Here is a 113,618-nt window from a genome sequence, read left to right as displayed (position 1 = left end):
GGACGCCGAGATCGAGAACCTGGAGAACGTGCGGCGGCTGCTCGCCGACACCAACCAGGTGCTGGACATCGGCCGCGAGCTGGCGCGCTCGGTGCCGCTGACGGTGCTGGGCCTCAGGATCTCGGTGTCGCTGGCGGAGTACTTCGCATACGCGGCGCGCCGTATCCACCCCGACGTCCGGCTGGTCACGCGGGGCGGCAGCGTGGCGTACGACGCCCTGCTCCAGTCCCGGGAGGCCGGCGGGACCTGGGCGCTGGCCTTCGCCATGCCGCGGCACGCGAAGGAGACCCTGTCGGCGCTGCGGGCGGCCCGGACGGCCGGGCTGAAGATCGCGCTGATCACGGACACCACGCTGGGGCCGCTGGTCGACGAGGCGGACGTGGCGCTGACCGCCGGCACCGGGGCGCGGCTGGTGTTCGACTCGTACGCGGCGCCGGGCGTGCTGTCCGCGGCGCTGCTCCAGGCGATGGCGGACGCGGATCCGGAGCGGACGCAGGCGCGGCTCGAGGGGTACGAGCAGGTCGCCGAACAGCACGGCTTCTTCCTTTAGCAGGGTTTCGTCCGTTTCATCCGTTCATTTTCATGCCGTGGAGAGGTATGTAATTTTTCATTCTCTTGTTTACTCGACGGTATATATGTTTACTGAGCAGCGCGCCGGATCCGTCAGACGCGCCAAGGAGAGCGACCCCTACGCTCTCCCGGAACGGATACCCGGGCGGGACGACTCCTCCTCACGCCCCGCCCGGGTGCCGGTCCCGGCAGCGGATCCACCAGAGCGCTTGTGGCGGCCCCCGGTCAACCCCTGGGCCGGGGCCGCCGCCCACCTACGTCTCGATCAGTTCGACACCCTTCGGAAGCGACGTATGCGCCAGACGCTCTCCCCCGCTCTCAGCCCGGACTGGCCCTGCCAGGTCAAGGCTCCCGGGACGCACGACTGGGAACGCACGGCCATGCGCTGGCTGCGGGACCTGCTCCCCGCCCGTTACGGGGCCTACTCTCCGCTGACCCGCAGCCCCGTCCTGCTGTCCCGGCACGCGCAGCTCCAGATCCAGCACGAGATGCGCGCCGTCCGCGTCGCACTGGAGACCAGCCGGGCCGAACTGCCCTCGATGGGCGTGCCCGAGGTCGCCATCGAGAGCTCCATCCGCATGTACGCCGTCGAACTCCAGCAGCTGGGGCGGCTGTCCCGGGCCGTCCGCCTGGTCGGCGACGCCCTGCGCGTCACACCCAGTTGACCTGCGCGCGGGTCAGCAGCGGGTCGTCCACCATCTCCCACAAGGGGACCGCCCAGTTGCCGAAGCCGTAGCGGCCGCCGTAATGCAGGCCCAGGACGCGGTGGTCGGCCAGGTCGAAGACCGGGGAGCCGCTGTTCCCGCCCAGAGTGGAGCAGTCGTGGTTCACGGTGAGCCGCTCACGGGCCAGTTTGGTCGTGGTGCCGGGCTGGAGCCGCTTGACGTTGTAGACGTCCATGAAGATCCGGCGCATGGCCTCCGGTTCGTTGCGCCGGCTGTCCTCCGCCGGGTAGCCGACCACGTACACCGGCCGGCCGGGGATGTCGCCGGGCGGATCGGCCGCCACGGCCAGCGGGGTGGCGGGGGCCCGGTCGTCCTTGTCGGTGTCCACGCGCAGCAGGGCCAGGTCGACGTCCGGGTGGATGCCGATGACCTCGGTGACCTCGAACTCCAGCGAGCTGTCCCCGGGTACGGCGGACAGCTCCTCGGCCAGGTCCAGGCGGGCGGTCATCCCCGGGCGGAAGGCCCACGCGGCACCTTCCTCGCGGGCGAACTCGTCGGCCACGTGGCGGTTGGTCATCACCACGTCGGGACCGACGAGGAAGGCGGTGCCCACCCACTCCAGGCGCGGATGCCCGGCGACGTCCACCCGGCCCACCCGGGCGATCGAGTTGCGGATGCCGTCCCGGTGGCCGTCGAGCACCGCCCAGTCGCCGGGCTGCGACGGGAAGTCCTGCCCCTGGACGAGGATGGCGGGCCGGCCTTCGAGGAGGACGATCGCCTCCAGGCCGAAGTACTCGGCCTCGTCCACCTCGTCGGCCCGTCCGGCGGCGAGCTTCTCCAGCCCCCTGGCACCGGCCTCCAGCACCCTTGCCCGCTCCCGCAGGGCGAAGCCGCCGATCTCGGCGGCCGGCGCCCGCTCCGCGGGAACGTCCGCGGCGGACTCCCGGATCTCCGCCTCCGCCTCCCGCTCGGCCGCCAGGCCCTGGCGGATCCGCTCGGCCACCGCACGCAGGTCGCTGAAGAGCTCCTCGGGCCGGGTCGCCACCGGTGACCGTCCGTTCATCTCACACCTCCGGCCCGCTCTGCCCGCCGAGCGCCGCCTGCGCCGCCGCGATCTTGGCGTGAACCGCCGGGCTGTGTTCCGCCAAATGGCGCATGACGCTGCTCATCTGGGTTCCGACGTTGACGAACGCCGTGTTCTTGCCCTGGTAGACGACGTCCTCGACGCGCCGGGCCCCGCGGTGCAGCGCGACGACCCTCCAGTCGTCCGTGAGGACCGGGGAGCCGGAGGAGCCGCCGCGGGTGTCGGTGAAGTAGCGCACGTCCTTGTCGTTCGTCTCGAAGACCAGGTTGTTGCGCAGGGCGATCCGCTTGGGCTGGCCTCCGGGGTGCTGGATGATGTTGACCGCGACGGGCTCCCCCGGTACGACCTTCAGCGGCTCGGTGGCCACCCGCAGGACGGGCCGCTCCGTCTGGCCGGCGAGCCGCAGGACCGCGTAGTCCAGGTCCGCGTCCGCGGCGAGCAGGCCTTCCGCGGCCGCCTCCTCGGTCTCCGTCCCGTCGGCGCCGTAGTCGAAGCGGGAGCGGGAGTTCCTGGCCTGGAGCTCCAGGTCCGCCGGGTCCACGACGGCCGGGCCGGCGGCCGTGCGGGTCCGGGCGGTCACCACGTGGTGGTTGGTGATCAGCAGGCCCGGGGCGATCAGCCAGCCCGTCCCCGAGTGCGGGTAGCCGTTCGGCTGGAGCGGGGCGCCGCCCTGGAACGGGGGCACCTTGATCCGGGCCACCGAGGCGCCCGCGAGGACACCGCCCGGCAGGAACTCGAAGGGCACGGTGTCGTCGAGGAAGACGACCTCCTCCTTGGTCTCCCCGGCAGGCCCGGGCGCCGGCACGTCGGGCTCGCCCGCCGAGTCGCGCACCACCACGTCCAGGGCGCGCTGGAACACGGCCCGGGGGGCCGCCTGGGTGCTCTGGGCGACCGCGCTGCGGAGCCATGCCTCCAGCGGAACCGAGCCGTCGACCAGCCGCTCCACCTGGTTCATCTCGTTCAGGTCCGACTGCACCTGCAGACCGGGGGCGGCCAGGATCGGCAGCACCGCCCTGTAGCGGGGCAGGATGCCGCTGAGGAGCAGGGGCCGGACCCCGGGCTCGGTCAGGCCCGCGTCCAGGGCGGCCTCGTACAGCTTGAAGACCTCGTCCGAGGGGAGGTAGGCGTCGCTCATGCCGGCTCAGGCCGCTCGTGGGCCGTTCCTTTCCGCTGAGGTCGGCGGGCGGTCGGGCGGCCCCGGGGCCGCCGGCACGGGGGCCGCCGACGAGGGGTCTTCGCCTTCTTCGGACTCGTCTCCTCCTTCGGGCTCGCCGCCGGGCGCGGTGCCGGAGCCCATCGCGGCCGCCACGCCGGAGACGAGTTCACCGCTGGGGTCCCGCAGCACGAGCAGGCGCCGGGCGAGCTCGTCGAGGTAGCCGCGCTTGCGGGCCTCACGCAGGTCCCCGGCCGTGCTCGCGTGCTCGGCGGCCACGGGGTCGGTCGCGTCCCGCAGGATCTCCCTCAGGGCCGGGCCCAGCTCGGGCTGCCGGGCGACGGCCTTGTTGATCCCTTCGGCAAGCGCGTCCAGAACGCTGTCGTCGGCCTCCGGCAGGCCCACGACCTGGAGGGTGTGGTCCAGGGCCGCCGGATCCTGCCCGGACACCCGGGCGGCGACGGTCCGGGCCAGGACCGGCTGTTCGGCCAAGGCCTCGTCGGGCAGCCGCCGCAGGTGCAGGGCGAGCCTGTCGTCGATCTCCGCGGTGCGGTCGGGGGAAGGCGCGACCCTGGCCCGGTCGAGCATGGCGCCCATCGCCTCGAAGTCCCGGCCGAGTGCGGTCGCGATGGCCTCCGCCTCCGCGAAGTCGTGTTCGGCCTCCCGCGGGTCGCCGTCCTCCTCGGCGAGACGCCCGGACAGCAGCAGCAGTTCGAGCTGGGCATCGGCGTCGCGGGCCTCCTCCGCGAGGTCCGCGGCGTCCTCGGCCACGGCCCTGGCCTCCTTGAGCCGCCCGCTGCGCTCCAGGGTGGTGACGAGCAGCGGGTACAGGGGGCTGCCCGGGGTCCAGGGGCGGCGCTCCGCGAGCCTGGCCGCGGCCTGCTCGGTCAGGCCCTGCTTGAGCAGGTCGTCGACTTCCTGGGCGGTGATCCGCTCCCAGTCCTCCGGGTCGGCGTCGCGCAGCACCCCGTCGGGGGTGTGGCCGCCGAGGTGCCCGCTCAGGAACGCGGCCGACCGGGGAGCCATGTCCTGGATCGCGTTGCCGAGGTGGCGTTCGACGCCGCGCTCCCAGCGCTCGTCCACGGCGCGCGGGTTCTCGCCCAGGCGCAGCCGGTGGTATATCTCCTCGGCGCGCGCCGCCGGCCCCTCGCGGGCCGCGTAGTATTCCACGGCGCGCTGCGAGACGCTGCGCATGAGGCCGGTGCGTGCGGTGTCCGACAGCCGCAGCATGATGGAGCGCAGGTCGGAGCGGTGCCGCAGGGCGCCGGGGCCGGCCGGTTCCATCAGGTCGAGCCGGGCCAGCCCGCCGAACAGGCGGCGCGCCTCCTCGGCGGAGTCCACCGTCAGCCCGCAGGGCCCGGCGAGGACCTCCCGGACCAGCTCGGGGGTGATCGTCCGCAGGGCCAGGCCCGCCTGCGCGAGGGCGCGTACGTCCGGCTTGGCGATGCGCTTCAGGATGCGGCCGTACAGGGCACCCTGGACGATCATCCGGTCGACGTTGCGGTAGAAGCCCCGGCGCCGGGCGGGCAGGTTGTCCAGGTCCCCCAGGCTGTCCATCAGCTCGCCCAGCGAGCCGGTCTGCTGCTCCGCCACGGCCGCGTGCGCCGCCAGTTTCAGGCTGAGCGGGTGTCCGCCGACCCGCTCGGCCAGCCTGCGGGCCACCTCCGGGTTCCCGACGCCGACGGACGTCAGCAGTTCCACCGCCGCGTCCGGTTCGAGCTCGCCGAGGGCGATGACGCGCGGTTCGGCGGCCTGCGCCGGGTGGTTGACCGGGGCCCGGCCCGCGACGATCCAGCGCAGCCGCGGGTACGCCTCTTGAAGGGCCGCCCACATGGCCCACAGCCGGCCGAGGACCGGGTTCGCCCGGTACTGGGCCGCCTCGAAGGAGTCGACGGCGATCACCAGCGGCGGGCCGGCGGTGCCGGGCGGGATGCCCACGGCCTGCCGCACCAGGTCCGCGCCCTTGCGGACCAGGGCGGTCTCGCGTTCCCGCGCCAGCGTGTTGAACCGTTCGGCCGATGCGCGCCCTGCTCCCGAGCGGGTGGTGGACAGCTTGTACAGCTCGTCGACGGTGTTCTGCTCCTCCCGCTGGGTGCGGGCCGTCTCCTCGCACTCGCCGGCCAGCGCGTCGAACGCGGCGCGGTGGTCGGGGTATTGGATGCCGAGCTGCCGGGCCGCCTCCGCGATCAGGGTGACGGGCTCGTGGACCGAGAGGGTGGGCCGTTCGAAGTCGACGTAGGCGAAGGGGAAGCCGCCCGGGACGGCGTCGCGGATGTCCAGGAGGAACGTGGCGAGCAGGGTGCTCTTGCCGATGCCGGCGAGCCCGTGGATCAGCAGCGGAGGCTGTTCGACCGGGCCGCCCGTGTCGTCGAGTGCGTATGCCCGCAGCTCCTCCAACTCGGCGGCCCGGCCGCAGAAGGGGTCCCGCACGAGGTGGCGGAGCGGCTGGAGCAGACGGGCCCGTTCCAGCCGCCGCTGCACCTGCTCCGGGTCCGGGAGGCCGGTCGTCCCCGGGATCTGCGACAGCCACAGGACGGCCTGGAGGGTGTCGGCGAGCACGTCGGCGTCCTCGGCGGCATCGTCCGCGCCCTGGACCGGCGGACTGCCGCAGAGGTGGGCGAGGGCGATCCGTTCCGGGCCGGGCCCCTCGGGGACCAGGTCCAGGTTGGCCTCCAGGGCGCGGCGGGCCGCGTCGGGGCCCGCGAGGCCCCGCAGCGCCGCCTCGCGGACCTCCTCTTTCAGGGCCCAGCGGGGGGCGGGGCGCAGGGCCAGCACCGTGCAGTCCTGGACGAGCTCCAGCCGTGCCCCGCCGGTGGGTTCGGCCTCGCCCGGCAGCCGCAGCTTCGCCGGGTCGAAGCCGGTGAGCAGGCAGGCCGCCTCGCGGTAGGCGCGGCCGGTGGTGTCCGGGACGGGCGCGGGCGGCTGCGGTCCGGTCCCGGCGAGCAGTTGCTCGTGCAGCCGGGCGGCGAAGTCCTCGCCGGGGGGCAGCGAGCGGTGGGTCCGGACGGCCGTCTCGGCCGCCTCGCACAGTCTGCGCATGTAGCTGCCCTCGCCCGGCGCCCGTGCGGCGTCCAGGACCGCCGTGGCGGCCGTCTCGACCAGGGCGGTGAGCTCGTCCCCGTCGTCCGTGGCCGGCGGGTCCGCGAAGAACTGCCGGAAGAACGCCTCGACATCGTCGGGGCCGGCGGTGCGGGCCGTGTCCCGGCACACGTTCTTGCGGACGTCGTGCGGCAGCTGGGGCATGGTCGGCCCGTAGCCGAGCAGCACCAGGCGGGGCACGGTCTCGTCCGGCCCGGGGGCGGAGTCGAAGATGGCCAGGGCCAGTCGGCCGATGCAGTCCCAGACGTCGGAGTTGGCGTCGAGGCGGTCGCAGTCGTCGAGGACGAACCACAGCCGCTCCGGCACCGTCGTGGCGCGGGCGACGACCTCGTGGACGGCGTCGTCCAGCCAGGACTGTGGATCGTTCAACTGTGCCGTGTTCAACGGCGATACCGGATCGCGCCGGTCCAGGACGAACCCGGCCAGCCGCCGGACCACCTGCGCGGCGGTCGAGGTCTGCGACAGGGTGATGCGCACCGGGCGGAAGCCGCAGTGCTGGCCCAGGTACCGGATGAAGTTGTACGTGTACGAGCGGCCGCTGTCCGGTTCCCCGTCGACGGCCAGCACGGTCATGTCGGGGTCGGCGAGGAACTCCCTGAGCCGCTCGCGCAGGTCCGCGCGGTCGACGAACACCTCGGCGCCGCTTCGGAGCACCCCGGCGAGGAAGGGGTCCTGGTCCGAGACGTGGACCCGCCGGTCCTCCTCCAGCCGGGCCAGGAACTCCCCCGCCTTCTCGATGTCCGGCAGGGGCACCAGTTCGGGCAGGGTGACCAGGACACCGAGCAGGAACACCTGCGAGTCGATGGTTCTGCGCGACGCGCGGACGAGGTTCTCCGCGTTCACCTGGGCCCGCTGGGTCAGGTCCAGGGAGCCCACGAACCTCGGGGAGAACCCGCACCCGGTCAGCCGGTTGTGGGGGTCCGGGGTGTCGAGGAGGTGGTCCCGCACCCAGTCGGTGACCAGGATCCATTCCGTATCCCTGAGCGGCATACCGCACCTACCCGGCCGCCCGCACGGGGCAGCACACGGATCGACTGGTGATACCTGTCATGGTTTCATCCTGTTTGTTACGTCGCAAGGCCGCCGAACAGGGCGCGGACGGGCTCCCGGACCGGTCCGGTCGCGAGGTATTCGCGGGCCCCGTGGTGGTTGCTGCTGGTGTTGAGGACCAGGTGGTCCGAGACGAGGTGCACCGGGGCGTACTCGGGGCGCAGGGTGTGGTCCAGCGCCACCACGTCCCGCAGGTCCGAGGCGTTGCACCACAGGGCGACCCCGTCGGGGACCGAGGGCGGCCCGGCCAGCGCGTCCTGGATCTCGGTGACCGCGAGCGGCGAGCCGATGGTCACGAACAGGTCGACGCTGCGCGGTTCCTCGGCCAGGACCTCGTAGGCGGCGATGCTGCCGAGGCTGTGGCCCACGACGACCAGCGGTCCGCCGGCGCCGGCGCCTTCCCGGGCCTCGTCGAGGGCCTGGCGGACCACGTCGCGGATGGCCGGTCCGGCGCCGCCGAAGAAGTAGGCGTGGACGTCCTTGAAGGTGTGTTTGACCAGCAGCCGGAACAGCGCCGTGCGGGCGAACGCGGGCAGCGGGAGGGCTTCCGGCCCGCCGACCGCACCGCCGGCCGCGCCTGCGGGCCGGCCCCCGTCCTGGGCGAGCGCCTCGGCGAGGTAGCCCATGTGCCGCAGCCAGCCGGCCAGGGGCTCGTCCGCCCCGGCCGCGGCTCCCGCCGCGGGGGTGCCTTCGGCGGGCCCGGCGCGCTCCGCCGTGTCGGCGCGGGCCTCGGCGAGGGTCCGCGCCACGAACTCCTCGGTCGCCTCCACGGCCGGTGCGACCGACTCCTCGGTCTCCTCGACCGGTACCGCACCGCCGTCGAGGGGGTCGGCCCGGCCGTCGGGCAGCGGAACCGGATGGAGCAGCGGTGCCCAGTGGGCCATGCGCGAGGCACTGCCCATGCCGACGCCGAAGAGCGCCTTGTCCCACTGGGACTTGAGCACCTCTTCGCGCGGCTTGTTCCCGTTGCCGTGGACGTAGACGATGCGGGGTTCCATTGCGCCTCCCGCGCCGGAGCACGGATGCCGGTCACCGCCAGTATTGGCCGGTCAACGGGAGCCCGCCAGTTGGTCCCGGCCCGATCGGGGGTCGCTGCGCGCCCCCGGGTTCGGCCGCCCTCCCGCCGCGGAACCCATCCCCGCGGTATCCCCATCCCCGCCCCGAGGAGGACCCCATGCCCGCAGGCGTGTCCATCCACATCGGACTCAACCAGGTCGACCCCGCCAAGTACAACGGCTGGGACGGACAGCTCATGGCGTGCGAGAACGACGCCCGCGACATGGCGGCGCTGGCCCGCACCGCCGGATTCCGGGACAAGGTCCTGCTCACCGAACAGGGCACCGTCGGCAACATCACCGCCGAGCTGCGCAAGGCCGCCGAGAAGCTCGAGGACGGCGACATCCTGCTGTTCACCTACTCCGGCCACGGCGGCCAGATGCCCGACACCGGGGGCGACGAACCGGACGAGCTCGACGAGACCCTGGTGTTCTACGACCGCGAGTTCCTCGACGACGAGCTGAAGCGCGAGTTCCGCCGCTTCTCCTCCGGGGTCCGCATCTTCGCCCTGCTCGACTGCTGCCACAGCGGCACCGCCACGGAAGTCCCGGGCTCCGGCGACGGGAACGGCGGGGCGGCACCCCGGGTGATGCCCGTGCTGCGCCAGCAGCAGGTGTTCGAGCAGAACAAGGAGTTCTACCAGAGCCTCCAGCGCGAGCTGAGGCACGAGGGCAACGGCGCGGCACACGGCAGCGTGCTCATCTCCGCCTGCCAGGACGACCAGGTCGCGATGGACGGCAGCGCGAACGGCGCGTTCACCGGGGCCCTGCTGCGCGTGTGGGACCAAGGCGCCTTCAACGGCGCCTACCAGGACTTCCACCGCAGCATCAAGGACCGGCTGCCGCGTTCGCAGGTACCGAACTTCCACACGACGGGCAGCCCGTCGGCCGAGTTCCTCGCCGAGCGGCCCTTCACCGTCTGAACCGGGGAACAGCGAGAGGCGCGCAGCAGGAGCAGGAACCGCCGGGTGACCTTCCGGGCAGCCCGTCGTTGAACACGGCGGTCAAGCGAAGTGCACCCGCGAAGTCCCGGGCCCCCGCGGGGGTCCGGGACTTCGTGCGTCCCGGTCCTCTCCGGCACCTCCTCCGCCGACAGCCGACCACCGCCGCGGCCGCGGCCGCGGACCCCGCCGGCGCCGGCCGGCTCAGCGGCACCGCAGGGCGGTCGCCAACTGGGCCCGGGAGCGGACCTCCAGCTTCTGGTAGATCCGCGTCAGCCGGGACTCGACGGTCTTGACGCTGACGAACAGCTTGGCGGCCGCCTCCTGGTTGCTGGCCCCCTCGGCCACCAGCAGCGCCAGCCGGGCCTCCGCCTCGGTCAGCGCGGCCAGCGCCACCGCCGGGCCCGCCTCCGCGGGCACCGGCTCCCGCCCCTCGCCGGCCAGTTCCGCCCACGGCTTCGCCCCGGCCCGCGCGAACACCTCGGCCGCCGTGCGGAGCGCAGTGCGGGCGGAGGCCCGGCGCCGGCGCCGCCGCTCCACCCGGGCCAGGGCGAGCAGCGTACGGCCCCGCTCCACGGGCAGCCCGAGCGCATCGAAGCGGGCGGCGGTGTCCCGCAGGAGGTCCACCGCCGCGCCGGCGTCGCCGTGCGCGGACAGGACCAGCCCGCGGGCCCGGTCGAGGGCGGCGAGCACCGGGGCGCGGCCGAGGGCGGCGGCGACCGCCCGGACCTCGTCGATCAGCTCCGCGGCCTCATCGGGCGCGTCGGCGGCGACGAGGGCCTCGGCCAGTTCCCCGTGCCAGCGCAGGACGGAGGGGTCCACGACCTGCTGGGCGGCCTCCAGTTCAGCGACCCGGCGCAGGGTGGCGACGGCCTTCGCGGCCTCCCCCGTCGCCAGCTCGACCAGGCCGAGCGCGTACAGGCTGCGCGAGAGGAACACCTGGTCGCGCTCCTCCTCCGAGGCCTGGATGCCGCGGCGGGCGTACGCGGCGGCGCGGGCGAAGCCGCCGCCCAGGGCCTCGGCCATGGCGGCGACGTACCAGGCGGGGCCGGGCGAGAGGCCCGCCTCGATGGTGAGTTCCAGGGCGCGGCGGGCGTGCGCGGAGGCGACCCGGCAGCGGCCGCTGCGCTGTTCGGCCTCGGTGAGGCTGCGCAGCACCTCGAAGACGTCCTCGGCGGAACCGGTGCGCTGGACGGCGGGCAGCAGGACGAGGAGCTGGCGGCGGGCGTCGTCGAGCCGGTCGTCGAAGAGGGCGTGGCGGACGGCCAGGTACTGCGGTGCGTTGCGCATGCCGAGGGGTACCTCGGGAGCGGGCAGGGCGAGGGCTTCGGCGAGGATGTCCTCGGCGTCCGGGTCGCCGAGGATGCGGCCCATGCGGGCCCGGACGGTGAGGGCCATGGCCTCGGCGGTCGTGTCGCCGCCCAGGGCGGCGAGCCGGCCGGCCTCGGCGGCGGCGTCGCGGGAGCGTACGGGGTCGCCGTCGCTGAGGTTGTGCTTCCAGGCGATGCGGAGCTGGACGGCGGCCTGCAGGGCGGGGTCGCCGTCGGCCTCGTCCATGGCGTGGGCGAAGGTCTCGTCGAGGGTGCCCAGTGCCTGGCCGGCGGCGTCGATGACGGCCAGGCGGGAGCGGACCCGGTCGGAGGGGGAGGCGTCCCGGGCGAGTACGGCCCGGGTGGCGCGGCGGGCGAGGTCGGCGCGGCCGGCCCAGCCGGCGTCCTCGGCGGCGGCGACCAGGCGGGCCAGTTCGTCCCCGGGCCGGTCGGTGGGCGTCCGCTCGGCGGCGAGCAGGCCGAGCTCGGCGGCGAGGGCGCGCTGGCCGCGGCGCCGGCAGGCGGCCGCGGCCCGGGTGATCTCGGCGGCGAGCCACTCGTCGGGGGCGTCGACGGCCAGTGCCCGGTGGCGTACGGCCTGGACGGGGTCGTCGACGGCGGCGGCGAGCGCGGCGTGTCCGGCGGCGCGCTCGGGCCAGCCGGCGTCGGCGGCGAGGGCCATGGGCAGGGCGCCCGCGGTGAAGGCGACCGCGCCGTCCTCCCCGACGGTGACGAGCGCGGCCCGTTCGGCCTCGGCGAGCTCGGCCTCGGCGTCGGGCCGGCCGGCGCGGCGCAGCAGGGCGGTGGTGGGGCGGGCGGCGAGGGCGGCGAGCAGCAGGGTGCGGCGGGCCTCGGCGGGTGCCTCGGCGAGGAGCCGGCGGGCGACCTCGCGGGCCTGGCCGGACAGGGGCAGGGTGTCGGCGTGGTGGGCGCTGCCGTCGCGGTTCCCGGCGGCTTCGGCGAGGGAGCGGCCGAGGGCGAGGGCGAGGCGGGGGTTGCCGCCGCTGGCCTGGTGGACGCGGCCGGCGATGCGGGCGGGCAGGCCGCGGCCGACGAGGAGTTCGGCGACCTCGTCGGCGCCGAGCGGGGGGATGCGTATCGCGGGGGTGCCGGGGCCGCACAGGGGCTCGGCGACCGGGGTGCCGCCCTGGACGCACTCGGCGACCAGGACCCGGACCTCGGGCGGGGTCAGGCGCAGGGCGAAGCGGAGCAGGTCGGTGCTCTCCGTGTCGAGCCACTGGGCGTTGTCGAGGACGAGGAGGACGGGGCTGCGCCCGGCGAGGGTGCGGAGCACCTCGACGACGGCGAGGCGCAGGGCGACGTGGTCGCGGCCGGCGCGCGGGGTGTCGGTCTCGCGGCGCAGGAGGGCGATGGCGGTGCGCTGGGGTCCGGAGAGCCGTGCCAGGGCGGCGCAGGGGACGGAGGCGAGGAGGGCTGCGGCGGAGGCCTCGGGGATCCACCGGTCGGCGGCTTCGGGGGCGAGGGTGAGCACGGTCTCGAGGCGGGCCTCGGCGGCGGCCGCGACGGCGCCGGCCAGCTCGGTCTTGCCCGCGCCGGCGGGTCCGGTGATCAGGGCGCGCCCGTGCACGGTCAGGGCGTGTTCGACCGCCTTGACCAGTTCACCGTGTCCGACCGTCGTGTCGGCCCGCCCCGTCGGAGCCACCACGTACCGCCACCCGCCCTTCACTCCCCTGTGGCTTTCCTGTGAGAGGCGAGAATACGAGGTCGGGTGCCGTGTGGACACGGATTGTGACGCAGAATTCAGTCGGGCGGAACAAAAGCACCGCGGAGCTGCCGCACCGTTGGGTTCGGCAGCTCCGCAGGGTTTCACCATCCGGACTTATCGGTCCGGACCGGCCGTCTCTCAGAACACGAGGTTCCAGGAGTCGATGTAGCCGGTGTCGCCGGCGGCGTTGTCGTTGACCCGGAGCTTCCAGGTGCCGTTCGCGACCTCGGAGGAGGCGTTGACGGTGTACTGCTGGTTGATGTTGGCGGTGCTGCCGCCGGCCCGGTTGTGCAGGGTGTAGACGGAGCCGTCCGGCGCGACCAGGTCGACCTTCAGGTCACCGATGTAGCTGTGCTTGATGTCGACGCCCACCTTGAGGGTGGCCGGGGCGTTGCCGGTCACACCGCTGACGGTGATCGGGCTCTCCACGGTCGCGTTGTCGCTGATCGTGTAGTTGATGGTGTTCTCGAGGGCCGGGGTGGTCGGCGTCGAGGTCACGGCGTTGACGGTGGCGGCGGCGTCGGCGAGGCCGCTGCCGCAGCCGCCGGTGCAGGTGCCGGCCAGCGGGCGGGCGTTGGCCTTGATGGCCGTCTCGACCTGCGCCGGGGTCAGCGAGGGCTTGGCGGAGACCATGAGCGCGGCGAGGCCCGCGACGTGCGGGGCGGCCATGCTGGTGCCCTGGTAGGGCTCGTAGTTCTCACTGCCCGGGGTGGTGGCGCCCGTGTTCAGCGTGGAGAGGATGCCGTTCTCGGGGGTGGTGATGGTGCCCGGCGTGTCGGTGGCGCGGCGGGTCTCACCGCCCGGGGCGGCGATGTCGACCTTCGCTCCGTAGTTGGAGTAGAAGGAGCGGTCGCCGGTGCGGTTGCTGGCGGCCACGGTGATGACGTTGTTGCAGCTGGCGGGCGAGAAGCCGGCGGCGTCCGCGTTGCTGTTGCCGGCGGCCACGACGACGGTGGTGCCGCGGGCGACGGCCGCGTTGATCGCGTTCTGGTAGCTGGTGGTGCAGGCGCCGGAGCCGCCGAGGCTCATGTTGATGACCTTGGCCGGGGTGGCGTTGGCCGGGATGCCCGCGACGGTGCCGCCGGAGGCCCAGGTGATGGCGTCGACGATGTCCGAGGTGGCGCCGCCGCACTTGCCGAGGACGCGGATGGGCTGGATCTTCGCGTTGTACGCGACGCCCGCGACACCCTTGGAGTTGTTCGTGGCCGCGGCGATGGTGCCCGCGACGTGGGTGCCGTGCCAGGAGGAGTCGCTGGCCTTGGAGCCGGTGCCGCACTCGCCGGCGGCGCTCCAGTCGCCCTGGTCGGCCGGGTTGCTGTCGCGGCCGTTGCCGTCGCGGGCGGCGGTGGAGCTGCTGATGAAGTCGTAGCCGGCGACGACGTTCGCGGCGAGGTCGGAGTGGGCGACGTAGCCGGTGTCGATCACGGCGACGGTGACGCCGGAGCCGGTGGTCTTGTCCCAGGCCGCAGGAACGTTCATGCCGGCGGTGGGCTCGAAGAGGTCCCACTGCTTGGCGTAGTCGGTGTCGTTCGGGAGGGCCATCGCGTAGGCGCGGCTGTCCGGCTCGACGTAGGCGACGTCCGGGTCGCTGCGGAACTGGGCCATCAGGTCGGCCGCGTCCTTCGGGGCGGTGGCCCCGCCGAGGCTGACGAGGGCGGCGCCGGTACCGAGGCGGCGGTCGAACGTGGCCGTCTTGCCGGCCTTCTTGCCCTTGGCGGCGGCGTCGTCCGCGGCGGCCTTGTTGGAACTGGCCTCGGAGGCGGTCGACTTGTAGCCGACGATCAGGTTCTCCACCGGCGCGCCGGCCGGGGCGGCGGGCGCGCCGGGGGCCGGGAGAGCAGCGGCGGCGGACGGGGCCGGCGCGGGCTCCGCGCCGGGCAGGGCCACGGAGGCGGTGGCGGAGCCGGCAAGCATGGTGACGGACATCGCCACCACGGATATCAGCCTGCGTCGCGTTGAGTGCACGGTGTTCCCTTTCGCGGGCCGTTTCCGGGCAGGCCGGAGCGGCCGGTCGGGCTGTGTGGGAGGTGGTTCGGCGACTACGGGGGCCGGGGCGGGCTGGTCACTTCCGCTCCGGCCACCGCTGCTCGCCGCGTTGCTCCGGCCGCATCGGCGGGGCGGGGGCAACGGCGGTGCGGGCGATCGACCCTGCCGCACGGCTTCGCACCATGTGGGGTTGGGGCGGGGGCCTTTCGGGGGGAAGATCGCCGGTGGGCAGACAGTAGGCAACGCGGGGATGAACGCGATACGGGGAAAACCCTTGTCCACCCCCTGTAGACCCGTGCGTACCCTAGTGCACGGGGTGCAGCCTGCGGAAATGGGTCCAGCTGGTCTCGTTCGGCGCGGACCATTCCTCCGGGGCCCGGGCGTACTCGGGGTGGTGGTCCGCGATGTACGCACGGGTCCGCTCCGGGACTTCGGCGTAGCCGGCGAGCTTGCGCCCCCGGCAGTGGAAGGCCAGCCCGCCCGGCCGCTGCCCCTGTTCCATCCAGGGCAGCCAGGGGGACATGCGCATCCAGGACATGGTGCACGGCACGCTGGGGGCGTCGGTGGTGAGCACCGCCTCGGGGGCGAAGAACTGGAAGAGCTCCAGGGCCCGGTAGGTGTCGCCGGAGGAGTGGCGCGGGTAGTCGGCGACGGGCAGCGGCGAGGGGTAGGCGAGCGGGATCTCCAGGCTGAAGCAGACCTGGTCGCCGAGCCGGGTGAGCGGGATCGGGAACGGGCGCAGCCGGAGGTTCGCCGGGTCGTTCCAGACGTGGACGACCTGCTTCCCCTCCCACTTGTCCAGAATGTCGCGAGTGTCGGGATCGAGGTAGAACGCGGCTTCCCTGGAGAGGAGTTGGTACCCGCCCGCCTCCTCGTCCGCCACGAGCCGGGAGGCATTGAGGCCCTCGAAGCCGAACAGGCGCCGGTAGGGCTCGTCCGGGGCCCAGGAGTGGACGTCCCCGGACCAGTGGAAGACCACCTCGGCGCCGTCGAGGGAGGCGCGGGTGCGGGCGAAGGCGTGCAGAAGCTCATCCGGTGTCATCCGCGTACTGTGCGGGGCGGTCCGCGGCCCGGGCAAGAGGGCACGGCGCCGACGGGCGGCCGGCATGCGGATGCCAGGTTGACGCTGCGGCAGGCAGCGGCAACCGTGGCCCGCATGGGGAAAAGCAAAGAGCGGAGCCTGCTCACCCTGCTGGTCTGCCTGGTGCTGGGCGTCGGGCTGCTCGCGGCCGTACTGGGGGCGTCACATCTCGGCGGCCCGCGGCAGGCGGCCGCGGACGGCGCGGGCGACTTCGTGGACCTGCGGGAGGTGCCGCCCGGGCCCGCCGAGCCGCCTCCGGCCGGGCCGGACGCCTCGACGGGCACGGTCACGGTGGACTGCGGCCGCAACGAGGAGCGCCACTTCAACGAGGACAACCTGGTCGTCTCCCCGGGGCTGCGCTCGGGCGCGCACCACACCCACGCGTACGTGGGGAACCTGTCCACGGACGCGCAGTCGACCGACGCCTCGCTCGCCGCCGCCGCGACCAGCTGCCGCGGCGGCGACCGGTCCACGTACTACTGGCCGGTCCTGCGCCGCCCGGACCGGACGGGCACCCGCCCGCACGAGCGGTCGGCCGGCCACGGCAACACGGGCGGGATCCTGCCGGAGGCCTCGGTGTCCGTGGAGTTCCACGGGAACCCGGCGGGCAAGGTCGTGCCGATGCCGCGCTTCCTGCGCGCGGTGACCGGCGACGCCGTGGCCGGTACCGCGCGCAGCGACGCCGACGTCCGGGCCCGGTGGGGGTGTTCCGGCCTGCCCGACCGGTCCACCACCCGCTACCCGCGCTGCTCCGGCGGCGACCTGGTCACGCGCACCCTCGTCTTTCCCAGCTGCTGGAACGGGCTCGACGGGGACAGTCCGAACCACCGCTCGCACCTGGTCTTCCCCGCCGCGAACGGCGTGTGCCCCAAGGACACCTTCCCCGTTCCGCAGCTGCGCGTCCGCCTGGCGTACGACGTGCCGCCCGGGGCGCCCCTCGCCGTCGACTCCTTCCCCGAGCAGAGGCACAGCCCGCGCACGGACCACGCCATGTTCGTCAACGCGATGACGGACGGGCAGATGGCCGCGGTCGTGGACTGCCTCAACGAGGGCCGCGCCTGCCGCACGTGAGGGTCCGCCGGCTGTGGCGCAGCTCACATGAACCGCTTCCCGTCGCCCCGCGTGTTCTGACCGCACGGCTCGGCGAGGAAGACGGAGAGAAGGTGCGATGGCCGGACCACTGTGGCCCCGTACGCGGCGGGGCTCGACCGACGAGGCCTTGATCAGGTCGGTCTACGAGGAGCACGGCCACGCCCTGCTGGCGTACGCCACCCGGCTGACCGGGGACCGGGCGACCGCCGAGGACGTCGTCCAGGAGACCCTCATCCGGGCCTGGCGGCATTCGGAGGCGCTGGTCAACGGGAAGGGCTCGGTGCGCGGCTGGCTGCTGACGGTCGCCCGCAACATCATCACCGACCGCTACCGGGCCAAGGCCGCCCGCCCGCAGGAGGTCTCCGGCGAGGCCGCCGCTCCCCCGGTCGAGGTGGACCACGCCGACTCGGTCGTGGACACCATGACCGTGCTCGGGGCGCTCGACCAGCTGTCCCCGGAACACCGGGACGTGCTGAAGGAGTTGTACTACCGGCAGCTCAGCGTGGCCGAGGCGGCCGACAGCCTCGGCATCCCGGCCGGTACGGTCAAATCACGCTCGCACTACGCGCTCAAGGCCTTGCGCGAGGTGTTCAGGCAAAACGGCGCCAAGGAGGGCAATCGAATGGGCAGGCCGCCCCAGCAGCCCGCCGGACTGCGGGAGGTGGTGGCATGAACCGGCAGCAACACGAGCACGAGGTGGAACTCCTCGGCCCGTACGTTCTCGGCGTCCTGGACGAGGAGGACGGCCGCCGGGTCGAGGCGCACGTGAGCGGCTGCGTGCGCTGCCGGGAGGAGGTGGCCGCATTGCGTGAGATGGAAGCGGCACTGGGCGAGGTGCCTCCGGAGGCGTTCCTCGACGGACCGCCGCAGGGCGGCGATCTGATGCTCCAGCGCACGCTGCGGCAGGTGCGGGGGGAGGCGGCCGCCGACCGGCGCCGCCGACTGGGCCTGGCCGGCCTGGCCGCGGCGGCCTCGCTGGCCGCGGTGTTCTGGGCCGGGGCCCAGCTGGGCGACGGTGACGGCCGGACCGTCGCCCAGCCGCCCGCGCCGGGCCCGGGGGTCACGGCGGCGCCCTCCCCGCCGCCGGCCGGGACCAGGGTGGCCTCCGCGACCGATGCGGGCACCGGGGCGCGGATGACCGTACGGGTCACCCCTGCCGCGAAGTGGGTCCGGGTGCACGCGGCCGTGACGGGGGTGCCGCCGGGCGAGCGGTGCCGGCTGGTCGTGGTGTCGCGGGACGGCAAGCGGAGCACGGCCGGCAGCTGGGTCGTGGGCAGCCAGGCGGGCGGCGAGGCGAAGGGCGCTGCGCTGGACGGTTCGGCGTGGGTGGATCCCGCGGACGTCCGCGAGGTCCTGGTCGAGAACGAGTCGGGCAGGACGTTCGTCTCGGTGCCGGTGCCTGCGGCCGCCTGACGCGGCGTTGCCCTCTTTCGGGGGAGCCCGGTCCGCCCGACGGCGGCCGGACTCCCCCGCATGCGTTTGCGGGGGGCGCGTGGAGTGCGGCTGCGGGTGCGTCGTGGCTGAGCGCGCAGTTCCCCGCGGACCGGACCGATCATCACATTGCGGTCCATGACATCCTGTGACGTCACAGCTCGCCGGACGTAATCGGCGGATGTCCGGCGACTACAGGGTGGGGAAGGTCCATGAGGCTCTGTTTCCTGGTGGAGGAGCACTACCGCCACGACGGAATGCCCAACGAGGTGATCCGGCAGCTGACCGCATGGGGACACCGGGTGGACGTCGTGCGGCCCGGCGGCTCGCTGCTGCACATGACCGAGCTGGTGGATTCCGGCGCGCACGACGCGTGGGTGCTGAAGACGGTGTCCGGCGGACCGGGGCTCACCCTGCTCGAGGCCGCGGCCGCGGCCGGGGCCACCACCGTCAACGACGCCCGGTCGATCCGGGGCGTACGGGACAAGGCGCTGGCCGCGGCCATCGGGCGCGCCGGGGGCCTGCCGATGCCGCCGACCTACGCGGCGGCCCGCCCGGACCTGCTGCGGGAGATACCGGCGGCGCAGTACCCGCTGGTCGTCAAGCCGGCGGACGGCAGCTCCGGCCGCGGGGTGCACCTGGTGCCCTCGCCGGAGCGGCTGGAGGCGCTGCTGCCCGCGCTCGCGGGCGAGGGCATGCTGATCGCCCAGCCATATGTGCCCAATCCGGGCACCGACGTGAAGGTGTACGCGGTCGGCGGCGAGCTGTTCGCGACGGAGCGCTGCTCCCCGCTGCACCCGGACCCGGCCGTGCGGGAGCGACGCGTCCCGCTGTCCGCGGAGGTGGCCGGGATCGCCGCGCAGGTGGGCGCGGTCTACGGGCTCGACCTGTACGGGGTGGACGTGCTGCTCGGCCCGGACGGGCCGGTGGTGGTCGACGTGAACGACTTCCCGAGCTTCCGCCAGGTCCCCGACGCCGCGGCCCGGGTGGCCCGCGCGGTGCTCGGCCTGGCCTCGCGGACGGGCGGTGCGGCCCCGGCCGCCGCACCGCTGTGCCCCCCGCGGCCCCGGGCGGTGCCCCTGCCGATTCCGGTGCAGGCCGCACGGGCGGGCGAGGCCGCACTGTGAGGATCTGCCTGATCACGCCGGAGCCGGACCATCCGCTGCTGGCCGCCGCGGCCGGCCTGCTGCGCACCGCCGGACACCGGGTGGAATCGGTGGATCCGGGGGCCGCGGCCGAGCCCCCCGCCCCGCCCCCGGCCGACGTGTACCTGCTGAAGTCGCGGACGCCGCAGGCCCTGGCCCTGGCGGGGGAGCTGGAGCGGCGGGGCGCGCCGGTGGTCAACTCGGCGGCGGCGACCGCGCTCTGCCAGGACCGTACGGCGATGGCGGAGCTGGCCGTACGGGCGGGGCTGCCGTTCGCGGCGACCCGCACCCACGACTCGCTCGGGGTCTGGGCGGCCTCGGGCGACCCGGTACCGGGCGGGCCCGTGGTGGTCAAGAGCCGCCACAGCCGCCGGCACGACCTGGTGGCCCGGGTCGACGACACGGCCCGGCTCCGGGAGCTGGCGGCGCGGTGGCCGCAGGAGCCGGTGGTGGTCCAGGGCTTCGCACCGAACAGCGGCTGGGACCACAAGCTGTGGGCCGTCGGCGGCCGGGTCTTCGCCGCCCTGCGCCGCTCGGAGCTCGCGCCGGAGGGCCGCGGCCCGGCCCTGCCGCTGGCCCTCCGCGAACTGCCGGACGGGTGGGAGCAGCTGGTGCTGCGGGTCGGCGAGGTGTTCGCGCTGGACGTGTACGGCGTGGACGTCATCGACACCGGGGGCGGCGCGCCGCTGGTCGTGGACGTGAACGCCTTCCCCGGGATCCGCGGCCAGGCCGGCGCCCCCGAGGCCCTCGCGGAACTGGCCCTCGCCCGCGCCGCCGGCCACCACGGCTGAGCCTCCCGCCACCGGCTGCCGCGGCCGAGCCCGCGCCGCGGGGCCGGCCGGGCGGCCGGGCGGCCGGCCGGAGCCGCCGATGCGGCACCTCGGACTGCAAGCCGGCCCCGCCGGCCGGCCTGCCGCGCGGGCGCCCCGGCCGCTCGGCGGTGGTCGGCCGGGCCCGGCATCCGGGGGGCGGAATCGGCGGCGTCGGGGCGTGTCGGCGGGGCGGGGCGGCCGGAGGGAGCCCAGGATCGGCGGATGGGCGTCGTACTGCCGGTCCTCTTCGCGCTGTTCGCGGCGCTCAGCAACGCGCTGGCCACGGTGCTTCAGCGGCGGGCGGCGCTGACCGTGCCGCAGAGCCAGGGGTTCCGGCCGGGGCTGGTCCTCGACCTGATGCGGCGGCCCGTGTGGGTCGCCGGGATCCTGGCCGTGATCGTGGCCGGGGCCGGGCAGGCCGCGGCGCTCGCCACCGGCGCGCTGGCGCTCGTACAGCCGCTGTTCGTGCTGGAGCTGCCGTTCGCGCTGCTGATCGCCTCGCTGCTGGTGCGGCAGCGCCTGCCGGGCGCGCTGTGGGCGGCCGTGGCGGCGGTGGTGTTCGGGCTCGGGCTGGCGCTGGCCGCGGCTGCGCCGACCGGGAACCTCACGCACGTCCCGCTCGACCGGTGGCTGACCGCCCTCGCCGCGTGCGCGGGCGCCGCGCTGGCCCTGGCGCTCGCCGGCCTGCGCCGGCCGGCGGGGCGGGCCCGCGCGGGCTGCCTGGGCGCGGCCACCGCCGTCTGCTACGCGCTCACGGCCGCCCTGATGAAGGATGCGGTTCCACTGCTCGCGGAGGGCGGGATCGGCGCCTTCCTGGCCGCCTGGCAGACGTACGCCTTCGCGGTGAGCGGCATCTGCGCGCTGCTGCTGCTCGAACACGCCATGCAGGGCGGCCCGCTGGTCGCCTCGCAGCCCGCGCTGACGCTGGGCGACGCCAGCGTCAGCATCGCGCTGGGGGTGGTCCTGTACGACGAGCAGCTGCGGTCTGGGGGTTGGCTCCTCCTCCAGCTGCTGGGCGTCGTCCTGATCTGTGCGGGTGTCCTCGCGCTGGCCCGGGCCGGCGTGGGCGGGCCCTGACCGGGTGCGCGCGCCCGGGCCCCCGGCACCGTACGGCGGCGCGGCACCGGCCGCGGACCGGGACCGGTGGGCGGGGGCGCGCCGGTCGCTGGTCGCGCTGGGGTCCCCTCGGTGAGCCGCGGCGTCGGTGGCGGGGCTGCGCTGGCGGGGACGGCACGTGCAGGTGGGCTGCTGCCGGCCGCGGCCGGGGAGACGATCCTGCCGATGGAGCGGGTGATCGGCCGGGAGTCGGAGGCCCTCGGCGGCCGCGGGATGGCCGCGCACGCGTACCCGCCGATGATGGAGCTGGTCCGGGCCGGGACGTTGCGCCCGGACCTGCCGGTCACGTCCACGATCCCGCTCGACGCGGCTCCCGCGGTCCTCGCGGCGACGGGTTCGGCACCGGGGCGCGGGGTGACGGTCATCCGGCCTCGGCGTCCGCCGGGCCCTGGGCTACGATCTGGCCCGCGATCCGATCGAGTGGATCGAACGACCGTTTTCCCGGGGGTGGGTGGTGGATGTGACGTCCCGCAGTGCTGCCGCGGCGCGCGCCGTGACAGGCGTACTGGTGGCCGGGCTGCTGGCCGGGGGCTGCTCCGGCGGCTCGGGCAAGGATCCGGCCGCGGACCGGCCCACCGGCACGGCGACGGCCCCGGCTTCACCGTCCGCCCCGGCCTCGCCGACGGCGACCGCGCCGGACCCGGCGCAGTCGCCCGCCCCTTCGGCGGCGGCGTCGCAGCCGGCCGACGTACCGGATCCGACGGAAACCCCCGCCCCGCGGCCCAAGACGAGCACCCGGCCGGGAACCCCGCAGATCCCGCAGAATCCCAACCGGGGTCCCACCCCGCCCCCGGCGCCGAAGCACACGCCGGTCCTGGACTGGACCCCGCCCCCGTTCGACCCGGGCGCCACGTACACGGTCCCGCCCCTCCCGAGGTGATCCGGCGCGCACACGGGGCTCTTGCCGCACCGCCGTGCCGGCACACGCCTCCGGCCGGCGGCGGCCCGGCCCGCCGCCGTGGGCGGCCGCCCACCGGGTCAGGCCGCCGTGACATGCGCTGCGGGTCGGCGGCCGGGCTCTGACCGCCCCGGCGGCAGGCCGGGGCGAGGGCACCTCGCAGCGGGCCCTGTGTCAGGCAGTGGCCGGGGGCCCGGCAGGTGCGTCGGCGGGGCGGCGGCGGAGCCAGAGGAAGGTGCCGGCCGCCAGCAGCACGAGCACGCCGCCCGTCGCCCACATCCAGGCCGGGAATCCGCCGACCACGAGCAGCTTGTCGTGGTAGACGGTCCGCCGGTACGGGGTGTCGGAGGCGGCGGCGCGCAGTTCGTGGTCGCCCGAGATGCGCCCGGGCTCCGGGAACTCCTGGTCGATCGCGGTGAGGAAGGTCTCCCGGCCGCCGGTGAGGGGGGCGAGGGAGTCCGTCCCGGGGACCCTGCCCGCGAAGGTGACCTCCGGTGCGGAGCCGCCGATCGGGGAGGCGGGCTCCATCCGGTGGTCGGCGAGTACGTACAGGCCCAGCGACTGGGGCGTCTTCGCCATCCGGGACAGCCGCATCGGGTAGACGAGCCGCTCGCTGTCGAAGCGGATCCGCAGCGGGTCGAGCGTGCCGTACAGGATCCCGCCCTGCTTCCGGGGGGCGAGGCGTACCGCGACGTACTCCCACTTCTGGTCCACGTACGGCTTGACCTCGGTGGCCAGGGTGTCGGGCATCGTGAACCCGTTGGACTCCAGCCACTGCCGCAGCGCGTCCGGGTCGGTGGCGGTCAGGCGCGCGACGTCGAAGTCGCCGAGCTGTTCGCGGCCGACGACGCCGACGGACGCCTCACCGCCGGCCGCCGGCGCCTCGGCTGCGGCCCCGTCGCGGGCGCCGGTGGAGAACGGCCAGTCCCCCGGGCGGGGGAAGAAGTAGTGCCGGGCCTTGTGCTCGGGCCGGGTCAGCCAGGCGAGGTCGCGGAACAGGTTCCCGTCGCCCAGCTCCACCGAGGCCCGGGTCGGCACCGGCATGATCCAGGCGGCCCGCCGGGCGTTCCCGCCGACCGTGAACCGCATCACGATGTCCTCGGTCCGGCCGTCCCAGCGCACGACGGAGGTTTCACGCGAGACGCCGATCCTGGTCGAGCCGTCAGGGACCATCGCCCCGCAGCCGCACGCGTACGCGGGGCTGATCAGCGATCCCAGCTGGGTCGCGAGCAGGAGCAGGAGCAGTGCTCCGATTCGGTTTCTCATCCACACGGGGTCTCAGACGACCGGCCGTCCGATCCGGTTCCGGCCGTGTGTTCGCCTTCCGTACGCCTCCTGCACCCCTCCGCGGGGCGTACGGGGCGGTACTGCGCGGGGGCCCCTGTCCCGCGCGCCGGGGGCATCCCCATACTGCTGCCATGAGAGGGAAGGAAGAGAAGCCGCGCAGCAGCCCGCTGGTGCCGGACCTGGTCGCGGCGGAGATCGCCCGGCACGACTGGGAATCGATCGTGTGCGGCTGCGGGCGCAGCGCCGGACACCTGGCGGACCAGCTGTGGGACGCGGCGGAGGGGCATCCGTCGGCCTACCGCGCGCTGGAGGGCCACGCCTTCCAGGCCGGGCAGCTGCGGCCGCCCGCCCCGGCGGTGTGCGGGGTGCTGATGGCCGTGTGGTCCGCGGGCCCGCCGCGGCTGGCGACCCGGGAGGCCCTGTTGTGGACCCTGCTGGCGCTGGCGAGCACGGAGGACGACGGGTCCCCGTACGAGGCCGGGCTGTACGGGCAGTGCGCGGCGTACATCCGCACGAACGTCGGCTCTTTGCGCCTGGAGGCGGTCACCCGGCCGGACACGGTGTCGGCCGCCTACGTGGACGGCATCCTCGAGCTCCTCGGCCTGGCCGCCTGACGGACGAGCACCCCGCCCCGGCCGCCCGGACCGGGCGGCTCAGGACGGGCGGCTCAGGACCGGGGTGCGTCCGGGTGCGCGGGGTGCTCGGGGCCGGGGTGCGCGGGGTGCTCGGGCGGTCAGGCCAGACGGCACTCCCGGAGGACGTCCAGGGTGACGTCCTCCAGGGAGCGCGCGAACGACCGCGCAGGCGATGCGGCGACGTCCAGCAGGGAGGGGACGACCAGGAGACCCCGCACCCCGCCGCCTCGGCCGAGGCGGCCCCGTCCGGGGAGTCCTCCACGGCCACGCAGGCCCGCGGTGCGGCGCCCAGCCGTGCGGCGGCCGCCCGGTAGGGCTCCGGGTGGGGCTTCGTCCGCGGGGTGTCGTCGGCGGACAGCGTGAAGGCGAACGGGACACCGGCCAGCGCGCCCCCGACCACCGAGTCGACCACGGCCCGCGGGGAGGCGCTGACCAGGGCGAAGGGCACCCCCTCCGCGGCGAGCGCCGGCACAGCTTCGGCGAGCTGAACAGCTTCGCCCAGTGGGCACAGGGGCTCGGCCAGGAGGTCACCAGCCGCTTCCTCGACCGCACCCGCCGCCCGGCCACCGCCGAGGAGGCGGAGCGGCTCGCACTGCGCCCGGGCAGCGGGATCCTGGCCGTGCTGCGGCTCCGGCTGCTGGACGGCCGGCCCGCCATGGTCGAGCGGACCGCGTACGCCGACTGGGTCGCGGCCGCGGTCGAGGCGCTGCCGGACGACTGCCGGTCCGTCATGGACAGCCTGGCCGCCGGCTCCGGGGTCGTGGCCCACTACGGCGGGCACCTCGTCGACGCGCTCCCGGCCGGCAGTGGGGACGCCCGGCTGCTGGGGATCCGCCGCGGAAGCCCGCTGCTGCGCCAGCGGCACGTCTCGGCCACGCAGACCGGGCGCCCGATCGAATGGTCCGACGACCGCTACCGGGCGGGCAGCGTCACCTTCAGCGTGAGCAACTCGGCGGCGGCGACGCCCCTGGAGCGCCGGACGGGCGACCTGTGAGCCGCCGGAGCCCCGGCCTGCTGCGGGCCGGGGTCCGCGGGGGCCGCCCGTCACTTCCGCAGCCCGGGTGTCGTTAGGGGCCGGGGGGTTGACTCTGGGGGCGAAGGGATGACGGGATGCGGCAGTTTCCTCTGGAGATGCACGGCATGGCACCCGGCCGGGTCGTCGAATGGCGGTTGCGGTCCACGGCAGCGGGGTCGGTGCCGGCCGCGGAGGGGGCGGGCAGAAGGGCCTCGTTCAACCAGGACAAGCACTTCACCGTCGCCGAGCAGAGCCGGGGGGCCGACGACCCCGTCGCGTCCTGGGTCGCGGTCACGTTCGAGGTCGCGGGGGCCCTGGACGAGCCGGCCATGACCCGGGCGCTGCTGGCGTTCGTACGGCGCCACGAGGTGCTGCGGTGCGAGTTCCGGCGGCTCTCCGGGGAGCTGGCCTGCGAGCCCATCGCCCCGGACGAACTCGCCCTGTCCACCGCCCCCGTGGCGGCCTTCGACACCACCGGGGCGCTGGTCGGCTTCCTGTCGGAGCGGTTCAAGCGGAGCATCGACACGCTGTCCTGGCCCCTGTTCACGATGGGCGCCGTCCTGCGCGAGGACTCCGCGACCGTCTACCTGGCCTTCGACCACATCGTCTGCGACGGCCTGTCGATGCCGATCGTGGTGCAGCAGGTGCAGGGCGCGTACGAGGCCCTGCGCCGCGGCGAGGACTTCGACGACGGCCCCGACCCGAGCTACCTCGACTTCGCGGAGGACCAGCGCCGCCGCTATGCCGCCTTCACCGCGGACGACGAACGCCTGGGCTACTGGAAGGAGTTCGTGGCGCACGGCGGCGGGGAGTTCTTCCCCCGGTTCCCGCTCGACCTCGGCGTGGAGCCGGGCCGCATGTACCCGATCGTCAACGAGGCCTCGCCGCTGCTGGACCACGGCGAGACCGAGGTATTCGACAAGGCGTGCCGGGCGGTGGACGGCAAGGCGTTCATGGGGGTGCTCGCCGCGGTCGCGGTCTGCCTGCGCGAGGCGGGCGGGCCCGGCGTGTACCGGGGGTTCATGCCGGTGAGCGAGCGCGGCCGGGACGGGTGGGCGCAGTCGGTGGGCTGGTTCGTCAACACCATGCCGATCGAGTTCGACGCCTCGCCCGGCCGGGACTTCGCCCAGGTGATGGCCGGGGTGCGGGCCGCGTTCGGCGAGATGACGAGCCACATCGACGTGCCGTTCGTCCGGGCGTGGCAGCTACTGGCGCCGGTGGAGTTCGCCGCCCGTTCGTGGCCGTACCCGGTCAACTTCTTCTCGTACATCGACACCCGCAAGTGCCCGGGCGCCGAGCGGCACGACGACTGGCGGCCCGCCTCGCACGTGTGGTCGGCGCGGGCCAACGGCGCCTGCTCCTGGTTCCAGCGGGACGCGTACGGACTGCACATGAACTCGATCTACGTGGACACCCCCGCGGCCCGCCGGACCATGGCCGGCTTCCAGGAGGCGCTGCGGCGCACGGTCCGCGAGATCGCCCGGCACGGCTCCTTCGGCCGGCCGCTCGCGCTGGCCGCGCCCCGCGGGCCGATCGGCGCGGCGCTCGGGGTGGACGGGCACGGGCCCGCCGCCCACCCCTGACGGATCCGGCGCCCGCCGCCCGCGGTCCGGCTCGGGTCCGGATGCGGGGCCGTGTCCCGTGTCGGGCGGTCATGGATCCCTCCGATACTGCCGAGTGCGGTCCGAACGGGTGAATCGCGCCCCGGCCCGTGCCTACGATCGCAGGGCCTGAATCCCCGCTCCCCCGGCGAGAGGACGCACCACCATGCCCCGCACCCCTTCCTCCCCCGCCCTGCTCGCCGGCCTGCTGGCCGCGGTGGGTGTGGCGCACGCGGTCGCGCCGAAGCCGTTCGACGCGATCGTCCCGCGTGCGCTGCCCGGCAGACCGCGGATGTGGACGTACGCGAGCGGCGCGGCGGAGCTGGCCGTCGCGGCCGGGGTCGCGCACCCGCGGACCCGGCGGGCGGCGGCGCTGGCCGCGGCCGCGCTGTTCGTCGGCGTGTTCCCGGCGAACGTGCAGATGGCCCTCGACGCACGGCACCGCTCGCCCGCCTGGCGGGCCGTCGTCATCGGGCGGCTGCCGCTCCAGATCCCGCTGGTGCTGTGGGCGCGGAGCGTGAGCCGGGGCGCCGCCGCCCGCTGACCCGCGGCCGAGGGTCAGCGGCTGTCGCCCGACCAGTCCCAGCGGTCGGGGTCGGCCGCGCGGCGGCGGTAGTGGGACCGGCCGCCGGCCCCGTAGCGGCCTATCTCGGTGGGGAGGGCTGCCTCCTCGGCGAGTTGGCGAGCACTCCAGCCCGTGACGTCGAGGAGGAGCCCGTCGAGGGGGCCGCCCACGAGCTCGCCGTAGCTGCGGCCGGGGCGCGGGCCCGGGTCGGGATCGTCGTGGTCGGCGCCGTACACCCGGCGGCGGAGCATCCTGTCGTCCATACCGCCAGCTTCACAGGCACCACTGACAATGCGGGGCGGGTGGGCGCATGGCCCATCTGGCCGAAACGGGTATGGGTGAGATAGGTGCCCCGGGCATGTAATGGGGTTCAGGCGAGACGGAATTCACGGAGCGCGCTTGCGAGGTGCTGCATGTCAGAGACCGTTGCCTTCCCCCAGGACCGAACCTGCCCCTACCACCCGCCGACCGCCTACGATCCCCTGCGCGCGAGCCGGCCGCTGTCCCGCGTGACCCTTTTCGACGGCCGGTCCGTGTGGGTGGTCACCGGGCACGCCGAGGCGCGGGCCCTGCTCTCCGACGGCCGGCTCTCCGCCGACCGCCAGAACGCCGCGTTCCCCGCCCCCACTCCGCGGTTCAAAGGCCTGCGTGACCGCCGCAGCGCGCTGCTCGGCGTGGACGACCCGGTGCACAACGTCCAGCGCAGGATGCTCATCCCGAGCTTCACCCTGAAACGGACGGCAGCCCTGCGGCCCCTTATCCAGGAGACCGTGGACCAGCTGATCGACGACATGGCCGCCCGCGGCCCGGGGGCCGAGCTGGTCGGCGCCTTCGCCCTGCCCGTGCCGTCGATGGTGATCTGCTCGCTGCTCGGAGTCCCGTACGAGGACCACGAGTTCTTCGAGGGGCAGTCGCGGCGGCTGCTGCGCGGGCCGGACATCGCCGACGTGGAGGACGCCCGCAGCCGCATCAACGCGTACCTGGCCGAGCTGATCGAGCGCAAGCGGACGGACCGCGGGGACGGCCTCTTGGACGAGCTGGTCGAACGGCGTCTGGAGACCGGCGAGACCGACGTCGACGAGCTGGTCTCGCTGGCCGCGATCCTGCTGATCGCGGGGCACGAGACCACGGCGAACATGATCTCGCTGGGCGCCTTCACCCTGCTGCGGCACCCGGAGCAGCTGGCCGAGCTGCGCGCCGACCCCTCGCTGATCGCGTCCGCCGTGGAGGAGCTGATGCGGTTCCTGTCGATCGTGGACGGCATGCTGCGGGTGACCACGGAGGACATCGAGATCGGCGGGGTGACGGTGCGGGCCGACGACGGGGTGGTCTTCTCCACCTCCGTCATCAACCGGGACGAGGGCGTCTTCGCGGAGCCCGACGTGCTGGACTGGCACCGCCCGGCGCGGCACCACGTCGCCTTCGGCTTCGGCATCCACCAGTGCCTGGGGCAGAACCTGGCCCGCGCCGAGATGGAGATCGCGCTCGGCACCCTCTTCGCGCGGCTGCCCGGGCTGCGCCTGGCGGCCGAGCCGGACCTGATCCCGTTCAAACCCGGCGACACCGTCCAGGGCATGGTCGAGCTCCCGGTGACGTGGTGAGCGGCGTGCCGTCGCGGCGCATCGCCGTCGGCATCGACACGGCCGTCTGCATCGGCGCCGGCCAGTGCGCCCTGACCGCCCCGGACGTCTTCACCCAGGACGACGACGGCTTCGGCCGGGTCCTGCCCGGGCGGGAGGACGGCCACGGCAGCCCCCTGCTGCGGGAGGCCGTGCGCGCCTGCCCGGTCTCGGCGGTCGCCCTGCGGGAGGTCTGACCGCACCGCCCGCCGCGCCGCGGAAGGCCGCGGTACGCCGCGGAAAGCCGTGGGCCCCGCCGGGTGGGCCGGCGGGGCTCAGGCCCGTCACGTCGGGCCGACACGTGAAGCAGGGCGGTCAGTCGAGGGGCATCACTTTCTCGGCCTGCGGACCCTTGGGGCCCTTGACGACCTCGTACTCGACCTTCTGGTTCTCCTCCAGCGCCCGGAAGCCGGACGTCTGGATGGCGGAGTAGTGGACGAACACGTCCGGGCCGCCGTCGTCCTGCTGGATGAAGCCGAACCCCTTCTCCGAGTTGAACCACTTCACGGTGCCTGTAGCCATCGGTACTGATCCTTCTCAACGTTCCACGCGGGCAGCACGTAAGGTGCCGCCATCCCGATCCTGCCCACCCGCCCCTGGGATCACACCCTCGTGCAGCCAACCGGGGACCCGTCGAACACCCGTCCGAGGAACGGAGGCGCAGCCCTCACCCGGACGTTTCCGCGCCGCCCTCCGCGGCGGCGGACAGTGCGGTGACGCCTCGGGGCCGGGGCGCCGGGGCCGCCGCCACGGCACGCCGGCCTCCGCTCATCCGGCAGCCCAGGCAGTCGGCGTGCCCGGTGCGGGCGACGCCGTCCCGCACCCGCCAGTCCCGTGCGGTGGCGGGCCGGGGCCCGCTCGACTTGCCCCAGCCGGCGAGGTGCAGCAGCCAGGTGACGACCGCGGCCGCGGCGACGAGGGCGAGGCCGAGCCAGATGCCCGGCGTCCAGCCCGCGCAGAGGGCCGCGCCGGCGCCGGCGGAGCCCAGTATCGCCAGGGTGGTGCCGGTCCAGCCGGCGACGGTGTGCCCGAGGTCGACGTCTCCGTGCGCGCTCATGGTTCTCCCGAAGTAGGCTCGCAGGCAGGAAGGCTTATCTCACGAGATAAACGTCTGATCAAGGAAGTATCTCGCGAGCTAAGTAACTTAGATGCTAAGGAGTCTCTCGGTGCAGGGCAAGCCCCGTCCCCCGGCCACGGCCGGGGAGGCGATCTCCCGTATGGACCACTACGTCGCCCTGGGCCTGATCGGCCAGCAGGAGGTGGCGCAGCTGCTCGGGCTGAACGTCACCGATCTGACCTGCCTGGGGCACGTCCTGGGAGCCGGGGACGAGCCGCTCTCGGCCGGCGACCTGGCCGCGCTGGCCAACCTCACCACCGGCGCGGTCACCGGCGTCCTCAACCGCCTGGAGCGCGCGGGATACGCGAAGCGGCAGCCCGACCCGGCCGACCGCCGCCGGGTCCGGGTGGTGGCCGACCCGGTGGCGGCCCAGCGGGTGGTGGCGGTGTACGAGCCCTTCTACGACCGGCTCGCCGCGCTGTTCGCCGAGTACTCCCCCGACGAGGTCGCCGTCATCGCCGACTGGTTCGCCCGCGCGACCACCGAGGCACGCGCACACCTGGACCGCCTCCGGTCCGGCGAGCTCGCCGCTGCGGCCCCCGAGGCCCTCGAAGCCCCCGAGGCCCCCGGCGGGCTGAGGCCGCCGATGATAAAATTCCCCTTTTCGTGTCCCACGGAAGGCTCTGCATGAGGAACCCGTCCCCCTACGGGCGTTTCGGCGTCAGGCCCGCCGCCAAGGCGGCCAAGGCAGCCCCCAAGGGCGGAGCCGGGAAGGGCAAGGGCGCCGGCGCGTCCGGCAAGGCGCCCCGGACCCCCGCCCTGCAGGGCGAGCTCGCCATGCCCGAGCCGCTCGGCACGGCGCTGCCGCCGGTGGAGGCGTTCGCCGAGCTCGACCTGCCCGTCGAGCTGCTGCGGACGATGGCCGAGTCCGGGGTGGAGAAGCCGTTCCCCATCCAGGCCGCCACCCTCCCCAATTCGCTGGCCGGCCGGGACATCCTGGGCCGCGGGCGGACCGGCTCGGGCAAGACGCTCGCGTTCGGCCTGGCCCTGCTCGCGCGCACCGCGGGCCGGAAGGCGGATCCGAAGCGGCCGCTTGCGCTGGTCCTCGTACCGACGCGCGAGCTGGCCCAGCAGGTGACCGAGGCGCTCACGCCGTACGCGCAGGCCCTCGGGCTGCGGATGGCCGCGGTGGTCGGCGGGCTGTCGATCGGCCGGCAGGTGAGCGCGCTGCGCACCGGCTCCGAGGTCGTGGTGGCGACTCCGGGCCGGCTGAGCGACCTGGTGGGACGGCGCGACGTCCACCTGGACCGGGTGCGGATCACGGTGCTCGACGAGGCCGACCAGATGTGCGACATGGGCTTCATGCCGCAGGTCACCGAGATCCTGGACCAGGTGCGCCCCGACGGGCAGCGGATGCTGTTCTCGGCCACCCTGGACCGCAACGTCGACCAGCTGGTGCGGACCTACCTGAAGGATCCGGTCTCCCACTCCGTGGACCCGTCCGCGGCCACGGTGACCACGATGGACCACCACGTCCTGCACATCCACGCCGCCGACAAGTACTCCGCGGCCACCGAGATCGCGGCCCGCGAGGGCCGGGTCCTGATGTTCCTGGACACCAAGCACGGCGTGGACCAGTTCGTGAAGCACCTGCGGGCCATGGGCGTACGGGCGGAGGGGCTGCACAGCGGCAAGTCCCAGCCGCAGCGCACCCGGACGCTCGCCCACTTCAAGGACGGAACGATCACGGTCCTCGTCGCGACGAACGTCGCCGCCCGCGGCATCCACATCGACGACCTCGACCTGGTCGTGAACGTGGACCCGCCGGCCGACCACAAGGACTACCTGCACCGCGGCGGGCGTACCGCCAGGGCGGGCGAGTCCGGCAAGGTCGTCACCCTCGTCACCCCGAACCAGCGGCGGGACGTCGTCCGGCTGATGGCGGACGCCCGGATCCGGCCCACCACCACCCAGGTCCGCTCCGGCGAGGCCGCGCTGCACCGGATCACCGGCGCCAAGGCCCCCTCCGGGGTGCCGCTGTCGGGCGCCGCGCCGACCGACGCGAAGGGCCGCCCGTCCGGCACCGAGCTCGGCTTCCGCGGCATCGGCAGCCGCCCGGGCCGCCCGGGCAAGGGCAAGGAGTCCCGCAAGACGGCGGAGGCCAGGGCCCTGGCCGAGGCACGCCGCGCGGCCCGCGTCCGCCGCGGCCGCTGACGCGGGGCGTACGCGGCCGCTGACGCGGGGCGCAACGGACATGCGTGAGGTGCGGACCCCGCCCCCGGGGCCCGCACCTCAGGCCGTCATGATGGCGATCAACGCCGCCGACGTCGCCGCTGGGCCACGATCGCGCGGGTGATCACCGGCGGGAGCAGGTCCTTCGCGAGCTCGCGCCAGGCGGCACCCGGACGGGGTGCGGGCTTCGGCGCAGGAGCGGGCGTGGGCGCGGGCGGAGCCGGCGGCTCGGGAGCCGGCCGCAGCGGCTTCGGGACCGCCGGCGGGACGGCCCCGTGGTCGCCGATGCGGACCAGCGGCTGGTCCGCCACCATCTCCACGCCGGTCCACAGGTCCGACCGGCCCTCGAGCCACTCGAGCAGCGCCGAGCGGTAGGGTTCCGGGTCGTCCCAGGTCGCGTACAGCTTCGCGCCGGACACGGCGATCAGCCGGAGGCCGTCGACCGCGACCGCGCCCCACGCGGCTGCGGCGACGCCGGGGCAGTGCTCGGAGCGGTAGTCGTCGAAGACGACGACCGCTCCCGGGGCGGCCACGACGCGGGAGGACGCGATGTCCTGGACGACGTGCTCGTACAGGTGCGAGGCGTCGATGTGGATGAAGCGGCAGCTCGCCGGGCGCACACGGTCCGCGACCACGAAGGTCGGGGCCTGGATGATCGTCGGCAGTTCCTCGTGGAACGCCCGGTAGTTCGTCTCGAACCCGATGCGGGTCAGCGTCGGGTACGAGCCCTGCATCTCCGCGAGGTTGGACTCGTCCGGCGCCGGCGAGTCGAACAGGTCGCAGACGGTGAACTCCTCGCCGTCCCGCAGGTACTGCCCGAGGAAGATCGCGCTCTTCCCCATGAACGCGCCGAGCTCCAGAAGGTCGCCCGGCTTCACCCCGTCCCTGTTCTGGTGGGTCAGGAACCAGTCGAAGAGCGCCTGGTCACAGTCCGAGAACCACCCCTTGACCTCGCCGTACGTGGTGGGAGCGGGCGCGGCCGGCTCGCCGTCGGGGGTGGTGACGGGAGCTTGCGAAACGTGCGACACGGAGTACAGCCTCCAGTGGTACGGCATCTGATCAACGCTGATACCCGGCCAGGTAGGCAGACCATAAACCGCGGGATGCCCGAATGACGAGACTCCTGTACAGGGCGATCAAATCCGCAGCCACCAATGCCCCGAATTGCCCCTTCCGCCCCGCTTCACGCCCGCGTTCGCACCCGGAGCCGGCGCCCCCACGGGACCGAGCCGCCCGGCAACAACTGCCGCTCCCGATCGGGGAGTACACCCCCCACCGGCCCCCCTCCCACCGCCTGCCGGCGGATTCCGCCGCCGCGGCCGGCACTGCCGAACGGGCGCCGGTCAGGCCGGGAGGGTGCTGCGGCGGAGGCGCTGGGCGGCGGCGTTGCGGACGCGCCGGGTGCGGGCCGAGCCCGCGAGCAGGGTGAGCGCCTCGTACGAGGTCAGCAGAACGGCCGCGGTGCGCTGGCACCAGTCCGAGGCGGCGGTGAGCTCCGCCTCCGACCACGGCTCGCCGCGGCCGATCGCCCTGAGCAGGGTCCACTCGCGCAGCCTGCGGGCGGGGAAGGCGCGGCCGCCGAGGACGGCGGCCATGGCGTCGGCCCAGCCGGGGAAGGCCGCATCGCCGAGGAGCTGGCTGGCGCGGCGGTCCAGGTGGGTGACCACCGCGCTGTCGGCCATCACCGGGTCGGGGTCGCGCAGCACGGCGGCCACGGCGTGTGCCTCGCCCGCGGCGCCCGCCGGCTCGGCGCGCCCCGCTGCGGGCGCGGCGGCGGCCAAGGCTTCGAGGTGGCGGGCGTAGCGCCAGCGCTCCGCCGGCTGCGCCGCTTCGGCCGGGCGTATCAGGTCCTCTTGTGTCCCCATGCAGCCCATTCCACACGACCGCCGGCGGGAGCCGGTGTGCAGGGTACCGCCGGGTCACACGGTCGGCTCCGGGCCGGGCCCGGCGCCGCCCTCCTCCGGCAGCGGGGCCCCCGTCTCCAGCAGGGTCTTGAGGCTGGAGGCGAGCATCGGCCAGGCCTCTGCGCACATGCCGATCAGCGTGCCGCCGGGTTCGAAGCCCTCGTGTCGGATCGTCAGCCGGGTGAGGGCGTCCCCGACGGGCTCGATCTCGTACGTCACCTTCGTGCGCGGCTGCGCGGCCAGTTCGGCCCGCAGCTCCTCGTCGACCCCGACCGTGGCCGCCCACTCCTCCGTGAAGGTGTGCCAGGTGTACGAGAGCCTGCGGTCCGGCACGCAGTCGAGGACCACCTGTTCGGGATCGCTGGTCCGGGTCCCGCGCTCCACCCACGCCATCTGCGAGCCGACCGCCCAGTCGGTCTCGAAGCTCAGGCCCCAGTACCGGCGGGTGAAGGCGGGGTCGGTCAGGGCTTCCCAGACGCGTGCGGGATCGGACAGGACGTAGACGGTGTAGGTGATCACGCTGTCGTTCATGCCCCCATGCTGCGGGACCGGGGGCCGCGCACCCGGGATTTCCCCGGCGGCGGCCCGGGCGGCGGTCCGGCTGCGTACGCGGGGCCTCCGGTGCCGCTCCCATGCCGGCCATACCGACTTATTACCTTGTTACGCCGTCCCTGGTATGTTCGCGGCGCGGACTGTCGGGATGAAACCCGCCGGTCCGACCACGTGAAAACACCGGCCCCGGCCGGGACAGATGGAGAGGCAAGCACAGGCATGCGAGTGGCCGGCGCTTCCCGTCCGCGCAACGGTGCCGGACCGGGACGCCTGACCGGGGTCGACGCCGTCCGCGGACTCGCCGTCCTCGGCATGTTCGCCGTTCACGTCGGCCCGGGCCCGCAGCCCGAGGGAGCCGGCTACCTGGTGGTCGCGGCGGACGGACGGGCACCCGCCCTGTTCACTCTCCTCGCCGGGTTCTCCCTGGCCCTCGCCCAGCGCAGCGGCGGCGGCACACCGGCGGAGAGCTCCGGCAGCCGGGCGCAGCGCCACCGCCCGCTGCTGACCCGCTGCGCGGTGCTGGCCGTGCTCGGGCTGGTCCTGGCCGCACTGTGGCCGGGCATCCTGGTCATCCTCACCTTCTTCGCCGTGTACTTCCTGGCCGCCGAGCCCTTCACCCGCCTCACCACCCCGGTGCTCACCGCCGCCGCCGGCGCGTCCGTGGTGGCGGGCCCGCTGCTGTCGTACCTGCTCGGCCCGGTGTTCGGGTACGCCGCCGCCGGGCGCGGCGCGGTGCCCGAACTCTCCGCCCTGACCAGCTGGGACGGGCTGGGCCGGACGCTGCTGGAGCTGCTGCTGACCGGCGCCTACCCGCTGGCCACCTACTTTCCGTACGTCCTGGTCGGGCTGGCCCTGGGCCGGCTGTGCGACCTGCGGGAGCGCCGTTCCGCCGCGTGGATGGCGGTCTGGGGCACGGCCGCCGCGGTCGCCGGATACGGCGCCGCCTGGCTGTGGGCCCACCCGCTGGGCGGCCGGGAGCGGCTGCTGTCGGTGATAGCGGAGCGGCACCCGGAGGCGGCGGCCGCCGCCGATCCCGTGGGCGAGGTGCTGGGCGGGCAGTACGGGGCGATACCCAGCACCTCCTGGGAGTGGCTGCTGGTCGCGGACCCGTACAGCCAGACGCCGTTGGAGACGATCGGCAACGCGGGCGTGGGCTGTGCGCTGATCGGGCTCTTCGTGCTCACCGCGCAGCGCCGGGCGGGCGTGCTGGTGCTGGGGCCGCTGGCCGCGCTCGGGGCGATGGCGCTCAGCGCGTACGTCGCCCACGCGCTGGTGCTCGCGGGCCCGGCGCACGGCGCCGCGTCCTGGACCGCGCTCGCCGCGTTCGCCGGGGTGTCGGTCGCGGCGGCGTGGGGCTGGCAGCGGGTCTGGGCGGACAGCCCGCTGCGCCGCGGCCCGCTGGAGCACGCTCTGCGGCTCGCCTCGCGGGGGCGTACGCCGGCGTGAGCCGCGGGCGCGGATCACCCGTACGCATGACGGCTCGTGGCTCGCCGAACGGCCCGTACGGCAAGCTGGACGGATGCAGTCGCGTCGAGCAACTCCGCCCCTGCCGTTGATCCTTGCCGCTGTGATGCTGACCGCCGGGTGCGTGACCGTGCGGCCGTCCGCGCCCCCGGACCCGCCCGGTCCGGAGCCCGCCGCGGCCGGGGCCGCGATCCGGCAACCGACCGTGGCGGCCCGCCCGTTGGCGCCGCTGCCGACACCGGCGCCGGCCTCCCCGACTCCCCCGTCCGCGGCAGCCGCCGCGGAACCCGGTCCTCCAGCGCCGCCTGCCGGCCCGCCTCCGCACCGGGCCGCGGAGCGGCCCGCCCCGCAGTCCAAGCCCGGCTCCGCCTCCAAGCCCCGGTCGGCGCCGACGTCCGCGTCCACGTCGAACTCCGCGTCCAAGCCGCGCAAGCGGCCGCTCGCGCAGCCGTATCCCGGGCCCGTCCCGGGCCGCAGCTACGACATGGGACCCCTGTGCGAGGCGGCCAAGGGCACGGTCGCCCCCGAGATCGCCGCCCTGTGCCGTTGAGGAGCCGACTTCTGATGGACGTCCAGGGAACGGACGTGGCGGACGGGATGGAGCCGCGGCGGCACGTGTGGCGGATCGAGGCGGACGAGTACGCGCGGCACGAGCGCCGCCGGGGCCGACGCCACGCGTACGCCGAGCTGTCCGGGGAGCGGACCGCGCTGGTGGTGGTCGACATGGTGCGGTTCTTCGTGGCGGGCAACGGGTTCGGGCTGGGCATCGTGCCGCAGGTGCAGGCCCTCGCGCACGGGATGCGGTCGGCCGGCGGCACCGTGGCCTGGGTGCTGCCTGCCGTCGGGGCGCAGCCCACCCGCTGGGCGGTGGACTTCCACGGGCCCGAGGTCGCCGAGCGCTACCGGCTCGCCGGGGGCACGGGCACGGTCACGGACCGGCTGTGGCCCGATCTGGTGCCGGGCCCCGAGGATCCGGTCGTGGAGAAGAGCGCCGCCTCCGCGTTCTTCCCGGGGCGCTGCCCCCTGCCCGAGGTGCTCGACGCGCGCGGTGTGGACACGGTGGTCGTGTGCGGTCTGGTGACCAACGTGTGCGTGGAGGCCACCGTGCGGGACGCTGCGACGCTCGGCTACCGCGTCGTCCTGGCGGCGGACGGGTGCGCGACGCACAGCGACGCCGCCCACAACGCCACCCTGGCGACGGTCCACCGCAGCTTCGGCGACGTCCGCCCGACGGCGGACATCCTCACCCTCCTCGCCGGTCGGCAGGGCTGACGCGGCGGCCCGGCCCCGGAACGCCGGGGCCGTCCGGAGCGGCTTGACCCGGCACTGGGCGGGCAGGGCGGATATTGGGTGGAGGGGGCCGGGCCGGAAACCTACAGTGACCTGGCACCACGTTTGCCGAGCAGGAGCCGTTCATGCGCACGCACTACCCCCGCACCCCGCATCTGCCGTGGTCGCCGGGGACGACCGCGGACGACGTGCGGGCCGCCGGGCTCGCCGGGCTCGCCGGGCGCGAGGTCGTCGTGACCGAGAAGCTCGACGGGGAGAACACCACCCTGTACGCGGACGGCCTGCACGCCCGCTCCCTCGACTCCGGCCACCACCCCTCCCGCGCCTGGGTCAAGGGCCTCCAGAGCCGGATCGGCGCGGGCATACCCGCCGGCTGGCGCGTGTGCGGGGAGAACCTGTACGCCCGGCACTCGATCCCCTACGAGGACCTCGACAGCTGGTTCTACGGGTTCTCGGTGTGGGACGGCGAGCAGTGCCTCGACTGGGACCGCACCGTGCGCTTCCTGCGCGGTCTCGGGGTGCCCGTCCCGCGCGTGCTGTGGCGGGGCGTCTTCGACGAGCGCGCGCTGCGCGGGCTGCGCGTCGACACCGCCCGCCAGGAGGGCTACGTCGTACGGACGGCGGCCGGCTTCGCCCGCGCCGACTTCGGCCGGTGCGTGGCCAAGTGGGTCCGGGGCGGCCACGTGCGGACCGGCACGCACTGGATGTACGCCCCCGTGGTACCGAACGGGCTTGGCCCGCAGGCCGCCCTGTGGGCGGTCCGGTCGGGCGCCGAACCCGATGTGGCCGGGCTGTCGGCCGCCCTCGGCCTCCGGCCCGGGTCCGGGGCGGGACCGGCTCCCGGCGGCGCCGTCGATCCGGTCGTCGCCGAGGTGGCGGGGCGGCTCGACGCGCTGGGCCGCACCGGGGACGCCCGGCTGACCGGCGTCCTCGCGGCCGTACTGCACCGCACCCCGCGGGCCCGGGTCGCGGCGCGGCTGGCGGCGGGGCCGCTCGGCATGCCGCTGGCGCGCCGGGTCGCCGACCTGGTCGGGCTGTACCCGCGGCTGCGGCGGCCGTTCCCGGACGAGCTGCGCCGGGCCGGGCTGGTCCGGATGGCCTCCGCGGCCGACCTCGGGGTGCTGCACGCGCTCGCCGCCGTCGGGACGGGGGCGGGGGCGGGGACGGCGACGGGGGCCGGGACCGCCGGGGATCCGGCGGACGCCGAGGCCCGGGAGTGCGTGGAGTGGTCGGCGCTTCACGCGCAGGAGGAGGGGCTGTTCGGCCCCGACCCGCTCGGCCCGCTCCGGGCCGGGCTGCGGACGGCCCTGGCGGACCTGGCGGCAGTGGACGCGGACGCGGCGGACCGCTGCTGGGCCGAGGCCCGCGAGGCCTTCGCCCGCGGCGGGATCTCCACCGCCGAGGAGGCGGTGGCCGCGACCTGGCGCTGGCGGGACGGCGGCTACCCGCGGCTGGTGCAGCTGTGCGGGCCGTCGGGCAGTGGGAAGAGCACGTACGCCCGGAGCCTGCCGGGCGTGGCCGCGTACGTCAGCCTGGACGATCTGCGGGCCGCCCGGGGTTCCCGGGCCGACCAGCGTGCCAACGCGGACGTGCTGCGCGAGGGCCTCGACCGGCTGGACGCGGCGCTGGCCGCGGGCGGAACCGTCGTCTGGGACGCCACCTCCCTCACCGCGCAGCAGCGCGGGCTGGCCGGCGCGGTCGCCGCCCGCCGCGACGCGCTGGTCACCCATGCGGTGGTGCTGGTGGAGGAGGCGGAGCTGCTCCGGCGCAACGCCGTACGCCGCCACCCCGTGCCGCCCCAGGTGCTGACCTCCCAGCTGCACCGGTTCAGCCCGCCGTATCCGGGAGACGGGCAGGCGCACCGCATCCGGTACATCGGCGCGGGCGGCGCCGTCGAGGACACCGCGGGAACCCTCGACGCGACGGACGGGGACTGCTGATGCGCACCAGTGAGCAGCTGTACCACCAGGTCCGCTGGGACCCCCGGTTCGACCCGGCGCGGTTCGTGCTCGGACTGCACCAGCGCGGGGCGCCGCCGAAGCGGATCCCGCTGCCCGCGTTCGTGCCCGGGGGCGACATCCCCTGGCACCGGGTGCTGTTCGTCGAGGCGGACGGCGAGCTCGTCTGGGACCGGGCCAGCGGCCTGGACCTCATCGACTCCACGCAGGCCGGGCGGGTCCGCGCCCCGCGCCTGCTGCGGGCCCCGTTCTTCACCGCCTGCACCCCGCACGCCTGGGATCCGGCCGACGGCGCCTGGCGGCCCGCCGGGGCTCCCCCATCGGGGGCCGCGGAGCCGGGGCCGGGGCCGGGGCGGGTGCGGGTGCTGACCTGGAACACGCTGTGGGACCGCTACGACGCCGCGCACATCGCCACCGCCCGGCGCAGGCCGCTGCTGCTCGCCGAGCTGGAAGCCGCCGATGCCGACGTCATCGCGCTCCAGGAGGTCGAACCCGAGCTGCTCGGCATGCTGCTGGCGCAGCCGTGGGTGCGGGCCGGGTACACGGTCGGAACCGACCCGGCCGGCAAGGACGTCGCCACGAGCGGGCTGCTCGTGCTCAGCCGGCTGCCGGTGGCCGAGGCCGGGCTGCATCTGCTGGGGCCGTACAAGGCCGTCGCGGCGGTGACGGTCCACACGGTGGGCGGGGCGCTCGTCGTGGCCTGCGTCCACCTGACGAGCGATCACAGCGAGAACGGGGCCGAGCGGCGCAGCACCGAACTGGACGCCATTTATGAGGGGTTGAACGGCATCGACGCCCACGTGGCGCTGCTCGGCGACTTCAACGACGGCCGCGGCGGACCGGACGGACCCGCGGCGGTGCTGGGCATGCGGGACGCGTGGACCGAGGTGCACGGGGCGCAGGACACCACGCCGACCTTCGACCCGGTGGCCAATCCGCTGGCCGCGGTGGGCTCGCTGTCCGGGCGTCCCGGCCGGCTGGACCGCGTCCTGCTGCGGTCGGCGGCCGCTGAGGTGCGCCGGGCTGCGCTGCGGGGGGATTCCCCTGCTGCGGACGGGCTGTTCGTCTCCGACCACTACGGGGTGGAGGCCGTACTGGACTTCACCGGGGAGGACGCCGGCGGGGGCGCCCGGGCCGGTGCGGAGGCCGGGGCCGGGATTGGTGCCCGGACCGCGGGGCGTGCGGTGCTCGGCGTACCGGCGACCGCGCATACGGCCGTGGCCTGGCTGCCCCCGCACCATGCCGCGGTCGAGGAGCTGCGCCGGGACCACGACCCGGCGGCCGACCGCTGGCCCGCGCACGTGAACCTGCTGTTCGGCTTCGTTCCCGAGTCCTCCTTCGAGGAGGCGCTGCCGCTGCTGGCCGAGGCGGCCGCGGCGACGGACCCCTTCGCGGTGCGGCTGGCGGGCGTGCACGACTTCGGGCGCCGGGAGGATGCCGTGCTCTGGCTGGACCCGGCCGCCGCCGGCGAGGCACCGTGGCAGGAGCTGCGGCGGGAGCTCGCCGCGCGGTTCCCCGGCTGCCGGGGGCGCGGCGAGGGGTACACCCCGCACCTGACGCTGGGCCGCAGTACGGATCCGCAGCGGGCGCTGGCGGAGTTCACGGCGCGGCTGGGCGGCGCCGGGGCAGCGTTCCCGGCCCGGGTCGGGGAGCTGGCGGTGCTCTCGCGGCGCGGGGACGAGCCGATGCGGGTACGGGCGACGGTGGAGCTCGGCACGGGCGCGGTGCGGTGGATGGCGGAGCAGCCCGGGCCGGGGCCGGAGCCCGGGCCGGCTGACGCCGGCCACGGCCGCGACCGGGCGGTGCGGGCCGTCACCGAGCGCATCGCGCAGGCCTTGGCCGACGGGGTGGTCCACGTCGCCGGATCCCGCCGCATGGGCTGCGCCCTGCCGGGGGCGGACCTGGACCTGGTGGCGGCACTGCCCGGCGCGGTCGACCTCGCGGACGTACGGGCCCGGGTCGCGGCAGCCCTGCCGCAGGCCGCCGACCGGATCCGGGAGGTGACGGGCGCCCGGGTGCCGGGGCTGCGGCTGCGCGTCGACGGGCTGGACGTGGACCTGGTGGTCGTCGCCACGGGGGCGGTGGATCCGGCGCAGGCGGTGCAGCGCCGGGCGGAGCTCGGCGAGGCGGCGGCGATCGCGCTGAGCGCGGTCAGCGATGCCGAGGCGGTACGCGGCTTCGTGGGCTCCGACGGTTCCGGGGGCTCCCGGCAGGCGGCGTTCGCGGAACTGGCGCGGCAGGTGAAGGCCTGGGCCCGAGTCCGCGGCCTGGACTCGGCGCCGTTCGGCGGGCTGCCGGGGCTTGCCTGGGCGGTGCTGGTGGCGCGGACGGTCCGCGAAGCCACGGACCTCTCCCCCGCGGCCCTGCTCCGCGCGTTCTTCGGGACCTGGGCCGCCTGGGACTGGCGGACCCCGGTCGCTCTGGCCCCTGCACCCGGGGCCGCACCCACGGACCCGGTCACGGACACGGGCACGGGCGCGGACCCGGTCACGGTTCTCACCCCGTCCTCCCCGGTCCGCAGCTGCACGGCCCAGGTGGGGCCCGGCCTGCGCGACCTGCTCGGGCAGGAGCTGTACCAGGCCTGGGAGCTCCTGGAATCCCGCGCCGAAACCGGGGAGGCGGAAGCCGGACTCCTCGCCCCGCCGCCGCTGCACCGCCGGCATGCCGCCTGGGCCGTGGTGAGCGTACGGGGCGACGATCCGCGGGAGTTCGAGGAGTCTCTGGGCCGGGCCCGCGGCCGGATGCGGGCACTGCTCGGGGTACTGGCCGAGGCGGGGGTGCGGGACGCCCACGCCTGGCCGCGCCCCTTCGCGTCCTCGTCCTGTTCGGCGCACTATGCGATCGGCCTCGGCAGCCGGCCGCCGGACGCGGCCCGTCTGTCGGCATTGGCGGCCCCCTGGTGCGCCGACCTGCCGGGGGTCGAGGTCTCTCCGGCCCGCTGCGGCTCGCTCCCCACCCTTCCCTGACGGGAGGCGCTCCCGGGCCGCGGATGCGGGATCCGGGCCGGGGGTGCCTCCGGCCGGGAGTCAGAGGTTGATGATGATTTTGCCGGCCGTGTGGCCCTGTTGGTTGAGTTCGAAGGCCGCCGCCAGGTCCGGGAGCGGGAAGGTCTCGGCCACCGTCACCTTCAGGCGGCCGCTGTCGGCGAGCCGGCCCAGCTCGGCGAGGTCGCTGCCGATCGGCCGGACCCACATCCACTGGCCGCCCGCGCCCAGCACCGTGTGGTCGGCGATGGAGGCGTGGCGGCCGTTCGGCGCGAGGACCGACGTGGTGACGTCCAGGACCCCGCCGACGAAGTCCGCGCCCACCGTGACGCCGTCGGGGGCGAGTCCCCGGATCCGGTCCACCAGGCCCTCGCCGTACTCGACGGGCTCGCAGCCGAGCTCGCGCAGCCGGTCGTGGTTGCGGGGGGAGGCGGTGCCGATGACCCGGGCGCCCAGCGCCCGGGCGATCTGCACCCCGAAGGAGCCGACGCCGCCTGCGGCGCCGTGGATGAGGACGGTGTCGTCCTTGCTCGTGCCGAGCCGCGTGAGCAGCTGGTACGCGGTCAGTCCGGCCAGGGGCAGCCCGGCGGCCTCCTGCCAGCCGAGCGAGGCCGGCTTGGGCGCGAGGGCCCGTACGGGCACGCTGACGTACTCGGCGAAGGTCCCGCCGTGGACGTGGTCCTTGCGGGCGTACGCCATCACCTCGTCGCCGACGGCGAACTCGGGGACGTCGATCCCGACCCGCTCGACCGTCCCGGAGACGTCCCAGCCGGGCACCACCGGGAACAGGACGTCCATCAGGCCGTCGAGCCCGCCCGCCATGATCTTCCAGTCGACGGGGTTGACCCCCGCGCACCTGACCTTGACGAGGACCTCGCCGGGAGCGACCTTCGGCAGCGGCAGCCGGCTCTCGGAGAGCACCTCCGTCCCGCCGTACCTGTCGTACGCCATTGCCCGCATGGTGTCCTCGGACATCTACCCGAGCCTCTCCGTGAGCGTGTGGGGGTTTCCCCCATCCCACCACGGAAGGGGGTTCCCGTCGCTCAGGCCGCGCGTCACTCGTACTCCGTGCCGCCCTTGCGCGTCAGGTACGCCGGGCTGACCGCCTTGGCGATGGCCCGGCCGCCCACGACCGGGCTGTACCGCTCGACGGCCGGGCGGATGACCACGCCCTCGCGCAGGTGGACCTCCCGCCCCGACACCGTCTCCCGGCCGGTCGCCCGCTCCAGCACCGTGTCCAGGTCGTACGGGCCCTCGTACAGCCGGGGTACGAGGGGCAGCTCGCCGTCCGCGAAGAGCTCCGCCGGGTCCAGCCAGCGCACGTGCCCGTCGATCTCGGCCGACACGTCGAAGACGGCGTACCCGGGGGGCAGGCCGGCGGCGCGCGCGTCGTTCCCGTACGCCAGGTCCTGGACGCCCGCCCCGTACACCTCGCCGAAGACGCCGACCCGCGTTGCGCCCAGCCGGGCGGCCAGCTTGGCGGCCACTTCGGGGACTGCGTGTCCCCGTACGGCCCGCCAGTAGAGGTTGCGCTCGTCCTCCTTGAGCGCGAGGTTCTTGGAGCCGAAGCCCTTGGAGGAGACGAGGACGCGCCCGTCGTCGGCGAGGTACGTCATCAGGCAGGCCGTGCCGTGCAGCTTCTCCGTGAGGACGACCGGCTCGCCGGGCTCGAAGATGTGCGGGTAGCGCTGCAGGTTCTCGATGTCGACCCACGGCAGCAGGTCGGGGGCGGCCTCCACGTCCCCGTTCATGGTGGTGGGGATCGGCGGGACCCATTTGGTGATGCCGAGCAGCTCCGCGAAGTCCGTGCCGTCCTCGGCGGCCCGCGCCAGGTCCACGCCGGCCAGCGCCCGCGGCCGGCACACCAGGCCCTGCGAGAGCTCGCCGCGCAGGCGGACCGCCTTGACCCGGTCGGCGCCGGAGCCGCCGAGCCGGCCGGTCAGGCCGAGCTCCTCGATCAAGGCGGCGGGCAGGACGGCCTGCTCGGGTATGTAGAGCGCGAACTCGCCGGTGCGGTAGGCCCCCTTGGCGATGACGGCGCGGTAGAGGCCCACCTGGGCCAGCTCCAGCGCATCGGCGTTGGGGTGCTCGTGGACGGTCAGCTCTTCGACGGTGACCCGCAAAGTGGACATGGGCGGCTCCTCGGACGGAGGCGAAACAGGACGCCGCCCACTCTCCGCGGGGTATTTCCGCTGGTCCAGTGGATTTCACGGTGCTAGCCTGCACAGCTGCCGCGACCGGACGGCGCGTCAGATACCGAACGCGGCCCGGGTGGCCGGTCCGTAGACGCCTGCCGGGTCGCCCTTGATGTTCCGGTCTTGCTGGAGCTGGGCGACAGCGCGCTTGGTCTGGCCGTCGTAGACGCCGGAGATGTGCACGTAGGTGAACCCCTGCCCGTACAGGCGCTGCTGGAGGGTGGTCACCTCCGGCCCGCGGTCGCCCATGCTCAGCGTCTCGCCCTGCACGGACGGTGAGGGGGCCGTTGTGCTGGGTGTGGGCGATGGCTTCCCCGAGGGGCTCGCGGACGGGCTGGGCTGGGCGGACGGGGTGGCGGTGTCCCGTGCGGAGGGGGTCGGCGAGGCGCCACCGCCGCTGTGGTTGCTGCCCGGGAGGACCGGGACGGACAGGTCGGGCCGCCGTACGGAGCGCTCGGTCTCCGGTTCACCCGGCCAGAACGCCACCGCGCCGGCCGTGCCGAGCAGGAGCAGGGCGCCCACCGCCCACGGGAGCCGGCTGCCGCGGTCCTGCCGGCGGTCGTCCGGGCGTCCGTGCCGGGCGTGCGGGCGGCCGGCCTGGGCGGCCGTCGGCGCCGTGGCGGCTGCGGCGTCGGCCGTGGGGCCGGGGGTGCGGCCGGGCTCCTCGGGGCCGTGCCCGGACCAGGGGGCGTCGAAGGGGTCCGCGGCCGGACCGGACTCCGGCCACGGGCCGGGCTCGGGCCACGGACCGGGCTCGGGCCACGGACCGGGCTCGGGCCAAGCGGGCACGGCCTCTTGCGACGGGCCGGCTGCGGGGCCGGGGTGGGCGGGGGTGAACGCAGGGTCCGGGTGGGCGGGTCCGCTGGCTTCTGGGTGGTGGGACACGGTGGTCTCCCGGCGGGGCGGGGTCTGTGCGGCGGCGTGGTGCCGACCGCCGGAGCCCGGCGCCCTGCGCCGGTCAGGCGCTGCGTCGCCGCGCGGCCGGGGTCTGCGGGAAGCGAACCGGTAGGGGCATCTGGGCTGTCTCCGATGTGCGACTCGTGCGGTGGTCCTCCGTATACCTGACCGGCGCACTCTTGCCGCCCGGGCGGCTGCGGTCAAGCCTGCTGTCCGAACTGCCCGATCCGTCCGCCCGCGTCGGGCGGTCGATCCGGCGGTCGGCCGGGAATCAGCGGTCCGTCACCCGGACGCGTGAGCCGGGCGGCATCGTCGGCCGGGCCGTGCGGCATCGTGGTCGGATGCAGCTACGCCGGGCCCTGCCCCTGTCTCTCGTCGCGTTGCTCGCGAGCACCGGTTGTGCCTCCGTGGGCCCGCACCCGGCTCCGGCTCCGCCCGCGCCGGGCGGTCCGCTTCCGGCGCGTACGTCCGTACCGTCGGCCGGGACGCAGGCGGCGTCGCCGCGCGGGCCGTCCCCCGCGCCGGAGCCGCCCCGGTCGACGCCGGCCGAGCAAGCGCCGGCGGGCGCGCCGCCGCTGTCCCGGCCGCAGCCGCCGGAGCAGGAACCGGTCCCGGTGCCGGACCGGCCGCCGTTCCCGGCGGAGGAGACCGCACCGGCCACGGCGGCGGGCCGGGCGGCCGCCGCACGGCCCGTGAAGCCGGCCGCGTCCCGGCGGGCGCACCCGCCGGGCCCCTTGCCGCGCCGCACCCTGCGCCGGCAGCACTCCCCCGCCGCCGAGCCGACGCCGGAGCCGGTTCCGCTGCCGCGGCCGGTGCCGTCCCCCGGCGGGGAGGAGCTGTGCGCGGCCGCGGAGGGGGCGGTACCGCCGTCGATCGTGGACCTGTGCATGCGGCAGCACGGGCGCTGACCGGCGGCCGGTTCGGCCGGATTCAGGAGGCGGAGGTACGGCGGGCGCGGACGGCCGCGCAGCGCCGGACGGTGCTCCGGCGGACGGTGCGCAGGCGGTGCATCGTGGTGTGGCCGCGCCGCCGCCACTCGCCGCGGGGCAGCCCGGCCCGCTGGCCCCCGCTGGTGATGAGGGCGTTGACCGGGGTGTGCGGGTCGGCGGCCATGCCCTTGGCCACGAGGACGCCGACCACGAGGGGGAGCAGCGCCACGGCCAGGGCCGAGCCGGCCACGGTCACGTGCTCCATGCGCGGGCGGGGGGAGCGGGGCGGGCAGTGCGCGCCGCGCGGGGCGTCGGAAGTCATGACCCCATTCGATCAGCGGCGGGCCGCCCGGGAATCGGCGCGGATACTCAGGTGGTTGGCTGTGGCGTACTCATACGGCGTACTCATACGGCGTACTCAGGGAGGGCGGTGGGCGGTGGTCTCACCCGGGCAGGGGTTCGAGCCGGCGACCGGCGACGGTCCGGCCGTGCCGGCCACCGCCGAGCGGGCGGGCGAGGTGCGCACGGCGTACGAGGGGCTGCTGCAGATCCGCCGCGTGCTGGGCGGCGGGGCGGGCGCGGCGGTTCCCGCCCCGTGGGAACTGCGGCAGATGCCGCGCGCGGTGGCTCTCGTCCTGGAGGCGGCCGGTCTCCCGCCGTCCGCGGTGGACGCGGAGGGCCGGCGGGCACGGACCGGGTACCGGGTGGCTCCCGGCCCGCCGCCGGGTGGCCGGGTCGAGGTGTCGTGGGTCGGCCCGCCGGGCGGCGGCGCGGCCCTGGAGGAGCAGGAGCGGCTGGGGGCCTGCGCGGCGGCGCTGGAGGCGCTGGGCTGGGTCTGCCTCCTCTACCGCGGCCCGCGCAGGCGCCGCTTCCTGGAGGTCGAGCCGCCGCGCTGACCGCCGCTCACCGGTACCGCCCGGCGAGGGCCGCGCCGGTCTCGGCGCGGGCGAGGACGTACTCCCCCTGCGGCCGGCGCCGCTACGGCGCGCCGAAGGTCAGTGTGAGCTGCGGCGTCCCCTCGTTGGCCTGGGCCTCGGAGGACCACAGCCACAGCGCGTCCGTGCCGGGGCTGGTCAGGGCGAGGCTGTAGCCGGTGCCGAGTGCGGCCCCGACGGCTGCCGTGGACAGGGCCGTGGTGTGCACGGCGGAGCCGTCGGGGATGCCGGCGAAGCTGCCGAGGGCGGGGCCGCCGAGCGCGGGCCGGTTGTTGTACGTGGTCCCGCTCTCGGTCCAGGCGCCGGTGACCGGGACCACCGACACTGTGTCGGCCGTGCCGGCTCCGCTCATCGTGCTGGTCTTCACGGAGAGCACGGCCGATTTCAGGACCGTGCCCGCGGGCGCGGCGGGCAGGTTGAAGCGCAGGTGGCTCTGGTAGAGCGGGGTGCCGCGCACGGCGAGCGACCCGGAGGTGCCGTAGTTGCCGTCCGGGGCGCCGGCGTTCGCGTACGTGTCCTCGGCGGCGGTCACCCGGACGACGGAGTCGGCGGGGGCGGAGGCCAGGGCGTGGTGGTTCCGGACCTGCGCCGGGGTCAGCACGCTGCCGTAGACGGCGGTCTCGTCGAGCTGGCCGGCCCAGAACTCGCTGGTCGGGCGGTTCGGCCAGCCGCCGAGGCTGTCGCCGCCGGCGTGCCAGTAGCCGGAGTAGTTCTCGTGCGTGGTGACGGCGAGCGTGCCCTGCTGGGCGCCGTCGACGTAGAGGGTCATGCCGCCGGGGCCCTGGGTGGCGACGACGTGGTGCCACTTGTTGTCGTTGTAGGCGCCGGCGGTGGTGATGGTGCGGGTGGCGCCGGTGTAGACGCCGTAGACGAGGCGCCCGTCGTTGGTCATGTAGACGTGTTTGTCGTATTGGTAGCTGCCGCGGGCCTGGTTGTTTCCGAAGCCGACGAGCTTGCCGCCGCGGGTGGTGCCGGTCTTGAACCAGGTCTCCACGGAGTAGCTGCTGCCGACGGTCTGGCGCAGGTCCCCGTGGATGCGGGTGTCGGTGCCGTTGAAGCCGATCGCCGTGCCGGCGCCCGAGACCGCCGCCGGGGTCTGCCGCAGGGCGGGGGCGCCGAGGTGCACCCCGTTCTGGTTGCCGCCCGCCGAGGAGTCGGCGGCGTACGGCAGGACGGTGTCGTCGTAACGCCAGTACAGCTGGGCGCCGTCGGAGCGGACGCGGTCCGCGTAGGCGTCGGCCGAGTGCGGCACGGTCACGGTCGCGGTCGCCGACAGGGCGCTGGTGTTGCCGGCGGCGTCGGTGGCGCTGACCCGGTACGTGTACGTCTGGCCGGGCGTGACGGTGGTGTCGGTCCAGGACGCCTGGGGGCGCTTGAAGAATAGCGAGTCGGCGGTGACGGTGGCGATCGGGGTGGCCGCTCCGCCCCGGTGGATCCGGTAGGTGAGGGTGCTGTCGTCGAGGTCGAGGCTGGTGCGCCAGCGCACCTGTACCTCGCCGGGCCGGAAGCTCGCCGCGCTCGCGAGGGGGGTGGTCGGCGCTCCGGTGTCCCCGGTGGAGGCGAAGCGGGTCAGGCTCTGCTGTGCGGCCCCGTTGACCGTGGTGAACTCGCCGCCGACCCACAGGTACTGGACGCCGCCCCGGGAGCCGACCGCCATCACGCGCGGGCCGATGCCCTCGCCGATGCCGTCGTTCGTGTCGGGGGCCCAGCCCAGCTTGCCGGTGCCGCTGGTCGGCTGGGCGAGCAGGTGGTGGCGCTGCCCGTCGGGGAACTCGCCGACGCCGGAGCAGTCGTGCGCGTGCGAGGCGCTGTAGAGCACGCTCTGGTGCGGGAGCACGGCCTGCGTGGCGCCGAGGCAGGTGTCGCGCCAGCGCTGGCCGAGGTCGGAGAGGTTGAGCGCGATGCGCCCGTCGAAGACGCCGCCGCCGGTGCCCTCGTTGGCGGTGTAGAAGCCGGTCGCGTCGGCCGCGATGTCCTTGACGACGGAGTTGGTCTCGATGAAGTTCGGGTACGCCTTGGTGAGCGCGCCGCCGGCGGCGTCGACGACGGCCAGGGCGTGGCTGTTCGTGCCGTTGACGGTGAAGAAGTCGCCGCCGAGGATGACGTTCCGGCCGTCCGGGGTGACCTCGACGGCCCGGCCCGGCTCGTCCGCGTCGGCCCTGAAGGGCTTCAGCGCGCCGTCGGAGGCGGCGACGGCGGCGAACCGCTCGCGCGGCTGCCCGGCGACGGTCAGGAAGTCGCCGCCCGCGTACACGGTGTCGCCGGTGACGGCCAGGGCCCGTACGGTCGCCGCGAAGGCGGGGCGGAAGGAAGGCTTCACCGTGCAGGTGGCCACGTCGACGGCAGCGACGCTGGAGACCGGGGTGCCGTTGACGGCCCCGAACCAGCCGCCGGCGTAGAGGGTCTTCTTGTCCGGCGAGAGGGCGAGGGCGCGGACGGTGGCCGTGCCCGAGCCGATGGTGAAGGACAGCTTGCAGGAGGTCGGGGCGCCGGTCGCCGCGTCGAGCGCGACGAAGTTCACGGCGGGCTGCTCGGCGCCGGCCCCGCCCGCGGGCGGCCGTACGGCGGAGAAGGTGCCGCCGGCGAAGACCGTACCGCCGGCCTCGGCGAGGGCCCAGACGACGCCGTCGGGCTGCCAGGTCGGCAGCGCGTCGGCGGTGAAGGCCACGGGCGGGGTGACGGCCGCCGCCTGCGGGAGGAGGCCGAGACCGACTCCCGCGGCGGTCCCGGCCAGGGACAGGGCGAGTGCTCCTGCCAGCCCTCTGGTTCTGCGCATGAGGCCCCCCAGTTCGGTGTGTACCCGATCGGTGTGCGCGGTGCGGTGGCGGCCGGGACCGGGCGCCGCCCTCCCCGGCCGTACGGGCGCACCCTAGGCCGATTCGCCGGTCTGTTCACCACACTTGGCGTATTGGATGCGAAATTGCTCGGCGGCGGCATCCGCCGGCCCGCGGCCCCGTCCCCGGTCCCGCCCCGGGTCCGGCCCGCCCGGTCGGGGGGTCGGCAGGGGGCGGCAGCGCAGGGCGGCCGCCGCGGACAAGTTACCGGCCGGTCAGCACCCGGGGAGCCCGTGCGGCAGCCACTTTCCACGGGCCTGCCCGGCCGAAACCCGCCCGCGGGCGGCCCCGGACCTCTACCGTGCCCTGAAGGGACAGCGCGAGGGCGAGGGCACGGGAGGGCGGCGGGGCTGATGGACGAGGAAGAAGACCTGCGGCTGGCGAGGATCACCCCGGAGATTTCCCGCCGCACCCTGGTGATGCTGCGGGGCCTGGCCGGGCTGGAGCCGCCCGAGCGGGTGCCCGAGGACGCGATGGCCGTGGCCGACGAGATCCTCGCCGAGCACGGCACGGACGGGCTGCGCGTCCTGGTGATGACGCTGGCGTCCTGGGCGACGGCGCAGATCGAGAACGTGGCGGAGCTGAGCCGGCGCAGCCACGAGGCGGTCCTCGACGCGATGGAGCTGGCCTGCCTGGAGGCCGGCGCCGAGGAATGACGGCAAACCATGGCGCCGCCACCTGCCGCAATCGCACGGGTGTCGGCCACACTGGGGTTAGCGGGGGGCCCTGATCGGAGGCCGTCGTGAGCACACCATCCCCCATCCGAATCGCCGCAGTGCTCTCCGCCGAACACCGCGAACGCCTGATGTCCCATGCGCGCGAGGTCAACTTTCCCGAGGGCGCGCGGATCTTCGACGAGGGCACCCCGTCCGAGTCGTTCTGGATCGTGCGCTCCGGCACGGTGACCCTGCAGATCCCGGTATCCGGCCGCCGCCGGCCCGCCCCCGTCGAGAATCTCGGACCCGGGGAGCTGGTCGGCTGGTCCTGGCTGTTCCCGCCGTACGTCTGGCAGCTCAGCGCGGAGGCGATGACCCCGGTGCGCGCGTACGAGTTCGACGCGACCGCGGTGCGGATGCTCATGGACGCCGACCCGGCCTTCGGCTCCGCCGTCGGGCACTGGGTCGGACGGGTCCTCGCGATGCGCCTGCAGCAGACCCGGACCCGGTTGCTCGACCTGTACGCCCCGCATGCCGGAGTAGGTTTGTGAAAACCGGGTAAACCCCCCGGCCAGACCCCCGTGGACAAAGGTTTCGGCGTGTGTGTTCGGCCGTTTCGAAGACGCGTTCCCGCACAGGTCAGCGCCTTCACACGGCTGCGGACTGCATACATGCGCTCACGATCGGTGACGTAAAATCACGGTACGAGGGGGCGTTCGGCGCCCGCGTCGGCAAGACTCCTGTCCGCTATCCGAAGCAGCCACCCCAAGGGAGTTCGAAATGCGGTCCATCGCCCGGAGTCTCGGCCTCGGTTCCGCCGCCATGGCGCTCACTGCGCTCACCGCGCTGGCCTGGCCCGGAACCGCCGACGCCGCGCCGACCGGCACCGAGAGCGTGTACGCCCCCTCCGCCCTCGTCCTCGCCGTCACCGCCGGGGAGGACCCCGCGTACGGTACGGCGCTGCGCGCAGTGACCCTGGTCTGCTCACCCGCCCCGCGCGGCACCCACCCGTCCCCGGCCGCCGCGTGCGCCGAGTTGCGCAGGCACGGCGACCGGCTGGACGCGGTCGCCGAGCCCCTGCCCGGGGTCGACTGCACGAGGGAGTGGAACCCCATGACGGTCACTGCCGACGGGTTCTGGCAGGGCCGGCGGATCAGCTACTCGTACACCTTCGCCAACCCGTGCGCCCAGCGGCACAGCAGCGGCACCCTGTTCGACTTCTGAGCCGGCTTCCGAGCGGGAGCGCCGGGTGGACCGGGCGGCGCCGTGCGACCGCCGCCCGGGTCACAGCGGGTTGCCGCAGCTCGATCGCCGACCCCGCGCACACTGGGGAAACTGCCGTGTGCCGTCAGCCGAGTTCGAGACTTGTCACCCCGTACAGCCCGGCCAGTTCGATGTCCGGCACCGGCCCCGTGTACATGCGGGCGGCCTCGAAGGTGGGGACCAGGCCGAGGCCGGCCACCAGCTCCGTGGCGGCCCGGTTCGCGTCCGGCACGTCCACGGCGACCACCCCGTCCGGGGTGTGCTCGGCGAGCCGGTGCAGCAGGGCGGCCGCGACCTGCGGGCCGGCCGCGTACAGGGGGCCGATCCGGGAGGCCCCGCTGCACGGCCGGACCACGCCGAGGCCCTCGATCCGGCCGTCGCGGACGGCCGCGAGCGCGGTCCGGCCGGGCAGCGCGGTCCAGGCGGACAGGAAGGAGTCGCGGGCCTCGGGGAAGAACCGGCGGTCGTACGCGGCGAGCAGGCCGAAGGGCAGCGTGGCGGCGTCGACCACCTCGAACCCACCGGCGCCCTGGCCCGCGCCACCCGGGCCCGCGGGATGCGGCCGGCCCTCGTGGCGGACGTTGTTCCAGGCCGGCAGGAACCCGGACTTGCGGTAGTTGTCCTGCTGTTCGACCAGCCCGTCGAGGCCGACGAGCCGCCCGGCGAGCCGCTCCATCCCGGCGTGCCACAGCCGGATCCCGTACCCCTGGCCGCGGAAGGCCGGGGTCGCGATGTAGAAGCCGATGAAGCCGAATCCCGACCCGTACCGCACGGCCGAGATGCAGGCCGCCGGTTCACCGTCGACCCGGCCGATGAGGAAGCCGCCCGGATCGGCGACCGCGAACGCGAACCGGTCGGAGTCACCCGGGTTCCAGCCCTCCGCATCGGCCCAGGTGCGCATCAGTTCCATGTCGGCGGCGCTCGCGCCGGTGATCTCGAATCCCGTCATGTGCGGTGTTCTACCAGATGCGCAGGAGCCCGTCAGGGGCACCGAGTGTCCGTCAACAGCCGTGCGAAGGCCGCCGGTTCGACGGCGCGGTGGACATCGCTCACCTGTGCGTCACCCACTTCGACGACCCGCCACACGCCGTCGGCGCGCAGCGCGAGGTCGGTCGTGACGAAGGGGCAGTCCAGCGCCTCGACGGCGGCGCGCATCGGTTCGAGATCCGGCAGGCCGGGCCGGGGGCCGTCGCCGTCGCCGGCCCCGGCCGGGGTGCCGGCGGCGCCCACCGGGCTGTCGGGATGCGGGGTGACCAGCCGCGGGGCGCCGTCCCGCCACCACACCCGGATCTCCCCCGGCGCCTCGCTCGGCCCCTGTCCGGCCGCGCCGAACGGCTCGAAGGCGCGCAGTACCACGCCGCCCTCGAGGAACTCGCCCTGGAGTTCGACGAATCGGCCCACAACGCGGTGCAGGGCGGCCGGATCGGCGAGGTCGGGGATGTGGCAGGCCTCGTGCCACTCGTGCTTGCGGGACTTCACGTAGTCCTTCACCACGCCGGCCCCGGCCGGCAGCCCGGCGGCCAGTGCCGCGAGCCGCTCCGGGTCCGGGGTCCGGCCCGGACGGGTGGGGAGCCAGCGGCTTGCCGGGGTGAGCTCGGCGAACGCCGCGTACCAGCCGGGGAGTTCGTGGGCGCGCCGGTAGCGGGACGGGTCGGTGAGGAGCCGTGCGCCGCGGCGGCGCAGTGCCGCGTCGAGTTCCGCGTACCGGTCGCCGGGGAGCATCCAGCCGCGGTACCAGACCGGTCCGGCCCCTGCGGGCACACGGGCCACGGCGCGCTCGGCGTCCCCGGCAGTGAGGGCGTCGTGGTCGACGAGGTGGACGGCGGCGCCCTCGGCGCGGAGCTGCCGGGCCTCCGTCGCGAAGTGGGCGTCGACCCGGCGCTCGTTCAGCGGATCGGAGCAGTACAGGACGGTGGTCGGCATGCGGCCAGCCTACGGGCACCGCGGCCCCCCGTGCCGGTCAGCCCGCGCAGATGACGTCGTCCAGCCTGATCGGCTGCGAGTCGAGGCGTACGTACGCCGTGAAGGTGTCGGTGGTGCCGGACGTCCAGTGGGTGGTGACGGTGGCCCAGCCGACGTTGGCCGACTGTGCGACGGTCACGGGCCCGATGGCGATGTCCTGCGGTTCCTGCCGGGCGCAGAGCAGTATGTCGAGGTTCGGGCTGAGCGCCTGTCTGTCCTGGAGGTGCTGCGAGACCCGCTGGGACCGGTCGCGGTCGGAGGGGCCGTGGTCCCCGTAGAAGGAGGTGAGGAAGCGGGTGATGTCGGCGGCGGTGTGCCGGTGGCGGGCGTGCGCCGGGGCCGGGTCGGCAGCGGCGGCGGATGAGGACGGGGCCGGCAGCGCGAGCAGGCTGAGCAGCGCGGCGCCGACACCGTACGGCATGAGTCTCATGCCGGATGTGTAACCGGCGGAGCGTGGCGCGGGCAGGGGCGGGAGCCGGATCTCACTCCTGTGGAGGGCGGGATTCACCGCAGGGGGATTCACCGCGGGTCGGCTCCGCCGGGCCGCGGCCGGCGGTAATGCGGTCGCGGTCCGGCCCCGCCGGTCCGTAGGGTCGGTCCATGGGTAAGCCGCTTGTCGCAGTGTTCAGTGGGGCCGGGATGTCCACCGACTCCGGGATTCCGGACTACCGGGGGCCGCAGGGGTTGTGGCGCCGGGAGCCCGATGCCGAGAAGCTCGTGACGTACGAGTACTACATGGCGGACCCGGAGATCCGGCGCCGGTCCTGGCGGATGCGCGCCGAGATCGGGGCGCTCGCGGCCCGGCCGAACGCGGCGCACCTGGCCGTCGCCGAGCTGGAGCGCAGCGGCACGCCGGTACGGGTGATCACCCAGAACGTGGACGGGCTGCACCAGCTCGCCGGGATGCCGGCGCGGAAGGTGCTGGAGCTGCACGGCACCGCCCGGGAGGTGGTCTGCACGGCCTGCGGCGCCCGCTCGGGGATGGCGGAGGCGCTGGACCGGGTCGCCGCCGGGGATCCGGATCCGGCCTGTGCGGCCTGCGGCGGGATCCTCAAGTCGGCGACCGTGATGTTCGGCCAGCGCCTCGATCAGGAGGTGCTGGCGCAGGCGGTGGCCATCGCCAAGGGCTGCCACGTGTTCATCGCCGTCGGGTCCACGCTCCAGGTGCAGCCCGCCGCTTCGCTGGCCGGGATGGCCGCGGAGGCGGGGGCCCGCCTGATCATCGTGAACGCGGAGGAGACCCCGTACGACGAACTCGCCGACGAGGTGATCCGCGAGCCGATCGGCACCGCCCTGCCGGCGCTGCTGGCCCGGATCGCCGGCTGAGCCCGGCGGTCAGGCGGTGTCGGCGGCCCGCCGCATCTCCGCCACGTCGAGCTTCTTCATCTTCATCATCGCGGCGGTGGCCCGGGCGGCCCGCGCCGGGTCCGGGTCGGCCACCAGGTCGATGGCGCCGGGCGGGACGACCTGCCAGGACACGCCGAACCTGTCCTTGACCCAGCCGCAGGCGGACTCCTCGCCGCCGTCCCTGGTCAGCGCCTCGTAGTAGTAGTCGGCCTCCGCCTCGTCGGCGCAGTGGATCTGGAAGGAGACGGCCTCCGTGAACGGGAACTGCGGCCCGCCGTTGAGTCCGACGAACTTCTGGCCGTTGATCTCGAACTCGACGATCATCACCTTGCCGGCCGGGCCGGGCCCCGCGTCGGTGTAGCGGGCGATCCGGCCGCGCTTGCCGTCCTTGAACACGGACAGGTAGTAGTCGGCGGCGGCCTCCGCGTTGCCGTCGAACCACAGGCACGTGGTGAAGCCCTTGCTGCTCATGACTGCCTCCAGGCGGGGCGGGTGGGGCGGACGGGGGCGCGGGGGCACCCCTTCCTCCCACTACAGACCCGCCCCGGGCCCGAAATTCACCGGTGGGCCCGGGGCGGGTCTGTTCAACGCCTGGAATGCACTCCTTCGGCTCAGGCCTCCGGGTTCGCGCCCTTCTCCAGCATCCGGTCGACGACGCGCTCGGTGGCGCGGCCGTCGTCCAGGTCGCAGAACTCGGCGCGGAACGCGGCCCGCGCCTCCTTGTACTCCTCGCCGAGGGCGTCGGCGTTCCGGACGGCCTCGATCAGGCTCGCCGAGTCCGCCAGCATCGGACCGGGCGCCGTCGCCTCCAGGTCGAAGGTGAAGCCGCGCAGCGTGCTCCGGTAGTGCTGGAGGTCGTACGTGAAGAGCAGGATCGGCCGGTCCGTGAGCGCGAAGTCGAACAGCGCGGAGGAGTAGTCCGAGATCAGCACGTCGGCGACGAGCAGCAGGTCCGTCGCGTCCGGCCAGCGGGACACGTCGACGACGAAGCCGTCCCGGACCTGGTCGCGGACCTGCTCGGTGACCCGGTGGTGGCCGCGGACCAGCAGGACGTGGTCCTCGCCGAGCGCCTCGCGGGCCGCGTCGAGGTCGATCTGTAGGTCGAGCTTGTAACCGCCGGAGAAGCTCTCGCGGTTCTCCCGGAAGGTCGGCATGTACAGGACGACCTTCTTGCCCTCGGGCAGGCCCAGCCGCCGCTTGACCTCGGCGATCCGCTCGGCGTCGGGCCGGACGAGCGCGTCGGTGCGCGGGCTTCCGGACTCGATGACCTCGCCCTTGTAGCCGAGGGCGCGCTTCAGGACCGGGGTCGCGTACGAGCTCGGGGAGGCGAGCAGCGACCACTGGGCGCTGTCGTGCTCCAGGTCGTCCAGGACCTCCGGGCTGGTGTAGTAGTCGTGGATGAAGTCGTGGCCGATCTCCTTGATCGGCGTTCCGTGCCAGGTCTGGACGACCACCTGGCCGGCCCGGCGCCGGAAGCGGCGCGCCACGCTGTCGTTCAGGACGTAGTAGCGGGCGCGGGCCAGGGCGTCCCAGGCCTCGACGCTGTCGTACTCCACGGCGCGGGCGGTCGGCGGGACCTCGGCGCGGGCGTCGCGGACCAGCCAGATGTGGTCCAGCTTCTCGCCGCGGCGCACCAGCTCCTCGTGGATGGCGCGCGGCGCGTCACCGGACGCCTGCCCCTGGAAGGTGTCGTAGACGACGATGTCCTTGAGGGGCAGGGCGCGGCGCGCCGGGTACGTCTCGTCGCGCAGGACGCGCTGGGCGTACCGGGAGCGGTCGTGCGGGGAGAGCATCTCGTCCGCGACCAGCGCCATCCGGTCGTAGAAGCGGGCCTCGATCCGCATCCGGCGGCCCAGCACGGTGAGGCCGACCGGGCCGGCCTGGAGGGCACCGGCCGCGAACTGGACCGGGGCGCCGCGCTCGACGCCGAGCAGGCCCGCGGTGGTGCCGGCCTCGGAGACCGGGCGCAGCGTCGGCCACCAGCGGCCGTGGGGCAGGGTGGCGCGGCCGGCGTAGGACTCGGGCAGGACGGGCTCGAAGACGGCCTCGAACGTGTCGCCGTCCCGGGTGACGGGGTAGCTGAACTCGGTGCCGCTCGCGTTGTGGAAGACCAGCTCATACGGCTCGTCCACGGGCGCCGTGAAGCGGCCGCGCAGGGTGAAGGCGCCGTCCTGGGCGGAGACCTCGTCGATCAGCGGCGCGGAGGGCTGCACGGAGAGGGTCAGGTGACCGGTGTTGCCGCGCTTGGCGAAGACGGTGCGGCCGGTGTCCCCGCCGGGCAGCGGGATGACCAGGCCGGTGAAGCCGCCGCGCTCGTCGTGGACGAGGCGGTGGTCCTTGCCGTCGGTGCCGGTGACGGCCAGGCTCCACGGCTCGGGGGCCCATTCGCCGGGCGCGACCTCGGCGTCCGGTACGGCGGCCAGGTCGGCCAGCGGCACGCGCACGGTGAACGGGACCCGGCCGGAGCCGGTGGCCGCGGCGGTCTCCAGGGGGAGGGTGAGGACGGTGCCGCTGGAGACGTGTTCGGCGCGCAGGGTCGCGCCGGAGCCTCCGAGCTCGGCGGCGATCTCGCCGGCGATCTCGACGGAGTCGTCGCCGCCGGGGCGGACGTCGAGGGCGCGGGCCCGGACGACCTCGACCTGGATGGTCAGGGAGCCCTGGGCGTTGGGCACGATGCGGACGTCCGGGGTCACCCAGTGGGCGGGCGGGTTCTGGCCGCTGTCGGACTCGCCGCCCTTGAGGCGGGCGCGGTGCAGGCCGCCGGCGCCGGTGACGGCGATCGAGGTGGTCCATATGCCGTCGTGCCAGGTGCCGCCGGACTGGAACGTGCTCGGGTCGACGACGGCCGTGAAGCCGGCCCAGTCGGCGTGCCGCAGGGCCAGGTGCGGGACGTTCACGGTGGCCATCGGCGAGGCGACGGTCCGGGTGTTGACGACGGTGCGGCGGCGCTTGCCGCCCTCGCGGAAGACCAGCACCTTGCGGGAGGCGAGGCGGCTCTCGGCACCGAGGTGGCCGGGGATGGCGTAGCCGCGCAGCAGCAGCTTGCCCTCCTTCCAGACCGCCTGCTCCAGGCGGCTGACGACGCGGAGCTCGCGGCTGCCGAGGGTGAGGAGCTTGGCGGGGACCGGCGGACGGCCGTGCAGGAAGGGGTAGTCGGCCTGCGGGCGCGCCAGGCCCTTGGCCGGGACGCTGTAGGAGTAGTCGCGCTGGTGGTCGGTGAGGGCGATGAAGTCCTCGACGCGGCCCTCGCTGGCGAGGTAGGCCTTGAGGCGGTCGGCAACCGTGAGGCCGGACCAGGGGGCGGTGCCGATCTCCCGGACGAGGCCGCCGACCTCCTTGACGAACGCGGCGCGGAACTCGGGGCCGCCCTCGCCGACGTACTTGTAGATGAGCGGGAGCTCCTCGCTCAGCACGTTGTGGTCGTAGTCGCGCAGGTAGCGGGCGTACTTGGCGCCCTGCTTGCCCTTGAGGGCCTCGCGGACCAGGCGGATCGAGGTGACGCGGTCGATGACGGAGACCGGGTCGGTGGAGCGCTGGGTGATGGAGCGCTCGCCGGTCTCGCGGACGCGCCAGTGGTAGACGCAGTCGCTGAGGACGTCGACGCTGGAGGCGAAGTAGTGCGCCGGAATGCTGACGGGGGCGTCCTCGTAGAGGATGCCCTCGGGGTACTGGAAGCCGTGCTCGTCCCAGAAGCTGCGCCGGTAGACCTTGTTCCAGGCGGTGCGGTCGGTGACGAGCGCCGGGAACTTGGAGATGTGGGTCTTCAGCTGGGTCTTGGCGAAGGCGGCCCGGTGGCCCCAGGACTGCTGCATGCCGACGGAGCGGAAGCGCTTGACGTTGCCGCCCGCGAAGTCGGAGCCGGTCTCGTCCAGGGCGGCGATCAGGCGCTCGTACGCGTAGTCGGGCATGGTGTCGTCGCTGTCGACGAAGGCCAGGTACTCGGTGCCCTCGGTGAGGTGGCGGGCACCCACGTTGCGGGCGGCGCCGAGGCCGGCGTTCTCTTGCATGACGACCCGGAACCGCTTGTCCCGCGCGGCGAAGGCCTTGGCGATGGCGGCGCTGTTGTCCGTGGAACCGTCGTCGACCAGGACGCACTCGAAGTCGGCGAACGTCTGGGCGGCGATGGACTCCAGGCACTCGTCGAGGTAGAGCTCGACGTTGTAGACGGGGACGACGATGCTCAGGCGCGGGGGCATGGGTGGCGGGTTCTCCAGCGAAAGAAACTCTTGGATGATCAGAGGTTGAGAGCATCCTACTCGGTTACAGGATGATAAAGTCCCCCCATCGTGGACATATGCCGCCACCTGTTGGGACGGACGGCAAAGATTTCAGCCGCCCGCCACCTCGGCGTCGATGTTCGACCGAACGTTCGCTCAGACTTCGAGCTCACTCTCGATCTTCTTGAGCTGGTGCCGGGCCATCGCGAGGTTGGCGCGGCCGCGGTCGAGGGCGAGATAGAGGAAGAAGCCCTTGCTGCCCCGTCCCTTCAGCAGCCTGATCAGGTGGTACTGACCGCCGAGGGTGATCAGGATGTCCTCGATGTCATCGTTGAGTCCGAGCATGTCCATGGTGCGGACCTTGGCGCGCACCACGTCGGTGTTGCCCGCCGCGGCCACGCTGAGGTCGAGGTCCTTGCCGCCGCCCATGGTGCCGAGGGCCATGCCGCTGTCGTAGTCGACGAGGGCGACGCCCAGGGCTCCCTCGATGACGGTGGCGGCTTCCTTGAGCGCGGTCTCCACACTGGCCATGATCCGGTTCCTTCCTTGTGTACGGGTTGTGCACGTGGGTGTACGTGCGGTTCGTGATCGTTCGGTTGCTGCCGTGTCCGGTTGCCGCGGGGTGTCAGGCGGACGGGGACGGCGGCAGGGCCGGCCCGGGTCCGCGGCGCCCGAGGGTGTGGTCGATCAGCTCGGCTATGCGCAGGCTGGACCGGCGGGCCTCGAGGTGGAGCCGGCCCACGTTGACGCGGGGCTCCGCGATCAGGGTGAGGACGGCGGCCTCGCCGGCGGCGTAGGTGGCCACGTATCCGTGCTCGCCGCGGACGAGCAGCTCGCGGAATCCGCCCTGGCCCGTGCTGTCGCTGAGCCGCTGTGCCACCCCGAGGGCGGCCGCGGTCAGGGCCGCGACGGCCTCGACCTCCGTGGCGGCGCTGTCCTGGGCCAGGACCAGGCCGTCGGAGCTTCCGGCAAGGGCCCCGCTGAGCTGGGGGACCCGGGCTCGCAGCCGGCGGAGCTCGGCAAGTATCTCGGCTTCGGCCTCTGCGGGCACCATCGCCGTGCTCATCTCGGCCTTTCTCCTTTCGGGCTGCCTCCGCTCGGGGCGGTCGGCGCGCTCGGCGCGCAGTGCCGGTCGAAGCGGGAGCCTCACAGGCTTGCCTCCAGTGCATCGCGTAGCCGGCGGAGCAGCGCCACGTCCGGGGATTGGGTCTGGGTCATCCAGTCGGGCAGGGTCGCCGCGACGGGCACCGGGGCCGACGGGAGCGGGGTCGCAACGAGTCCCGCGGCCGCGAGGCGCCGTACGTCGAGCAGGGTGTGGAAGGCCGGCCGGCCCAGGACCCAGGCCAGGTCCGCGGGGGTCCGGACGCCGTCCGTGTGGGCCAGCAGGAGCCGCTGGCGGGCGGTGACGGTCTGGCCGGGGGCCGCCGCGCGGGGCACCACGGGGGCGGTGTCCAGCTGCGGGTAGGGCCAGACCGCGTCGAGGAGCTCCCGGCGGCGCTGGGTCTCGCGCTCGACCGCGGAAGCCGGGACGGAGCGGACGGAGCCGATCCAGTGGGTGGCCCCGCGGCGGAACCGGGAGGGCCCGCTGCCTGGGGAGAGCGCGAAGAAGGCGGCGTCGAAGATCGCGGCGAGGTGGCAGATTTCCATTTCGCCACCGGCGAGGCCGCCGCTGTCCACGAGGAAGCGGGCGACCTGGCCGTGGGCCCCGGCCCGGTCCACGGCCTCGCGCCAGCGCTCGGGGGCGAGGCCGCCGCCGGTGGTGAGCAGGACGTCGAGGCCGGGGGTGGCCGGGCTCTCGGCGTGGACGATGCGGCCGTCCTGGAGGAAGAGGGTGCCGCGGTCGCGGAGCAGGGCGCCGGTGGCGCGCTCGGCGGCGAGCCGGGTGAGGAGCGGGGAGACGGCGCCGGTTGCGAAGGCGGTCATCTGAGCACCAGTTCCTCCGCGAGGGTCCGGAGTCTGTGGCGGGCGAGGGCCAAGTTGCCCTCGGTTCGGTCGAGCCAGAGGTGGAGGAAGACGCTGCTGTCGAAGCTGGTCTCGACGAAGCGGAGCACGTGGTAGCCGGTCTGAGTGGTGACGATGACGTCCTCGACGGGCGGCCCGTCGGCGCCGGCGGCCACCGGGGCCACGGCCGTGGGGGCCACGGCGGCCGGGGCGGGCTGGGCGAAGGACTCGTACTCGGCGGCCGCCCGGGCCAGCTCCGCCGTCTCGGCGGCGGTGGTCTCGTGGTCGCCGACGGGCGACGCCCCGGCGGTGCCGAGGGCCAGCCCGCTGCTCCAGTCGACCAGCGCGGCCCCGCGCGCACCAGGCAGGGCCATGGCTTCGAGCAGGCATTCGTCGATCCCGGGCACGCGGGCTCCCCTCCCGACCGGATGTGCGAGGTACACGTCGTCCGGCGCGACAGGAGGGAACCTACTCAAGTTCCGCAGCCCGGAAGGGCCGTCTGGCATTTTCCGCGGGAACATGCGCAGAACAGCGCGACACCTTGGCCGGAACCCGTCGACTTCTGATCGGGATTGCTGATCACGGCCCGCCTGCCGGGACGGGAGAGCCGTGTGGCCGGCGCGGGATTCGAGCGGCGGACACGAACGGGCATGACCCGTCCGGGTGACCGCGGCCGGTCACTGCGTGCAGGTCAGGAAAGCCGGGAGCGGGGCGTCCTCGATCAGGCGGCGCGGCAGGGACAGGCCGAAGCGGCGTTCCAGGACCGCGAGGGTGCGGCGGTCCCGGTCGGCGCAGGGTTCGCCCTCGCGGTCGGCGGGGGAGGCGCCGTCGGCGGTGAGGACGCCGGCGGTGACGAGCTCGGGAAGCAGGTAGTCCGGCCGGTGGCCGCCGCGCCAGGCCTCCTCGCCGAGGCCGAAGCAGCAGACCAGCTCACCGTCGCGGGCGTACGAGAACAGCTTCGGCGGATGGTCGGGCTGGGGGTCGAGGTGGACGGCCTCCGCGCCGCCGCGGGAGACCTCGGCCAGCCGGTCGGCACCCGCCGGCATGCCGTGCTCGACGGCGAAGGACCAGCCGCCCCACCGGCCGACGCGGGCCACGCCGTCGCCGTCCGTGGTCTCGGCGACCATGGTCCAGGCGTCAGCGGCGCCCAGCGGGCCCGGCCGGATGCCGGGCAGCGCGCCCAGGCGCCGGGCGAGCTCCTCGGGGCCTATGCCCCGGGCGAAGGTGAGGCCGGCGTACCAGCCGTCCCAGTCGGCGAGCCACCGTATGGCGCCGCCCCGGTCCCCGATCATGTCCACGGTCGGTCCTCCGCGCATCGTGCCGGCACTCCCCCGACCGGCACAATAGTCACTGTGCGGGGGATTCCGGGAGGAGTCGCTCGACCATCGTGTCGATGATGCCCGCCACCGGGTAGCCCTCCAGCATCGTCGGCGCGGTCAGATCGTCCAGCATCAGGCCCAGCATCGCGAGGTACACCAGACGGATGCCCTGCCGGTCCCCGGGCAGGCCCACCGCCAGGTGCCAGGCGATGTTCGCCTCCAGCTCCTCGGTCTGGAACCCGGCCACCTCCGCCTGGAGCTCGGGGCGCCGGATGCCCTCCAGCCGCAGCTCCAGCATCGCGATGTGCACGCTGCGCTCGCGCCGCATCCGCTCCAGCAGCAGCATGAGCAGCACCTTGGTGTCCAGCGGTGTGGGCAGGTCCGCCGGGTCGGGGGCGATCCGCTCCCGGGTGCGGTGCAGGATCTGCACGAGCAGCTGGGCCCGGTTGGCGAAGTAGTTCGAGGCGGTCCCGGTCGGCACCCCCGCCTCGGCGTCGACCGCCCGCAGGGTGAGGCCGCGCGAGCCCTCGCGCGCCAGGACCTCGATGGCGGCGTCGAGCAGCGCGGTGCGGCGCTCGGGGTTGTGGCGCATGGGCGGTTCCTGACGGTGTGTGGGTGTGCGGGTGTGCGGGTGTGCCGAACGCTGCGCAGTGGGCACTCCACGCGCAGTGATTCGGACACGCTAGCGGACACGGCGGATCCCGACCCTCCCCACCAGCGCCTCTCACGTGTCACTCTGCCCCCATGGAGCGGATCATCGACGAGATTCGAGAGGAACTGTCCCGCCGGGTCGCCGTGACGGCGGACCGGCTCGCCGGCCGGACGCTGGCCGAGGACCCCGCGTACGCCGCCCTGCTCGGCCGGGCCGAGCTGCGCGAGCGGATCCACCACAACCTCGCGCAGTCCGTCGAGGGACTGGTCCGCAGCGCGCGCGGGCTGCCGGTGGAGCTCGGCGACGCCCGGGCCACCGGCACGCTCCGCGCCGAGCAGGGCCTGCCGCTCGCCTCGCTGCTGCGCACCTACCGGCGGGGCGGCCGGCTGCTGTGGCACACCCTCACCGAGGCGGTGACCGCGCACGACCCGGCCGCGCTCCCCCGGCTGCTGCCGCTCGCCTCGGTGCTGTGGGACGTGGTGGACCAGCTGACGGATGCGGTGGCCGAGGCGTACCGCCGTACCGAGGCCGCGCGCTTCGACCGCGACCGGGAGCGCAGGGCGGCCCTGCTGGACACCCTGCTGGACGGCGGGGGCCCGGCGGACGGACCGGCGGCCTCGGAGGCCGCGGCCCAGCTGGGGCTGCCCGAGCGGGGGCGGTTCGCGGTGGTCGTGATCGGCCCGGGCAGCTCCGGCGGGCACGGCGCCGAGCCGGCGGCGACCGGGCCGCGGGTGCTGTGGCGGATCCGCGCCGACGGGGAGACCGGACTGGTGGAACTGGGCAGCCGTCCGCTGGAGTCCGTACGGGACCTGCTCGCCCCGCTGGGGGTGCGGGCCGGGGTCAGCCCGGTCGTGGAAGCCCCGGGGGACCTGGCCCGGGCCCGGTGGCTGGCCGCGCTCGCGCTGCGCACCGCGCCCGGGTCCGCCGGGCCGCACACAGCGCTGCTGGACGAGCGGCTGCCGATGGCGCTCGTGGCCTCGCAGGCCGAACTGGCGGGCCGGCTGCGGCAGGTGGTGCTCGGCCCGGTGCTGGCGCTGCCCCCGGAGGACTGCCGTGTCCTGCTGACCACGCTGGGCACCTGGCTGGCCTGCCAGGGCTCGACGACGCAGGCCGCGCAGGTCCTGTACTGCCACCGCAACACCGTCTCCAACCGGCTGCGCCGCCTGGAGCACCTCACCGGCCGCTCCCTGTCCGATCCGGCGCAGGTGGTGGAACTTGCCCTGGCCCACGCCGCGGTCCTCCAGCGCACGGCGGGCGACCCGGCCTCCGCCCCGAAGACCGCCGCCGGCCGTCCGCCCCACCGCCCTGCCTGACCGCCCGGCCGCGCGGACCGGGGGGCGGGGCGCGTCTTCAGGGCGCGGGCCGGAAGGGCCGCTTCGCGGTCGGCAGGACGCAGTCGACGAGCAGCGCGCCGGCGGCGGCGGACGGGGGTGTCTCCGGGTCCTTCTCGCTCACATGCGGGCCGCCGCGCTGCGGATGGCCTCGCGGATGCGGAAGTAGGTGCCGCAGCGGCAGATGTTGGCGATGGCGTCGATGTCCTCGTCGGTGGGTGTGGAGGTCCGCCGGAGCAGGGCGACGGCGGCCATGATCTGGCCGGGCTGGCAGAAGCCGCACTGGGAGACGTCCTGTTCGAGCCAGGCCTCCTGCACGGGGTGCAGCTCGTCGCCGTCGGCCAGTCCTTCGATGGTGGTCACCGATCTGCCGGTGCAGGCCGAGACGGGTACGACGCAGGGGCGGACGTCCTGCCCGTCGAGGTGGCTGGTGCAGGCCTTGCAGACGTCCACGCCGCAGCCGTACTTGGGGCCGCGGACGCCGAGCATGTCGCGCAGCACCCACAGCAGGGGCAGGTCGTCGGGTGCGTCGACGGTGACGCTCCGCCCGTTGACGGTGAAGGTGTGCAAGGGCACGTCGGGGCTCCTGAACTGCGGGGTCAGCGGGGGTAGGGGGTGAAGTCGACGTCGAAGCGGAGCGGGAAGCTGCGGGGTTTGTTCCCGGTGGCCCGGGCCCAGGCGTTGGCGATGGCGCCCACGGCGGCGGGCACCCCGAGCTCGCCGGCGCCGCCGGGCTCGTCCCCGGTCGCCGGCATCACGATGACGCGTACGTCGCGCGGGGTGTCGCGCTGCCGGGCCCAGTGGAACTGGCTGTAACTGCCTTCCAACGGCAGGCCCTTGTCCAGGTGCAGGCCGGCCCGCAGGGTGGTCGAGACGGCGTCGGTGAGTCCGCCGATCATCTGGGCCTCCAGGCCCCGCGGGTTGACGGGCAGGCCCACGTCGACCGCGATGACGGCCTTGGTGACCCGGACGTGCTCCGGGTCGCGCGCATCGATCTCGACCAGGCAGGCCGTACGGGACTTGTACTCCTCGTGGAAGGCGATGCCCTGGGCGCAGCCCGCGGGCATCGGCCGGCCCCACTGCCCTTCCGCCGCCGCCTTGTCGAGGACCGCGCGCTGGGCGTCGGTCTTGAGGAAGGTGCGGCGGAACCGGTACGGGTCCCGCCCGGTCCGCGCGGCGAGTTCGTCGACCACGATCTCCTCGGCGCCGCGGGTGTTGGCGGAGTACACCGAGCGCCAGGAGCCGGTCGGGATGCCGGTGGGCACTTCGGTGAGGGCCTGGGTGGTGAGCCCGAAGTGGTAGGGGGACTTCACGGTGGTGTGGAACAGGGTCTGGGCCAGGGTGGCGTTGCCGATGCCCGGCGGGAGGCCGGCGGCGGTGGCGGTGATGATCTCGCCGAGTCCGTGCCGGAAGTCGGTCTCGGCGGCGGCGACCCGGTGCTCGAAGCTGAGGATCTCGCCGAGGGCGTGGGTGGCGCGGATGCGGTGGTGGGTGGCGGGGCGCATCCGGCCGTGCCGGGTGTCGTCGACGCGGGTCCACATGAGCCGGACGGGTCGGCGGCAGGCCTTCGAGACGCGGGCGGCCTCCAGGGCGGCGTCGAAGAAGAGGCGCCGGCCGAAGGAGCCGCCGGCCTGGACGACGTGGACGGTGACCTTGTCCACGGGCAGGCCGAGTTCGGCGGCGATGGTCTGGCGGGCCACGATCGGGGACTTGAGGCCGGACCAGATTTCGGCGCGGTCGTCCCTTGCGTCGGCGACGGCGCAGTTGGTCTCCATCGGCGCGTGGCTGACGAAGGCGAAGTCGAACTCGGCGTCCACGTACGGGGTGAGGAGCGGCGGGACGAGCAGGGGCGGGACGGCGGCGCGCAGCCTGGCCCGTACGTCGGCGTCCGAGAGGTGGTCGGCGGGGCCGGGGCCCCAGGAGACCCGGAGGGCGGCCTTGGCGTCGATGGCCTGGCCGAAGGTCTCGGCGACGACGGCGACCCCGGTCGGGATGGTGACCACGTCGAGGACGCCGGGCATGGCCCGGACGGCGGCGAGGTTGGCGACGGAGCGGACGGTGCCGCCGAGGGTCGGGGGGCGGCGGACCACGCAGGGTTTGGCGCCGGGCACGTCGAGGTCGAGGGTGTAGCGCTGGGCGCCGGTGACCATGGCGCGGGCGTCGATCCGGCCGGTGGGCCGGCCGACGAGGGTGTGCCGGTCGGTGTTCTTCGGGGTCGCGCCGAGCACGGCCAGGGCCGGGTCGGCGGCGGCGGCGGAGAGGCTGCCGTAGTCGGCGGTACGGCCGTCGGGGGCGCGTACGGTGCCGCTCGCGGTGGTCAGCGAGGAGGCGGGGAGGTTCCAGCGGCGGGCCGCGGCGGCGACGAGGCGGGCGCGGGCGGTGGCGGCGGTGCGGCGGACCGGCCCGTACAGCGAGCGGATGGAGTTGGAGCTGCCGGTGAGCTGGTTGAACAGCAGCTCGGGCCGGGCGTCGTCGAGTTCCACGCGGACGGAGGCCAGCGGCGCGTCGAGCTCTTCCGCGACGAGCATGGCCACGGCGGTGGTCAGCCCCTGGCCCACTTCCTCGCGCGGCAGCCGGAAGCGGATGGTGCCGTCGGGCTCGACGGTGAGCGCGAGCAGGGCGGCCGTGGGGGCGCCGGCCAGGATGAACAGGTCGCCGAGGTCCACCAGATCGGCCGGGGCGGGCAGGGTCGGGACGACGGCGTGGGCGGGCTGCGGGGCGAGGGCGTCGGCTCCGGCCCGGGTGACGAGGGCGAGCGTGGGCGCCGCGACCAGGTGGGTGAGGAAGGAACGGCGGCTCTGCCCGGTCATGTCACTGTCCCCCGACTGCGGGCCTGTTCGCACGGGCGTCTCCCGTCACCTCCGGCTCATTACCGCCACGTAGGGTAGCGGCCGTCCGAGGGGGTGGGAAGCGGAACGGCACGGGGAACCGGGAGGGGTTCTTCGTTCGAACCGGGAGGGGGGTCCTTCGTTCGGGGGGTGCCCGGTCGGGGACCCGCAGGTCCCCGCGTACGAGTCCCGCGACCCGGACGGGGAGTCCCTCGACCGTGCGCTCGACCGGCGCCGCCCCGGCAGGACTGTTTCCGGCCACGGGCGGACGATGGAGGGAGAGAACCCCACAGGAGGTGTGTGGCGATGACGAAGTTCATGGACGTCCACCACGACATGAAGGGCATCACGCAGGCCCAGCTGTCGGCCGCCCACAAGGCCGACCTGGCGATCGAGAAGGACGAGGGCGTGCACTTCGAGCGCGCCTGGGCCGACCCGAGCTCGGGCACCGTGTACTGCCTTTCCGAGGCGCCCTCGGCGGAGGCGGTCCAGCGGATCCACACGCGCACCGGCCACCCGGCCAGCGAGATCCACGCGGTCCCGCTCACCGTGTGACGGCCGGGGCTCCGCGGACGCAGGCGCCCGGGGCCGGGGACGGGGAGCGGGCTGCCGGAGACGGCCGGCCGGAGCCGCGAACGGAATCATGACCGGAATCGTTCGCACGGTCAGGAGACCGGCCGGAAGGCCTTTGGCATATGCCGGAAGCAAGACCTTTGCGGATGTTGCCAAACGCCTTACAGCCCTTCGCGGCCTGTGCCACAGTCGTCGTAGGCCCACCCCCCTCTTCATACCTGGCCGTGTCGCGCCCGTATCGGAGTCCCCATGCCGTCCCACCTGTTCGCGGACCGTCCCGCGCAGCCGCCCGAGCCCGGGTCGGTGGACGCACTGATCTCGCAGACCCGGCGGCTGCGCGGCGGTGTGGACGCCGTGCGCCGCGACACCGTCGTCGATGACGAGGGTGTCCAGGGCCGCTGGCAGCGTGCGCTGTGCGACCTCGCCGTGCACCACCTCGACGACCTGCGCGAGCAGCTGGACCAGCTCAAGGAGGGGCTGCCGCCCGCCCCCGACCTCGAAGAGCTCCCGGAACCCGGTCCGCAGGACGACGCCGATACCGCCGTGCAGACCCGCGTCGGCAGCGCCGAGTGGAACCTGCTGACCGATGAGGTCACCTGGTCCGAGGAGCTGTTCCGGATTTTCGGCCGCTCCCCCGGGGCGGGCCCGCTCCCCCTCGACGAGCTGGGATCCACCCTGTTCTCCGAGGACCAGCCGCTGCTGACCGCGATGGTGACGGCCTGCCTGGTCGACGGCAAGCCGATCGACGGGGAGTTCCGCATCGTCCGGGCCGACGGCCGGGTCCGGACCCTGCACATGCGGGGCGAGCCGGTGCTCGACCCCGACGGCTGCACCGCCTCCATGTGGGCCGTGCTCCGCGACGTGAGTGAGCTGCGCCGAAGCCAGCGCGCCGTCCGCGAGTCCCGTGACTCGCTCCAGCGCCGACGGGAGATCGAACACACCGAACACCGGTTGGCGGTCGAGCTGCAGGAGGCCGTGCTCCCCCCCTGGCGCGGCTCCCTGCGGTTCCCGCACGGCAGTACCGGCGCGCTCGACGTAGCCGCGCACTACCTTCCCTCCGCGAGCAGCGCCCTGATCGGCGGCGACTGGTACGACGCGCTCGAACTGCCCGACGGCTGCTCGCTGCTGACCGTGGGAGACCTGACCGGCCACGGCGTGACGGCCACGTCCGGCATGGCGATGATGCTCGGCGCCCTGCGCGGGATGGCGGTGGCCGGCATCGAGCCGGGCCCGCTGATGGGCTGGCTCAACCAGCTGTTGGAGGCCTCCGTGCAGCCCGCGCTCGGGTCAGCCGTGTGCTGCCGCTACGACCCCGCCCGCCGGACGCTCTCCTGGGCCCAGTCCGGACACCCGGCCCCGCTGCTGTTCCGCGGCGGCGCCGGCCGCGCCCTGATCGCGCCGGAGGGCGTACTCCTGGGCGCGACCTCCGGGGCGGCGTACGGGCAGGCCGAGGAGCGGCTGGAGCCCGGAGACGTCCTGGTCCTGCACACGGACGGGCTCGCCCCCTGCAGTACCGGCGCGGTCCGGTCGGACGGCACCGAGCGGCTGCTGGCGCTGGCGCCGCGGCTCACGGCGGCGTGGTCGGCGCAGGACTGCCTGCGCATGGTGGTGGAGGAGTTCGGCGCGAGCGACCGTGAGGATGACGCCTGCGTGCTCGTGGCCCGGATCGCGGACTGACGGACGACAGACGACCGGGGGATGTCGTGGCCGCGCCGGTGGGCGCGGCCTTCCCCCTCTTCGTACGCCGGTGGCGGCGGACGGGGATGCGGAAGCCGAAGCGGACGCCGGTGCCGGTACTGGTGCGGGTACCGGTGCGGACGGGGAGGCGGAGGCGGATGCGGTGGGCCGGCTCACGGTCTAGACGGTGTGCTGCGCCGGGCTGTTGGGCAGGGCGAGCTTGATCTCGACCCGCAGGTCCTCGATGCGTGCGTACCCCGCGTACTGGGCGGTGAGCCGGTACATCTCGCGCAGCCGGTCCCACGTCCGGTGCGAGGAGGTCTCGTTCATGGAGACCAGGGCCAGCCGGGCGTAGCGGTCGGCCTGTTCCGGGTCGTCGGCGATGAAGCAGGCGGAGGCCATCGAGATGTAGTCGAAAATCTGCGAGCGCTGGTGGCCGCCGGACCGCAGCCGCAGCGCCTCCCGGGCGTGCTGCTGGGCGATGGGGGCGGCCGAGGGGTCGTGGTCGGCGAGGGTGCGGTAGGCCAGCGCCTGCATGCCGTGCATGTCGGCCTCGTCGAAGTGCTGCATCCACGACGGCGGGGGCACGTCGCCCTTGTCCGACACGAACAGGTCCTCGGCCTCGCCGAGCGTGCGGCGCATGGCCTGGCCCTTGCCCATGGCGGCCTGCGCCCAGGCCTCGATGGTGTGCAGCATGGCGCGGGTCCGCGGCAGGGTCTCGTCGCCGGAGCCGGACTGTGCCAGCTTCATCAGGTCCAGGGCCTCGTTGGGCCGGCCCAGGTGGACCATCTGGCGGGCGGCGCGGGACAGGGCCTCCCCGGCGCGCGGCCGGTCGCCGCCCTCGCGGGCCGCGTGCGCGGCGATGACGAAGTACTTCTGCGCGGTGGGTTCGAGGCCCACGTCGTGGGACATCCAGCCGGCCAGGACAGCCAGGTTGGCCGCCACCCCCCACAGCCGCCGCTGGAGGTGGTCGGGGTGGTGGTAGGCGAGCATCCCCCCGACCTCGTTCAACTGCCCGACCACGGCTTTCCGCTGCAGGCCCCCGCCTCTGGAGGCGTCCCAGGCGCGGAAGACCTCCACGGAGCGTTCCAGGGCCTCGATCTCCTCGGAGCCGATGGGGGCGGCCTCGTAGCGGTCGAAGGCGACCGGATCGGCCTGGAAGGATTCGCCGATGCGCTGGGGTTCCTTGGCTGCGCGCGCGTCGGTGTGCAGCCAGTCGTACATGGCGTTGGTGAGGGCGGAGGTAGCGGTGAGCGCCACTCCCGCGCCCATCAGACCGCGACGGTTGAGCATGAGGTCCATTCCCGTGAATTCGGTGAGGACCGCGGCTGTGCGTTCGGGCGCCCAGGGCATGCCGTCGGGGTTCTCCTGCACCCCGTCCGCCTGCCGTTTGGAGGTGCGCCGCTGCCGTACGAACCCGAGGTCCTCGATGGTCACGACACGACCGAGCCGCTCGGTGAACAGGGCCGCCAGTACGGTGGGTACCGGTTCTCGGGGGGTCTCCCCCATGTCGATCCAGCGACGCACCCGCGAGGTGTCGGTCGCCAACTGGTGGTGGCCCATGGCCGCCGCCTGCCGGTTGACCATCCTCGCCAGCTCTCCCTTCGACCAGCCGGCCAGGCCGAACAGGTCGTTCAGTCGGGTGTTTGGACCTTTGCTCACGTCAAGCCCCCAGGTTCTCGGCTGATTTGACCCTAGCCCTCCGCCAAGTGCCCAGCGACTAATCGCCAGGGTTCGCCAGGGCACGCTTCGTGGTCCGCCACCCTTCGCCGGGTGTCAGGTAGGAATGCGCCTCCCCGACCCGGTCACCGGCGGAACTCCCCAGGGTGAAGTACGGGATCGGCGGGGCGGCGTACGCAACTCGTCGGCGCACGAAGGGAACCGCAAGCCATGTACGCAGCAACGTCCTCCGTGTCCGCCCCGGTCCGGCCGCTCCGCACGCTCCAGGCGGGCGGCGGCTCCTATCTCGATCCCGGCCGTCCCGCGGCACCGGTGCCCGGCGCCCTGCGGGCACGGCGCATGCCGGGGGCCGTGGCGCAGCCGCTCAGCGGAAGAATCGACCTGTCCGGGCCGCAGGGCGCGCAGTTGCGCACCGCGCTCGCCTCGGTGCAGCGGATCTGTCCGGAGTTCGCGCCGGTGCAGGTGCTGCGGCGCAGCGGGCGGTCGGTCCTGCTGGTCGGGACGACGGGCCGGGCGACGGCCGTGGCGAAGGTTTTACTGGACCACTCGCCGGAGTGGCGCGAGCGGTACCGGCACGAAATAGCGACGTACCGGGCGTTCGTCCGGCACCGCCCGCCGGTCCGGGTGCCGCGGCTGATCGCCGCGGACCCCGAGAACTGCACGCTGGTGGTCGAACGGATGGCGGGCCGGGTCGCGGCATTGCAGCGGCACCCCGTGGAGGCCCCGCCGCGGGCCGACGTACGGGCTGCGCTGGGCGCGGTGTGCCGGGTGAACCAGTGGCGGCCGCCGACGGAGCTGTTCGAGGACCCGCTCAACTATCCGCAGCGGATCGCGCGGTACCACGAGCTGGGGCTGCTGACCGACCGGGACCTGGGTGACCTGCAGAAGCTGCTGCACGGCCTGAAACTCGCGGGCGTGCAGCGGCAGTTCAACCACGGCGACGCGCTCCTGTCGAACCTGCTGCTGTCCCCGGCCGGGCCGGTGCTGCTCGACTGGGAGCACGCGGGCTGGTACCTGCCCGGCTACGACCTGGCCACGCTGTGGACGGTCCTGGGCGACGCACCGGCCGCGCGCAGCCAGATCAGCCGGCTGGCGCAGTCGGCCGGACCGGCCTCCCGGGACGCCTTCCTGGTCAACCTGATGCTGGTGCTGACCAGGGAGATCCGGATGTCCGAGACGGCGGTCCAGCGGTCGATGGCGGCGGCCGCGCCGGCACAGCCCCTGCCGGCGGGCGCCCTCTCCTCCGGCGAGGAGCAGCGGCTGCTGCTGCGCCGGCTGCACGACGACTGCGGCATGGCCCGCAGGGCGGTACGCGCGGCGGTCGGGACCCGCTGACCACCGGTCGGGCCCGCACCCCCGTACGAAGATCCCGTGGCGTACACACCTCGTGTGCGTACCACGGGATTTCGTGCGTCGGGGCTCGCGCATGGCTTGACTTCCCGTGCTCCCGCGCACAGTTTGCTGCTAAGCGGCCTCGGGGAAGTGGGGTGCGTTTCCGCGTCGTCCGGTGCGGTGCATCGGCGTGCTGCCGCATCGCGCTCGTACTGGACGTACTTGGGTGATGTGGCAGTGCGGCGAGGTGCCGTGCCGGGCGGCGCGGGGGCGTGCCCCACTTCCCCGAGGCCGCTTAGAGCATCAGGTCTTGCCTGTCCCGCGTCCCCTCCCCGCTGGAGCCTGCCCATGACTGCGAGCGCCTCCCCCTCCCCCGCCCCGGGTTCCCGGACCCGGCCCTCCCGCCGGTCGGTCCTCGCCGGGGCCGGGGCCGGGGTCGCGGCCGCCGTGCTGCCGGCCGCCGCGGCGCGGGCCGACGGCGCCGGCCAGGGGGCTGCGCTGGGCGAGTACGACGTCGTGGTGGTCGGCTCCGGGGCCGCCGGGATGACCGCGGCGCTCACGGCCGCCCGGCGGGGCCTGAGCGTGCTCGTGGTCGAGAAGGCCCCCGCCTTCGGCGGCTCGGCGGCCCGGTCCGGGGCCGGGATCTGGCTGCCGAACAACTCGGTGATCCTGCGCGCGGGGGTGCCCGACACCCCGGCGAAGGCGGCGGCGTACCTGGCCGCGGTGGTCGGGCCGGAGGTGCCGGCGGACCGGCAGGCGGCGTTCCTGGCGAACGGGCCGCGGATGCTGGACTTCGTGATGGCCAACAGCCCGCTGCGCTTCCGGTACATGGACGGGTACAGCGACTACTACCCGAACCTTCCCGGCGGGCTGCCGAACGGCCGCTCCATCGAGCCCGACCAGCTCGACGGCAATGTCCTGGGCGCCGAACTCGCCCGGCTGAACCCGGCGTACCTGCCGGTCCCGGCCGGGATGGTGGTGTTCAGCCAGGACTACAAGTGGCTGACCCTGGCCGCGGTCAACGCCAAGGGCATGGCGGTGTCCGCCGAGTGCCTGGCGCGCGGTACGGCGGCGGCCCTGCGCGGGGAGAGGCCGCTGACCATGGGCCAGGCCCTGGCGGCCGGGCTGCGGGCCGGCCTGCTGCACGCGGGGGTTCCGGTGTGGCTCGGCAGCCCGCTGGTGGACCTGGTGCAGGAGGGCGGGGCGGTCACGGGTGTGGTGGTGGAGAAGGAAGGCCTGCGGGGTGTGGTGCGTGCCCGCAAGGGGGTGGTCATCGGCTCGGGCGGGTTCGAGCACAACGCACAGATGCGGGCGCAGTACCAGCAGCAGCCGATCGGCACGCAGTGGTCGGTGGGCGCGAAGGAGAACACGGGCGACGGCATCCGGGCCGGCGAGCGGGTCGGGGCCGCCCTGGCGCTGATGGAGGACGCCTGGTGGGGTCCGTCGATCCCGCTGCCGGGGGAGCCGTACTTCTGCCTCGCCGAGCGCACCCTGCCGGGCGGGCTGATCGTGAACGCGGCGGGTGCCCGGTTCGTCAACGAGGCGGCCCCGTACAGCGATGTGGTCCACGTGATGTACGAGAAGGACCGGGGCGCACCCGGCTCGCACATCCCGGCCTGGCTGATCGTGGATCAGAACTACCGCAACAGGTACCTGTTCAAGGACGTCCTGCCGACGCTTCCGTTCCCCGACTCCTGGTACGGGGCGGGCGCGGTCAGGAAGGCCTGGACCTGGGACGCGCTCGCGGGGCAGATCGGGGTGCCGGCGGGGGCGCTGAGGGCGACGCTGAACCGGTTCAACGCGCAGGCGTGGAACGGGTCCGACAGCGACTTCCATCGCGGGGACACGGCGTACGACCACTACTACACGGACCCCGCCGTGTACCCGAACTCGTGCCTGGCGCCGGTGTGGGCGCCGCCGTTCTACGCGTTCCGGATCGTGCCGGGCGACCTCGGGACGAAGGGCGGCATCGTCACGGACGCGCGGGCCCGGGCGCTGCGGCCGGACGGCTCGGTGATCCGGGGCCTGTGGGCGGCGGGCAATGCGAGCGCCGCGGTGATGGGGCACAGCTACGCGGGTGCGGGATCGACGATCGGCCCCGCGATGACGTTCGGCTACATCGCGGCGAACGACATCGCGGACGCGTAGCGGGCCGGGCCCGGCCGGGCCGGCGGGTCCGGTGCGACCGGGGCGCCGCGGGTCCGCGGCGCCTTCCGGTTCTGCGGGGCCGTCGGCCCCGGCTGTCAGCCCTGCTGGAAGAGCTCGGCGGGGAGCGGCTTGAGCAGGGCGTACAGGTCGTCGCTGATGGGCCGGTCCCAGCTGGCGATGGTGACCAGCACGTTGTCGCTGCGGTCGAACTGCACGCAGCTGATCCGGCTCTCGGAGAGCTTGACCTTCCGGACGATGAGGAGGTTGTCGCCCTGCATCACGGGGCAGTCCTCGGTGCCGGTGACCTGGACGTCCTCGTCGTTCTCGAGGGCGTCGAGGAGCTGGGCGACCTCGAAGGGCACCTGGCCCTCGCCGAGGTCCCGGGCCGGGGAGCCCTCGGGAAGGTTGCCGATGATCATTGCGGGGCCGCGTCCGCCGAACAGGTCGTAGCGGAGAAAGACGCCCTGGCAGCTGCCGTCGGGCGCGGGGAGGAGCCCGGCCCCGAGATTGCCCGGCCAGTCCCCCGGGTCCATGGCCAGGACGTCGAAGTCCGGGCCGGCGGGTGTGGCGGCGCGGTTGCGGCGGAGGAAGGACATGCCGCCATGGTACGTGGCCGGTCGCGGTTTCCGGATCCCGGGGCGGGCAGTGGCGGGCTCCTGCAGGGGTGGGACGAGGGTGAACCGCGACACGCGTCCGGGGCCAGGGTGGCGATCGCGGCGCGTGTCGCACAGGCCACGGTGCGTCACGCGCGACGGGGACGTCGCCGAACGCCGGCCCCGGGCCCGTCCCGCCCGGGAGGCGGTCAGGAGGCGGGGGCCGCGGATCCCACGAGCCACATCGCGAAGAACTGCGCCCCGCCGCCGTAGGCGTGTCCCAGCGCCCGCCGGGCTCCGGGCACCTGGTGCTCCCCGGCCTGGCCGCGGACCTGGAGGGCCGCCTCGGCGAAGCGGATCAGGCCGGAGGCCCCGATCGGGTTGGTGGACAGGACGCCTCCGGAGGGGTTCACCGGGAGGTCCCCGTCGAGTTCGGTCGCCCCTGCCTCGGTGAGCTTCCAGCCCTCGCCCTCCTGCGCGAAGCCCAGGTTCTCCAGCCACATCGGCTCGTACCAGGAGAAGGGCACGTACATCTCCACGGCGTCGATCTCGCGGCGCGGGTCGGTGATGCCCGCCTGCCGGTACACGTCGGCCGCGCAGTCCTTGCCCGCCTGCGGCGACACGAAGTCCTTCCCGGCGAAGAGGGTCGGCTCGCTGCGCATCGCGCCGCCGTGCAGCCAGGCGGGCGGCTTCGGCGAACGGGCCGCGCCCGCCCGGTCGGTGAGGACCATGGCGCAGGCGCCGTCCGAGGAGGGGCAGGTCTCGGAGTAGCGGATCGGGTCCCACAGCATGGGCGAGGCCTGGACCTTCTCCAGGGTGATGCCGTGCTCGTGGAGGTGTGCGTACGGGTTCTTCAGCGCGTTGCGGCGGTCCTTGTAGGCGACGAGCGTCCCGACGGTGTCGGGCGCGCCGGTGCGCCGCATGTATGCGCGCACGTGCGGGGCGAAGAAGCCGCCCGCGCCCGCCAGCAGCGGCTGCTGGAAGGGGACGGGCAGGGACAGGCCCCACATGGCGTTGGATTCGGACTGCTTCTCGAAGGCCAGGGTGAGCACGGTGCGGTGGGCGCGGGCGGCGACCAGGTTGGCGGCGACCAGTGCCGTGGACCCGCCGACCGAGCCGGCGGTGTGCACGCGCAGCATGGGCTTGCCGGCGGCGCCGAGGGCGTCCGCGAGGTACAGCTCGGGCATCATGACGCCCTCGAAGAAGTCGGGGGCCTTGCCGATGACGACCGCGTCGATGTCCGCCCAGGCCAGTTCGGCGTCGGCGAGGGCGCGGACCGCGGCCTCGCGGACGAGGCCGGCGATGGACACGTCGTGGCGGGCGGCGACGTGCTTGGTCTGGCCGATGCCGACGACGGCCACGGGCTCCTTGCTCATGGGCGGTCCCCTTCCAGGACGGCGACCAGGTTCTGCTGGAGGCAGGGGCCGGAGGTGGCGTGGGCGACGGCCCGGTCGGACTCGCCCCGGTGGATCCAGGCGGCGGCCTCGCCGATCCGGATCAGGCCGGCGGCCATGAGCGGGTTGGCGGCCAGGGCCCCGCCCGAGGGGTTGACGGCCACGGCGCCGTCGTCGCCGATGCCGAGGGCCTTGCGCAGCACGACCTCCTGGGAGGAGAACGGGGCGTGCAGTTCGGCCGTGTCCACGGGCCGGTCGAAGAAGCCGGCGTGCCGGGCCGCGGTCCGGGTGGACGGGGAGTCGGTCAGGTCGCGCAGGCCCAGGCCGTGGGCCTCGATGCGGTGGTCGATGCCGGTGATCCAGGCAGGGCGGGCGCACAGCCGCCGTGCGGTGTCGCCGGCGGCCAGCACGACCGCGGCCGCCCCGTCGCCGATGGGTGGGCAGTCGCCCGTACGCAGCGGCCGGACCTGGTAGTCGCCCGGCGGGACGGGGCCGCGGAGCTGGGCGTGCGGGTTGGCCCCGGCGGCGGCCCGGCTGCGGGCGCCGATGGCTGCGAGGGCGGGCTCGTCGGTCTCGCCCGCGTCGATCAGCGCCTGTGCCTGGAGGGCGGCCAGGGCCACCGGGTCGGGCCACAGGGGCGCCAGGTAGTAGGGGTCGAGCTGCCGGGTCAGGACGTCGCGCACCGGGCCCGGGGAGGATTTGCCGTAGGCGTAGACGAGCGCGGTGTCGGCCTCACCGGTCTGGATCTTGACCCAGGCCTCGTAGAGGGCCCAGGCGCCGTCCATTTCTACGTGCGACTCGGAGATCGGCGGCCAGGCGCCGACGCCGTCGAGGGTCATGGTGAACGAGAAGGCCCGGCCGGCGAGGTAGTCGCAGGAGCCGGAGCAGGTGAAGCCGATGTCGGAGGTCCGCAGTCCGGCCTGGCGGAGCACCTCGTGCAGGACCGGCATGACCATCTCGACTTCGCTCAGCTCGTCGGTGCGGCGCAGGTGGTCGCTCTGCGCGAAGGCGACGACCGCGACCTCACGCGCGCACCGGGTCCCGTCGGTCACAACAGCTCCTTGTACGTGTCGTACGCGGCGTCCGGTTCGCCGGTCGGGCGGTAGTGGTCGGGGTAGCGGCCGCCTTCGGCCCACACGGGCTCGACGCGCAGCCCCATGCGGACCTGGTCGTAGGGGATGCCGCCGATCCGGCCGTGCAGGGCGAGGTCGGCGCCGTCGAGGGCGATGTGCGCGTAGACGTACGGCACCTCGATGTCGAGGTTCTTCGCTTTGATGTTGACGATGCAGAAGGTGGTCACCGTGCCGCGCGGGCCGACCTCGACGCGGTCGGTGGTGGCGACCCCGCAGGTGGGGCAGGCGCCGCGGGGCGGGACGTACACCTTGCGGCAGGAGGGGCAGCGTTCGCCGACGGTGCGCTGCTCGGCGAGGGCGCCCAGGTACGCGGTCTGGGCGCGGCCGGGGCTGTAGGTGTAGTCGAGGCGGGCGGGGGCGACGATACGGGTGACGGGCTCGGTGAAGACCCCGTCGTGCGGGGCGGGGGGGCCGGCCGCGGGCCGGCTGGGCTCGTCCGGGTCGCAGGGTTCGAAGCAGGCGATGTCGGTGATGGAGCCGGTGCGTTCGGCGGCCCAGCGGATGCGGACCCGCATGCCGGTGCGGACGGCGTCCGGGCCGGGCGCGTCCAGGGCGTGCAGCAGGGCGGTGTCGGCCCCGTCGAGGCGGACCAGCACCCAGGCGAAGGGGGTGTCGAGGGGCTGGTTCGGGCGGGGGCGGCCGTTCCAGGCGAAGGTGGTGACGGTGCCGGTGGCGGCGATCTCGACGAGCTCGCGCAACTCCTCGGCGGTGGCGGGGTCGTACTCGAGGGGCGGGACCATCACGGTGCCGCCGGAGGTCTTCACGCCGAGGACGACGCGCTCGCGCAGCCCGGTGAGGAAGGCGCTCTGCACCGGTCCGAGGGACCGGGTGAAGGGGAACTCGACGACGAGGGGCGCGCGCAGCACCTCTGGCGGGGACGCGGCGGTCATGGGCGGCTCTCCCAGTTCTCCGGGTCGGGCGGTCGGGCGGGTCTCGCGGATGGGGCGGGTGGGGTGGGTGGGTGTGGCGGCACGGGCGCGCAAGGGGTGGCCGGCGGCCCGGGCCGGGCGCGCCTCAGGCGCGGCGGTACACCGGGGGGCGCTTCTCGGCGAAGGCCCGGGCGCCCTCCTTGGCATCGGCCGTGTCGAAGACGGGCCATCCGCGGGCCAGTTCGGCGGCCAGTCCCGCGGTTTCGTCCAGTTCGGCGGTCTCGTAGACCGAGGCCTTGACGGCTTCGACGGCGAGGGGTCCGCAGGCGTTGATCTGCTCGGCGACCTCCAGGGCCTTGGCCAGTGCCGTCCCGGTGGGGACGACGTGGCCGACGAGCCCGATCCGCGCGGCCTCCTCGGCGGAGTACGGCCGGCCGGTCAGGAGCATCTCCAGGGCGTGGGTGCGGGGGATCTGGCGCGGCAGCCGTACGGTCGAGCCGCCGATCGGGAACAGGCCCCGCCGGACCTCGAAGAGTCCGAAGGTGGCGTCGGCGCCCGCGACGCGGATGTCGGTGCCCTGGAGGATCTCGGTGCCGCCGGCCACGCAGTACCCCTCGACGGCGGCGATGACGGGTTTGCGCGGGCGGTGGTGGCGAAGCATCGCCTTCCAGTGCAGGTCGGGGTCGGCCTTGAGGCGGTCCCGGTACCGGTCTCCGGCCATGCCCTTTCCGGCGAGCGCCTTGAGGTCCATCCCGGCGCAGAAGTCCCCTCCGGCACCGGTCAGGACGATCGAGCGGACGGTGTCGTCGGCGTCGGCCTCCAGCCAGCCGTCGTGGAGGCCGACGAGCAGGGGCAGTGTGAGCGCGTTCTTCGCCTCGGGGCGGTTCATGGTGAGCACCAGCGTGGCGCCGTGCCGTTCGACGGTGAGGTGTTCGGTACCGACCATTGCCGTCCTCCCTCTGAAGACCTAGAACAGGTTGCAGGAGCGCGGGGTGCAGTTCAAGGGTTTTCTGACACACAGTCAGTTTTCTTGTCCCGCACCCTTCCCAGTTGGTGGGGGCGGCGCTCTAATGGCCGCCGGGCGGCCCGGCCGGCCGTCCGCCGAGGGAGCTCGGCGCTTCGGGGGTGAGGAGGAGCGGTGGAGTACAACCTTGCCGACCTGTTCGAATCGGTCGTGGACGTGGTCCCGGACCGCGAGGCCCTGGTGTACGTGGACCACCCGGGGACCGGTGCCGAGCGCCGCCTGACGTACGCGCAGCTGGACGCGGCGGCCAACCGCATCGCCCACCACCTCCGCGACAGCGGACTCAAGGCCGGCGAGCACGTGGGCCTGCACCTCTACAACGGGGTCGAGTACCTCCAGACCGTGCTGGCCTGCCTGAAGGCCCGCCTGGTGCCGGTGAACGTCAACTACCGGTACGTGGAGGAGGAGCTGGTCTACCTCTACAACGACGCCGACCTCGCCGCGCTCGTCTTCGAGGGCGGGTTCACGGCGCGGGTGGCCGCCGCCCTGCCGCGCACGCCGAAGCTGCGCCATCTGATCCGGGTCGGGGACGCCCCCGAGGGTGCGCCGGAGCCGGCCGTCGCCCCGGTCGCATTCGCGGACGCCGAGGCGGCAGGCGCGCCGACCCGCGGCTTCCCGCCCCGCTCCCCCGACGACCTGTTCATCATCTACACCGGCGGCACCACCGGCATGCCCAAGGGCGTCATGTGGCGGGCGGAGGACCTGTTCTTCGCAGGGCTGTTCGGGGGAGAGCCGTCGGGCGAGCCGGTGAAGCGTCCGGAGGAGCTGGCGGAGCGGGCCGCGGCCCGCGCGGCCGGGCTCACCTTCTTCCCCGCCCCGCCGCTGATGCACGGCACGTCGACGCTGACCGCGTTCATCGCCTTCAACTACGGCCAGCGGGTGGTCATCCACCGCAAGTACGTCCCCGAGGAGGTGCTGCGGACGATCGAGAAGGAGAGGGTGTCGAGCGTGTCCCTGGTGGGCGACGCGATGCTGCGGCCGCTCATCGACGCCCTGAAGGGCCCGCTCGAGGGGACCGACCTGTCCGCGCTGTTCAGCGTGTCCTCGTCGGGGGCGATCATGTCGGACTCGGTCCGCGCCGAGTTCCTCCGCCTCGTCCCGAACGTGCTGCTGCTGAACAACTTCGGCTCCTCGGAGTCCGGGTCCACCGGCCGGGCGGCCGACGACGCGGGCCCGGAGAGGGGCTTCCGACTCGTGGTCAACGACCGTACGCAGGTGGTGGACCCGGCGACGCACGAGCCGGTGCCGCCGGGCGTGCCCGGACGGCTGGCGCAGCACGGCCACGTGCCGCTCGGCTACTACAACGACCCGGTGAAGACCGCCGAGACCTTCTTCCGGAAGGGCGGCGAGCGGTGGGTGCTGCTCGGGGACATGGCCGCCGTGGACGACCAGGGCGTCGTCACCGTCCTGGGGCGCGGATCGCAGTGCATCAACACGGGCGGCGAGAAGGTGTACCCGGAGGAGGTCGAGCAGGCGCTCAAGGCCCATCCGGACGTGTACGACGCCCTGGTCGCCGGGGTGCCGGACGCGCAGTGGGGCAGCCATGTGGCGGCGGTGGTCCAGCTGCGCGAGGGCGCGCCGGAGCCGACGCTGGACGAGATCCAGAGCCACTGCCGGACCAGGCTGGCGGGGTACAAGATCCCGCGCCAGCTGGTCATCACACCGGCCGTCCGGCGGTCGCCGAGCGGGAAGGCGGACTACCGGTGGGCGAAGTCGGTGGCGGTGGAGGCCGATGCGGCCGCCCGCCGGGACCGGGTGACTGGGTGACCGGTGACCGGTGACCGAGTGACCGAGTGACCGGGCCGGCCGGGGTGACCGGGCCGGCCCGGGGCGTGCCGCAGGCACGGGCTCAGCCCAGCGTGAGGTGCACGACGTCGATCTCCTCGCCGCGGGCACGGGCGAACTCCTGGCCGCGCCCGACGGCGGTGAAGCCGCACTTCTCCAGCACGCGCAGGGAACCGGCGTTGTCGGCGGCCGCGTGGGCGTGCAGGGGCCGGCCGCCCTCCAGCGCGATCAGCTCGGCGAGCGCCGCGGTGGCGATGCCCCGCCCCCAGTGGGCGCGGCCGACCACGTACGTGACCTCGCGTTCGGCGGCGGGCCCGAAGACGGCTGCATGGCCCGCGACGGCCCCGTCGGCCAGGATCGTGCGCAGGAGCACTCCGGGGTCCGAACGGACCTTGGCCCAGTGCCGGTCGAACGCGTCGGCGTCGTAGTGGTAGCCCCGGGTGATCGCCGCCATCCACTGCACCCGGGGGTCCGTCAGCTGCTCCCGGAAGACCTCCAGATCGCCGTCCCGGACCTCGCGCAGGGACACCTCCGCCGGATTCGGAGCCGGAGCCGGAGCTGTGCCCGGGGCAGGGTCGGCCTCGGTGTCCGCGCCCGCCAGGAAGCCCTCCACCCGGGCCGCGAACCAGGCCGGATCGTCCAGCCACGGAAAGTGGCCGGCCGCCGGCTGGACGTCCACCGCTCCGCGCGGGAAGCAGGCGGCGAGCTCGGCAGCCAGGCCGGGACTCGGATGGGTGTCCAGCTCTCCGGCCAGCACCAGGACCTCGCCCCGGACCCGGCGGAGCGCGGCCCTGGTGGCCGACGGGTCGCAGGCGCCGGGGCCGGCGAAGGCGACCGCCGCCTCCGCGTTCTGCTGCCGTGCGTTCCCGGCCGCGTGGGCCCGGGCCGTCTCGTCCCAGCGCCCGTACGCGAGCGGCATCACCAGGTCCCATTCCTCCTCGGAGTCGCTGCCGTCGACGAGGATCCGGCCCAGGGCGGCGATGGCCGTGTCGTACGGTTCGCTGCCCGCCCGGATCCGGGCGTCCGCCAGGCGCTGCTGCGGGTCCCGCTGCAGGCCCACGGCCCATGCGGTCGGGGTGACCATGACGAGCCGGCGCAGCCGTTCGGGGTGCGCGGCGGCGTAGAGCAGGCCGAGGTTGCCGGCGGCGGAGTGGACCAGCAGGTCCATGCGCTCCAGGCCCAGGTGCAGCCGCAGGACCTCGACGTCGGCGACCTGGTGGTCGACCCGGTAGGTCCCGGTGTCGGCCGGAACGGCGGAGTCGCCCGTGCCGCGCAGGTCGAGCAGGATCAGGGTGCGGTGGGCGGTGAGTCCGCCGAGGTCGCCCAGGTACTCGGCGGCGCGCATGGCGCCACCGGGCAGGCAGACCAGCGGTTCGCCCTTCCCCTTTACGTGATAGGCGAGTTCGGTACCGTCGTAGGTGGTGAAGGAAGGCATGCGCGCATCCCATCATGCGACCACTCGTTCGAGTCATTGATTTCAGCCGCCCGGGTCGGGCAATGTACCGAATGATCGGTCGGCTGTTCGGCTCACGACGGGGTGAGGTCACATGAGGCAGTACGAGGACGTCCAGGACGCGGGCGAGCGGCTCGGCCGCGACGAGTTGGCCGCACTCCAGCTGACCCGGCTGCGGGACAGCCTGGCCCGCGCCTACGAGCGGGTGCCCTTCTACCGGCAGGCCTTCGACAAGGCCGGGGTGCATCCGGACGACTGCCGCTCCCTCGCCGATCTCGCCCGTTTCCCCTTCACCACGAAGGCGGACCTGCGCGACCATTACCCCTTCGGGATGTTCGCCGTGCCCCGCACGGAGGTACGCCGCCTGCACGCCTCCAGCGGCACCACCGGCCGCCCCACCGTGGTGGGCTACACGGAGGGGGACCTCGACACCTGGGCCGCGGTCGTCGCCCGCTCGATCCGGGCGGCGGGCGGGCGCCCGGGCCAGATCGTGCACATCGCCTACGGGTACGGCCTGTTCACCGGAGGCCTGGGCGCCCACTACGGGGCGGAGCGGCTGGGCTGTACGGTCGTGCCCGCCTCCGGGGGGATGACGGACCGCCAGGTCCGGCTGATCCAGGACTTCCGGCCCGAGGTCATCATGGTGACGCCCTCGTACATGCTGACGCTGCTGGACGAGATGGAGCGCCAGGGCATCGACCCGCGCAGCACCTCCCTGCGGACCGGGATGTTCGGTGCGGAGCCGTGGACGGAGGGGATGCGCCGGGAGATCGAGGAGCGGCTCGACATCGACGCGGTGGACGTCTACGGCCTGTCCGAGGTGATCGGACCCGGTGTCGCACAGGAGTTCGCCACCCACAAGGACGGCCTGCACATCTGGGAGGACCACTTCTACCCGGAGGTGGTGGACCCGCTGACCGGCGAGGTGCTGCCGGACGGCGAGCCCGGCGAGCTGGTGTTCACCTCCCTCACGAAGGAGGCCATGCCGGTGGTCCGCTACCGGACCCGGGACCTGACGCGGCTGCTGCCGGGAACCGCCCGGCCCGCGTTCCGGCGCATGGAGAAGATCACCGGGCGCTGCGACGACATGCTCATCCTGCGCGGGGTGAACCTGTACCCGACCCAGATCGAGGAGATCCTGCTCGGGACGCCCGGCCTGGCCCCGCACTTCCAGCTGCGGCTGACCCGCGAGGGCCGGATGGACGCGCTGACGGTGCGGGTGGAGGCGCGCCCGGATACGGACGCCGGACGGCGGGAGTCCGCGGCGGCCGCCGTGGTGCGGGCGGTGAAGGAGGGCATCGGCGTCACCGTCGCGGTGGAGGTCGTCGACCCGGAGACGCTGGAGCGCTCCGTGGGCAAGCTCAAGCGTCTCGTCGACCTGCGCGGCACCGGGGAAGGAGGGGACACGCGTCCGGGCGGCTGACACGCCCGATCGGCCGCACTCGGTCCGGCCTCCGAGAGCCCTCGGGCCCGTGCGGGTAGTGCATGAGGCGTGACCGCCAAGCTCCGACACCTCCACGACCGGCTCCAGGCCTCCCCGGCCGGGCTCGCCTGGAGCCGGGGGCGCGAGATGGAGCTGATGCACCGGGCCATGGGCTTCGCCGCCCTCGGGTTCCTGACCCTGGTGCCCCTGCTGGTCGTGGTGGCGGCCGCCGCGCCCGGCAGCGGCTCGAACTTCGGCCGCTGGCTCGGTCAGGCCCTCGGGGTCACGGCGTCCTCCCGGGCCCGGATCGAGGTGCTGTTCGCTTCGGCCGACCTGGCCCTGGAGCGGACGACCGCCTTCGGCCTCGCGGCCTTGGCCGTGTTCGGCCTCACCTTCGGGTCGGCCGTGCAGACCGGGTACGAGAAGGTGTGGGACCTGCCCACCGCCCGGTGGCACACCATGTGGCGGCACGTCGTCTGGCTGGCCCTGCTGGTGTGCTACCTGGCGCTGCTCGTCGGGATCCCCGCCCCGTCGGACGACGCGCTGGGCAACCTCCTCGTCGGCAGCGGGGACGTCGTCGGCACCTGCGTGTTCTTCTGGGGGTCCCAGCACCTGCTGCTCGGGGGCCGGGTCCGCTGGCGGGCCCTGCTGCCCGGGGCGGTGACGACCAGCCTGGGCCTGCTCGGCCTGCGGATCTTCTCCCAGCTGGTGTTCTCCCCGCTGATCGCCTCCAACGCCGTGACGTACGGGCCGTTCGGCACCCTGCTGGTCGTCCAGTCCTGGCTCGTCGGCGTCGGCTTCGTCGTCTACGGGGGCGCGCTCGTGGGCCGCCTGGTACACGAGCACCTGACCCTGCGCCGACTGCAGCACGAGGTCCTGCTCCCCGACTGAACCGCACCGGCTGAACCGCCCCGCCGGCCCCCGGCCGGCCCGCGGCGCCCCGTGTCAGCGGCCGGCCCGGCCGAACCGGTCCCGCAGCTCGCGCTTGAGGATCTTGCCGCTGGCGTTGCGCGGCAGGGCGTCCACGAACAGCACCCGCTTCGGCGCCTTGAAGTGGGCCAGCCGATCCCGCGCGTACGCCAGCAACTCCGCCTCCGCCACCTCCCCGCGCGGCACCACCACCGCCGTGACCGCCTCGATCCAGCGCGCGTCGGGCACGCCCACGACCGCCGCCTCGGCCACCGCCGGGTGCGTGTACAGCACGTCCTCGACCTGCCGGGAGGCGACCAGCACCCCGCCCGAGTTGATGACGTCCTTGACCCGGTCGACGACCGTGAAGTACCCCTGCGCATCGCGCACCGCCAGGTCACCGGAGCGGAACCAGCCGTCCCGGAAGGCCTTTTCCGTGGCCTCCGGGTCGTTCCAGTAGCCCAGGCAGAGCTGCGGTGAGCGGTACACCACCTCGCCCGCGGTCCCGTCGGGCACGTCCGCGCCCTCCTCGTCGACGACCTTCGCCTCGACGTGCCGGACCGGCCGCCCGCAGGACTCCAGCCGCCCCTCGTGCTCCGCGGGCCCGAGCACGGTGGCCAGCGGCCCGATCTCGCTCTGCCCGAAGCAGTTGTAGAACCCGAGCCGGGGCAGCCTCGCCCGCAGCCGCTCCAGGACCGGCACCGGCATGACGGACGCCCCGTAGTACGCCTTGCGCAGCGCGCCCAGCTCGCTCCGCTCGAACTCGGGGTGGTTGGCGACGGCGATCCACACCGTGGGCGGCGCGAAGAAACTGTCCGCCCGCCCCGCCTCCACCAGCCCGAACAGCTCCTCGGCGACGGGCGCGTCGAGGATCGTGTTCCGCGCGCCCACGGCCAGGTAGGGCAGCAGGAAGACGTGCATCTGCGCCGAGTGGTACAGCGGCAGCGCGTGCACCGGCAGGTCCTGCGGATGCAGGTCCAGCGCCTCGACGGCGCTCTCGTACTCGTGGACCAGGGCCCGGTGCGTCATCATCGCGCCCTTGGGCAGGGCGGTGGTCCCCGAGGTGTAGAGCAGCTGCACCACGATGTCCGGGGCGCCGACGGGCTCGAAGGGCAGCGGGTCGGCGAGCTCCGCGAGGAACGAGCCGGGCGCGTCGCGCAGCGGCTGCACGGCGTACCCGTCGGGGATCCGCGGGGCCAGGTCCGGGTCGGCGAGGACGAGCGCGGCCGAACAGTCGTCCAGGATGTACGCGAGGTCCTCGCCGGTGAGGTTCTGGTTGACCGGGACGTGCGTGAGGCCCGCCCGGGCACAGGCGAGGAAGGCGAGCAGGTAGGCGTCGGAGTTGTGGGCGAAGGCCGCGACCCGGTCGCCGGCGGCCAGCCCGTACCGCTCGCGCAGGACGGCGGCGCCGGTGGAGACCGCGGCGTCGAGCTCGGCGTACGTCCAGGCCCGGTCCCGGTACCGGATGGCCTCCCGCCCGGGGAAGCGCCCCGCGCTGTCCCGCACCAGCCCGTCAACCGTGTTGTGCCGCACTGCCGTCATGCCGTGATCCTCGTCTCCCCGCGCACGGGAGGTCAACCACCGGAAGGCGCCGACCGACCGTGCTACAGGCCCGCTCGAACGCACGCCCCACTCTGCCGGGTGGTCCTCGCCGTCGGCGGCGAGGACGGCCTCCCCGTGGGAAATCGGGTTGAGGGCGGTCCGGGTGTTGCCGCACCGGGTCAAAGCGGCCTCGACGGCATCGGGCCAGGCGGGGAACCCGGCACCGGCCGGTGCCCGGCGGGCGTACGTCCGGGCGGCGACCATGCGCTCCGCGGCCCGGTCGCGCGGGCCCGTCACACCGCCCGGTCGCGGCCCTCCCAGTGCGGGTCGCGCAGCCGCCGCTTGTACAGCTTGCCGTTGGGGTCGCGGGGCATCTCGGCGATGAACTCGACCGTCCGGGGCCGCTTGTAGCCGGCCAGCAGGCCCGTGCAGTGCGCCAGGATCGCGGCGGCCAGCTCCTCCCCCGGCTCGTGTCCGTCGGCCGGCTCGACGACGGCCTTGACCTCCTCGCCCCGGTCGGCGTGCGGGATGCCGAAGACGGCGGCGTCGGCGACCGCCGGATGGGTGAGGAGTGCGGCCTCGATCTCGGCGGGGTAGATGTTGACCCCGCCCGAGATGATCATGTCGATCTTGCGGTCGCGAAGGAAGAGGTAGCCCTCCTCGTCCAGCAGGCCGAGGTCGCCGACCGTGAAGAAGTCGCCGATGCGGTTCTTCCGCGTCTTGCCCTCGTCCTTGTGGTAGCTGAAGCCGCCGGTGTTCATCCTCATGTAGACGGTGCCGACTTCCCCGGCGGGCAGCCGGTTGCCGTCGTCGTCGAAGACGGCGAGCTCGCTGATCGGCCAGGCCCGGCCGACCGTCCCCGGCTTCTTCAGCCAGTCCTCGGCGGTGGCGAAGGCCCCGCCGCCCTCGCTGGCCGCGTAGTACTCCTCCACGCAGTGCCCCCACCAGGCGATCATCGCCCGTTTGACGTGGTCGGGGCAGGGGGCGGCGCCGTGGATGGCGTGCCGCAGGGAGCCGACGTCGTACGCCGACCGGGTCGCCTCCGGGAGCGCGAGCAGGCGGTGGAACTGGGTGGGGACCATGTGGGTGTGGGTGCAGCGGTGGGCTTCGATCAGCCGCAGCATCTCCTGCGGCGTCCACTTGTCCATCAGCACCAGCGGGTGGCCGATGTGCAGCGAGGCGCCGGCGAACTGCAGGACGGCCGTGTGGTAGAGCGGCGAGCAGACCAGGTGCACGTTGCCGTCGAAGGGGCGGATGCCGAAGATGCCGAGGAAGCCGCCGAGGTGGGTCTCCTCGGGGGTCTTGCCGGGCAGCGGGCGGCGGATGCCGCGGGGGCGGCCGGTGGTGCCGGAGGTGTAGTTCATGACCCAGCCGAGGGTGCGCCCCTCCGGGGGTGTGCCGGGCCGGCCGTCGAGGAGTCCGGCGTACGGGCGGAAGCCCGGGACGGTGCCGACGGCGTAGCGGTGGGTCGCGGGCAGGGCGGCCTCGTCGGCCGCGGCGGTGGCGGCGTCGGCGAAGCGCTCGTGGGAGATGAGGACCTTGGCTCCGGAGTCGGAGACGATCCAGGCGATCTCGGGGCCGACGAGATGGTGGTTGACGGGGACGAGGTAGAAGCTGGCCTGGGTGGCGGCGAGGTAGGCGGTGAGGAACTCGACGCCGTTGGGCAGGACCACGGCGAACGCGTCGCCCCGCTGGAGTCCGGCGTCGCGCAGGCCGTGGACGAGGCGGTTGGCGTCGGCGTGCAGCCGGCCGGCCGTCCACTCCTCGCCCTGCGGGGTGACCAGGACCACCCGCCGCGGGTCGGCGGCGGCCTGGGCCCAGAACCCTCCCGCGGCCTGCCGCCCGGCACCGTTTCCGTTCGTTCCCGCCACGCTGCTCACGTGGGTCACCCCTCTCACGCCGCTCGGCCGGCGATGCGGTTGATGCGGTCGACGGCCCGCTCGAAGCCGCGGGTGAGGTCGTCGAAGACGGCCTGGACGCTGCGCTCGGTGTTCATACGGCCCACGATCTGGCCGACGGGGGTGCCGAGCAGCGGCTGGACCTCGTACTTCTGGATCCGGGAGAGCGCCTCGGCGACCAGCAGGCCCTGGAGGGGCATGGGCAGGGCGCCGGGGCCGTCCGGGTCGTCCCAGGCGTCGGTCCACCCGGTGCGCAGCTGGCGGGCGGGTTTGCCGGTGAGGGCGCGGGAGCGGACGGTGTCCCCGGAGCCGGCGGCGAGGAGCTTCTCGGTGAGGGCGCGGGAGTGCAGTTCGGCCTCGGTGGTGGTCAGCCAGAGGGAGCCGAGCCATACCCCCTGCGCGCCGAGGGCGAGTCCGGCGGCGATCTGCTCGCCGCTGCCGATGCCGCCGGCGGCGAGGACGGGGAGCGGGGCGACGGCCTCGGCGATCTCGGGGATGAGCACCATGGTCGCGATCTCGCCGGTGTGGCCGCCGGCCTCGTACCCCTGGGCGACGACGATGTCGATGCCGGCTTCGGCGTGCCGGCGGGCGTGCTTGGCGCTGCCGGCGAGGGCGGCGACGAGGACGCCGCGGTCGTGGGCGCGGGCGATGACGTCGGCGGGCGGGGAACCCAGGGCGTTCGCGAGGAGTTTGACGGGGTAGTCGAAGGCCGCGTCGAGCTGGGCGCGGGCGACGTGCTCCATCCAGCCGGTGATCCGCCAGCCGGAGGCCTCGCCCTCGGGGAGCTCGGGGACGTGGTGCTTGGCGAGGGTGTCGCGGACGAAGTCGCGGTGCCCGGCCGGGATCATCGCCTCGATCTCGGCCTCGCCGATGCCGTCGACGGCCTTCCTGGCGGGCATGACGACGTCGAGGCCATAGGGCTTGCCGTCGGTGTGCGCCTGCATCCAGTCGAGGTCGCGCCGCAGGTCGTCGGGGGCGGTGTAGCGGACCGCGCCGAGCACGCCGAAGCCGCCGGCGCGGGTGATGGCCGCGGCGACCGCGGGGAAGGGCGTGAAGCCGAAGAGGGCGTGCTCGACTCCCAGTCTTGTGCTCAGCTCCGTCTGCATGGGCGGCAGCATGCCGCAGCCCGGCGGCCGAGGGAAGAGGTTTTCTGATGCAGCGTCAGATACTTGGTGGGCCGGTCGATGCGGGGCGCGCGCCGCGGGCGGGCAGATACTTCGAGAGGCCGATAAGGGCGGACAGGAGGCCCACCATGGAGGCACGCACGGGGGACGACACGGCGCACCGCGCCCAGGCCGCGGAAGCGCCCCCCGAGCACGGCACCACCCCCTCGCACCCCCTCGGGCCCGCGCCCGACCGCACGGCCGGCAACGGGATCCCGTGTGCGAGCCGAAACCCGGACGCCGGCCGGCCCACCCGAGCCGCGCACACCCCGGCGGCCGGATCCGCCGACCGGCGCACGACCGCAGCCCCCGACGGGACGGCGCCCGCCGGCAGCGGCAGCGGCAGCGACGACGACGGCGCCGGCGGCGGCGCGGACAGCGACGTCGGCAGCGGCGGCGGGCAGCGTGCCGGCGTCGGGCTGAGTCGGCGGGGGCTCGGGGGGCGGTTGCTCGCGCTGGGCGGGGTGTTGCTGTTGCACGGGGCGCTGCCCGGGGCCGCGGGGGCCGCGGGCAGCCCGGCCGAGCGGCGGGCGCTCCAGGGGCTGCGGCTGCGGTACGGGTCCGCGCGCCAGGCCGGACTGCTGGAGCGGCACCTGGAGCAGGTGGCGGAGGAGGCCCGGCGGTTCCTCGGGCCCTCCCCCGAGCACCCCTACTACGCCGGGGCGGTGGTCCTCGCCGGCCGCGGCCGGACCATCGCCCTGCACCGGGCGATGGGCTGCGCCGTACGGTACGAGGACTACGACGGCCGGACCGACCGCGCCCGGGAGTTCCCCGCCGCCCAGCGCATCGCGATGGCGGAGGACACGGTCTTCGACCTGGCGTCGCTGACCAAACTGTTCACCTCGCTGCTCGCGGTGCAGCAGATGGAGCGCGGCCGGCTGGAGCTGGAGGCTCCGGTGGACCGGTACCTGCCCGAGTTCACCGGCGGGGGCAAGGAGCTGATCACGGTCCGGCAGCTCCTCACCCACACCTCGGGGCTGCGCTCCTGGGCGCCGTTCTACCAGGAGCCCACCCGCGCGGGGCAGTTGCGACTGCTGTGGTCCGTGCGTCCCCAGGAGCCGCCCGGGACCGTGTACCGCTACTCGGACCTCAACCTCATCACGCTCCAGCTGCTCCTGGAACGGATCACCGGTCACACTCTGGATCTCCTGCTCCAGGACGAGATCACCGCTCCGCTCGGGATGCACCGCACTCGCTACAACCCACCGCTGTCCTGGCGCCGCGTCACGGCCGCCACCGAGGTCCAGCGCCCGCCCTGGTCCGGCCTGGACCGCGGACTGGTCTGGGGCGAGGTCCACGACGAGAACGCGTACGCCCTCGGCGGCGTCGCCGGCCACGCCGGCGTCTTCGGCACGGCCTGGGACCTCGCCGTCCTCGCCCGTACCCTCCTCGACGGCGGAACCTACGCCGGCAGGCGCATCCTGCGCCCCGCCTCCGTCGAGCTGCTCTTCACCGACTTCAACACCGCCTTCCCCGGCGACGACCACGGCCTCGGCTTCGAGCTCTACCAGCACTGGTACATGGGCGCGATGGCCACCCCGCAGTCCGCCGGCCACACCGGCTTCACCGGCACCTCCCTCGTCCTCGACCCGTCCACCGACTCCTTCCTCGTCCTGCTCGGCAACTCCGTGCACCCGGTCCGCACCTGGCGGGCCGGCAGTGCCCCGCGGGTCGCGGTCGGCAACCGCTTCGCCCGCGCCGTCCCGGTCCGGACCCGGCACGGCGGCGCGGCCTGGTTCTCCGGCATGGAGCCCGGCGGCTCCGGCACCCTGACGCTGCCCCCGCTCACCCCCGCCACCGCCGAGGCGCGGCTGCGCTGCGCCGTGTGGTGGGACACCGTGCCCGGCGAGGGCGCCTTCCACCTGGAGGCCTCGGCGGACGGCACGGTCTGGGAGCCGCTTCCGTTCAACACGGTCCGCGCCACGGGCGGCTCCCCGGAGCAGTGGCCGCAAGGCCGCGCCGACGGCTGGTCGGGCCGCGTCTGGCACCGCCTCGAGGCCCCCCTCACGGCCTGGGCGGGCCGCCCGGTGCACCTGCGCTTCCGCCACACCGCGACGGGGCGCTACGTCGGACGCGGGGTGTACGTGGACGTCGTACGGGTGGCGGAACGGGCCCGGCTGCTGTTCTCGGAGGACCGCCCGACCGACGCCTCCGCCGTCCGCGCGGCCGGCTGGACCCGCTCGGCCGACTGAGCGGCCCGAGGCCGCTTGGCGCGGGAGCGGCGCCCCGGGCCCCCGGGGCGCCCTGACCGGACCGATCGCCGCCCGCTCAGAGCTCCTCGCCCAGCGGCAGGCGGCGGATGCTCGGCAGGTACTCGTCGAGCTCTCCCGGGGTGAACCGGGACATGCCGACCACGTGCCAGAACTCGCCGGCCACGTCGCCCTCGTACTTGTACCCGCCGGCCGGGGTCAGCGTCGCCCAGCTGCCCGCCAGCCCCATCAGGGTCGCCCGCAGCGAGGGCGCTCCCCCGTCGGCCGGGAGGTTCCAGAGCCGCACCGTGCCGTCCTCGGCGCCGCTCGCAAGGGTGGTGCCGTCCGGGGAGAAGGCGAGGGACAGGACGCGGCCGGTGTGGCCGACGAGGTCGGCGACGTGCTCGCCCGTCTCGGCGTCCCACAGGCAGACGCTGCGGTCGTCCCCCGAGGCGGCGAGCAGCGGCCGGGCCGGGTGGGCGGCCACGGCCCACAGCCGGCCCCCGCGCCCGCGCAGGCGCAGGGCGGCCTGCCCGTCCCGCCAGACGATGACGGTGCCGTCCCAGCTCGCGCTCGCCAGCCAGCCGCCGCCGCTCCCCTGCCCGTACGCGACGCCGTACACCCGGTCCGTGTGCCCGCCGGCGTTCCGCCCGAGTTCCGCCGTGAGCCGGCCGCTCCTGGCGTCCCACACCCGTACGAAGCTGTCGTCGCAGCCGGTGGCCAGGACGTCGCCGTCCGAGTGGAAGGCGATCGAGCGGACCCGGCCCCGGTGCGCGTCCAGGTTGGACACGGGGGAGCCGGTGGGGCGGAACCAGACCCGGACGGTGTCGTCGTCGTTGGCGGTGGCGAGCAGGGTGCCGTCGGCGTTGAAGGCCTCCGCCCAGACGTGCTCGGTCTCGGCGTCGAGCTCGCGCAGGTACTCGCCGCCCGCCGGGTCCCAGAGGTACATGTCGCCGTCGTTGCTGGCCGTGGCCAGGAGGGGTTCGACGGGGCTGAACGCCGCCGAGACCAGCCGGTCGCCGCGCCCGAGGAGCTCCTGCGTGCGCCGCCCGGTGCGGGTCTCCCACAGCCGCACGACCCCGTCGTTGCCGGCGGTCGCCAGCTGCGTGCCGTCCGCGCTGAAGGCGACCCCGCTGATCCGGCGGCCGTGGCCGCGGAGGATGCGCTTGCCCTGGCCGGTGGCGCAGTCCCAGATCTGCGCGCCGCCGTCGTTGCCCACGGTGAGCAGTTGGCTGTCGCCGGGCCGGAAGGCGCACGCCCAGGCGGTGCCCCGGTGCTCGGTCGGCTGCTGGGGGTGGAGGGCCACCGTGTATCCGTGCGGCCGGGCGGTGACCGTCCACAGCCGGACCGTGCCGTTGCTGTCGCAGGCGGCGAGGAGCCTGCCGTCGTCGCCGAACAGCACCTGGTAGACGGCGCCGGTGCTGCGTTCGAGGGTGCCGGCGGGGGTGCCGACGACGGGGTCCCACAGCCGCACCTGGCCGTCGGTGTCGCCGCTGGCGAGGAGGTTCCCCGCGGGGTGGAAGTCGAGGACGTACACGCGGCCGGTGTGCCCGGTGAACTCGTGCAGCAGCCGGGCGTCGGCCGTGCGCCAGATCCTGACCGTGCCGCCCCGCCCGCTCCCGCCCCGGTCGGCGGTGGCGAAGAGCGTCCCGTCGGGGCTGAACCGGGCACGGTAGACGGCCCCTTGGTGGCCGCCGATCTCCCGGACGCACCGGCCGGTGGCCAGGTCCCAGAGGCGTACCTGCGCGTTCGCGTCACCGGTGAGCAGGGTGCCGCCGGGGCCGTAGACGGCGGTGTAGACGGGGGCGGTGTGGCCGGGCAGCCGGTGCACGGGCGCGCCGGTGGCCACGTCCCAGACCGTGACCAGGCCCTCGCTGTCGCCGGTGGCGAGCAGGGTGCCGTCCGCGTCGAGCGAGAGCGGCCACACCCCGTCGGGGTGGATCTCCAGGCGGTGGCGGCAGGCTCCCGTCACCGGGTCCCAGAGCCGTACGACGCCGTCGGATCCGCCGGTGGCGATGACGTTCGCGCGGCATTTCACGGCGTACACGCGGCCTTCGTGGCCCTGGAGGGTGCGCACCGCGCGGCCGTCGTCGCCGCCGCAGACCAGGATGGAGCCGTCCTCGCTGCCGACGGCGAGGAGTTCGCCGTCGGCGCTGTACGCGATGGGTTCGGGGAGGCGGCTGGTGCGGATGCCGAAGCCGTACGGGACGCCGACCGCCGAGGGCCGCAGGCCCGCGTCGACCGGCATGCCGGGGGCGATGGCGGCGGTTCCGAGCTCGCGGACGGCCCGCACGTCCTCGTCCATGGTCACGTCGATGAGCGCGGCCCGGTGCCAGCGGCTGCCGGTCAGCCGGGCGCCCCGCAGGTCGGCCCGGGTCAGCCGGGCCCGGCTGAGGTTGGCGCCGGTCAGGTCGGCGCGGCTCAGGTCGGCCCGGTCGAGGCGGGCGCCGGTCAGCCGGGTGTTGCACAGTAGGGCGCCGGAGAGGTTGGCGCCGATCAGCCGGGCGTCGGTCAGGTCGGCGTCGGTCAGGTCGACGCCGGAGAAGTCGCGGTGCGAGAGGTCCTCGCCGGCCAGCCGGGCGCCGCGCAGGTCGGCGTTGGCGGGCACCCGGAGGCGGTCGCTGATCCGGACGGCGTTGGCCCGGGCGGCCTCGCTGACCCCGCGTCCGGGTGAGTCGAGGACCTCGCGCACCCAGCGGGCGCACTGCTCGTGGTCGGCGAGGTCGCAGAAGAACTCGACGGCGAGCTGGCTGAGCGGGCGGGCGGAGAGCAGGGCGTGCCGCCCGCGGGCGAGCTGGCGTGCGGCCTCGCGCGCGACCAGCCATTCGATGACGGATCCGTGGATGAACTGGAAGACGCCGTCGTCGCTGCGCACCAGCAGGCTGCCCGCGCCGACGGCCTGGGCGCGCTCGGCGGGGGTGAGCGGGGACTCGGTGAGTTCGCTGAGGGTGGCGGCCACGGTTTCGGTGAGCTCGTCCAGCCGGAGGGCGCTGCGGCCGGTCTCCCACAGCCGCCAGGCCAGTGCGGTCACCGCGGCCCACAGCTCGTCGAGGGTGAGTCCGGGCGGGGCGCCGGGCCCGCCCTGGCCGCGCTGCTCCTCGTACTCCAGCCAGGACGTGAACACGTCCTCGTACAGGCGGGCCGGGCTGAGCGCGCGGCCCGCTCCGGCGACCGCCCTCAGCTGGTCCTGGCTCAGGCGGGCGACGAAGGAGATCAGCCTGGGGTTGCGGCAGAGCATCAGCAGGTCGGGGATGTTCCGCAGGAGCTGGTAGCGGCGGTCGGCGGCGCGCTCGTCACCGTAGCTGCGGACCAGGAAGGAGCGGATCTGCGCCGGGGTGAAGCCCTCGACGGACAGGATGCGGCGCTGCGGCAGCAGGCCGACGCGCTCGCCGAGGGCGGTGAGGACCTGGGCGTGCGATTTGAAGTGCTGGGTGCGGCTGCTGACGACGATCTTGGCGCTGTCGACGGCGGCGTCGAGGAGGACCTGGAGGTGGTCGGCCGCGCGGTCGTAGCTGACGCGGTGGACCAGTTCGTCGAATCCGTCGAAGAGGAGGACGACACGACCTTGGGCGAGCATGTAGCGCAGCGCCCGCAGGTCGATGGTGTCGACCTCGTGGCCGGCGAGGTGGGCGGCGACCAGGCCTTCGAGGCTGTGGGCCCGGTCGAGGGTGTTCAGCGGGATGAGCAGCGGTGTCAGGTGCGGGAGCTGTCCGGCGATACGGCGGGCCAGTTCGCGCAGGGCGAAGGTCTTGCCGTGTCCGAAGTCGCCGAGGAGCAGGACGAACCGGCCGTGGTCGGATTCCAGGAGCTCCAGCAGCTCCTCGACGAGGCCGTCGCGTTCCTGGCCGTCGGGGCGGTCGGCGTCGCGGTAGCGCTGCGGGAGGTAGAGGGAGGGCGGGTACTGCTCGCTCGCGACGAGCCGGGCGGTCTGGGCGGCGACGTATCCGCGCAGGTCGAGCAGGCCCTGGAACTCGATGAAGCTGCGCACCCGGACCCGTACGCCGTGGCTGGCCGCCCGCTGCCGCAGGGCGCCGGGCGGGGCCTCGCCCCCGTACACCAGGACGGCCTCGGAGCCGGGGTCGGTGGCGTGGACCTGGGAGATGAACCGGTCGAGTTCGTCCTCGGCGGGGGTGCCCGGGTGGACGGCTATGCGCTGCTGCCGGACGACTCCGTCGTCGCCTTCCCGCCAGGTGGCCATGATCTGCACCATGTCGCCGGGTTCGCGGCGCGGTATGTCGCGCAGGCGCACGCCTTCCCTGCGCACCCGGCAGACCTCCTTGACCCGCTCGGCGAGCGAGGAGGCCGGGTCGTCGAGGGGGGCCCTGCCCTGGGGGCGCTCGACGTGGATGACGGCGGGGAGTTCGGGGACGGGGAAGACCCGGCGGGTCTGCCGCCATTCGGCGGGGAAGTGCTCGCTCGCGGCCGTGATCCGGTCGTCCCAGCGGGTGACGCCGTCGGCGGTGACCTGGAGCAGCTGGAACCGGGCGGGGGCGGCGGAGCCGAACAGCGGCAGCCCGCCGGCGGGGCCGGCGAGCTGGGAGCGGCTGGGGTCGGCGGTGGTGGTGCGCGGGCCGCCGGTCGGGCCGTGCAGCAGCAGGTGGAGCCGGGGCGCGGCCAGCCGGGCGAGGGTGTCGGCGTCCCTCAGCCCGCCGGGGCCGCCGATGGCGTCGCCGGGGCGGCGGCTGTCGGTGAGCGGGTGGCGGAGGGCTCCGACGCGGAGCCAGCCCTCTTCCTCGTACGTGCGCATGGCCTCGGCGAACCAGGCGGCCTGGTCGCGGCCGATGAAGCCGTACTGCTCCTCGGGGCGGTGGCTGTAGGCGATGGTGGAGTTGAAGCCGGCGACGACGGTGCTCAGTTCGGGGACCGGGAAGAGGGTCCAGGGCTGGTCGCTGTCGAAGACGGTGTCCAGGCCCTGGTAGAGACCGCGGAAGAGCCGGGTGTAGTGGCGCCATTTGGGCCAGTACGGCGGCTGCGGGGCCACCTCGTCGGCCTCGCAGGTGTGGAAGTAGGCCTGGGAGGCGGCCTGGTTCACGTCCTGCGCGCCGGGCACCACCACCACCCGCTGCGGGGAGAGGTCGAGCTGGGAGCGCAGGGCGGTGAGGAAGCTGAGGGCCTGGTCGCACTCGCGCGGGCTGCCGGACGCGGTGAGGTCGCCGGTGACGACCATCAGGTCGGGGGCGGGTGCTCCGGCGTCCCTGAGCATGATGAGGTCGCCGCGGATCTGCCGGCTGAGCGAGTCGGGCTCGCGGCCGCGCCCGAAGTCGGGCCCGGCCAGGTGCAGGACGGTGACGGCGTCCCGGGCGCTGCCGCCTGCCGGGGAGGCCTGGGGGTAGAGCGGTGCCCTGGCCGGCCGGCGGCGCCCGGGCCAACCGGGGCCGGCGAGCGCGCTCGGCTGCGGCCGGGCCGGGTCGGGCTGCTCCGGGCGGCGGCCGGGGGCCGGGCCGCTGCCGGGGTAGCCGGGGCGGCGGTCGGGGCGGGCGTGCCCGTCGACGGCCTGCTCGACCCTGGTGAGCAGCAGGGAGCGGGCGGTGTCGGAGTCGGACACCCCCACGAGGTCGACGTAGGTGATGGTGGCGAGGAGTCCCTCTATGGACATTTCGTCCACGCGCACGGTCAGCAGGCGCCGCTCGGGCGATTCGGGCGAGGCACGGAGGGCGGCCTGCCACTCCATGCGGCCGTAGGTGGAGCGCTCGTAGTGGCGGGACAGGACGGCGATGACCGCCACGGACTCGCTGACCCCGCGGTCCATGAAGTCGATGAAGTTGGTTCCCGGTACAAAGTCCCAGGCCTGGACGACCGTCCGGTAGCCGGCTTCCTCCAGGGTCCAGGCGATCCATGCGGCCCAGGGTTCGTCTGCCGGCGAGTAGCTGATGAAGAAGTCGAACTCTCTTGCGGGAACGCCGAATTGCCCGTCCGTCATCATGGATCCATGGTAGGCCCGGGCGGCGGGAAGCGACCTTGTTCCGGCGAGGCAGGCCGAGCGCCCGCCGAGTGCCCGCAGGCCGCCCGTAGGCCCGTCTGTCCTGTTCCGCCCCTCGCCGTCTGACGTCCCGGCGCAGGTGTGTGCGAGTCTGTTCGCCGTGTCCCTCCTCAGACGTCTCCACGGACTCGACTGGCTGGCCGGCGGGCTGCTCGTGCTCGGCGTGCTGTGCGTTGCCACGGGTCTCCTCCCCCCCGCCCCGGCCGGGAACGTGGTCGAACGCATCGGCCCGCTGCTGGTGTTCCTCGCCACGGTCATCGTCCTCGCCGAACTGACCGGCAAGGCGGAGGTCTTCGACGTGGTCGCCACCTGGGTGGCGCGCGCGGGCCGGGGGAACTACCCCCTCCTGTTCGGCCTGTGCGTGGCGTTCGCGTCCCTCACCACCATCACCTTGAACCTGGACACCACGGCGGTGCTGCTGACCCCGGTGATGCTGGCGCTCGCGACCCGGGTGGGCATCGCATCCGTGCCGCTGGCGATGACCACGGTCTGGCTGGCGAACACGGCGAGCCTGCTGCTCCCCGTGTCGAACCTGACGAACCTGCTGGCCGCGGACCGGGTGGCGCTGGCCCCGTCGGAGATGGCCGCCGCCATGTGGGCGCCCCAGCTGGCCGCCATAACGGTCACGATGGCCTGCCTGTGGGGCTTCTACTGGCGCCTGGGCCGCCGCGGCGAGCTCCGCTACGAGCCGCCGCCGGCGCCGCGTCCGGCGGACCGGGTCCTGTTCCGGGTGTGCGCGGCGGCGTGCGCCGGGTTCCTGCTGGCCATCCTCGCCGACGTGCCGCTGTGGGCGGCGTCGCTGACGGCCGCACTGGTCGTGGTTGCGGCCTTCGCCGTGCGCAGCCGGGAGACGCTCCGACTGTCCCTGGTCCCCTGGCGGCTCCTCGTCCTCGTGCCCGGCATGTTCCTGGTCGTGGAGACGGCCGGCGCCCACGGGCTCCAGGAGATACTGGCGACGGCGATCGGCTCCGACAACGGCCCCATGGGGATGCTGAGGTCCGCCGCGGTCGGCGCCGGCTTCTCCAACGTGCTGAACAACCTCCCGGCCTACATGGCGGGCGAGGCCGCGATCCCCGAGGCCAACCACCAGCAGCTGCTCGCCCAGCTGATCGGCGTCAACGTGGGCCCGGTCGTCACTCCGTGGGCCTCGCTGGCCACCCTGCTGTGGTTCGAGCGGTGCCGCTGGCACGGCACGCGGATCGACCTGGGCCGCTTCCTCGGTACGGGACTGGTGTTGGCGGTGTCGGGCACGCTGGCGGCGACGGCGGCCCTGGCGGCCACCGCGTAGGCCCGCCGGCCGAACGGGATCGTACGAGGCCCCGCCGGGCCGGATCAGCCGGGCGTCCGCTCCACCGCAGCGCCCACCTCCCGCAGCAGGTACGCGAGGGTCCCGCCGCGGGCGGCCACGAAGCTGCGCCCGGTGTCGTCCCCGGCGAAGCCGGGCCGGAACTCCGCCCCCGACAGCGTGCGCAGCTCGACCCCCGCCTCGGCCGCGAGCAGCGCCCCGGTCGGCAGGTCCACGCCCTCGGCGCGGTAGCCGACGAAGGCGTCGATGGTGCCGCGTGCCAGCAGGCTCCAGCCGAGCAGCGGCGCCCACAGCTGGAGGACGCGCCGGCAGCCGAGGTCGAGCGCCCCGCGCAGTGCCCTTGCGGTGGCGTCGCCGCGGGCCACCGCGTACCCCTGGGTCCAGGCGACGACGGGCCCGGGGCGCGGGAGGATCGGGCGGGGGCCGGGCAGTGTCCCGGCCGGCCCGTGTGCCCCGCGCCCCTTGACGGCGTGCCAGGTCTCCCCGGTGACCGGTTGGTGGACGACGCCCATGACCGGAGTGCTTCCGAGGCACAGTCCGATGCCCACCACGAACGCGGGAAGTCCGATCGCGACGTTGTTGCTGCCGTCCAGCGGGTCGACGAGCCAGGTGCGTTCGCCCGCGGCACCGAGGAGCCCGGCCTCCTCGGACAGGATCCGGTCGTGCGGGAAGTGGTGCTGGATCCGGCTGAGGACCAGCTCCTCGGCGGCGAGGTCGAGGTCCACCTGCACGTCCCCGGAGTCGCCCTTGGCCCGCAGGCACCGCGCCGTGCCGAAGCGGCTGCGCAGCAGGCCGCCCGCCTCCTCCGCCGCGGCAACGGCGACCTGCCGCTCGTGGTCGAAGTCAGGCAGCCCGCTGTTCGGCATGGATCCTCCTGAGGACGGCGTGGACGCTGCGCACGGTCAGTTCGGTGTCGCACAGCCGGCGGGTCGTGCGGCGCGCGCGGCCGTCGACCGGCCCCAGCGAGAGGTCGACCTGTCCGGGGACGGACAGCCCGTGCACCAGGGTGGCGGCCGGTTCGGGGCCTGCGAGGGCGGTGGTGTGGAACTCGCCCGCGGCCAGGGTGTAGGTCTCCCCCTGGGAGGTGATGTGGGCGGGGCCGGGCTCGCTGCGGACGAGGAGGGGGGTGGGCCGGATCTCGTCGACGCCGTCGCTACCGCTGTGCACCTCGAACACGCGGTGGGTGGCGCCCTCCTCGCCGTCGTCCACCGCCTGTACGCCTACGGGGCGGTTGGCCACCCGGCCGTACAGCACGCGGCTGCGCAGTTCCCAGCTGTGGGCGTGGAGGGGGGACGCGCCCGGTTCTGCGCGGTCGCCGGCCTCGAAGAGGTGCACGCAGACGCCGCGGGGGTCCTCTCTCAGCAGGGGGAGGCACAGGAATCCGAGGGGGTGCCGCACCGCCCGTAACTTCCTTTCCCCGGAGGCGATTTCCTCCAGGGTGACGAGTGTCCTTTCGAGCTCGTGGTCCATGGGGGCGCGCCGGAGCGCCTCACCTCCTGTAGGGGTCCTCCGCGTGCAGGGCCTTTTCGATGATCTTGCCGATGTCGCTGTCGGTGAAGACGCGCGGGAGCGGGAGCCGCAGCTCGTCGAAGAGGGTGCGCACCTCGTCGACGGTGGGCTCCTGGCCGAGCGGCGCCGTGACGCGCAGGTCGAGCGCCGTGGCCTGCTCCCGGCTCTGGTGCAGCTCGGTGACGTAGTAGTCGTAGAGCGGCTGCCCCCGCTCCACGAACAGGTTGACCCTGGACTGGTCGTCCTGGGTGATGACGAGGCAGGTTTCGGACAGGTCGAAGCGCAGGGTGGGTACGGCGGACGAGAGGTGCACGCTGATCTCGAGCGTGGTCAGCTGCCGCTGGTACCAGCAGGCGGCGAGGACGGTCGCGTACGACTCCCGGCGGACCCGGTCGGTGGTCCACGGTTCGTCGCCGCGGCGCTGTCCGCCGAACATCTGCCGGAACCGGGCGTACGCGGCGCAGGCCCGCTCGTCGGCCGGGTTGACGATGTCGATCTTCACGTTGAGCTGCGACCGCTGCTCCTTGGCCGCGGCCACGCACAGGGGCAGGGTGACGGCCCGCAGGTAGGTTCCGGTGCCGCCCTTGAAGTACCAGAGGTTGGTGTGCTGGCGGGCCTTGCGCAGCGCCTCGCCGACCTCGTTTCCCGACAGCGAGCGCACCATGGCGAGGTCCTCGAGGGCCCGCCGGGTGCCGAGCATCGCCTCCTGGATGGCGGCGGGCCGGCGTACGCGCTCCACGATCGACCCGGTCGCGAGCAGACCGAGGACGACCAGGGTGGCTCCGGAGGAGACGTCGTCGCTGACGACGTCTCCGAATATCTCCAGGAACCCGACGCCCATGGCGACGCACAAGGCGACCACGACGTCGGCGTTGCGCAGCACCCAGGCCACGAAGCGTTCCAGCCGCCCGACTCGTGCTGCCATGCACGCCCCCTCCCCCACCCGCTGTTCCGATGGTAGGAGATGCCGCGGCGGTGCCACCAGAGCAACTTCGCGTCGCGGGGGCGCCGTCCGGGCCGTCCCGGAGCGCGCCCGGCGGCGGGCGGTGGACGACCCGTTCAACGGGTTCACCCTTCTGGGGTGCCCGTCCCGGCATAAGACCGCCTCCGCCGCCGTTGAACCCGGTGTTGATCCATGTCCGCACCCGCAGCGAAGGCAGGCAGGACCGATGACGATCAGGGACATCGACTGGGACAGCCCGAAGGACCCCCGGCCGGGCTGGCAGCTCGACCACGTCAGGCAGTACGTCGAGTCGAAGGGGGCCGAGGGCCAGTTCTGGAGGGGCACCCAGACGCTGCTCCTCACCACCCTCGGCCGGGTCTCCGGCCACCCGGTGCGCACCCCGCTCATCTACGGCGAGGCCGACGGCAGCTTCCTCGTCGTCGCCTCCCGGGGCGGCTCCGCCGAACACCCGCTCTGGTACCGGAACCTGGTCGCCCACCCCGAGGTCCGCATCCAGGTCGGGCCGAGGATCATGCAGGGCACGGCCCGTACGGCGACGCCCGAGGAGCGCGCCGCGTACTGGCCCGTCATGGTCGGGCACTGGCCCGCGTACGACGACTACCAGCGCAGCACCGAGCGCGAGATCCCGATCGTGGTCATCGAACCGGCGGACACCCCCGCGCAGTAGCGGCGCCGCCGCGCGCGCCTGCACCCCTGCGTCTCAGCGCCCCAGCGCCGCCATCGCGGCGTTGTGGCCGGGGACCCCGCTGACGCCGCCGCCGCGTACGGCGCCCGCCCCGCACAGCAGGACGCCCGGGTACGGGGTCTCCACGCCCCACCGGCCCGGGCCGGCACCGGCCCCAGCGGTGCCGTCGCCGTCCTCCCGGTAGGGCCAGGACAGGTCCCGGTGGAAGATGTGCCCGCCGGGCAGGCGCAGTTCGCGCTCCAGGTCGAGCGGGGTCTTGGCCTCGATGCAGGGCCGGCCGTCCGCGTCGAAGGCGAGGCAGTCGGTGATCGGCTCGGCGAGGTGCGCGTCCAGTTGGGCGAGGGTGGCGGTCAGCAGCACTTCCCGCGTGCCCTGGTTGTCCTTCTCGAACAGCCGCGCGGGCGTGTGCAGGCCGAACAGCGTCAGCGTCTGGTAGCCCTGCTCCACCAGCTCCGGACCGAGGATCGTCGGGTCGGTCAGCGAGTGGCAGTAGATTTCCGAGGGCGGTACGGAGGGCAGCTCCCCGGCCGCGGCCTCGGCGTGGGCCCGCGCCAGTTCGGCGTACCCCTCGGCGATGTGGAAGGTGCCGCCGAAGGCCTCGCGGGGGGTTACGGAGGTGTCCCGGAGCCGGGGCAGCCGCCGCAGCAGCATGTTCACCTTCAGCTGGGCGCCCTCGGCGGGCGGCGCCGGCGGCTCCTGGCCGAGGAGCTCGGCCAGGGCCCGCGGGGAGGCGTTGACCAGCACCGTGCGCGCGGCGACCCGCCCCTCGCCGGTCGCCGTGCGGAACACGACCTCGGCGGGCCCGGTCCCGTCGGTGTCGATGCGCAGGACCTCGTGCCCGGTCGCGATGTGCGCCCCGGCGGCCCGCGCGGCACCGGCCAGCGCATCGGTCAGGGCGCCCATGCCGCCGACGGGGACGTTCCAGTCGCCCGTTCCGCCGCCGATGACGTGGTACAGGAAGCAGCGGTTCTGGGCGAGGGAGGGGTCGTGCGCGTCCGCGAAGGTGCCGATGAGGCCGTCGGTGAGGACCACGCCCCGCACCAGGTCGTCGGCGAAGTGCTCCTCGACCGCCTGCCCGAGGGGCTCCTCGAACAGCATCCGCCAGGCGGCCTCGTCGCCGATCCGGGCCCGCAGCTCCGCCCGGGTGGGCAGCGGTTCGGTCAGGGTGGGGAAGACCTTCCCGGCGACCTGCCGGACCGTCCCGTGGAAGGCCTGCCAGTTGTCGTACTCCCGCTCCGATCCGGTCAGCCGCGCGAAGGACTCCCGGGTGCGGGCCTCGTCGGCGCCGACGAGCAGCCCGCTGTGGCGGCCGCCGCGCTCGACGGGGGTGTACGAGGACACCGCGCGCCTGCGGACCGCGAAGTCCAGCCCCAGATCGCGGACGATCTTCGCCGGGAGGAGGGAGACGAGGTAGGAGTAGCGCGACAGGCGGGCGTCGACGCCCGCGAAGGGCCGGTTGGAGACCGCGGCCCCGCCGGTGTGGCCGAGCCGTTCCAGGACCAGCACCGAGCGGCCCGCCCGGGCCAGGTACGCGGCGGCCACCAGGCCGTTGTGCCCGCCGCCCACGATCACGTCGTCGTACACGTCCCGGCGGAGGCCGCCGCCGTCGCCGTTGCCGCCGTCGCCGTTGCCGTGTGCGTCCCGCCCGAAGGTCGTCATGGCTCTTGGTAGCACACCTGGGCGAGCCGCTCCAGACAGTGCGCCTCGTCGGCGTGGGCCGCGACCGTGTCGGGGTGGCCGTCGCCGAGGGAGCGCTCGCGGACGCCGGCGATCTCCCGGTAGAGGGGCAGCGCCTCGTCCCAGCGGCCGAGCCGGCCGAGGCCGACGGCGAGCTCGCGGAGGCTGACCAGGGTGTCGGGGTGTTCGGCGCCGAGCGCCCGCGCCCGGGCCGCGGCCACCTGCCGGGCCTCGTCGACCGCCTCCTCCCAGCGGTCGAGCCGGCCCAGGTTGACACCGACGACGTGCCGGGCGCGGAGCGTCTCCGGGTCGGCGGCGCCGTAGGCCCGGGTGCGGTCGCGGACCAGGCCCCGGAACAGGTCCAGGGCCTGGGCGGTGCGACCGGTGCGGCCGAGCGCGATGCCGACCTCGTAGCGGGCGGCGAGGGTGTCGGGATGGTCGCGGCCGATCACCCGTTCACGGGCAGCGGCCACTTCGCGGAAGCCCTCGAGGGCCTCCTCCCAGCGTTCGAGGCGGCCCAGCGCGTACGCCGCCTCGTACCGGGTCAGCAGCGTGTCCGGGTGCTCGGCGCCCAGGACGACCGCCCGGTCGGCGGCGGTCTCGGCGGCGGCGTGGTGGGCCTCGGCGTGCCGGCCCAGCGCCCCGAGGGCACAGGCCAGGTTGTGGCGGCAGTGCAGGGTGTCGCGGTGGAGCGGGCCCATGCTGCGCTCGCGGCCGACGAGCACCGCCCGGTACACGTCGTACGCCTCCCGGTGGCGGCCGAGCCGGCCCAGCTCGTACGCCGCCTCCTGGCGCGCGGCGAGGGTGTCGGGGTGGTCGGCGCCGAGGAGCCGGGTGCGTCCGTGGGCGACGGCCTCGTACGTGGCCAGCGCCTCCTCGGGGCGGCCGGCCCGGCTGAGGGCGAAGGCCCGGGCGTGGCCGATGGCGAGCGTGGCGGCGGAGCCGGTGTCGGAGTCGAAGCCGTCGGCACCGAGCGCGTCGAGCCCCGTGCCGATGCCGATGCCGGTGGCGGGGCCGGTGGCGGCGCCGGAGCCCGGGGCGCCGTAGCCGTCGAAGCCGGCCGTGCGCGGCACCCCGTACGGTGCGGTGAGCCGCGGGTCCTCCGAGGCGGCGGGCCGCAGGATCCGGTGCGCGCCGCTCGGGCGCGCACCCGTCCAGGAGCCGGTCAGCACGGCCCATTCGCCGCTCGCCGGGCGGGCGTCGATGCCTGCCTTGCGGCCCGCGGTCATGCCCTGCGCCCAGGCGGGCAGCGGCGGGGCCTGGCCGGGCGAGGGCATGCCGGCGCGGAGCCGGTCCTCGACCAGCCGGCGGTGGAGGTCGCGGGCGTCGTCGGGCCGGTCGTCGGGGCACTTGGCCAGCAGTTCCAGCACGACCTGCTCGAAGTACTCGGGCAGCTCCGGGCGGTGCCGGCGCGGCGGCACGGGCGCGTTGTCCCGGTGGCCGACCAGCACCGACCAGGAGTCGCCGAGGTCGAACGGCGGGGCCCCGGTGGCGATCTCGTACAGGACGCAGCCGAGCGAGTACAGATCGCTGCGGTGGTCGAGCTCGCCGCCGGCGATCTGCTCGGGCGACATGTAGTGCGGGGTGCCCATGGCCATGCCGCCGCCGGTGAGCTTGGCGGTGAAGCCGATGTCGTGGGCGAGGCGGGCGATGCCGAAGTCGCAGATTTTCACCGTGCCGTCGGTGAGCCGCATGATGTTGGCGGGCTTGAGGTCGCGGTGCACGACGCCCTGGGCGTGGGTGTAGCCGAGGGCGGCGGCCAGCTGCTCGGCGATGTCCACGACCACGTCGACGGGGAGCGGGCTCGCCTGGTTCTCCTCCATCAGCTGGCTGAGGTTGCGGCCGTCGAGGAGCTCCATGACCAGGTAGAGCGGGCCTCCGGCGGCGCTGTCGTCGCCGAAGTCGTGGATGACGGTGACCCCCCGGTGCTGGAGGGAGGCGGCGACGCGGGCCTCGCGGCGGAAGCGCTCGCGCAGGACCTGGGTGAAGTGGTTGTCCCGTTCGGCACCGAGCGGTTTGAGACATTTCACCGCGACGTGCCGGCCGAGGGACTCGTCCCGGGCGCGCCACACTTCGCCCATGCCGCCGCGCCCGATCAGATCGAGCGACCGGTACCGGCCCTGGATCAGTCTGGACTCCGCCATGTCTTAAAGCCGCCCCCGTTGTCGTGCTACGTCCTACGCCCTCCCCGGCCGGTCAAGTATGGCCGCTGATGTACGCAGTGTGTACGCCGAGGGACGACTCCCGGGGCCCATGCGCTGCATCGCGTTCAAGATGTGACCTGGAGGCAGCTGCCAGCGCAGACCTGCGGGAATGCTGCGCAGCAGGGTACCGGTGAGACGCAGGCGCCGGGTGACGGTCCGCGCGGGCGGCGCGGGCCTGCCGTACAGCCGGTGCGCGTACGCGGGAAGGGATCCGTAGGCGAGCGCGGCCAGCGGGCGCCACAGCAGTTTTCGGCCAGGGAGGAGGAGGGCGGGGACGGGCGGACTGCGCAGGAAGTCGTCCACGGCGCGGGCGTCGGCACCGGCGGCGAGCACCGGCCGGACCTGCTCGAAGTACGCGGAGAGGGCGCGCGTGTCGGCGGGAACGCGGTCCGGGTCGAGGCCGACGAGGCGGGCGCTCACCCGGTTCTCGTCGACGTAGCGGTCGGCCTGGGCGGGGGTGAGGGGGACGCCGGAGCGGCGCAGGACGTGCAGGAAGCTGTCGATCTGGGCGCAGTGCACCCACAGCAGCAGGTCGGGGTCGTCGACGCGGAACCGCTCGCCGGTGGCGGGGTCGGTGGCGGACAGCGCCCGGTGGATCCTGCGGACCCGGGCGCCGGCGGCCTCGGCGGCCGCGGTGGTGCCGTAGGTGACGGTGCCGACGAAGTCGGCGGTGCGCAGCAGCCGCCCCCAGGCGTCGTTGCGGAAGTCCGACTGGGCCAGGACGGCGCGGACGGCGCGCGGGTGCAGGGCCTGGAGGTAGAGCGCGCGCACTCCGGCGATCCACATGACCGGATCGCCGTGGCACTGCCAGGTGACGGACGCGGGCCCGTAGAGCCCGGGGTCGGCGGCGCCGCTCATGCCTTGCCTCCCTGATGGCCTCGGGCGCGGAGCGCGGGTGCGGACCGGCCGACTCGAGCGTGCCACCGCGGGGCACCGGGCGCCATGGGGCGTCTCGACGCCGAGCCGGGCGTCATCTCCCGCACCGGCCTGCTCGCGCACCTGGCGCCCGAGGCGTACGCCCCCGGGAGCCGGCCGGGCCGGCCACCGCGGCCGCGGTGATGTCCGTCCCCGCGGTGACGTCCGCGCGGACGAGCCGGCGGCCGACGCCGCCCGGCTGATGGTCCGCCGCGGGGTGAAGCGGCTGCCCGTCGTGGACGTGGAGGACCGGCTCGTCGGCATCGTCACCCGCCGCGACCGGCTGCGCCTGTTCCTGCGGCCGGACGCGGAGATCCGCCGCCGCGTGGTCACGGAGGTGCTGGACGACGCCCTGGGGCTGCCGTCCGGGGCCGTCGACGTCCACGTCGTCCACGGGGTCGTGGCCCTGGAGGGCCGGGTGGAGCGGCAGAGCCGGCTGGCGGTCCTGCGGAGCCTGGTCGAGCGCCTCGACGGGGTCGTGGCGGTCGTCTCGCACGTCACGGCGGGCATCGACGACAGCGGCAGCCGCAGCGCCATGGCGTGGTGAGCCGCACGACCGCGGGGGCCGCGCGAGACCGCGGGGGGGCGCACACGAGAGGGCTGTCGCAGCGGGAAAGGGCGGAAAGAGCCCGCCCGCTTCTCGCGGAACCCGATTGTGTGGTGCGCGGCACGAGGCCGCTTCTCCGCATCCTCAGTAATTGGGCTCTCTCCGCACTTTCATGGAAGCACTCCCGGGCCCGGTGCGCCAGGGCCGACCGGTCCCCGGTCGGGCCGCTCGGCCCCTGCCGCGGGCGCGTCCGCGCGAGGAGTCTGGTGGCAGCGCAGCACCCGACACGACAGGAGCAGTCCCGTGACCGCACCACTGATCGGCGCCGCAGGAGCCGCCCTGTTCGTCGGCGACGCCGTCACCGCGCCCTCGATGCACAACGCGCAGCCCTGGAGGTTCGTCTTCCGCCGGGCCACCGGGACCGTCGAGCTGTACGGGGACCCCCGCCGGGCCGTGCACCGGGCGGACCCCGACCACCGCGCCCTCCATATCGGCTGTGCCGCGGCCCTGTTCAACCTGCGGGTCTCCGCCGCCCACCACGGCCGGCGGGCCGTCGTACGGCTGCTGCCGGACCCCTCCGACCCGTGGCTGCTGGCCGAGGTCGGGTTCGCCGAGTGCGACGGCGGCGAGCAGGACCTGGACGCCCTGTACCCGGCGCTGCGCAGGCGTCGTACGAGCCGCTTCCCGTTCGGCGGCGAGCCGGTCCCGGACGCGCTGCTGGACGGACTGCGGGCGGCCGCCCTGCTGGAGGGCTGCCGCCTGGACGTGCCGGACCCGTGGCACGTCGACACCCTGCTCGGGCTGGTGCGCGACGCGGAGCAGCGCGAGGAGGCCGAGCCGGGGGCGCGGGCCGAGACGGCCGCCTGGACGTACGACACGGCCGGGACCGCCACCGCGGGCGCGGGTGCCGGTGCCGGTGCCGATGCCGGTGGGAGGCCGCGCCGCGACGGCATCCCGGCCGCCGCCTTCGGCCCGCGCGGCACGGGCGGGGCCGCGACCGTACGGGACTTCGGCCGGGCCAGGCCGGTGGCCGGCCGCGACCGGGCCGCCTTCGAGGAGCGCCCGCAGCTGGTCCTGCTCTCCACGGCCGGGGACACCCCTGCCGACTGGCTGCGCGCCGGGCAGGCCCTGGAGCGCGTCCTGTTGCAGGCCACCGCCGACGGCCTGGCCACGTCCATGACCTCCCAGCCCCTGGAATGGCCGGAACTGCGGTGGCCGGCCCGGAACCCGGTCGCGGGCACGGGCCACGTCCGGATGATCGTCCGGCTCGGCTACGGCCCGCAGGGCCCGGGCACCCCCCGCCGGGCGGTCGCGGAGGTCCTGCACGTCCTCTGACGGGAGGTCCTGCACACCCCCTGACGCCGGCGCCCCCCTCGGCCCCGCCCCCCCGTGACGGGAGTTCGGCCTTCCGTATCCGTGTGCTCCCGATAGGCTTTGCGCCGGTTGAGTACAAGGAGAGCCGGTTCATGGTGGGGGATTCGTTGTCCCAGATGCCGAGGATGCGTCTGGACGAGCTGCTCGACGAGCTCCAGGCGCGGATCGACGCCGCCCGCGGCACGCGCGACCGCGTCCACAGCCTCCTGGAGGCCGTCGTATCGGTGGGGCGGGAGCTGGAGCTCTCCCAGGTCCTGCGCCGCATCGTGGAGGCCGGCGCCCTGCTCGTCGACGCCGAGTACGGCGCCCTCGGGGTCATCGGCCCGGACGGCAGGACGCTCTCGCAGTTCCTGACCGTGGGCCTGTCCGACGAGGAGATCGCCCGGATCGGGCCGCTGCCGGCCGGCCACGGCCTGCTGGGCGAGGTGATCCGGCACCCGGAGCCGCTGCGGCTGGCCGATCTCGGCGCGCACCCCTCCTCGCACGGCTTCCCCGCCCACCACCCGCCGATGCGCACCTTCCTGGGCGTGCCCATCCGGGTGCGGGAGGAGGTGTTCGGCAACCTCTACCTCACCGACAAGCGGGGCGGCCAGGAGTTCGACACGGATGACGAGTCGGTCATCACCACGCTGTCGGTGGCCGCCGGTGTCGCCATCGACAACGCCCGCCTGTACGAGAGCTCCCAGCGCCAGCAGCACTGGCTGCGGGCCAACGCCGAGATCACCGGGAGCCTGCTGTCCGGGAGTTCGCGTACCGAGGTGCTCCAGCTCATCGCGCGCCGGGCCCAGGACATCACCGGCGCGCAGGCCGCGGAGATCGCCACCGCGCTGCCCGAGGCCGACGGGCTGCTGGTGGAGGTGGCCACCGGCACGGGCGCCGAGGCCCGCCAGGGGCTGATCCTGCCGCTGGAGGGGACGATGGTGGGCGCCGCGCACACCGAGGGCGCCCCGGTGTCGAGCCCGCGGACCGCCACCGACCGGCGGTTCGGGGCGGATTCGGCGCAGGCCCGCGCCGAGGGTCCGGCGGTGGCGGTACCCCTGGGCACGGGAGGCGCTTCCGCGAGGGGGGTGCTGTTCCTCGCCCGGGCCGCGGGCGAGCCCGTTTTCAGCGGCGGCGAGCTCGAGCCGCTGCTGGCCTTCGCCGGGCAGGCGGCGCTCGGCCTGGAACTGGCGGACCGGCGGCGGGACGCCGAGCAGATCGCCCTGCTGGAGGAGCGCGACCGCATCGCCCGCGACCTCCACGACCTGGCCATCCAGCGGCTGTTCGCGACCGGGATGACCCTGCAGAGCGCGGCCCGGCTGGTGGAGCACGGCGTGGCCGCGCAGCGGCTCGGCCGGGCCGTGGACGACCTCGACGAGACGATCAAGATCATCCGGTCGACCATCTTCGGGCTGCGCACCAAGGACCGGGACGGTGCGGGCGGTTCGGGGCTGCGCGCCCGCGCGGCGCGCGCGGTCGGCGAGGCCGCGACGCTGCTCGGGCACCCGCCGCGGCTGAGCATGGAGGGCCTGCTCGACACCGACGTGCCCACCGAGGTGGCCGACCACGTCGTGGCCGTACTCGGGGAGCTGCTCAGCAACGCGGCCCGGCACGCGCACGCCAGCCGGGTCGGGGTGTCGCTCACGGCGGGCGGGGGCGAGGTCGTGCTGTCCGTGTCGGACAACGGTGTGGGCATCCCGGAGCAGGGCCGCCGCAGCGGCCTGGCGAACCTGGACGAGCGGGCCCGCAGCGTCGGCGGCGCGTTCCTGGTCGAATCGCCGTCCGAGGGCGGCAGCCGGCTCGTGTGGCGGGCCCCGCTGCACCGGGATCCGGCCTCGGCGGAGCTCGGCTGATCAGCCGGCCCCGGCACACGGGGCCGCGCCCGGCTCCGCGGCCGCACAGGGCTCCGCGGCCGCACGGGGCTCCGCGGCCGCACGGGGCTCCACAGGCGCACGGGGCGGCCCGTCCGCGCAGGGCCGCCAGGCCGTGCCCCGGTCCGGGGCCGCGGCAGCCTCCGGGGCGGCGGCGCGCTCCAGGCGGAAGCCGGTGACCAGGTCCGGCCTGATGCGTACGACACGGCAGGGCTCCGGGCCCTGCACCCAGGGCCGCAGCCGGTCCTCGTACGCCGCCGCCTGCGCGGGGTCGGTGACCGGGCGGGCGTAGCCGGTGACCACGACGCTCCAGCCGAGGCGGGTGCGGGCGTCGATGTCGTCGGTCTCGTACGCGACGACGACGCCCGCGCCGTCGGACGGCGCCTCCAGCGCGGCGAGCGCGCCGCCGTCGTGCACCCGCAGGACGATGTCCTCGCCGTCCAGCAAGTGGTTCACGGGGCGTACCGCGGGGAGCGCCTGCCAGGTGAAGACGACCCGCCCCAGGGGGGCCGTCCCGAGCAGACGCAGGGCCTCGCCCCGGTCCAGGGGCCGCATGCGGCGCGCACACTTCCCGTCCACTTCGTGTTCCATCATGGGCACCTGCGGTCCGAAGGAGATCGATCTGCTGCGTACTGAGCTCGTACGTGAACCAGCAGCGTCACCCGGACCGTACGCACGGCACCAGGGCCGAACGGTCCTCCAACGGCCCTCACCACCAGCCGCAGTACAGCTCCCGGTCCGCGCCGACCACCCGCAGCGACTTGGCCAGCAGCGGCGGCACGCCCTGGAGCAGGAGCCGAGCCCCGGTGCGGGCGCACCGCCGGTGCAGGCGGAGGAACATGTCGATGCCCGAGGTGTCGCAGAACGCGAGCCCGGTCAGGTCGAGGACCACGTCCCCGCCGCCGTCGGCGACCCGCGCGAGTCTCGGCTCGACGGCCGCGACCGTGTGCACGTCCAGCTCGCCCACGACGGCGACGCCCGCCCCGTACCCGTCCCGTACGACCGTCCTGAGCGCGATCATCGTCCTGCCCATGTGTCCTCTTCCCCTCCCACGTCACCGTCTCCGGCCGCGCCCCTTCGGGACACGGCCGTACGGTCGCCCCCACCCCATCAGCCGCACGCACGGAGGCGGAAGGTCCGCATGCCCCGTACCAAGGGCCGAAGGTCCCGAAGTCCGGGATTCAGGTCGCGTGCGGGGCCGTACCGCGCTAAGCGGCCTCGGGGAAGCGGGGCACGCCCCCGAGGCCGCTTAGGGGCGCTTAGGGGAAGGGCCGATCGGCCCTGTCCTGCGGCCCGCAGCCCCGGCAGGATGCGAGAGCGCGGGTACGTCCGGTACACGCCCGACCGAGGAGCAGAAGATGACCGACAGCGGTGCCCCCCACCCGGCGGAGGAGCCGATCAGCGTCTTCCTCCTCGACGACCACGAGGTCGTCCGCCGCGGCGTGCACGACCTGCTGGAGGCCGAGCCCGACATCCGCGTGGTGGGCGAGGCGTCCACGGCGGAGCAGGCGCTGGTACGGGTCCCCGCGCTGCGGCCGCGGGTGGCGGTGCTGGACGTGCGGCTCCAGGACGGCGACGGCGTCACCGTCTGCCGCGAACTGCGCTCCCGCATGCCGGGGCTGGCCTGCCTGATGCTCACCTCGTTCGACGACGAGGAGGCGCTGCTCGACGCCATCATGGCCGGCGCCTCCGGCTACGTCCTCAAGCAGATCAGCGGAACGGACCTGGTGACCGCGGTCCGCACGGTGGCCTCGGGCAAGTCGATGCTCGACCCGGGCGCCACCGCCCGGGTCATGGCGCGGATGCGGGGCGAGGTGCCGCAGGAGGAGCAGGTGCCGGGCCTGCCCGGGTTCACGGACCGGGAGAAGGAGATCCTGGTGCTGGTCAGCGAGGGCCTGACGAACCGTGAGATCGGCAAGCGGCTCTACCTCGCCGAGAAGACGGTGAAGAACATCGTCTCGCGCCTGTTCATCAAGCTCGGCGTCGACCGGCGGGTCCAGGCCGCCGTGATCGCCAGCCACACCCTCGTCCCGTCCAGCCGCCAGCCGGGGAGGGGGGGGGGGGGGGGGGGGGGGGGGGGGGGGGGGGGGGGGGGGGGGGGGGGGGGCCGGGGGGGGGGGGGGGAGGGGGGGAGGCGGA

General features: G+C 74.5%; 93 protein-coding genes and 4 pseudogenes (1 of these 97 running past the window's edge). 45 read left to right on the top strand and 52 right to left on the bottom strand.

Annotation, left to right across the window (positions count from 1 at the left end; genetic code table 11):
- Both AC068A_RS09490 and AC068A_RS09485 read left to right on the top strand, forming a co-directional pair.
- Positions 1–550 carry the 3' portion of a MurR/RpiR family transcriptional regulator gene (locus AC068A_RS09490; protein WP_478583042.1) on the top strand. Its footprint begins 368 nt before the window's first position, so only the last 550 of its 918 coding nucleotides appear in the window; its start codon lies off the left edge, out of view; its stop codon occupies positions 548–550.
- A 313-nt stretch (positions 551–863) separates the two neighbouring features.
- On the top strand, positions 864–1,235 hold the full coding sequence (locus AC068A_RS09485) for a hypothetical protein (protein ID WP_478583039.1): 372 nt from the start codon (positions 864–866) through the stop codon (positions 1,233–1,235).
- Here AC068A_RS09485 and AC068A_RS09480 read toward each other — a convergent pair.
- From AC068A_RS09480 to AC068A_RS09465, 4 genes are all read right to left on the bottom strand, one after another.
- Positions 1,222–2,298, bottom strand: a complete 1,077-nt coding sequence (locus AC068A_RS09480; RefSeq protein ID WP_478583037.1) for a trypsin-like serine peptidase — start codon at positions 2,296–2,298, stop codon at positions 1,222–1,224. The genes AC068A_RS09485 and AC068A_RS09480 overlap by 14 nt on opposite strands.
- 1 nt (position 2,299) lies before the next feature.
- Positions 2,300–3,454, bottom strand: coding sequence for a trypsin-like peptidase domain-containing protein (locus AC068A_RS09475; RefSeq protein ID WP_478583034.1), 1,155 nt, complete (start codon positions 3,452–3,454; stop codon positions 2,300–2,302).
- A gap of 6 nt (positions 3,455–3,460) precedes the next feature.
- Complete coding sequence (locus AC068A_RS09470) at positions 3,461–7,561, bottom strand: AAA family ATPase (protein WP_478583031.1); 4,101 nt, start codon at positions 7,559–7,561, stop codon at positions 3,461–3,463.
- A 77-nt stretch (positions 7,562–7,638) separates the two neighbouring features.
- The gene (locus AC068A_RS09465; RefSeq protein ID WP_478583028.1) at positions 7,639–8,619 is read right to left on the bottom strand and encodes a lipase family protein; all 981 of its coding nucleotides are present in this window, start codon (positions 8,617–8,619) and stop codon (positions 7,639–7,641) included.
- 176 nt (positions 8,620–8,795) lie between these two features.
- Here AC068A_RS09465 and AC068A_RS09460 point away from each other — a divergent pair, with 176 nt between their 5' ends.
- Positions 8,796–9,599, top strand: a complete 804-nt coding sequence (locus AC068A_RS09460) for a caspase family protein (protein WP_478583025.1) — start codon at positions 8,796–8,798, stop codon at positions 9,597–9,599.
- Between the two features lie 222 nt (positions 9,600–9,821).
- Here AC068A_RS09460 and AC068A_RS09455 read toward each other — a convergent pair whose 3' ends face one another.
- From AC068A_RS09455 to AC068A_RS09445, 3 genes are all read right to left on the bottom strand, one after another.
- Positions 9,822–12,593: a helix-turn-helix transcriptional regulator gene (locus AC068A_RS09455; RefSeq protein ID WP_478583022.1), complete on the bottom strand. Its 2,772-nt coding sequence runs from the start codon at positions 12,591–12,593 to the stop codon at positions 9,822–9,824.
- 198 nt (positions 12,594–12,791) lie between these two features.
- Entirely contained in the window at positions 12,792–14,579 is a 1,788-nt protein-coding gene (locus AC068A_RS09450; protein ID WP_478583280.1) for a S8 family peptidase, read from the bottom strand.
- Between the two features lie 364 nt (positions 14,580–14,943).
- On the bottom strand, positions 14,944–15,681 hold the full coding sequence (locus tag AC068A_RS09445; protein ID WP_478583019.1) for a DUF1838 family protein: 738 nt from the start codon (positions 15,679–15,681) through the stop codon (positions 14,944–14,946).
- 114 nt (positions 15,682–15,795) lie between these two features.
- Between AC068A_RS09445 and AC068A_RS09440 the strand changes: the two genes are divergently transcribed.
- The 8 genes and pseudogenes from AC068A_RS09440 (at position 15,796) to AC068A_RS09405 (ending at position 22,196) form a co-directional block, all read left to right on the top strand.
- On the top strand, positions 15,796–16,791 hold the full coding sequence (locus AC068A_RS09440; RefSeq protein WP_478583016.1) for a DUF1996 domain-containing protein: 996 nt from the start codon (positions 15,796–15,798) through the stop codon (positions 16,789–16,791).
- 97 nt (positions 16,792–16,888) lie between these two features.
- Positions 16,889–17,485, top strand: a complete 597-nt coding sequence (locus tag AC068A_RS09435; RefSeq protein ID WP_478583013.1) for a sigma-70 family RNA polymerase sigma factor — start codon at positions 16,889–16,891, stop codon at positions 17,483–17,485.
- Positions 17,482–18,225, top strand: a complete 744-nt coding sequence (locus AC068A_RS09430; protein ID WP_478583010.1) for an anti-sigma factor — start codon at positions 17,482–17,484, stop codon at positions 18,223–18,225. The genes AC068A_RS09435 and AC068A_RS09430 overlap by 4 nt, the downstream gene beginning before the upstream one ends.
- Positions 18,226–18,455: 230 nt before the next feature.
- Positions 18,456–19,370 (top strand): ATP-grasp domain-containing protein, encoded by a 915-nt coding sequence (locus tag AC068A_RS09425; protein ID WP_478583007.1) that lies wholly within the window; start codon positions 18,456–18,458, stop codon positions 19,368–19,370.
- A complete protein-coding gene (locus AC068A_RS09420; RefSeq protein ID WP_478583004.1) occupies positions 19,367–20,179 on the top strand; it encodes an ATP-grasp domain-containing protein in 813 nt (270 codons plus the stop codon). The genes AC068A_RS09425 and AC068A_RS09420 overlap by 4 nt, the downstream gene beginning before the upstream one ends.
- A 243-nt stretch (positions 20,180–20,422) precedes the next feature.
- Positions 20,423–21,277: a DMT family transporter gene (locus AC068A_RS09415; RefSeq protein ID WP_478583001.1), complete on the top strand. Its 855-nt coding sequence runs from the start codon at positions 20,423–20,425 to the stop codon at positions 21,275–21,277.
- Positions 21,278–21,350: 73 nt separating this feature from the next.
- Positions 21,351–21,694: pseudogene (locus AC068A_RS09410) on the top strand (alcohol dehydrogenase); the annotation flags it as partial.
- A gap of 115 nt (positions 21,695–21,809) precedes the next feature.
- Positions 21,810–22,196: a hypothetical protein gene (locus AC068A_RS09405; RefSeq protein ID WP_478583294.1), complete on the top strand. Its 387-nt coding sequence runs from the start codon at positions 21,810–21,812 to the stop codon at positions 22,194–22,196.
- 192 nt (positions 22,197–22,388) lie between these two features.
- Here AC068A_RS09405 and AC068A_RS09400 read toward each other — a convergent pair whose 3' ends face one another.
- Positions 22,389–23,480, bottom strand: coding sequence for a DUF2330 domain-containing protein (locus AC068A_RS09400; protein ID WP_478582999.1), 1,092 nt, complete (start codon positions 23,478–23,480; stop codon positions 22,389–22,391).
- 152 nt (positions 23,481–23,632) lie between these two features.
- Here AC068A_RS09400 and AC068A_RS09395 point away from each other — a divergent pair, with 152 nt between their 5' ends.
- Entirely contained in the window at positions 23,633–24,115 is a 483-nt protein-coding gene (locus AC068A_RS09395; RefSeq protein ID WP_478582996.1) for a hypothetical protein, read from the top strand.
- A gap of 286 nt (positions 24,116–24,401) precedes the next feature.
- Here AC068A_RS09395 and AC068A_RS09390 read toward each other — a convergent pair.
- Positions 24,402–24,608: pseudogene (locus AC068A_RS09390) on the bottom strand (HAD family hydrolase); the annotation flags it as partial.
- Between AC068A_RS09390 and AC068A_RS09385 the strand changes: the two are divergent.
- From AC068A_RS09385 to AC068A_RS09375, 3 genes and pseudogenes are all read left to right on the top strand, one after another.
- Positions 24,588–25,130 (top strand): annotated as a pseudogene (locus AC068A_RS09385) (GntR family transcriptional regulator); the annotation flags it as partial. The pseudogenes AC068A_RS09390 and AC068A_RS09385 sit on opposite strands and share 21 nt — an antisense overlap.
- Positions 25,131–25,246: 116 nt before the next feature.
- Entirely contained in the window at positions 25,247–26,734 is a 1,488-nt protein-coding gene (locus AC068A_RS09380) for a condensation domain-containing protein (RefSeq protein WP_478582994.1), read from the top strand.
- A gap of 184 nt (positions 26,735–26,918) precedes the next feature.
- Positions 26,919–27,296, top strand: a complete 378-nt coding sequence (locus AC068A_RS09375; protein ID WP_478582991.1) for a DoxX family protein — start codon at positions 26,919–26,921, stop codon at positions 27,294–27,296.
- Between the two features lie 14 nt (positions 27,297–27,310).
- Here AC068A_RS09375 and AC068A_RS09370 read toward each other — a convergent pair whose 3' ends face one another.
- The gene (locus AC068A_RS09370) at positions 27,311–27,580 is read right to left on the bottom strand and encodes a hypothetical protein (RefSeq protein WP_478582989.1); all 270 of its coding nucleotides are present in this window, start codon (positions 27,578–27,580) and stop codon (positions 27,311–27,313) included.
- A 150-nt stretch (positions 27,581–27,730) separates the two neighbouring features.
- On the opposite strand from AC068A_RS09370, the gene AC068A_RS09365 reads away from it, so the two are divergent.
- Positions 27,731–28,918: a cytochrome P450 gene (locus AC068A_RS09365; RefSeq protein ID WP_478582986.1), complete on the top strand. Its 1,188-nt coding sequence runs from the start codon at positions 27,731–27,733 to the stop codon at positions 28,916–28,918.
- Positions 28,919–28,923: 5 nt separating this feature from the next.
- A complete protein-coding gene (locus AC068A_RS09360; RefSeq protein WP_478582983.1) occupies positions 28,924–29,133 on the top strand; it encodes a ferredoxin in 210 nt (69 codons plus the stop codon).
- A 118-nt stretch (positions 29,134–29,251) separates the two neighbouring features.
- On the opposite strand, the gene AC068A_RS09355 is transcribed toward AC068A_RS09360, so the two are convergent.
- Both AC068A_RS09355 and AC068A_RS09350 read right to left on the bottom strand, forming a co-directional pair.
- Complete coding sequence (locus AC068A_RS09355) at positions 29,252–29,458, bottom strand: cold-shock protein (protein ID WP_478582980.1); 207 nt, start codon at positions 29,456–29,458, stop codon at positions 29,252–29,254.
- A gap of 145 nt (positions 29,459–29,603) precedes the next feature.
- Positions 29,604–29,993, bottom strand: coding sequence for an HGxxPAAW family protein (locus AC068A_RS09350; RefSeq protein ID WP_478582977.1), 390 nt, complete (start codon positions 29,991–29,993; stop codon positions 29,604–29,606).
- A gap of 109 nt (positions 29,994–30,102) precedes the next feature.
- Between AC068A_RS09350 and AC068A_RS09345 the strand changes: the two are divergent.
- Both AC068A_RS09345 and AC068A_RS09340 read left to right on the top strand, forming a co-directional pair.
- Positions 30,103–30,570 (top strand): annotated as a pseudogene (locus AC068A_RS09345) (MarR family winged helix-turn-helix transcriptional regulator); the annotation flags it as partial.
- Between the two features lie 110 nt (positions 30,571–30,680).
- Entirely contained in the window at positions 30,681–32,207 is a 1,527-nt protein-coding gene (locus tag AC068A_RS09340) for a DEAD/DEAH box helicase (RefSeq protein ID WP_478582974.1), read from the top strand.
- A gap of 98 nt (positions 32,208–32,305) precedes the next feature.
- Here AC068A_RS09340 and AC068A_RS09335 read toward each other — a convergent pair whose 3' ends face one another.
- The 3 genes from AC068A_RS09335 to AC068A_RS09325 all read right to left on the bottom strand — a co-directional run bounded on the left by AC068A_RS09335 (position 32,306) and on the right by AC068A_RS09325 (position 34,660).
- Positions 32,306–33,280: a class I SAM-dependent methyltransferase gene (locus AC068A_RS09335; protein WP_478582972.1), complete on the bottom strand. Its 975-nt coding sequence runs from the start codon at positions 33,278–33,280 to the stop codon at positions 32,306–32,308.
- A gap of 288 nt (positions 33,281–33,568) precedes the next feature.
- On the bottom strand, positions 33,569–34,090 hold the full coding sequence (locus AC068A_RS09330; protein WP_478582970.1) for a hypothetical protein: 522 nt from the start codon (positions 34,088–34,090) through the stop codon (positions 33,569–33,571).
- Positions 34,091–34,144: 54 nt separating this feature from the next.
- The gene (locus AC068A_RS09325) at positions 34,145–34,660 is read right to left on the bottom strand and encodes an SRPBCC domain-containing protein (protein ID WP_478582967.1); all 516 of its coding nucleotides are present in this window, start codon (positions 34,658–34,660) and stop codon (positions 34,145–34,147) included.
- Positions 34,661–34,900: 240 nt separating this feature from the next.
- Between AC068A_RS09325 and AC068A_RS09320 the strand changes: the two genes are divergently transcribed.
- The 5 genes from AC068A_RS09320 to AC068A_RS09300 all read left to right on the top strand — a co-directional run bounded on the left by AC068A_RS09320 (position 34,901) and on the right by AC068A_RS09300 (position 42,359).
- Entirely contained in the window at positions 34,901–36,127 is a 1,227-nt protein-coding gene (locus AC068A_RS09320) for a DUF418 domain-containing protein (RefSeq protein WP_478582965.1), read from the top strand.
- A gap of 121 nt (positions 36,128–36,248) precedes the next feature.
- Positions 36,249–36,695, top strand: a complete 447-nt coding sequence (locus AC068A_RS09315) for a hypothetical protein (protein ID WP_478582964.1) — start codon at positions 36,249–36,251, stop codon at positions 36,693–36,695.
- A 14-nt stretch (positions 36,696–36,709) separates the two neighbouring features.
- Positions 36,710–37,417 (top strand): cysteine hydrolase family protein, encoded by a 708-nt coding sequence (locus tag AC068A_RS09310; protein WP_478582962.1) that lies wholly within the window; start codon positions 36,710–36,712, stop codon positions 37,415–37,417.
- 143 nt (positions 37,418–37,560) lie between these two features.
- A complete protein-coding gene (locus AC068A_RS09305; protein WP_478582960.1) occupies positions 37,561–39,375 on the top strand; it encodes an RNA ligase family protein in 1,815 nt (604 codons plus the stop codon).
- Positions 39,375–42,359, top strand: a complete 2,985-nt coding sequence (locus AC068A_RS09300) for a poly(A) polymerase (RefSeq protein WP_478582959.1) — start codon at positions 39,375–39,377, stop codon at positions 42,357–42,359. The genes AC068A_RS09305 and AC068A_RS09300 overlap by 1 nt, the downstream gene beginning before the upstream one ends.
- A gap of 60 nt (positions 42,360–42,419) precedes the next feature.
- Here the strand turns inward: AC068A_RS09300 and AC068A_RS09295 are convergent, their stop codons facing one another.
- The 3 genes from AC068A_RS09295 to AC068A_RS09285 all read right to left on the bottom strand — a co-directional run bounded on the left by AC068A_RS09295 (position 42,420) and on the right by AC068A_RS09285 (position 45,457).
- Positions 42,420–43,328, bottom strand: a complete 909-nt coding sequence (locus AC068A_RS09295; RefSeq protein ID WP_478582957.1) for an NADP-dependent oxidoreductase — start codon at positions 43,326–43,328, stop codon at positions 42,420–42,422.
- Positions 43,329–43,432: 104 nt separating this feature from the next.
- Positions 43,433–44,509, bottom strand: coding sequence for an RNA ligase (ATP) (locus tag AC068A_RS09290; RefSeq protein WP_478582955.1), 1,077 nt, complete (start codon positions 44,507–44,509; stop codon positions 43,433–43,435).
- 117 nt (positions 44,510–44,626) lie between these two features.
- On the bottom strand, positions 44,627–45,457 hold the full coding sequence (locus AC068A_RS09285; protein ID WP_478582954.1) for a peptidoglycan-binding domain-containing protein: 831 nt from the start codon (positions 45,455–45,457) through the stop codon (positions 44,627–44,629).
- 626 nt (positions 45,458–46,083) lie between these two features.
- Between AC068A_RS09285 and AC068A_RS09280 the strand changes: the two genes are divergently transcribed.
- Positions 46,084–46,377 carry a hypothetical protein gene (locus tag AC068A_RS09280; protein WP_478582952.1) on the top strand — a complete coding sequence of 98 codons (294 nt, stop codon included), beginning with the start codon at positions 46,084–46,086 and terminating at the stop codon, positions 46,375–46,377.
- A 22-nt stretch (positions 46,378–46,399) separates the two neighbouring features.
- Here the strand turns inward: AC068A_RS09280 and AC068A_RS09275 are convergent, their stop codons facing one another.
- Positions 46,400–46,720 (bottom strand): hypothetical protein, encoded by a 321-nt coding sequence (locus AC068A_RS09275; RefSeq protein WP_478582950.1) that lies wholly within the window; start codon positions 46,718–46,720, stop codon positions 46,400–46,402.
- Between the two features lie 115 nt (positions 46,721–46,835).
- On the opposite strand from AC068A_RS09275, the gene AC068A_RS09270 reads away from it, so the two are divergent.
- A complete protein-coding gene (locus AC068A_RS09270) occupies positions 46,836–47,294 on the top strand; it encodes a hypothetical protein (protein WP_478582948.1) in 459 nt (152 codons plus the stop codon).
- Positions 47,295–47,376: 82 nt separating this feature from the next.
- Here AC068A_RS09270 and AC068A_RS09265 read toward each other — a convergent pair whose 3' ends face one another.
- Positions 47,377–50,109, bottom strand: a complete 2,733-nt coding sequence (locus tag AC068A_RS09265; RefSeq protein ID WP_478582946.1) for a CBM96 family carbohydrate-binding protein — start codon at positions 50,107–50,109, stop codon at positions 47,377–47,379.
- A 411-nt stretch (positions 50,110–50,520) separates the two neighbouring features.
- Between AC068A_RS09265 and AC068A_RS09260 the strand changes: the two genes are divergently transcribed.
- The 3 genes from AC068A_RS09260 (at position 50,521) to AC068A_RS09250 (ending at position 52,047) form a co-directional block, all read left to right on the top strand.
- Entirely contained in the window at positions 50,521–50,823 is a 303-nt protein-coding gene (locus tag AC068A_RS09260; RefSeq protein WP_478582945.1) for a hypothetical protein, read from the top strand.
- 86 nt (positions 50,824–50,909) lie between these two features.
- Positions 50,910–51,374 (top strand): Crp/Fnr family transcriptional regulator, encoded by a 465-nt coding sequence (locus tag AC068A_RS09255; RefSeq protein ID WP_478582943.1) that lies wholly within the window; start codon positions 50,910–50,912, stop codon positions 51,372–51,374.
- Positions 51,375–51,603: 229 nt separating this feature from the next.
- Positions 51,604–52,047: an SSI family serine proteinase inhibitor gene (locus AC068A_RS09250; protein ID WP_478582940.1), complete on the top strand. Its 444-nt coding sequence runs from the start codon at positions 51,604–51,606 to the stop codon at positions 52,045–52,047.
- A 124-nt stretch (positions 52,048–52,171) separates the two neighbouring features.
- On the opposite strand, the gene AC068A_RS09245 is transcribed toward AC068A_RS09250, so the two are convergent.
- From AC068A_RS09245 to AC068A_RS09235, 3 genes are read right to left on the bottom strand one after another with little or no spacing between them, the layout of a single operon-like run.
- Positions 52,172–53,035, bottom strand: a complete 864-nt coding sequence (locus tag AC068A_RS09245; RefSeq protein WP_478582938.1) for a GNAT family N-acetyltransferase — start codon at positions 53,033–53,035, stop codon at positions 52,172–52,174.
- 32 nt (positions 53,036–53,067) lie between these two features.
- Positions 53,068–54,009: an ATP-grasp domain-containing protein gene (locus AC068A_RS09240; protein ID WP_478582935.1), complete on the bottom strand. Its 942-nt coding sequence runs from the start codon at positions 54,007–54,009 to the stop codon at positions 53,068–53,070.
- Between the two features lie 37 nt (positions 54,010–54,046).
- On the bottom strand, positions 54,047–54,478 hold the full coding sequence (locus tag AC068A_RS09235) for a hypothetical protein (protein WP_478582933.1): 432 nt from the start codon (positions 54,476–54,478) through the stop codon (positions 54,047–54,049).
- 170 nt (positions 54,479–54,648) lie between these two features.
- On the opposite strand from AC068A_RS09235, the gene AC068A_RS09230 reads away from it, so the two are divergent.
- Positions 54,649–55,374, top strand: coding sequence for an SIR2 family NAD-dependent protein deacylase (locus AC068A_RS09230; RefSeq protein WP_478582931.1), 726 nt, complete (start codon positions 54,649–54,651; stop codon positions 55,372–55,374).
- 9 nt (positions 55,375–55,383) lie between these two features.
- Here AC068A_RS09230 and AC068A_RS09225 read toward each other — a convergent pair whose 3' ends face one another.
- The 8 genes from AC068A_RS09225 to AC068A_RS09190 all read right to left on the bottom strand — a co-directional run bounded on the left by AC068A_RS09225 (position 55,384) and on the right by AC068A_RS09190 (position 63,464).
- Complete coding sequence (locus tag AC068A_RS09225) at positions 55,384–55,866, bottom strand: VOC family protein (protein WP_478582928.1); 483 nt, start codon at positions 55,864–55,866, stop codon at positions 55,384–55,386.
- A gap of 140 nt (positions 55,867–56,006) precedes the next feature.
- Positions 56,007–59,591, bottom strand: coding sequence for a bifunctional glycosyltransferase/CDP-glycerol:glycerophosphate glycerophosphotransferase (locus AC068A_RS09220; protein ID WP_478582926.1), 3,585 nt, complete (start codon positions 59,589–59,591; stop codon positions 56,007–56,009).
- A gap of 177 nt (positions 59,592–59,768) precedes the next feature.
- Entirely contained in the window at positions 59,769–60,143 is a 375-nt protein-coding gene (locus tag AC068A_RS09215) for a hypothetical protein (RefSeq protein WP_478582924.1), read from the bottom strand.
- A gap of 94 nt (positions 60,144–60,237) precedes the next feature.
- On the bottom strand, positions 60,238–60,666 hold the full coding sequence (locus AC068A_RS09210) for a roadblock/LC7 domain-containing protein (RefSeq protein WP_385670845.1): 429 nt from the start codon (positions 60,664–60,666) through the stop codon (positions 60,238–60,240).
- Between the two features lie 92 nt (positions 60,667–60,758).
- Complete coding sequence (locus tag AC068A_RS09205) at positions 60,759–61,535, bottom strand: transcriptional regulator (RefSeq protein WP_478582921.1); 777 nt, start codon at positions 61,533–61,535, stop codon at positions 60,759–60,761.
- Positions 61,532–61,960, bottom strand: coding sequence for a hypothetical protein (locus AC068A_RS09200; protein ID WP_478582918.1), 429 nt, complete (start codon positions 61,958–61,960; stop codon positions 61,532–61,534). Before AC068A_RS09200 ends, AC068A_RS09205 begins: the two co-directional genes overlap by 4 nt.
- Positions 61,961–62,230: 270 nt before the next feature.
- Positions 62,231–62,869, bottom strand: coding sequence for a DUF6461 domain-containing protein (locus AC068A_RS09195; RefSeq protein WP_478582915.1), 639 nt, complete (start codon positions 62,867–62,869; stop codon positions 62,231–62,233).
- Between the two features lie 31 nt (positions 62,870–62,900).
- Positions 62,901–63,464 carry a TetR/AcrR family transcriptional regulator gene (locus AC068A_RS09190; protein ID WP_478582913.1) on the bottom strand — a complete coding sequence of 188 codons (564 nt, stop codon included), beginning with the start codon at positions 63,462–63,464 and terminating at the stop codon, positions 62,901–62,903.
- Between the two features lie 152 nt (positions 63,465–63,616).
- Here AC068A_RS09190 and AC068A_RS09185 point away from each other — a divergent pair, with 152 nt between their 5' ends.
- Entirely contained in the window at positions 63,617–64,837 is a 1,221-nt protein-coding gene (locus tag AC068A_RS09185; protein ID WP_478582910.1) for a PucR family transcriptional regulator, read from the top strand.
- A gap of 138 nt (positions 64,838–64,975) precedes the next feature.
- Here AC068A_RS09185 and AC068A_RS09180 read toward each other — a convergent pair whose 3' ends face one another.
- A complete protein-coding gene (locus AC068A_RS09180; RefSeq protein WP_478582908.1) occupies positions 64,976–65,431 on the bottom strand; it encodes a (2Fe-2S)-binding protein in 456 nt (151 codons plus the stop codon).
- 23 nt (positions 65,432–65,454) lie between these two features.
- The gene (locus AC068A_RS09175; RefSeq protein WP_478582905.1) at positions 65,455–67,665 is read right to left on the bottom strand and encodes a xanthine dehydrogenase family protein molybdopterin-binding subunit; all 2,211 of its coding nucleotides are present in this window, start codon (positions 67,663–67,665) and stop codon (positions 65,455–65,457) included.
- A gap of 324 nt (positions 67,666–67,989) precedes the next feature.
- Between AC068A_RS09175 and AC068A_RS09170 the strand changes: the two genes are divergently transcribed.
- Together AC068A_RS09170 and AC068A_RS09165 are read left to right on the top strand one after the other, a co-directional pair.
- On the top strand, positions 67,990–68,238 hold the full coding sequence (locus AC068A_RS09170; protein WP_478582902.1) for an SCO4226 family nickel-binding protein: 249 nt from the start codon (positions 67,990–67,992) through the stop codon (positions 68,236–68,238).
- A 267-nt stretch (positions 68,239–68,505) separates the two neighbouring features.
- A complete protein-coding gene (locus AC068A_RS09165; protein WP_478582900.1) occupies positions 68,506–69,933 on the top strand; it encodes a PP2C family protein-serine/threonine phosphatase in 1,428 nt (475 codons plus the stop codon).
- A gap of 180 nt (positions 69,934–70,113) precedes the next feature.
- Here the strand turns inward: AC068A_RS09165 and AC068A_RS09160 are convergent, their stop codons facing one another.
- Positions 70,114–71,595 carry a DNA-binding protein NsdB gene (locus AC068A_RS09160; protein WP_478582898.1) on the bottom strand — a complete coding sequence of 494 codons (1,482 nt, stop codon included), beginning with the start codon at positions 71,593–71,595 and terminating at the stop codon, positions 70,114–70,116.
- A 228-nt stretch (positions 71,596–71,823) separates the two neighbouring features.
- Between AC068A_RS09160 and AC068A_RS09155 the strand changes: the two genes are divergently transcribed.
- Positions 71,824–72,948 carry an aminoglycoside phosphotransferase family protein gene (locus AC068A_RS09155; RefSeq protein ID WP_478582895.1) on the top strand — a complete coding sequence of 375 codons (1,125 nt, stop codon included), beginning with the start codon at positions 71,824–71,826 and terminating at the stop codon, positions 72,946–72,948.
- Positions 72,949–73,293: 345 nt separating this feature from the next.
- Positions 73,294–75,093 carry a 3-oxosteroid 1-dehydrogenase gene (gene kstD / locus AC068A_RS09150; protein WP_478582892.1) on the top strand — a complete coding sequence of 600 codons (1,800 nt, stop codon included), beginning with the start codon at positions 73,294–73,296 and terminating at the stop codon, positions 75,091–75,093.
- A gap of 95 nt (positions 75,094–75,188) precedes the next feature.
- Here the strand turns inward: kstD and AC068A_RS09145 are convergent, their stop codons facing one another.
- The 5 genes from AC068A_RS09145 to AC068A_RS09125 form a co-directional block, all read right to left on the bottom strand.
- Positions 75,189–75,689, bottom strand: a complete 501-nt coding sequence (locus AC068A_RS09145; RefSeq protein WP_478582889.1) for a hypothetical protein — start codon at positions 75,687–75,689, stop codon at positions 75,189–75,191.
- Positions 75,690–75,895: 206 nt separating this feature from the next.
- Complete coding sequence (locus tag AC068A_RS09140) at positions 75,896–77,062, bottom strand: thiolase domain-containing protein (protein WP_478582886.1); 1,167 nt, start codon at positions 77,060–77,062, stop codon at positions 75,896–75,898.
- The gene (locus tag AC068A_RS09135) at positions 77,059–78,132 is read right to left on the bottom strand and encodes a thiolase domain-containing protein (protein WP_478582883.1); all 1,074 of its coding nucleotides are present in this window, start codon (positions 78,130–78,132) and stop codon (positions 77,059–77,061) included. The genes AC068A_RS09140 and AC068A_RS09135 overlap by 4 nt, the downstream gene beginning before the upstream one ends.
- A complete protein-coding gene (locus AC068A_RS09130; RefSeq protein WP_478582880.1) occupies positions 78,129–79,103 on the bottom strand; it encodes a Zn-ribbon domain-containing OB-fold protein in 975 nt (324 codons plus the stop codon). The genes AC068A_RS09135 and AC068A_RS09130 overlap by 4 nt, the downstream gene beginning before the upstream one ends.
- A gap of 124 nt (positions 79,104–79,227) precedes the next feature.
- Positions 79,228–80,028, bottom strand: coding sequence for a crotonase/enoyl-CoA hydratase family protein (locus tag AC068A_RS09125; protein WP_478582877.1), 801 nt, complete (start codon positions 80,026–80,028; stop codon positions 79,228–79,230).
- A gap of 192 nt (positions 80,029–80,220) precedes the next feature.
- Here AC068A_RS09125 and AC068A_RS09120 point away from each other — a divergent pair, with 192 nt between their 5' ends.
- A complete protein-coding gene (locus AC068A_RS09120) occupies positions 80,221–81,873 on the top strand; it encodes an acyl-CoA synthetase (protein WP_478582875.1) in 1,653 nt (550 codons plus the stop codon).
- An 82-nt stretch (positions 81,874–81,955) separates the two neighbouring features.
- On the opposite strand, the gene AC068A_RS09115 is transcribed toward AC068A_RS09120, so the two are convergent.
- Positions 81,956–83,326 (bottom strand): alpha/beta fold hydrolase, encoded by a 1,371-nt coding sequence (locus tag AC068A_RS09115; RefSeq protein WP_478582873.1) that lies wholly within the window; start codon positions 83,324–83,326, stop codon positions 81,956–81,958.
- Between the two features lie 112 nt (positions 83,327–83,438).
- Between AC068A_RS09115 and paaK the strand changes: the two genes are divergently transcribed.
- Together paaK and AC068A_RS09105 are read left to right on the top strand one after the other, a co-directional pair.
- Positions 83,439–84,767 carry a phenylacetate--CoA ligase PaaK gene (paaK, locus tag AC068A_RS09110; protein ID WP_478582870.1) on the top strand — a complete coding sequence of 443 codons (1,329 nt, stop codon included), beginning with the start codon at positions 83,439–83,441 and terminating at the stop codon, positions 84,765–84,767.
- A gap of 69 nt (positions 84,768–84,836) precedes the next feature.
- Positions 84,837–85,658: a YhjD/YihY/BrkB family envelope integrity protein gene (locus AC068A_RS09105; RefSeq protein WP_478582867.1), complete on the top strand. Its 822-nt coding sequence runs from the start codon at positions 84,837–84,839 to the stop codon at positions 85,656–85,658.
- A 54-nt stretch (positions 85,659–85,712) separates the two neighbouring features.
- On the opposite strand, the gene AC068A_RS09100 is transcribed toward AC068A_RS09105, so the two are convergent.
- The 3 genes from AC068A_RS09100 to AC068A_RS09090 form a co-directional block, all read right to left on the bottom strand.
- Positions 85,713–87,218 (bottom strand): fatty acyl-CoA synthetase, encoded by a 1,506-nt coding sequence (locus tag AC068A_RS09100; protein WP_478582864.1) that lies wholly within the window; start codon positions 87,216–87,218, stop codon positions 85,713–85,715.
- A gap of 293 nt (positions 87,219–87,511) precedes the next feature.
- Positions 87,512–89,098: an acyl-CoA synthetase gene (locus AC068A_RS09095; protein WP_478582861.1), complete on the bottom strand. Its 1,587-nt coding sequence runs from the start codon at positions 89,096–89,098 to the stop codon at positions 87,512–87,514.
- A gap of 14 nt (positions 89,099–89,112) precedes the next feature.
- Positions 89,113–90,222: a nitronate monooxygenase gene (locus AC068A_RS09090; protein WP_478582858.1), complete on the bottom strand. Its 1,110-nt coding sequence runs from the start codon at positions 90,220–90,222 to the stop codon at positions 89,113–89,115.
- Between the two features lie 146 nt (positions 90,223–90,368).
- Between AC068A_RS09090 and AC068A_RS09085 the strand changes: the two genes are divergently transcribed.
- Positions 90,369–92,471 carry a serine hydrolase domain-containing protein gene (locus AC068A_RS09085; protein ID WP_478582855.1) on the top strand — a complete coding sequence of 701 codons (2,103 nt, stop codon included), beginning with the start codon at positions 90,369–90,371 and terminating at the stop codon, positions 92,469–92,471.
- A gap of 76 nt (positions 92,472–92,547) precedes the next feature.
- Here the strand turns inward: AC068A_RS09085 and AC068A_RS09080 are convergent, their stop codons facing one another.
- Positions 92,548–98,391 (bottom strand): WD40 domain-containing protein, encoded by a 5,844-nt coding sequence (locus AC068A_RS09080; RefSeq protein ID WP_478582853.1) that lies wholly within the window; start codon positions 98,389–98,391, stop codon positions 92,548–92,550.
- 157 nt (positions 98,392–98,548) lie between these two features.
- Here AC068A_RS09080 and AC068A_RS09075 point away from each other — a divergent pair, with 157 nt between their 5' ends.
- The gene (locus tag AC068A_RS09075) at positions 98,549–99,736 is read left to right on the top strand and encodes an SLC13 family permease (RefSeq protein WP_478582850.1); all 1,188 of its coding nucleotides are present in this window, start codon (positions 98,549–98,551) and stop codon (positions 99,734–99,736) included.
- Positions 99,737–99,780: 44 nt separating this feature from the next.
- Here the strand turns inward: AC068A_RS09075 and AC068A_RS09070 are convergent, their stop codons facing one another.
- Genes AC068A_RS09070 through AC068A_RS09060 form a run of 3 tightly spaced genes read right to left on the bottom strand, consistent with a single transcriptional unit; the run spans position 99,781 to position 102,188 of the window.
- Positions 99,781–100,620 carry an inositol monophosphatase family protein gene (locus AC068A_RS09070; RefSeq protein ID WP_478582848.1) on the bottom strand — a complete coding sequence of 280 codons (840 nt, stop codon included), beginning with the start codon at positions 100,618–100,620 and terminating at the stop codon, positions 99,781–99,783.
- On the bottom strand, positions 100,598–101,224 hold the full coding sequence (locus AC068A_RS09065) for a hypothetical protein (protein ID WP_478582845.1): 627 nt from the start codon (positions 101,222–101,224) through the stop codon (positions 100,598–100,600). Before AC068A_RS09065 ends, AC068A_RS09070 begins: the two co-directional genes overlap by 23 nt.
- Positions 101,225–101,243: 19 nt before the next feature.
- Positions 101,244–102,188: a hypothetical protein gene (locus AC068A_RS09060; RefSeq protein WP_478582843.1), complete on the bottom strand. Its 945-nt coding sequence runs from the start codon at positions 102,186–102,188 to the stop codon at positions 101,244–101,246.
- A gap of 244 nt (positions 102,189–102,432) precedes the next feature.
- Here AC068A_RS09060 and AC068A_RS09055 point away from each other — a divergent pair, with 244 nt between their 5' ends.
- Positions 102,433–102,894 carry a nitroreductase family deazaflavin-dependent oxidoreductase gene (locus tag AC068A_RS09055; RefSeq protein WP_478582842.1) on the top strand — a complete coding sequence of 154 codons (462 nt, stop codon included), beginning with the start codon at positions 102,433–102,435 and terminating at the stop codon, positions 102,892–102,894.
- Positions 102,895–102,927: 33 nt separating this feature from the next.
- Here the strand turns inward: AC068A_RS09055 and AC068A_RS09050 are convergent, their stop codons facing one another.
- The 3 genes from AC068A_RS09050 to AC068A_RS09040 are packed head-to-tail and all read right to left on the bottom strand — an operon-like array spanning position 102,928 to position 107,651.
- On the bottom strand, positions 102,928–104,571 hold the full coding sequence (locus AC068A_RS09050) for a phytoene desaturase family protein (RefSeq protein ID WP_478582839.1): 1,644 nt from the start codon (positions 104,569–104,571) through the stop codon (positions 102,928–102,930).
- Positions 104,568–106,733, bottom strand: coding sequence for a serine/threonine-protein kinase (locus AC068A_RS09045; protein ID WP_478582837.1), 2,166 nt, complete (start codon positions 106,731–106,733; stop codon positions 104,568–104,570). Before AC068A_RS09045 ends, AC068A_RS09050 begins: the two co-directional genes overlap by 4 nt.
- 33 nt (positions 106,734–106,766) lie before the next feature.
- Complete coding sequence (locus tag AC068A_RS09040) at positions 106,767–107,651, bottom strand: oxygenase MpaB family protein (protein WP_478582834.1); 885 nt, start codon at positions 107,649–107,651, stop codon at positions 106,767–106,769.
- Positions 107,652–107,925: 274 nt separating this feature from the next.
- Here AC068A_RS09040 and AC068A_RS09035 point away from each other — a divergent pair, with 274 nt between their 5' ends.
- From AC068A_RS09035 to AC068A_RS09025, 3 genes are all read left to right on the top strand, one after another.
- A complete protein-coding gene (locus AC068A_RS09035) occupies positions 107,926–108,255 on the top strand; it encodes a BON domain-containing protein (protein ID WP_478582832.1) in 330 nt (109 codons plus the stop codon).
- Positions 108,256–108,558: 303 nt separating this feature from the next.
- Positions 108,559–109,590 (top strand): Acg family FMN-binding oxidoreductase, encoded by a 1,032-nt coding sequence (locus AC068A_RS09030; RefSeq protein WP_478582829.1) that lies wholly within the window; start codon positions 108,559–108,561, stop codon positions 109,588–109,590.
- A 155-nt stretch (positions 109,591–109,745) separates the two neighbouring features.
- Positions 109,746–111,461 carry a sensor histidine kinase gene (locus AC068A_RS09025; RefSeq protein WP_478582827.1) on the top strand — a complete coding sequence of 572 codons (1,716 nt, stop codon included), beginning with the start codon at positions 109,746–109,748 and terminating at the stop codon, positions 111,459–111,461.
- On the opposite strand, the gene AC068A_RS09020 is transcribed toward AC068A_RS09025, so the two are convergent.
- Both AC068A_RS09020 and AC068A_RS09015 read right to left on the bottom strand, forming a co-directional pair.
- Positions 111,462–112,073 carry a pyridoxamine 5'-phosphate oxidase family protein gene (locus AC068A_RS09020; protein ID WP_478582825.1) on the bottom strand — a complete coding sequence of 204 codons (612 nt, stop codon included), beginning with the start codon at positions 112,071–112,073 and terminating at the stop codon, positions 111,462–111,464. It lies immediately after the preceding gene.
- A gap of 115 nt (positions 112,074–112,188) precedes the next feature.
- Entirely contained in the window at positions 112,189–112,512 is a 324-nt protein-coding gene (locus AC068A_RS09015; RefSeq protein WP_478582822.1) for an STAS domain-containing protein, read from the bottom strand.
- Between the two features lie 325 nt (positions 112,513–112,837).
- Between AC068A_RS09015 and AC068A_RS09010 the strand changes: the two genes are divergently transcribed.
- On the top strand, positions 112,838–113,618 hold a 781-nt coding region (locus AC068A_RS09010), incomplete at its 3' end, for a response regulator (RefSeq protein WP_478582819.1).

This window comes from Streptomyces sp. NPDC043854, from assembly GCF_056436005.1.
This window is presented reverse-complemented; position numbering and strand designations above follow the sequence as displayed.

Bases quoted from the DNA above. Each gene is read 5' to 3' on its own strand.
- AC068A_RS09165 (WP_478582900.1), top strand. From the start codon at position 68,506: ATGCCGTCCCACCTGTTCGCGGACCGTCCCGCGCAGCCGCCCGAGCCC.
- AC068A_RS09065 (WP_478582845.1), bottom strand. From the start codon at position 101,224: ATGGACCACGAGCTCGAAAGGACACTCGTCACCCTGGAGGAAATCGCC.
- AC068A_RS09465 (WP_478583028.1), bottom strand. From the start codon at position 8,619: ATGGAACCCCGCATCGTCTACGTCCACGGCAACGGGAACAAGCCGCGC.
- AC068A_RS09175 (WP_478582905.1), bottom strand. From the start codon at position 67,665: ATGACCGGGCAGAGCCGCCGTTCCTTCCTCACCCACCTGGTCGCGGCG.
- kstD (WP_478582892.1), top strand. From the start codon at position 73,294: ATGACTGCGAGCGCCTCCCCCTCCCCCGCCCCGGGTTCCCGGACCCGG.
- AC068A_RS09250 (WP_478582940.1), top strand. From the start codon at position 51,604: ATGCGGTCCATCGCCCGGAGTCTCGGCCTCGGTTCCGCCGCCATGGCG.
- AC068A_RS09085 (WP_478582855.1), top strand. From the start codon at position 90,369: ATGGAGGCACGCACGGGGGACGACACGGCGCACCGCGCCCAGGCCGCG.
- AC068A_RS09460 (WP_478583025.1), top strand. From the start codon at position 8,796: ATGCCCGCAGGCGTGTCCATCCACATCGGACTCAACCAGGTCGACCCC.
- AC068A_RS09100 (WP_478582864.1), bottom strand. From the start codon at position 87,218: ATGACGGCAGTGCGGCACAACACGGTTGACGGGCTGGTGCGGGACAGC.
- AC068A_RS09290 (WP_478582955.1), bottom strand. From the start codon at position 44,509: ATGTCCACTTTGCGGGTCACCGTCGAAGAGCTGACCGTCCACGAGCAC.
- AC068A_RS09205 (WP_478582921.1), bottom strand. From the start codon at position 61,535: ATGACCGCCTTCGCAACCGGCGCCGTCTCCCCGCTCCTCACCCGGCTC.
- AC068A_RS09145 (WP_478582889.1), bottom strand. From the start codon at position 75,689: ATGTCCTTCCTCCGCCGCAACCGCGCCGCCACACCCGCCGGCCCGGAC.
- AC068A_RS09275 (WP_478582950.1), bottom strand. From the start codon at position 46,720: ATGACTTCCGACGCCCCGCGCGGCGCGCACTGCCCGCCCCGCTCCCCC.
- AC068A_RS09040 (WP_478582834.1), bottom strand. From the start codon at position 107,651: ATGAGCGGCGCCGCCGACCCCGGGCTCTACGGGCCCGCGTCCGTCACC.
- AC068A_RS09220 (WP_478582926.1), bottom strand. From the start codon at position 59,591: ATGCCCCCGCGCCTGAGCATCGTCGTCCCCGTCTACAACGTCGAGCTC.
- AC068A_RS09430 (WP_478583010.1), top strand. From the start codon at position 17,482: ATGAACCGGCAGCAACACGAGCACGAGGTGGAACTCCTCGGCCCGTAC.
- AC068A_RS09480 (WP_478583037.1), bottom strand. From the start codon at position 2,298: ATGAACGGACGGTCACCGGTGGCGACCCGGCCCGAGGAGCTCTTCAGC.
- AC068A_RS09020 (WP_478582825.1), bottom strand. From the start codon at position 112,073: ATGATGGAACACGAAGTGGACGGGAAGTGTGCGCGCCGCATGCGGCCC.
- AC068A_RS09130 (WP_478582880.1), bottom strand. From the start codon at position 79,103: ATGACCGCCGCGTCCCCGCCAGAGGTGCTGCGCGCGCCCCTCGTCGTC.
- AC068A_RS09240 (WP_478582935.1), bottom strand. From the start codon at position 54,009: ATGCCGACCACCGTCCTGTACTGCTCCGATCCGCTGAACGAGCGCCGG.
- AC068A_RS09070 (WP_478582848.1), bottom strand. From the start codon at position 100,620: ATGCCGAACAGCGGGCTGCCTGACTTCGACCACGAGCGGCAGGTCGCC.
- AC068A_RS09445 (WP_478583019.1), bottom strand. From the start codon at position 15,681: ATGACACCGGATGAGCTTCTGCACGCCTTCGCCCGCACCCGCGCCTCC.
- AC068A_RS09450 (WP_478583280.1), bottom strand. From the start codon at position 14,579: ATGTCCGTCACCATGCTTGCCGGCTCCGCCACCGCCTCCGTGGCCCTG.
- AC068A_RS09235 (WP_478582933.1), bottom strand. From the start codon at position 54,478: ATGAGACTCATGCCGTACGGTGTCGGCGCCGCGCTGCTCAGCCTGCTC.
- AC068A_RS09380 (WP_478582994.1), top strand. From the start codon at position 25,247: ATGCGGCAGTTTCCTCTGGAGATGCACGGCATGGCACCCGGCCGGGTC.
- AC068A_RS09300 (WP_478582959.1), top strand. From the start codon at position 39,375: ATGCGCACCAGTGAGCAGCTGTACCACCAGGTCCGCTGGGACCCCCGG.
- AC068A_RS09475 (WP_478583034.1), bottom strand. From the start codon at position 3,454: ATGAGCGACGCCTACCTCCCCTCGGACGAGGTCTTCAAGCTGTACGAG.
- AC068A_RS09325 (WP_478582967.1), bottom strand. From the start codon at position 34,660: ATGAACGACAGCGTGATCACCTACACCGTCTACGTCCTGTCCGATCCC.
- AC068A_RS09195 (WP_478582915.1), bottom strand. From the start codon at position 62,869: ATGCGCGGAGGACCGACCGTGGACATGATCGGGGACCGGGGCGGCGCC.
- AC068A_RS09050 (WP_478582839.1), bottom strand. From the start codon at position 104,571: ATGACGACCTTCGGGCGGGACGCACACGGCAACGGCGACGGCGGCAAC.
- AC068A_RS09080 (WP_478582853.1), bottom strand. From the start codon at position 98,391: ATGATGACGGACGGGCAATTCGGCGTTCCCGCAAGAGAGTTCGACTTC.
- AC068A_RS09470 (WP_478583031.1), bottom strand. From the start codon at position 7,561: ATGCCGCTCAGGGATACGGAATGGATCCTGGTCACCGACTGGGTGCGG.
- AC068A_RS09015 (WP_478582822.1), bottom strand. From the start codon at position 112,512: ATGGGCAGGACGATGATCGCGCTCAGGACGGTCGTACGGGACGGGTAC.
- AC068A_RS09435 (WP_478583013.1), top strand. From the start codon at position 16,889: ATGGCCGGACCACTGTGGCCCCGTACGCGGCGGGGCTCGACCGACGAG.
- AC068A_RS09045 (WP_478582837.1), bottom strand. From the start codon at position 106,733: ATGGCGGAGTCCAGACTGATCCAGGGCCGGTACCGGTCGCTCGATCTG.
- AC068A_RS09340 (WP_478582974.1), top strand. From the start codon at position 30,681: ATGAGGAACCCGTCCCCCTACGGGCGTTTCGGCGTCAGGCCCGCCGCC.
- AC068A_RS09090 (WP_478582858.1), bottom strand. From the start codon at position 90,222: ATGCAGACGGAGCTGAGCACAAGACTGGGAGTCGAGCACGCCCTCTTC.
- AC068A_RS09185 (WP_478582910.1), top strand. From the start codon at position 63,617: ATGGAGCGGATCATCGACGAGATTCGAGAGGAACTGTCCCGCCGGGTC.
- AC068A_RS09375 (WP_478582991.1), top strand. From the start codon at position 26,919: ATGCCCCGCACCCCTTCCTCCCCCGCCCTGCTCGCCGGCCTGCTGGCC.
- AC068A_RS09210 (WP_385670845.1), bottom strand. From the start codon at position 60,666: ATGGTGCCCGCAGAGGCCGAAGCCGAGATACTTGCCGAGCTCCGCCGG.
- AC068A_RS09060 (WP_478582843.1), bottom strand. From the start codon at position 102,188: ATGGCAGCACGAGTCGGGCGGCTGGAACGCTTCGTGGCCTGGGTGCTG.
- AC068A_RS09355 (WP_478582980.1), bottom strand. From the start codon at position 29,458: ATGGCTACAGGCACCGTGAAGTGGTTCAACTCGGAGAAGGGGTTCGGC.
- AC068A_RS09395 (WP_478582996.1), top strand. From the start codon at position 23,633: ATGAGAGGGAAGGAAGAGAAGCCGCGCAGCAGCCCGCTGGTGCCGGAC.
- AC068A_RS09365 (WP_478582986.1), top strand. From the start codon at position 27,731: ATGTCAGAGACCGTTGCCTTCCCCCAGGACCGAACCTGCCCCTACCAC.
- AC068A_RS09215 (WP_478582924.1), bottom strand. From the start codon at position 60,143: ATGGCCAGTGTGGAGACCGCGCTCAAGGAAGCCGCCACCGTCATCGAG.
- AC068A_RS09425 (WP_478583007.1), top strand. From the start codon at position 18,456: ATGAGGCTCTGTTTCCTGGTGGAGGAGCACTACCGCCACGACGGAATG.
- AC068A_RS09335 (WP_478582972.1), bottom strand. From the start codon at position 33,280: ATGCCGTACCACTGGAGGCTGTACTCCGTGTCGCACGTTTCGCAAGCT.
- AC068A_RS09320 (WP_478582965.1), top strand. From the start codon at position 34,901: ATGCGAGTGGCCGGCGCTTCCCGTCCGCGCAACGGTGCCGGACCGGGA.
- paaK (WP_478582870.1), top strand. From the start codon at position 83,439: ATGAGGCAGTACGAGGACGTCCAGGACGCGGGCGAGCGGCTCGGCCGC.
- AC068A_RS09115 (WP_478582873.1), bottom strand. From the start codon at position 83,326: ATGCCTTCCTTCACCACCTACGACGGTACCGAACTCGCCTATCACGTA.
- AC068A_RS09260 (WP_478582945.1), top strand. From the start codon at position 50,521: ATGGACGAGGAAGAAGACCTGCGGCTGGCGAGGATCACCCCGGAGATT.
- AC068A_RS09400 (WP_478582999.1), bottom strand. From the start codon at position 23,480: ATGAGAAACCGAATCGGAGCACTGCTCCTGCTCCTGCTCGCGACCCAG.
- AC068A_RS09440 (WP_478583016.1), top strand. From the start codon at position 15,796: ATGGGGAAAAGCAAAGAGCGGAGCCTGCTCACCCTGCTGGTCTGCCTG.
- AC068A_RS09155 (WP_478582895.1), top strand. From the start codon at position 71,824: ATGTACGCAGCAACGTCCTCCGTGTCCGCCCCGGTCCGGCCGCTCCGC.
- AC068A_RS09025 (WP_478582827.1), top strand. From the start codon at position 109,746: ATGCCGAGGATGCGTCTGGACGAGCTGCTCGACGAGCTCCAGGCGCGG.
- AC068A_RS09140 (WP_478582886.1), bottom strand. From the start codon at position 77,062: ATGAGCAAGGAGCCCGTGGCCGTCGTCGGCATCGGCCAGACCAAGCAC.
- AC068A_RS09125 (WP_478582877.1), bottom strand. From the start codon at position 80,028: ATGGTCGGTACCGAACACCTCACCGTCGAACGGCACGGCGCCACGCTG.
- AC068A_RS09225 (WP_478582928.1), bottom strand. From the start codon at position 55,866: ATGAGCAGCAAGGGCTTCACCACGTGCCTGTGGTTCGACGGCAACGCG.
- AC068A_RS09485 (WP_478583039.1), top strand. From the start codon at position 864: ATGCGCCAGACGCTCTCCCCCGCTCTCAGCCCGGACTGGCCCTGCCAG.
- AC068A_RS09350 (WP_478582977.1), bottom strand. From the start codon at position 29,993: ATGAGCGCGCACGGAGACGTCGACCTCGGGCACACCGTCGCCGGCTGG.
- AC068A_RS09265 (WP_478582946.1), bottom strand. From the start codon at position 50,109: ATGCGCAGAACCAGAGGGCTGGCAGGAGCACTCGCCCTGTCCCTGGCC.
- AC068A_RS09190 (WP_478582913.1), bottom strand. From the start codon at position 63,464: ATGCGCCACAACCCCGAGCGCCGCACCGCGCTGCTCGACGCCGCCATC.
- AC068A_RS09055 (WP_478582842.1), top strand. From the start codon at position 102,433: ATGACGATCAGGGACATCGACTGGGACAGCCCGAAGGACCCCCGGCCG.
- AC068A_RS09330 (WP_478582970.1), bottom strand. From the start codon at position 34,090: ATGGGGACACAAGAGGACCTGATACGCCCGGCCGAAGCGGCGCAGCCG.
- AC068A_RS09170 (WP_478582902.1), top strand. From the start codon at position 67,990: ATGACGAAGTTCATGGACGTCCACCACGACATGAAGGGCATCACGCAG.
- AC068A_RS09310 (WP_478582962.1), top strand. From the start codon at position 36,710: ATGGACGTCCAGGGAACGGACGTGGCGGACGGGATGGAGCCGCGGCGG.
- AC068A_RS09295 (WP_478582957.1), bottom strand. From the start codon at position 43,328: ATGGCGTACGACAGGTACGGCGGGACGGAGGTGCTCTCCGAGAGCCGG.
- AC068A_RS09370 (WP_478582989.1), bottom strand. From the start codon at position 27,580: ATGGACGACAGGATGCTCCGCCGCCGGGTGTACGGCGCCGACCACGAC.
- AC068A_RS09415 (WP_478583001.1), top strand. From the start codon at position 20,423: ATGGGCGTCGTACTGCCGGTCCTCTTCGCGCTGTTCGCGGCGCTCAGC.
- AC068A_RS09305 (WP_478582960.1), top strand. From the start codon at position 37,561: ATGCGCACGCACTACCCCCGCACCCCGCATCTGCCGTGGTCGCCGGGG.
- AC068A_RS09230 (WP_478582931.1), top strand. From the start codon at position 54,649: ATGGGTAAGCCGCTTGTCGCAGTGTTCAGTGGGGCCGGGATGTCCACC.
- AC068A_RS09245 (WP_478582938.1), bottom strand. From the start codon at position 53,035: ATGACGGGATTCGAGATCACCGGCGCGAGCGCCGCCGACATGGAACTG.